Below are 110592 nucleotides of genomic sequence, written 5' to 3'. Positions count from 1 at the left end.
GCCTTGCGTCGCCAAGGCCGCACCACATGTCCGCACCGCAATTCTTGGGTGAGGTTTGGGTTCCAAACCGCCCAGTTGCGAATTGTGGAGATGGACTATGGATTTCCTCGGTTTTCTTAATGGTTCAGGTTTAACCCAGCCTGCCATTTGGATCGCTGCAGCGGTCGCATGTGCGATCCTGCTGCGCATATCGAACGTATTTCGCTACATTCCCAACAATCAGGTCGGCATCGTCGAGAAGCTGTGGGCGATGAAGGGCTCGATCGAGGACGGCTTCATCGCGCTGAACGGCGAGGCCGGCTACGAGCCGGAGGTGCTGCGCGGCGGCCTGCACGTGATGTTTCCGTTCATGTACCGGATCCACCGCTCGGACCTCGTGACCGTCGGCCAGGGCAAGATCGCCTATGTGTTCGCGCGCGACGGCGCGGCGCTCGAGCCTTCGCAGGTACTTGGCGCCAACGACACCGAAGACAAGTCCGACTTCCAGGACGCGCGCCGCTTCCTGCTCGGCGGCGGCCAGAAGGGGCCGCAGCGCAAGATCCTGCGCGAAGGCACCTATGCGATCAACACGACGCAATTCGCGGTCATCACCGACGAGCGCGTCTACGGTCATGCGCTCAGCGAGCGGGAACGCGGCGTGCTCGAGAGCATGCAGCTCACGATCACCGAGCGCTGGGGTTTTGCGCCGGTCGTGCTGGCGGCCGATCACGATCTGGTCGGCATCGTCACCGTGCATGACGGCCCGTCGCTGCCTCCGGGTGAGATCATCGCGCCTGAAGTCGGCATCGAGCTGCGCGACGCGGCGACCTTTCACAACAATTTCCAGGAGCCCGAGAAATTCCTGAGCGCCGGCGGCTATCGCGGCCGTCAGCTCCAGGTCATCGTCGAGGGCACCTGGTACATCAACCGCCTGTTCGCGACCGTCGAGGCGGTGCCGAAGACGGTGATTCCGGTCGGCAATGTCGGCGTCGTCATCTTCTATACCGGCCCGCGCACCGACGACGTTTCCGGCGAGCAGTACCGCCACGGCGAGCTGGTGCTGAACGGCAGCCGCGGCGTCTGGAAGGACCCGCTGTTGCCGGGCAAGTACGCGTTCAACACCTATGCCGGCAAGATCGAGGTGATCCCGACCGTCAACTTCATCCTGAAATGGATGCGCGGCGAGGTCGGTGCGATGAAGCTCGACGAGAACCTGTCGGAGATCTCGCTGATCACCAAGGACGCGTTCGAGCCGACGCTGCCGCTCTCGGTGGTGATGCATATCGACTACAAGAAGGCGCCGATGATCATCCAGCGCTTCGGCGACGTGAAGAAGCTGGTCGAGCAGACGCTCGACCCGATGGTCAGCGCGTTCTTCAAGAACATCGCGCAGAAGATGACGCTGATCGAGCTGCTGCAGAACCGCGCCGCGATCCAGGAGGAAGCGGAACACGACATGAAAGCGAGGTTCGAGAGCTATTCGCTCGATCTTCAGGAGGTGTTGATCGGCACGCCGCGCGCGGCCCCTGGTGACCACACCATCGAGAACATCCTGATCCAGCTCCGCTCGCGCCAGATCGCGCGCGAGCAGATCGAGACCTATCAGGAGCAGGAGAAGGCCGCGGTGCAGGAGCGCGCGCTGAACGAAGCCAAGGCGACGGCGGCGGCGCAGACGGCACTCACGCAATCGCTGATCCAGGTCAAGGTCAACGAGAACGAGGGCGCGGCTGCGCTCGCCCGCGCACAGAAGGATGCCGAGACGAGGAAGGTGACCGCAGCCGCGGTCGGCGAGCAGTCGCGGCTGGAAGGCCAGGGCGAGGCCGACCGGGTGCTGGCCGTCGGCACCGCCAACGCGCAGGCGACCAAGCTGTCGGTCGATGCCTATGGCGGGCCGGAATACCGGCTTGCCGAGCAGAACTTCGCGAAGTTCGCCGACGCGCTGACGCGGATCAACCAGCCGCTGGTGCCGCAATTCCTGATGTCGGGCGGGCAGGGGCAGGAGGGCAACAGCGCGGGTTTGATCCCGACCGCGATGCTGAGCTCGATGTTCGGGCAGATGATGCCCGGCGCATTGGAGAAGCTGAAGGACGAGGCACCGAAGGCCGCGCGCCGCACCAACGGTCAGTGACGCGAACGGTATCGTCAGCAGCGCCATCGGCGGCGCGTAAATCGCGCCGCCGATCCCATTCGGTCTTGTCGATATTCCTTGCGCCGCAGGGTCAATCCGCGACCATCGGCCCGAACGGTTCCCAGCGCTCGCCGGTGAAGCGCATCATCCGGAATTCCTTCACCACGCGATAATCGCTGCGGCTGGTGTTGATGGAGAGGCCCGGCAGCAGCAGATCGAGCTTCACGCTCTTCAGATTGGCCGCCTGGCGCATGACGTTGTCGCGCGAGAGATCGTCGCCGCATTGCTGCAGCACCTGCACCAGCAGCTCGGCTGCGCTGTAGCCGTAGGTTGTGAAGATGCTCTTTCTGTCGCCCTCCGGATAATACGAGGCCATGAAGGCGGTCCATTTCCTCATGCCCGCATCGTCTGCCCAGGTAGGGTCGGCGGCCTCCTTGAACGAACTCGCCGAGATCAGTCCCTTGGCGTTATCGAGTCCCGCGGGCGCCAGCACCGCGTCGATCGAGGATGAGCCGACACCAAGCAAATGAAGCGGCTTCCAACCGAGCTCCGCGGTCTTGCGGATCGCCTGGGCGGCGAACTTCGGCGCTGCCATGTCGATCAGCACGTTGACGCCCGCAGCCTTGAGCCGCACCACCTGCGAGTCGATGGTCGGGTCCGTCATTTCATAGGGCGCTTCAGACGTGAGCATCAGCGCGGCCTTCGCGCCGAGCCCGTCCTTCAAGCCGGCGAGATAGTCCTTGCCGCTTTCGTCATTCTGGTAGAGCAGGCCGATCCTGGCATCCGGATAATTGTCGAGGATGAAGCGCACGTAGATGCGAATCTCGGTCCGCAGGTTTGGCGCGAATCCCATGGTCCATGGAAAGTCCACGGGATCCTCGAAACGCGTCGAGCGACCGCCCACGAACAGTTGCGGGACATGGTGGTCGTTGAGATATTTCTGAACGGCGATGTTGGAGGCGCTGCCGGGCGTCTGGAACGTGAACAGCACCTCGTCGCCTTCGACGAGCTTGCGGATCTGCTCGACCGTCTTGGATGGCGTCGCCGCATCGTCATAGGAGATCAGCTTGATCTTGCGTCCGTTAATTCCGCCGCGGTCGTTGATCATCCGAAAATAGGCGGCCTGGAGTTTGCCGATGACCGAGATTGCCGACGCCGGCCCGCTATAGGGCATGGTCTGGCCGATCCTGATCTCGGCGTCGCTGGCGCCGGGATCGTATTTGCGGCTTTGGGCGAGCGCGTTGGCGGCAACAAGGCTGACACCGATGATCGCAACCGTGGCCGTCAGCCTGCATCGGTCTCTATGCATCGCGCTGCCCAATGGTGACCGGGCTTGACGACATGACGCCCCGCGCGTCGGACCGCGGCAGATGCGGTACGACCGCCGGCAGCGTTTTGAAGAAGAAACTTGCCGCCGTGATCTGCGCCGCGTCGCGTTCGGAAAATTCGCTGTGCCTGGCGCTGGTGGCCAGGAAATCGGCCAGGCGCCGGCCGTCGGCGTGCTCCTGCAGCGCAAGCATCCCCTCGTGGTAAAATCCGCGTGCCTCCATGGCCGTTCTCGAGATTCAATGGGCAGGCTTCGGGCGAGATGACAGCATAGCACCGGCGCGCCGCCGGGCCCTCGCCCATTCCCACTGAATACGATGCTTCCTGTGCCCGATTGTCGTCGGGTGGATTGCCGGAGACGTCGGGAAGGGCGCCCGGTTTCACGGGCAGGACACCAGCGCGAGAATGGCTTTGGCCATTGGATCCACGATCAGGCACGATCGCGAAGGCTGATCGGTGATCGCGCCACCGATCCTATTCCGTCTTGTCGACGTTCCAGAACACCGGCGGCGCCGGGCCGTCCAGGATACCGGTGAGCGATTTGCGCCAGGCGCTCGGCAGGCGGAACTGGCCGAGCGGGACATAGATCACCTGCTCGTAGGCTTCCTTCTGGATCTCCACCGCGAGCTTCTTCTGCTCCTCAGGCGAGGTGGCGCGCGCGTAGGCGTCGCGCATCTGCTCGAGCTTGGGGTCCTCAGGCCAGCCGAACCAGGCCCGCTTGCCGTTCGCGGCGATCTGGTTGTTGACGATCGGGTTCATCACCTCGGTCGCGCCCGTGAAGGTGAAGAACAGGTTCCAGCCGCCTTCCTTGGGCGGCTTCTGGCTGGCGCGGCGGCTCACCACGGTCTGCCAGTCCGTCACCTGCGCGTCGACATTGAAGCCGGCCGCGCGCAACAGCTGCGCCGCGACGGTCGGTGGCCCCTTCAGCGTCTGCACGTCGCCGGGGATCATGATCACGACGGGCGTGCCGTCATAGCCCGAGGCGGCCAGCGCCTTCTTGGCCTCGGCCATGCCGTTGCCCTTGATCAGCGTCTCTGCGCCGGCGTCGCTGGCGAGCGGCGTGGCGCAGGCGAAATAGGAGCCGCAGACTTCGTAATATTTGGCGTTGCCGACGGTGGCGTCGAGCACGTCCTTCTGGTTCATCGCCAGGAATGCGGCGCGGCGGATCTTGGGATTGTCGAACGGCGGGTGCAGGAAATTCATCCGGCCTTCGATCTGGAAACCGAACTTGTTCAGCACGCCGACGGTGAGATCGGAATTGGCTTCGAGCACCGGCACCAGATCGATCGACGGCTGCTCCAGGAAATCGATGTCGCCGGATTGCAGCGCGTTGATCGCGGTCTGCGCGTCGGGCATCGTGATCCATTCGACGCGATCGACTTTCGCGACCTTGCCGCCCGACAGCCAATCCGGCTTTTCCTTGCGCGGCACGTAGTCGGCGTTCCGCTCATAGACCGCCTTCACGCCGGGCTGGAATTCGGCCTGCACGAATTTGAACGGGCCGCAGCCGACCTGCTCGGGGATCTGCTTGCCCGGTGGCGTTTCCGCGAGCCGCTTCGGCATCATGAAGGCGACATAGGAGGAGGGCTTGGCCAGCGACTCCAGCACCAGGCCGTACGGCTCCTTGAGCTTGAGCACGATCGTCTTCGGTCCGCTGGCCTCGAGGGAGGCGGTGAATTCGGCGAGCTTCTGCGCCATGCCGTCAACGACGGTCCAGCGCTTCAGCGAGGCGATGCAGTCCTCCGCCGTGACCGGCGCGCCGTCATGCCATTTCAAGCCGTCGCGCAGCGTGAAGGTGTAGGTGAGCTTGTCGTCCGAGATCGTCCAGTCCGCCATCTGCGGTCGGACCTTGAAGCTTGAATCGATGCCGAGCAGCGTGTCGTAGACCATGTAGCCATGGTCGCGGGTGATGTAGGCGGTGGTGAAACCGGGATCGATGATGCGCAGGTCCGAATGCATGACCGCCGATATGGTCTTGCCCTTGCCGGCGGCGATGGCTCTCGATGAGAGGATAGCCGGGGCCGCCATCGCCGGCGGCACGCTGGCCGCGAGCTTGAGCAGCGTTCTGCGCGAAACATCGACCATTCGCCGTCCCCCGATTTGTCGTTGCGCCGGCACGCAGGCCGCAGCGAGCCGCATGCTTCACCAATCCGTGACGCAAAGCAAGCAAGGGCCATGCCGCCAATCTCGGAATCTCGGCAGCGGGTTCGAGCGGACCGTGACGTGAACGTTCGGTGATCCGCGGCCGTCGCACGCCACCGTCGGCGCCACGCAAGCGCGCATCCTGCATAGGAGCCTGCGCTTCCTGCCGCACCTCACAGGCTGTTCGGATCCCGATCCGCCGTGTAGGCTTACGCTCTGCCGGCCAGCAATAAGGCCATATCCCGCACAATTTATGGGAACAAGCAGCCGAGGGAGACCAGAAGAACAGCCATGACCGATATCCGATACGTAGCACCGCGCACGCTTGATGAAGCGATTGGCGCATTTGCTGCCGCCGGGAGTGCCGCCCGCATTATGGCAGGGGGGACCGACTTATTGGTGCAAATGCGCTCCGGCCTGGTGCGGCCGGGATTGATCGTCGACATCAAGAAGATCGGCGAGATGACCGAGATCACCGAGGCCGCCGATGGCGGTTTCCGCGTCGGCGCCGCCGTCTCCGGCATGGAGCTCGCCGACCACGCGCGCTTCGGCAAGGTGTGGCCCGGCGTGCTCGAGGCCGTGAACCTGATCGGCTCCAAGCAGGTGCAGGGCCGCGCCTCCGCCGGCGGCAATCTCTGCAACGGTTCGCCGGCAGGCGACAGCGTGCCGGCGATGATCGCGGCGGGCGCCGTCGTCACCGTGCAGGGCCCGAACGGCCGCCGCGAGCTCAAGGTCGAGGACGTGCCGGCCGGACCCGGCCGCACCAACCTCAAGCCGGGCGAGATCCTCGTCAGCTTCACCTTGCCGCCGCGGCCCAAAGGCTCGGGCGATGCTTACTTGCGGATGATCCCGCGCACCGAGATGGACATTGCGGTGGTCGGCATCGGCGTCAGTCTGACCTTGCAGGACGGCGTCTGCACCGCAGCCCGCGTCGGCCTCGGCGCGGTGGCGCCGACCGCGTTGCTGGTCGCGCCGGCTGCGCAAGCGTTGATCGGCTCGAAGCTCGACGACGCCGCGCTCGAGGCGGCGGCTGCGGCATGCCGCGCCGCCTGCCGTCCGATCGACGACAAGCGCGGCACCATTGCCTACAGGGTAAAAACCGCCGGCGTGCTGCTCAAGCGCACCGCCGCGATCGCCGCCCAGCGCGCGGGAGGACACTAGCACCATGCCGAAACTGCACGTCACCACCTCCGTCAACGGCGAGCCGGTCGAATTCCTCTGCGAGCCCTATGAGACCATGCTCGATGCGTTGCGCGGACAATTGGGGCTCACCGGCTCCAAGGAAGGCTGCGCATCCGGCGATTGCGGCGCCTGCTCGATCACGCTCGACGGCCGGCTGATCTGCTCCTGCCTGATGCTCGCGGCCGAGGCCGAGGGCCATGAGATCAGGACCATCGAGGGCATGGCCAAGGGCGACAGGCTGCATCCCTTGCAGCAGAAGTTCCTCGAGCACGCCGCGCTTCAGTGCGGCATCTGCACCTCGGGCATGCTGGTGGCCTCGGAGGCACTGCTGGCCAGAAATTCCAATCCGACCGAAGAGGAAGTCCGCTTCTGGCTCGCCGGCAATCTCTGCCGGTGCACCGGTTACGACAAGATCGTCCGTGCGGTGATGGAGACCGCCGCCGAAATGCGGGAGGTGCGGCCATGAACGTCGTCAACAACAAATGGATCGGCCAGCGCACCATCAGGCCCGATGGCGTCGACAAGGTGACGGGCCGCGCGGCGTTCGCCGCCGACACCACCATGCCCGGCATGATCTGGGGCAAGGTGCTGCGCAGTCCGCATCCGCACGCCCGTATCAAGTCGATCAACACCGCGAAGGCCGAGGCGCTGCCCGGCGTCAAGGCGGTGGTCACCTCACGTGACATCGTCGATTTCACGATCGCGAAGGGTGCGGTGATGCTCGGCATCCAGGACATGCGCTGGATGTGCCGCAACGTGATGGCGCGCGACAAGGCGCTGTTTCCCGGCCATCCCGTCGCCGCCGTCGCTGCGACCACGGAGGCGATCGCGGCGGAAGCCTGCAAGCTGATCGAGGTCGACTACGAGGTGCTGCCCTGGGCGATCGAGATCGACGACGCGCTCAAGCCCGACGCGCCGATCCTGCACGAGTTCAACAGGTTCGACGGCAAGCCGTCGAACATCATGGGCCGCATCGAATCCAAGAAGGGCGATATCGCGCAAGGCTTCAAGGATGCCGACATCGTCGTCGAGCGTTCCTTCAGCACGCGCCCGGTGCACCAGGGTTACATCGAGCCGCATGCCTGCCTGATCTCGGTCGCGGCCGACGGCAAGACCACGATCTGGTCGTCGAGCCAGGGCCAGTTCATGGTGCGCGCGATGACGTCGATGCTGACAGGCATCCCGCAGAACGATATCCGCGCCATTCCCGCCGAGATCGGCGGCGGCTTCGGCGGCAAGACCATCGTCTATCTGGAGCCGCTTGCGACCTTGCTCGCCAAGAAGTCCGGCCGCCCGGTCAAGATGGTGATGACCCGCGAGGAGGTGATGCGCGCCACCGGGCCGACCTCGGGCTCGAAGAGCACGGTGAAGATCGGCGCCAAGAAGGACGGCACCATCGTCGCCGCCTATGGCAGCTTCTATCTGCAGGCCGGCGCTTTCCCGGGTTCGCCGATCCGCGGTGCGGTCGGATGCAGCTTTGCGCCCTACGACATTCCACATGTGCTGTCGGAAGGGTTTGACGTCTGCTCCAACCGCTCCAAGGTCGCGGCCTATCGCGCGCCCGGCGCGCCGATCGGCGCCTATGCGGTGGAATGCGTGCTCGACGAGCTCGCAGAAAGCCTCAAGATGGATCCGCTGGCGCTGCGGTTGAAGAACGCTGCCAAGGAAGGCACCAAGGCCGCGCACGGCCCGGTATTTCCGCGTATCGGCTATATCGAGACGCTGGAGGCCGCCAAGAACCACCCGCATTATGCCGCGCCGCTCGGCAAATATCAGGGCAGGGGCGTCGCCTCCGGCTTCTGGTTCAATGCCGGCGGTGAATCCTCCGCGCAGGTCAACATCACCGAGGACGGCAACGTCGTCGTCACGACGGGGCACCCTGATATCGGCGGCTCGCGCGCCGGTATCGCCAACATCTGTGCCGAGCTGCTCGGCATCGACTATAAGCGGATCTCCGTGATCATCGGCGACACCCAGACGGTCGGCTTCTCCAATCTCACCGGCGGCAGCCGCGTGCTGTTCGCCTCCTCGATGGTGGTGACGCAGGCGGCCGACAAGGTGATCGCCACCTTGCGCGAGCGCGCCGCGAAGATCTGGGAGATCGACCCGGAAGCGGTGAAGTGGGAGAACGGCGCCGCGCATCCCGTCAGTCCAAACGCCGGCCAGTTCGAGCCGCTGACGCTCGCGGACCTTGCTGAAAAGGCGCCGTCGCAGGGCGGCCCGATCGGCGCCAGCGTACAGCTCAATACGCAAGGCGCGGAAGGCGGCTTCGGCACGCATATCTGCGACGTCGAGGTCGATGTCGACCTCGGCATCGTGCGCGTGATCCGCTACACCGCCGTGCAGGATGTCGGCCGCGCCGTGCATCCGAGCTATGTCGAGGGCCAGCTGCAGGGCGGCGTCGCGCAGGGCATCGGCTGGGCGTTGAACGAGGAGTACATCTACAACAAGGACGGCAAGGTCGATAATCCGGGCTTCCTCGATTACCGGATGCCGGTTTGCTCCGACCTGCCGATGCTCGACTGCGCGCTGGTCGAGGTGCCGAACCCGAAGCATCCGCAGGGCGTCAAGGGCGTCGGCGAGGTGCCGCTGGTCCCCGTCATGGCCGCGGTCGCCAACGCCGTCCACAACGCGCTCGGCAAGCGGTTCTACAGCCTGCCGATGTCGCCGCCGAAGGTCTCGGCGGCGCTGGATGCACCAACGCAGCAGGCTGCGGAGTAGGGATTGTAGGGCGGGTTAGGCGAAGCCGTAACCCGCCATTGCTTCCTCGTATCGGGCTGCGGCGGGTTACGCTTTGCTAACCCGCCCGACGGTTTCTGCGCATTGACGTGGCAGTCTCTGCCTCGGCAAGATCGGAGAATGACCCACCCCGACGAGCTCTCCGCCTACATGATGTTCGGCCGCGGCGACTGGGCGGCATTGCGCTCCAGCACGTCGCTGACGCTGTCGGACGCCGATCTCACGGCGCTACGCGGCTTGAACGGGCCGATCACGTCTGCCGAAGTCTGCGACGTGTATCTGCCGCTGACGCGCCTGTTGAACCTGCATTTCTCGGCGGCGCGCAATCTGATGCAGGTCAAGGCGGAGTTTCTCGGCCGGCTGGCCCGACCTTCGCCCTACATCGTCGCGTTGGCCGGGAGTGTCGGCGTCGGCAAGAGCACCTTTGCGCGGGTGCTGTGTGCGCTGCTGGCCGGCTGGGCAGATCACCCGCGTGTCGAGCTGGTGACGACTGACGGCTTTCTGCATGCCAACGCTGTTCTGGAAGAACGCGGCCTGATGCGGCGCAAGGGCCTTCCCGAGAGCTACGATCTGCCGCGGATGCTGCGGTTTCTCGCGGCCGCCAAGGCGGGTGAAGGTGAGCTCGAGCTGCCCATCTACTCGCACCTGATCGGCGATATCGTGCCGTCGGAACGGCAGGTCATCCAGCAGCCAGATATTCTTGTGTTCGAGGGCCTCAACGTGCTGCTGGCGCGCGGCACGGCGCCGGTGGTGGTGTCGGATTTCTTCGATTTCTCGATCTACCTCGATGCCGATGAGGCCGACATCCAGTCCTGGTATGTCGAGCGTTTCCTCAGGCTGCAGCCGACCGCGTTCCGAAACCCCGCCTCCTATTTCCACCATTACAGGGACCTGCCGCCCGGCGACGCGCGCGAGGTCGCGGAGCGGCTGTGGCGCGAGCATCATCGCGCCAATCTCAGGGAGAACATCTTGCCGACGCGGACGCGCGCCGACGTCGTGCTGCGCAAGCGCTCCGACCATTCGATCGGTGAGGTCTGGCTGCGGGAGATGTAAAGTAGAGAATGATGGCGTAGGGCGGGTTACGCTTCGCTAACCCGCCCTACGGTCCTTACCGTAGCTCTTTCCCCAACTGCGCAAGCACCGTCTCGCAGGTCATCAGATCGAGATGCCCGCCACCGGCGTTCTTGAAGAAGGTGATGTCACTGGCTGACTGTCGGCCGGCGACCTTGCCGGTCGCGAGGTCGTAGTGATCGCCGAGCACATCGCTCTCTTTGATCGCGCCGCTCGCGATCGGCGCAAGGATGTCGCCGACGCCGTCGAAGGCGGATTCCCTTCGGTCGACGAAGATGCGCGCGCGCCGTGCCGCCTCGTCGTCGGACTCGCGTGTGTCGGGGGTGAAGCCGCCGACCAGATCGAGATGGGTGCCGGGCCGCAAGTTGGCGCCCTTCACCAGCGGCTCGCGCGAGCGGGTGCAGGTGGTGATGATATCGGCCTCGCGTGTCGCGGCATCGAGATCGGTGACGATATCGGCGGCGATGCCGTCACTCTCAAGCTGTGCGGCGAGCTCGTGCGCGCGCTCGGCCGTCCGGTTCCAGATCCGCACCCGCTTCAGTGACGGCCGCACCGTGCGGTGGCCGCGCACCAGCCAGCGCGCCATCTCGCCGGCGCCGACCACCAGCAGCGTCTCGGCATCCGGCCGCGCCAGGTGTTTGGCGCCGAGCGCGGAGTCGGCTGCGGTCTTCCAATGGGTGATTTCGGCGGCGTCCATCACCGCCAGCGGTCGCCCGTCATTGCCGTCGAACAGCACGCAGACCGCCTGCACCGCCGGCAGCTTGCCGTGCGCGAGGTTGCCCGGGAAGCTGGTGTACAGCTTGGTCATCATGAAGCGGCCGGCATCGACCGCGCTGCGGGTCACCAGCTGCTGGCCCCTGTCGTCACCGAGATAGCTGTCGTGCACCGCGATCTTCGGCCGCCGGTGCGCAGCCTCGATCGCCTCAATCAGGATCGGAAAGGTCAGGACGCGGTTGACCTCGTGGTCGTCGACAATATGCACGTGTTGCTCTCCCAGGGCGTCCTTGTGCGCCTCCCGGCGCGCGCCAAAGCCGCTCCGGACTGGATAGCGCGTAGGGAAGGCCAGTCAACCGGGCATGCGCCGCCGCGCGGCACTTGCTATCCTGCGCACCTGATTCTCTCGCAGGTCCTTGCAAGCCGTGGTTGCAGTCATCATCGCCATCCTGATCTTCATGCTGCTCGGCGGCGCCGCGCTTGCGACCATGGCGATCCATGGCCGGCTCGGCGAGCATCACCGCAGCGACGAGACCAATACCTCGGTGCGCCTGGTTGCGACCCTGTTCGTCACCATGCCCTCGCTGCTGCTCGGCCTGATGATGAACAATTCGGCCAACACCTATGCGGCGGTTGACCGCAACCTGCACGTCTTCGCGACCGACCTCATCCTGCTCGACCGCAGCCTGCGGCCGCTCGGCCCCAGCGCCGACGAGCCGCGCAAGCGGTTGCTCGCCTATGTTGAGCAGGCGCTCAAGGATGCCCCGATCTCGCGCGCGAACGAGGTGTCCGAACATTTGCTCGACGAGGTCGGCAACAGTCTCCGCGAGCTGAAGTTCAACGACGAGCAGAAGATCGCGCTGTGGAACGAGGCCCGATCGGTCTATCGCCAGGCGGTGCAGCAGCGCTGGACCTTTGTCGAGCAGTCCGACAGTTCGTTTCCGTCGCCGCTGATCTGCATCCTGGTCGGGTGGCTGACGCTGATGTTCGCGACGCTGGGCTTTCGCGCGCCGCGCAACGCGGTCGTGGTCTCGACCTATGTCGCCGCCGCGGCGCTGGTCGCGGCCGCGATCTATCTGATCCTCGAAATGAGCACGCCGTTCTCCGGTCCGATCCAGCTCTCCGACCGCCCGCTGGTGCGCGCGGCGGAGGAGATCAGACGGTAGCTGCCGGTATCGGCACGCGCTCTCGGCTTTATTCCCCTTACGTCCGTCGCTCGGCCCGAAATTGTTTCCGGGCTACCGGCGGAATAGTAGAGGCCTTCGCGCGTCCTTACGCATGCAAGTCGTTTGCATTCGAAAAGGAGACATCATGAAGCCATCGATCTCGCTCGCGCTCGGCACCGCCATGTCGTTTGCGCTCGCATCCGCCGCGCTTGCCGCGCCGCCGACCAAGACCGGCACCACGGCGAAGGGCTCGGTCCTGACCGACACCAAGGGCATGACGCTCTACACCTTCGACAAGGACAGCGAAGGCAAGTCGGTCTGCAACGGTCCCTGTGCGACGAACTGGCCGGTGCTGAAGGCGGAAGCCAGCGACAAGGCCGAAGGCGGCTATACGATCATCGCCCGTGACGACGGCTCGAAGCAGTGGGCCTACAAGGGCAAGCCGCTCTATACCTTCGCCAAGGACCAGAAGGCCGGCGACATCACCGGCGACGGCTTTCTCAACGGCGCCTGGCACCTCGCGCAGCCCTGAGGAGTTGCGGGAAGAACGGTAGGGCGGGTTGGCGCAAGCGCAGCCCGCCATCTCTCCGCGCAGCAGACTTGCGGCGGGTTACGCGACCGCTAACCCGTCCTGCGATCGTGCTAGCGGCCGCCACCGCCGCCGCCCCCTCCGCCACCACCACCTCCGCCTGCGTTCAGCAGGCTCTGATTGTAGCGCGGATCGGACTGTTTCATGTAGGCCGGCGAGATGTCGCGGTTGCGCGCACGACCCGGATCGGTCGGTGGGGCAGGCTGCCCGCATCCCTCCGTGAACAGGAAGAAGCTGCAGGGCGGAACGATACGAGGCTGAAATGCATGGGCTGCGGTGGTCGTCAGGGCCGTCGTGGCGACGGTCGTGGCCAGCACTGCGGCTGCCGCGAACGCGCTGGTGCTCGCGACGGTGAATAACGTTGCTGAGGATAATCTCGATCGTATCGACATCAGAATTCCATCCTTCGGTTCGGCGAAACCGGAATGGTCCGCTCGTCGAATTGGACGGGAGCTGATGGAAGTGGGTTCGAGAGGGAGGCGGCGATTTGGCGTCGTGGACACGACAACGTGAAGGCGCGAATGCTCGCGCCTTATGCAGGCCGTGCGGTTCGCCCGCGCCTTGCGGATTCAGGCTCGCTGCTTCAGCGCCATGCCCATGCTGATCCAGCTGACGCCGGCGCAGATCAGGTCGACGCTGAGGAAGATGCCGAGCACGTAGAGGCTGGACACCGGCCAGTGCGCCAGGATCATGGCCCCGAGCACCAGCGTGATCAGCCCGGAGATCGCGACCATTCCCCACGGCGCCGCCGAGTTCATGCCGAACGCCAGGAAGATGCGGACGATGCCGGAGACGACGAGGGCGATGCCGAGGAACAGCGTCAGCGTTGCCGCTGCGAGCAGCGGGTTCTCGAAGGTGATGAAGCCCGCGACGACATAGAGCGCGCCGAGCAGCAGCCAGAACAGGAACTTGCCCCACGTCTTGAACTGGAACGCGTTGATGATCTCGGCAACGCCGGCGACGATCATCATGGCGCCGACGAACAGCACGCTGACGACGGTCGCAAAGAACACGCTGCCGAAGGCGAGCACGCCTGCGATCAGGTAGATCACGCCAAGGGCGACGATCCAGCCCCATTTCGCGCGAAGGTTGGCAAGCCCGGATCCGAGGCTGTGAGGAGGTGTGGCGGGTGAGCTGGACGCTGTGGACATCGATCGCTCCCGAATACTTGGTCAAACCATGCTACCATAGGTCAAGGCGCGGGCAAGGGCAGGCGGCCCGGCTGGCACCAAATGCATGCTGGCACCAAAGGCCCCGCAACACGTTGATTCAAGTCAACCGGTGTGTTGCCGCGCAGCATTCGTCGTTTGACGACAGCCCGCATCGGACGACGGACTGTCCGGATCGGAGTGCAAATTGTCCGGATCGCGCATCCACCCAAGGAGGTCGACATGCCCACCACGAACGACAAGGACCACGTCTACAAGATCCTCGAACTGGTCGGATCATCGGACAAGAGCATCGAAGCGGCGATCGAGAACGCCGTCAGCCGCGCGTCGAAGACGATCCGGGAAATGAAATGGTTCGAGGTGGTGCAGACCCGGGGCCATATCGAAGGCGGCAAGGTCCGCCACTACCAGGTGGCGCTGCGGGTCGGCTTCACACTGGAGTAGGGCGCTTAGGCCGCTTATCGCGAGAGCGCGAAGCTGTATCCCATCCTCAGCTGTCATCGCCCGGCTCGACCGGGCGATCCAGTACGCCGCGGCCTCTCGGCTCAAGCACAGCCGTCTCTGGAATACTGGATTGCCCGCATGCGCGGGTGATGACACCGCGCTGTTTGGGGTCTTGAATTGCGACCCATCATCATCGTCGTCCTGGCGAAAGCCAGGACCCATTACCCCAAATCTCAATTGTTGCGCGACGCTGGGGCCACAGCCTTCCTCACCAACCCAATCCTGTGGTTATGGGTCCCGGCCTTCGCCGGGACGACTGTTGTGGGCTGGTTGCCCCCATCACCGCCGCGACAGCGGCGCGGGCGGCGGCGGGGCGGTGGCGCCGGCGGCGAGCGAGCGCTGCACCATCACGGTGTCGGACCAGTGGCCGTAGCGATACGCGACGCCGGGCAGATGGCCGACGCGAGCGAAATCGAAGCGCTCGTGCAACGCGAGCGACGCGGCATTGTCGCTGTCGATGTAGCCGATCATCTGGCGGAAGCCGGAAGCAGCGCAGGTGTCGACCAACTCCTGCAACAGCCGGCCGCCGACGCCCTTGCCGGTGAAACGGTGGTGAATATAGATCGAATGCTTCACCGTGTAGCGATAGGCCGGGCGCTTGCGGAATTGGACGACATAGGCGTAGCCGACCACCTCGCCGTCGCACAGCGCAACCAGATGCGGCAGGCGGGTGTTGCGCAAATTCTTGCGGCGGTCGCGCAGATCGTCGGGCTCCGGCGTGCCGGAATCGTCGACGCTCTCCTCGATGCCGTGGCGGATGTGATAGCGGTAGATCGACAGCATCGCATCGACGTCGCTGTCGCGCGAGGGACGGACGGTGATCTTGTGATCATTCTCCATTGTGTTGCGTCCGTTCGGCTATTCGGACACGACATAGGTGTAGAAGCGGACCCGGCCCGCGTCGTCGATCTCCTTGTAGATGCCCTGGACCTCGACCTCGAAGCCCGGGAATGCATTGAAGCTCGCCTCGAACATCTTGAGGTAATCGATCATCGGCTTGCTGCGTTCCGACAGCCGTTCGCCGGGCACGATGGTGGCGATGCCGGGCGGGTAGACCACGAACGGCGTCGCGGCGATGCGGCCGAAGATCTGGTCGATCGGCAGATAGTCGACGTCGTTGCGGATCAGATATTGCGCCGCCTGGCGCGGCGACATCGCGATCTCAGGCAGATGTTCGGGCAGGAATTGCTTGGCCTGCAGCGTGCTGACGCCGCCGTCGCGGAAGAAGCGGTGCATGTCGCCGCAGAGGTCGCGCAGCCGCACCCCGGTGTAGCGCTGCGGGCGGCGGCGGAAGAACTCGGGGATGACGTCCTCGACCAGCGCGTTGTCGTCGTGCAGCTTCTTGAAGGCGACGAGCCCCGACACGAGTGTGCCGGCCTTGCTGGCCTCGACGCCGGGCGTCAGCAGGAAGAGCAGGGAGTTGAGGTCGTTCTTCTCGGCGACGATCTGGTTCTCGCGCAGATATTGCGCGACGACCGGCGCGGGAATGCCGTGATCGGCATAGGCGCCGGTAGCGTGATCGAAGCCCGGCGTCAGCAAGGTGAGCTTGTTCGGGTCGGTCATGGCAAAGCCGGCGGTCAATTCGGGGAAGCCGTGCCAGGTCTCGCCCGGGCTGAGCTGCCAGTAGGACGGATTGGTCGCGAGCTGATCGGTCGCGATCGTCTCCCAGGCGACATTGTGCACGCCGTTCTCGCGCGCGACGTCGGGGATCATCACACGGTCCGGCACGAACGGCTCGAAGAACCAGCGCCGCTCGGCGCGCGTCTCCTTCTCCTCGAACTCGCGCTTCACCGCGCGGATTTTCTTGCGCAGCTCGATGCCGAGCCGGATCGTGTCGTCCCACAAGACCTCGCCGGAGCGGCCCTTCATCATCTGCGCGCCGACGTCGAGCGAGGCGAAGATCGGATAGAACGGCGACGTCGAGGCGTGCTGCATGAAGCTTTCGTTGAAGCGGCGGTGCTCAACCCGGCGCTTCTGGCCCTTGATGTGGCGGTCGCGGATGTGGATCTGCGAAGCCTGCGAGAAGCTCGCGAGCTGCTTGTGGGTCGATTGGGTCGCGATGATGCCGGGCGCCTCGGGGCTGAGATTGGCAAGCCCCATTGCGAAGCGGCCGGCATAGATCGGGTGGAATTTCATGAAGCCGGCCCAGGCCTCGTCGAACAGGATGTAGTCGCAGAGATGGCCGATCCGCTTGAGGATCATCTCGGCGGAGTGGATGGTGCCGTCATAGGTGCATTGCTCGACCACGGCGACGCGGAACGGACGCTCCTTCTTCCAGGCGTTCTCGTCCTTGACCAGCGGGTGCTTGCGGATCTGGTCGCGCAAGCTTCCCTCGTCGAGCAGGTCCCAGCGCATCGGGCCGATCAGGCCCCAGGCGTTGCGCACCGTCGGCACATAGACCGGGATGCCGCCGCCGATCAAAAGCGCGCCGTGATGGGCGGCCTTGTGGTTGTTGCGGTCGAACAGCACGAGGTCGCCGTCGGTCACAAGCGAGCCGAGCGCAACCTTGTTGGAGGTCGAGGTGCCGTTGAGCACGAAATAGGTCTTCTCGGCGCCAAAGATCCGCGCCGCCTCCTTCTGCGCCTTCAGAGCCGGTCCCTCGTGGGTGAGGAGGTCGCCGAGGTCGAGCACGGAATTGTCGAGGTCGTCGCGGAACACGGCTTCGCCGAGATGCTCGACGAACACCCGCCCGATCGGGCTGCGGCTGTAGAACACGCCGCCATTGTGGCCCGGGCAGGTCCAGAGCTGGTTGCCTTCCTCGGCGTAGTCGACCAGCGCCCCGAAGAACGGGGTCTTCAGGTTCTCGGCATATTGCTTCAGCCTGGAGATCAGGTTCTTGGCGATGAAGGGCGGGGTTTCCTCGGACAGGAACACGTAGCCGTCGATGAAATCCAGCACCTCGACCGGCAGGTCCTCGAACCGCTTGCGGCGGATCAGCAGGAGGATCGGGAAGTCGAGGCCGCGGCGGCGCATCAGATTGATCAGCGCCGCGGTCTTGCCCTCAAGACCCTTCTTGCCCCAGTCGACCACCATGCAGCCGATCGCCGCATCGGTCTGCACCGCGATCTCGGCATCTTCCAGCTTGCGGGCGCGGACCACTTCGAAGCCGGAGCGCTCGATCTCCGTGATGATCTGGTTGAACCGGATGCCTTCGAGGTCGTCGGCCTCGAAAACCGGCGCTGCGAACAGGAAGTTGAAGCGTTTGAAATAGTCCATGCGTGTCCCCGAAACTGGTCCGCTGAACCTGTCTGCACAATTCATGACAAAGAGATGACAATCCCTCTGCGACGCCAAGGCGCCATGGCCAAATCCGCGTCTCCGCGCTGAACTGCCGATATAGCCAGCTTTCGGAAAGGAAGGCGTCATGCCCCAGCCTGCCCAAGATCTTGACTTGCCCACTGTTGCCGGCCATTTGGCCGCGCTCGAGCGGATTGCCCCGCTGATCGCCGAGCAACGGGCGGATTTCGACCGCGAGCGCCGGCTTCCCGACGCCGTCCTCCGCGCCTTGGCCGAGGCCGGAATGTTTCGGCTGTATTTGCCGAAGGCACTCGGCGGGCCGGAATTCTCGCCGCTCGACTTCATGACGATCGTCGAGGCAGCCTCGGCGCTCGACGGCTCGGTCGGCTGGCTGGTCGGCAATGGCGGCGGCATGAGCCGGGCCGGTGGCTACCTGCCGGAGGCGGTGGTGCGGGGCTGGTTCGCCGATCCGCTGGCGTTCATCGCCGCCGCCACCGGTGCGATCGGGACGGCGGTGGAGGTCGAGGGCGGTTATCGCGTCAGCGGACGCTGGCCGTTCGGCAGCGGCGCGCCTCACGCGACCAGGTTCATGGGGCTCGCGAGCGTCAAGGGCCCCGACGGCAAGGACGGCCCGCCGATCTGCTGCTACGTCGATCGCGGCGACGTCCGCCTCCACGACACCTGGTTCGTGTCCGGATTGCGCGCCACCGGGAGCTGCGACTTCGAGATGCAGGATTGCTTCGTGCCTGACAGCCACACCCATCCGCTGGTCGACTTCCAGCCGACCCAGCCGGGCATCCCATATCGCCTGCCGGGCGTATCGGCGTTTTCCTGGACCGTCTCGGTGGTGCCGCTCGGGATCGCCCGCGGCGCGCTCGACGCCTTTATCACGCTCGCGGGCAAGAAGCCGCGGCTCGGTGGCGTCGGCCAGCTGCGCGACGGCGAGCTGGTGCAGGCTATGGTCGGCCGTGCCGAAACTGCGCTGCGGTCGGCGCGGGCGCTGCTGGTCGAGGGCATGATAGAGCTGATGGCGGCGAGCGACATTGGAGGCGACCGTCTGACTGAAGCGCGGCTGCTGCACCGGATCGCCTGCGCCAACGCCGGCGAAAGCGCCGCGCGAATCGTCGAAATGATCGCAGCGTCCGCCGGGACGGCCGCGATCTTCGAGACCGGCACGCTCGAACGTTCGATCCGCGACGTCCAGGCGGCGATCAAGCATGTCGCGATGACGCCGAACAGCTATACGCTGACCGGGAGGGTCAAGCTCGGCCTGCCGCTCGGCACGACGCGGTTTTGAGCCGGGTCGCCGATTTCGCGGCGCGGTCAGGGGGCGACCGGCACCAGGCCGTAGCGCAGCATCGTCTCTTTCATCCTGGCTGGATCGGGGGCACCCCCCGCCATCAATGCCGCCATGTCCTTGAAATATTGCGGTCCGAGCGCGCCGGGGCTGAGGAGGCAGAGGCAGGCCGCCGGACCGTTCGAGCGGTTGGTGAAGCCGTGCACGACACCACGCTTGATGAACACCGTTTCGCCGGGCCCGACGTCGATCTCCTTGCCGTCGACCCGCCAGGTCGAGACGCCCGAAAGCCCGTAGATCGTCTCGTCCCAGCTCTCGTGATAGTGCGGGATCGGCATCCGGGCGTTCGGTTGCAGCGTCATCTCGAACAGATCGACGCTGCCGCCGGTGGTCTCCTTGCTCTGCAGGAATTTGAGCTGCAACGTACCGAAATCGATCAGGTCAGGCATGACGGACTCGCAAATGATTTGCGGCCCACGATAGCGGAGAGCGCCGAAGGAAGCCAACGGCGCGTACAGCCCGGACGCGCGAAGCGATATCCGGGCCGGGTCCAGTGATCCCACAATCCGCTCGTGCCGGCTCCGCGCCGGCGCCCTCAGTAGACGAGGTTCGTGCCCGGCGGCTTCTCCAGCGCCGCCGCCAGCGTGCGATACTCCTCGCAATCGGTGCCGCAGATCTCGGCGATCCGCTGCAGATGATACTGCGCCTGGTCGCGGTTGCCCTGTTCGATCTGCCACAGGCCGTAATAGTTCCACGTCAGCACGTGGTTCGGATCGGCTTTCAGCGCGCGCTCGTACCAGACCTGCGACTGCTTGTAGTCACCGAGCTTGCGATAGGAGTATCCAATCAGGTTCGCGACGTTCGGATGATCGTCACGGCCGAGCGCGTGCAGCTGATCGATCGCGGCGGCGTAGTCGTTGCGTTCGTAGATCGTCGCATAGGCCGCGCGATAGCCGTCGCGGAATGCCGGGTCGTCGAAGCCGGATTGCTTGATCGGTTTCTTGATCTTGTGCGTGGTCTTTCTGTCCTTCTGCTGGGGATACGCCGGCGCGGGCGTGCTGTAGCTCGAACCGTAGAGGTCTCCGCCGCCTGCACCTCCGCCGCCACCACCACCTCCGCCGGCGGCGATCGCCGTGTGCGGTGGGAACAGGATGATCGGCGCTGTCAGAAATGCTGCAAGTATTGCGAGCTTCGTTGGTGAATTGAACATGCACACCTCCCGAGTAGACAAGGACAGTTATTGCTCTGAAGCACTAACTCCCGATCGAGGAGAGCATTCCGCGCGCTTTGAAAAATTGTTTGCCGAAGCGGCAATCGCACTGTCGCTTTCGGACGTCATGCTTGCATGTGCGTGCTGTTGGTTCGCGATATCGAACGACGGAGCCGAAACTAACATCGGTGTTAGAATTGCGCCGGTCGCGCGAGGGCAGTGTGAAGGGCAGGCCAGCGTCGATGCGTGTAGCCCGGATGAGCAAAGCGATATCCGGGATCTTTCTTCCCGCATATCGCGGAGCCCGTCATCGGGCGCGCATGTCGCGCACGCTGTTGGCTCATGCGGGCTGCAAGTGTCGCTACTTCTGCTCCAGGCGCCAGGCGCCGTCCCAATCCGCCGCCGGCGGATTTTGCCTGAACGCTGCGACGCGCGACTTCATGGCGATCGACGGTCCGTCGCCCGGCGCCGCAGCCAGTGCCGCAGCGAAAGCTTGCTCGGCGTCGTCCCAGCGGCGGTCGCGATAGGCGGCGAGGCCATCCGCGTAGCGCTGCCGCAACTCGGTCTGCGCCGGTGTCAGCTCGTCCTTCTTGCCGATGATCTCGAACACGGCGACCGGCTGGGTCTGACCGACGGCGACAAGGCGGTCGATCTCGCGCAGCTCAATGGTCGCAGCACAGGCGCTCGCGGTGGCTTCCGAGATCAGGCTGCGGCTGCCGTAGAACTTGTTGGCGCCCTCCAGCCGCGAGGCGAGGTTCACGGTGTCGCCGAGCACGGTGTAGCTCATCATGAATTCGGAGCCGATGCTGCCGACCAGCGCTTCACCGGTGGCGATCCCGATCCGGATGTCGCAATCGGCCGGGATGGCGCGCACGCCGAGCAGCTCGGGCAGATCCTTGCGCAGCTGGTTGACCTGGCCGATCATGTCGATGGCGGCAAGCGCGGCCAGATGGGTCTGCTCGGCTTCCTCGACGAATGGGGCGCCCCAATAGGCCATGATGGCGTCGCCGATATATTTGTCGATGATGCCGCGATGCGCATGGACCGGCGCCGACATCGTCGACAGATAGAGGTTCATGATCTTGACGAGGCCGCGCGGCGTTACGCCTTCGCTCAGGCTGGTGAAGCCTTTCATGTCGCAGAACATCACCGTCATGATGCGGCGCTGTCCTTCGGTGGCGGCGATCGCGGGCTGCTCGAGCAGGCCCTCGGCGATCCGGGGATTGATGTAGCGGCCGAAGGTCTCGCGAATGCGCTGGTTGTGACGCAACGTCTCGATCATGCGGTTGAAGGCGGCCGAGAGCTGGCCGATCTCGTCCTGGGTCGTGATCGCGATGGTGCCGTCGAGGCGGCCCGCTTCGACTTCGCGGGTGCCCTCCAGCAGCCGCATCACCGGGCGCGTGATGCCGCTGCCGACCAGCATCGCGAACACGAAGCCGAGGATCGCGGCAATCGCGGTCACGACACCGGAGATGATGATCGCCCGCTGCTGGGCACTCATCACCTTCGCCGCGGCCGAAGCGACCTGCGCCAGCATGTCGGTACGAATGCCTTCGATCTTGTTGTTGAAGTCGTCGCGCAGGACGTCGGCGCGGAGCGTGGTCGCTTTCGCGGCCGCAAAGTCCTGGGCGTCGAGCTGGTCGAGCAGCGTCTTGTTCTCGGCGTTCAGGCGCATCAAGAGATCGTTGACGGCATTGTCGATGCGGTCATCGAGGCGGCCGAGGGCGGCGTTGTCGGACGGGGTCGAGGGATCGGCGATGATCGAATCGATCAGCACGCGCGCCGCATCGGCTTCGCGCTTGATCGTCGGCTCGATCTCGTCGAAGGTCTTGCGCGCCGCGTCGTAGCCGCTGGCTTCCCCCGGCGCCTGCATCTTCGCCATCATCATCCGGCGCATCGCCAGGGACCGCTCCAGCGAGCGGATGTTGACGCGGGCGAGATGACCGTAGGCGGGGATGTAGCGGTTGGTGAGCTCATCCAGGAGATGGCCGACCTGGCCCGCCATCACCATCGACAGCAGCGAGGTGATCACCGCGAGGACGATGAGTCCCGCGGCAATGCCGACGATCTTCTGCCTGATCGAATTGCGAAACATGCCCAGCCCGGCCGCAGCTGCAATAAGCGGATCACCCCCGCCATGGCGGCGAAACAGCTAATAGAGTTCCGCGGCCCGCGGTGCAAGCGACCGGCGTGGCCTGTCCCGTCGCTGGATCGGGGCAGGCGTCAGGCTAGCGCAGCCCTTCGTAGACCATCAGGCCGCGCGCGATGGCGAGCTTGCGCAGGGTCCGCGGCACCAGCCGCTCCTGGGGATGCAGGTAGCGCCACGAGGTCAGGACGAGGTCGTGCAGCCGGGTGACGTCGTCCTCGAACGGGGCGAGCAGGCCGGTCAGGCTCGCCGGCATATGGACGCGGGCGGTGAAGGGCAGCAGCAGCAATTCAAGGTGCGCCTTCGATCCGGTTTCGGTCGTGGCGGTGATGCCGGCGATGGCCGGCAGGGTCTCTTCGACGACACAGGTGATGATGTCCTCGATCTCGCCGCGGCTCTCGCCGGTGAAAAGGGCGGAAAAGCTGCGGTTCTTGAGGTCGCAGCCGAGCAGGGCGGAGGTGCGGGTGCCGGCGACCCGGAACGGAAAGCTGGTCTCGCCGTCATAGGACAGCACGAAGATGTCGGACAGCAGCTCGCGCACCGCGGACGGTTCGAACTCACTCCGGTCGGGTGCACGCGCAGTGCCGCGCTTCGCATTCCAATAGGCGAAGAAATCGCGGCTCGAGCTGTGTTTCATCTAAAGAACCTTGCCCGGCACCTGGCTCGGCGGGACACATCTGTCCCGGTTTTGCTCAGGCGCCTTCCCTTCTCTGTTGTGCAGGGAAGGCTGTGCAGCGTCCATGCCGTGGCCGCGGTTTGGGCCGCTTATCGGCCGCTTTGTGTTGTTAACGTAAATTTAACTATGTCCTTGGCGTCGATGGAACCTGCGCGTAGGGTCCGCGCGTTCCCGTTCGCCGGCTGCCCCAAGCGCCGGCGTGGTTGGTACACAGGTGGCGTCAAACAGTTTGGTCACCGTGCGGGGAGGGGTGGGGATGTTCTCCCGATCCCTCTGGGGCACGAGAAGACCAGCAGATCAGGGAGGGCGTTCTCAGCGCCCTCCCTTTTCTTTTGTCCCGATCGCTTTTGTGTTGATGCTGGCGCCGCGCCACCCTGTGTCCGATTTCGGGATTGTGCACTTGCACAGCGGTATGAAAGCCGCCTATCTGGGATGCACAGCCGCGTGCGAGGTCGCCGACCCCTTGGACTCCCATCCCGAATCCCCGCTCGAGCCGCCGCCGGAGGCGCCGCGCGAGCCGATCCTGACCTTGCCGCCGGCGCTCACCGCCTACATCCTCCTGATCGCGGTGATCCATCTGCGGGTGCTGCTGCCGCCGGAGATCGAAAACTGGACCATCGACGTCTTCGGCTTCATCCCGAAGCGGTACGATTCGACGCTGCTCGACATCACCTTCCCGGGCGGAGACGGCGCCAAGGTCTGGACCTTCGTCACCTATTCGCTGCTGCACGCCAACCTCACCCATATCGGCTTCAACGTGCTGTGGCTGCTGCCGTTCGGCAGCGCGCTGGCGCGGCGCTTCGGCGCCGTGCGCTTCTTTGTCTTCATGGCGGTGACGGCGGCCGCCGGCGCGCTCGCGCATTTGTTGACCCACGAGCACGCCATTGCGCCGATGATCGGCGCGTCGGCCTCGGTGTCGGGGACGATGGCGGCGGCGATGCGCTTCGCCTTTGTGAAGGGCAGCTTCCTGTCGTTCAGCCGGGGCGATGCCGATGCGGCCGCCAAGGTGCCCGCGCTGTCACTGTGGCGGGCGCTGCGCAATGGACGGGTGCTCGCCTTCCTGGCGATCTGGTTCGGCGTCAATATCCTGTTCGGCGCCACCTCGCTGTCGCTTGGTGGTGAGGAGGCGAGCGTCGCCTGGCAGGCGCATATCGGCGGCTTCCTCGCCGGGCTGTTGCTGTTCTCGCTGTTCGATCCGATTCCGCGCGCGCGAGATGATGCTGCGGATGCGTCGTCGGCGGACCAGTCCGGCCGCGTCTGATCGCCGCTTGCAGCTCGGTTCGAATTCCATCATCATCTTTGCGACACAGAACAAAGCGGGCCGACAAATCGAGCCCAGCTACCGACCGCGCCCCGGAACCGAAATCGGCGCGGAACTGTTGATTGAAGACTCTGGCGAACAGGCTCGATCCCGCTGAAGCGGGCGCGAGCGGATTCAGGGAGGCGGCAATGACGGTACGTTCCATTCTCGATGCAAAGGGCCATCAGGTCATGAGCGTCGCGCCCGGCGCGAAGCTCTCGGCCGCGGTCAAACTGCTCGGCGAGCGCAAGATCGGCGCCGTGCTGGTGATGGAGCAGGGCCGGATGGAAGGCATCCTGTCGGAGCGCGACATCGTGCGCGTGCTCAGCGAGCGCGGCGCGGGCGTGCTGGACGAGCCGGTAAGCGCGGTGATGACCAGGAAGGTCGTGAGTTGCCGCGAGTCCGATACCGTCAGCGGCCTGATGGAGACGATGACGACCGGCAAGTTCCGCCATCTCCCTGTCGTCGAGGACGGCAAGGTGGTCGGGCTGATCTCGATCGGTGACGTCGTCAAGCGCCGCGTGCAGGAATATGAGCACGAGCAGGAAGCGCTGCGCGACTACATCAAGACCGCCTGAGCGCTATTTCCCGGTGGTGCCCGCGCCGTTGGACGGCGGCACCAGGATATCGATCGCTTCCTCGATCGCGCCGATGGCGCGTTCGGCCGCGCGGATGCCGTGTGCGATCAGGTCGTCGGCGCGGTGGAAGTCGAACCAGCCGATCTGACCGACGCGCGGCGAGATCAGCATGTCAGGCGGATCGCCGGCGAGGCGCGCACGGGTAATGCGGTCCTGCATGATGTTGAAGGCGTCGACCATGACGCTCGAGATCCCGGGCCGGCTGGCGCTGCCGAAAAACTCCCGCTTCACGGTCCGTTCGGCGGAGAAGAAGCGGCCGAACCGCCGCTTGGGCGGTTCCGGCTCGACCTCCGCCTCGGCAGTCACCGCGACCGTCACCTCGGGCGCGGCGGACGGCCCGTGATTGTAGATCGTGGTCGAATGCGCGAACACGTCGCTGGAGAGGTTCGCCGCAATGACGATCTCGGCGCCGAGGGCGCGGGCGGCCGAAACTGGCACCGGATTGACCAGCGCGCCGTCGACCAGCCAGCGGTCGCCGATCAGCACCGGCGCGAAGATGCCGGGCAGGGCGTAGGAGGCGCGCATGGCGTCGACCACGCGGCCCTGGGTCAGCCAGATTTCGTGGCCGGTGCGGACTTCGGTTGCGACGCTGGCGAACTTGACCGCGAGGTCCTCGATCATGACCTGGCCCAGCGCCGCCTCGATCTCGGCGGCGAGCTTGGCGCCGCCGATCAGGCCGGAGCCGTTGAGGCGGATGTCGAGGTAGCCGAGCACGCTGCGCGGCTGCAGGCTGCGGGCCCACTGCTCCAGTTTGTCGATGTGGCCGGCCGCATAGGCGCCGCCGACCACGGAGCCGATCGAGGTGCCGACAACCACGTTGGGGACGATGCCATGGGCGAGCAGGGTCTTGATGATGCCGATATGGGCAAAGCCGCGCGCGGCGCCGCCGCCGAGCGCAAGCCCGATCACCGGACGGCGAACCGTTCCCAGTCCTACCTTGTCGGGGCCGTCGGAGCTCTTTTGGCCTCGGCCCATCCAGCTATCCAACACGACAAATCTCCTGCCAGCACGAGACTAGGCCGCGCGGCACGGCTACGCCAGCGTCGTCCGGTCTCATGGTTAGTCCCCACAGGCATGATTCATGCCCGGGTGGACCGCGGTAGGCAGGGAATGTGACTGGACCGCGACGATACCGCTAACATCGGCTTGATCGAGCGGTTCCAAACCGGGGACGGCGCCCCCTGGATTGTGACAAAGCCTTGGACGCGCCTTGCACGAAGGCTTGAATTCGCCGCGTTTTCGTTGAAAAGCATGGTGATGACTTCGAGGGGCAACGGCATCGGCGGATGCGGGCGGGGCATGCGGCTCCTTCCGCTATTGACGCTTGCGGCATTTTTGCTCGCCCTGATCCCCACTTCTGTGTCGGCGCAGTTCTTCAGCGACCGGCCGCCGCCAATCCCGCCCGCCTCGGTTCCGGACGTACCGTCCGGCCCGGCGCTCAATTTGGCGCCGCCGTCCGGGCCCGGTTCGGGGCCCGTTCTGCCCGGTCCGCTGACCCAGCCGACCATCGTCCAGCCGTCGATCGCGACCGTGCCTCCGGTGACGCCACCGGCCGGCTCGCCGACCGCCGGGCAGGCGGTGCTGTCGCTGACGGCGCGGTACGGCAAGGACCTGCCGGTGATCAATGCCGGGCTGGTGTGGCGGGTGTTCGCCGACAAGCCGGATGACAACGGCACCTACAAGCTGATCCGCGAAGAGCGCGGAGCGACGCCCAACGTCGTGCTGCCGCCCGGCAACTACGTCGTTCATGTCGCGCTCGGCCTCGTCAGCGCGGTCCGTGCCGTCAGCCTGAAGTCGGAGACCGACCGCGAGTCCTTCGTGTTGCCGGCCGGGGGCCTGCGGATCGAAGGCCGGGTCGGCTCCAGCAAGATCCCGGCCAACCAGATCTCGTTCGCGATCTACAAGGGCAGCCAGTTCGACGGCTCCGACCGTGGCCCGCTGGTGCCCAACGTGTCCGCCGGCGACGTTGCGCTGCTGCCGGAGGGCACCTACTACATCGTCTCCAACTATGGTGACGCCAACTCGGTGGTGCGCTCCGACATTCGCGTCGGAGCGGGCAAGCTGACCGACGTCACCGTCACGCATCGCGCGGCCGTCATCACCCTCAAGCTGGTCAGCGAGAAGGGCGGCGAAGCGCTCGCCAACACCGCATGGTCGGTGATCACGCCGGGCGGCGACGTGATCAAGGAATCGATCGGCGCGTTCCCGCGTGTCGTGCTCTCCGAAGGCGAGTATCGTGCGATCGCTAAGAACGAGGGCAAGGTGTTCGAGCGTCCCTTCAACGTCGTCAACGGCGTCGATGGCGAAGTCGAGGTCGTGGCGCGCTGACGCCCGGCCGCGCCGTATTTCATGCAGCTGTCATAGTCTCTAACGTGAACTAACCATCGCGCGAATTTGAGCTGTCATAATCGCTGGCGGCGACTTGCGGCATCGCTATTTTTACACGGCGTTAAGCCGCGGCATGACTTGGATGCCACGGGGACTAAAGCGCGCTGAGTTCACGTCGTGTCGTCATCGCGCCTTGGCTTTTTGCTTGAGCACGGTCTTCTCGGAAACCGCTTCACACTTTCCGGATCATGCTCAGGCGTTTGCGTGAACGGGGCGTGCCATGATCATGGCCAACAAGAATTCAGCAAAGACATCGGCCAAGTTCAGTTCCGAGATGTTCGCCGACGTTCCGGTTCTGCAACGCAAGTGGCAGGCGGCGGTCCGCCCCGGTGAAAAGCTGCCGCATTATGAAGATGTGATGCTCGGCAGCCTGGGCCGGCTCGCGGATCACATCGTGCTGCTGCGGAACGTCGACGGCGTGCTCACGGTCTCGCACACCGGCCGCTACGTCCAGACCTGGCTGAACGACGAGCGCTGGGACATTCCGCTCAGCGCGCTGCCGCCGGACTGCGCGACGGCATTGACCGAAGCCGCCGCGAATGCGCGCGAGAACTGCCGGCCCTATCTCGCGTCGGCGCATTGCGTGCGCGACGGTCTGGTGCGGACCTTCGACGTGCTGGCGCTGCCGACGCGATCGCGCTGGGGCGGCATCCTGGTCGGCGTCTATGTCAACGAACGCAATGCGCAGTACAATCTTCTCGATACGATCTTCTCGGCCACCGACGAGGGCGTGCTGTCGCTCGCCGCGATCCGCGACGCGCGGGGCGAGGCGGCCGATTTCCAGATCGTGCATCTCAACCAGGGCGCCGCAAAGCTCCTGATGCAGCCTGCGACCGAATTGCTGTGGCGCCGGCTCAGCGCCGGCGGCAATCCGCTTGCGGCGCCGGCGGTGATGAACCGCCTGCGCGGATTCGTCGGAAGCGGATTCGTTGGCGGCGGCGCCGGCGGGCAGTTCGAGATCGACAGCGGCGATCGCTGCCTGCGGCTCGGGGTCACGGCGTTCGGCGACATGCTGTCGCTGACCGTCTCCGACGTCACCGCGCTGAAGCAGCGCGAGCAGTCGTTCCGCCTGCTGTTCGAGAACAACCCGATGCCGATGTGGGTGTTCGACGCCGGCACGATGGAATTCCTCAGCGTCAATGACGCTGCCGTTCAGCACTATGGGTACAGCCGGGAGCGATTTCTCGGCATGACGCTGCGTCAGATCTGGCCGGAGGATGAGTGGGCCATGCACAGCGCCGCCTTGCGCGAGGTCGGCGACGTCTATCAATCGAGCCGCGACTGGCGGCACATCAAGGCCGACGGTACCGAAATCCATGTCCTGACCTTCGGACGCAGGGTGGCGTTCGAGGGCCGCGACGGCTATCTGGTCGCGGTGGTCGACATCACCGAACGCCGGGCCGCCGAAGCGCGGATCGCGCACATGGCGCACCATGACGGTCTCACCAACCTGCCGAATCGCGACTTCTACCAGGAGCGTCTGCGCGAGGCGCTGGAGCGCAGCCGCTCCGGCAACAAGCGCGTCGCCGTGATGTGCATCGATCTCGATCTGTTCAAGAACGTCAACGATTCCTTCGGGCACCCGATGGGCGACCGGCTGCTCAAGCTGGTGGCGGAGCGGCTGCGCGAGGTGGTCCGCGACGACAATGTCGCGGCCCGTCTCGGTGGCGACGAGTTCGCGATCGTGCTAGCCGCGGATGTCTCGCCGAACGAGGCGAGCGCTTTCGCCGAGCGGCTGATCGGTGCCCTGAGCGCGCCCTACAAGATCGACGGGCTCGAAGTCGTGGTCGGCGCCAGCGTCGGGATCGCGCTGTCGCCGGGCGACGGCACGACGTCGGAAGAACTGATGCGCAATGCCGACATGGCGTTGTATCGCGCCAAGTCCGAGGGCGGCGGTGTGCACCATTTCTTCGAGCCGGAGATGGATCAGCAGGCGCAAAAGCGCCGTGACATGGAGCGCGATCTGCGCGCGGCCTTCAGCAACGGCGAGTTCGAGCTGCACTACCAGCCGCTGGTCGATATCGCCGCCGACCGCATCAGTGGCTTCGAGTCGCTGCTGCGGTGGCAGCACCCGCAGAAGGGCATGGTCTCGCCCGCGGAGTTCATCCCGGTTGCCGAAGACATCGGCCTGATCGTCGCGCTCGGCGAATGGGTGCTGCGCGAAGCCTGCGCCGAGGCGATGAAGTGGCCTGCCGACGTGAAGGTCGCGGTTAATCTGTCGCCGGTGCAGTTCCGCAGCCGCAACCTGGTCCAGGCCGTGATCTCGGCGCTGGCGCATTCCGGCCTGTCGGCGCGACGGCTCGAGCTCGAGATCACCGAGTCGGTGTTCCTAGCGGAGACCGAGGCCAACCTCGCGATCCTGCACCAGCTCCGCGAGCTCGGCGTCAGCATCTCGATGGACGATTTTGGCACCGGCTATTCCAGCCTGAGCTATCTGCGCAGCTTCCCGTTCGACAAGATCAAGATCGACCGCTCCTTCGTGAAGGACCTGGCGCGGCGCGCCGACTGCCTCGCGATCGTGCGCGCGATCTCCGGCCTCGGCCGCAGCCTCAGGATCACCACGACCGCGGAAGGGGTCGAGACAACGGACCAGCTCGACTGGCTGCGCGCCGAAGGCTGCAACGAGGTGCAGGGCTTCCTGTTCAGTGCGGCAAGACCCGGGCACGAGATCGCAGCCTTGCTGCGCGGCTTTGCGGAGCGAGCGTCGAAGGCGGCGTGACGCCACTCGTCATGGCTGGGTCAAGCCCGGCAACGACAGATCTACGGTTTCAAAACCGCGTCACGATATCCGACAGCGCCGGACGCGGGCGGTCCTCGCTCGGCTTGGTCGGCGTTCCGATATGAATCAGGCCGACGAGCTTCTCATCCGGCTTCAGGCCGAGACCGTCGAGCACGTCGCGGTCGAAGACAAACCAGCCGGTCAGCCAGCAGGCGCCGTAGCCGAGCGCGGTCGCGGCGTTGACGATGTTCATCGCGCTCGCGCCAGCCGACAATTCCTGCTCCCACGGCGGCACCTTCGGGTGCGGCTTGGTGAAGGAGACCACGCCGATCACCAGCGGCGCATCGGTCAGGCGCTTCTTCTCGACCTCGATGTCGGAGGCCGGCGCGCCGGGATTCTTGCGAGCAAACACCTTCGCGATCACGTCGCCGGCGCGCGCGCGGGCCTCACCCTCGAACACGATGAAGCGCCAGGGCGCCAGCTTGCCGTGGTCGGGCACGCGCGCACCGATGGTCAGGATGGTCTCGAGCTCGGCCGCGGACGGGCCCGGGCCGGTCATCTCGCGCGGTTTCATCGAGCGGCGCGTCTTCAGGAGTTCAATGGCATCGGGCACGGAAATGTCCTTCAAGTGGGGTCGTGCCCCCAAGATGGGGGCACGACCAAGCCGACGAAAGCCAGTTTAGACCGATTGTGAAGATCAGGCGACCGATCGCGCCCGTTTCACGTCCGGCGGCGTCGCTTCATCCACCAACGCGGCGATCGCCTCATCGGTCGGCATCACGGTCTGGCGCTCGCTGCCGAGGCGGCGGACGGAGACCGAATGGCTCTCGGCTTCCTTCTTGCCGACGACCAGCAGGGCCGGGATCTTGGCCAGCGAGTGCTCCCGGACCTTGTAGTTGATCTTCTCGTTGCGCAGGTCGATCTCGACGCGGAGGCCGGCGCGGCGCGCCGCGGCCGCCACCACCTTGGCGTACTCGTCGCCCTCGGAGGTGATGGTCGTGACCACGAGCTGGGTCGGCGCCAGCCAGAGCGGGAAGTTGCCGGCATAGTGCTCGATCAGGATGCCGATGAAGCGCTCCATCGAACCGCAGATCGCGCGGTGCACCATGACCGGCGCCTTCTTCGAGCCGTCGTGGTCGATGTAGAACGCGCCGAAGCGCTCCGGCAGGTTGAAGTCGACCTGGGTCGTGCCGCACTGCCAGTCGCGGCCGATGGCGTCGCGCAGCACGTACTCGAACTTCGGCCCGTAGAACGCGCCTTCGCCCGGGTTGATCTCGGTCCGGATCCGGTTGCTGCCCTTGGCCTTGATCTCCGACAGCACGGTCGCCATCACGCGCTCGGCGTGATCCCACATCTCGTCGGTGCCGACCCGCTTTTCGGGCCGCGTCGAGAGCTTGACCGTGAGCTCGCCGTCGAAGCCGAAATCGGCGTAGGTCGACAGGATCAGCTCGTTGATCTTGAGACACTCATCGGCAAGCTGCTGTTCGGTGCAGAACACATGGGCGTCGTCCTGGGTGAAGCCGCGCACCCGCATCAGGCCGTGCATCGCGCCCGACGGCTCGTAGCGATGCACGACGCCGAACTCGGCGAGTCGCAACGGCAGGTCGCGGTAGCTCTTCAGCCCGTGCTTGAAGATCTGCACATGGCCCGGGCAGTTCATCGGCTTCAGCGCGAACCAGCGCTTGTCCTCGGCCTCGTCGCCGGCGGACTGGGCCGCGAACATGTTCTCGCGATACCAGTCCCAGTGGCCCGAGGTCTCCCACAGCACCTTGTCGAGGATCTGCGGCGCATTGACCTCACTGTAGTCGCCGAGCAGCCGGCGCCGCATATAGGCGATCAGCTGCTGGAAGATGGTCCAGCCCTTGGGGTGCCAGAACACCACGCCGGGGCCTTCCTCCTGGAAGTGGAACAGGTCGAGCTCGCGGCCAAGCTTGCGGTGGTCGCGCTTCTCGGCTTCCTCGATCTGCTTGAGGTAAGCGTCGAGGTCTTCCTGCTTGGCGAATGCTGTGCCGTAGATGCGGGTCAGCATCGGATTGTTGGAATCGCCGCGCCAATAGGCGCCGGCCACCTTCATCAGCTTAAAGGCGTTGCCGATCTTGCCGGTGGAGGTCATGTGCGGGCCGCGGCAGAGATCGAACCAGTCGCCCTGGAAATAGATCTTGATCGGCTCGTTGCCGGGAATGGTGTCGACCAGCTCGACCTTGAAGGCCTCGCCCTTGTCGCGGAACACCTGCTTGGTCTTTTCGCGATCCCAGACTTCCTTGGTGAATGGCTTGTCGCGCGCGACGATCTCGCGCATCCGCTTCTCGATGGCGGCAAAATCTTCCGGGGTGAACGGCTCATTGCGGAAGAAGTCGTAATAGAAGCCGTTCTCGATCACCGGGCCGATCGTGACCTGGGTGCCCGGCCACAGCGACTGCACGGCTTCGGCGAGCACATGCGCGGCATCGTGCCGGATCAGTTCCAGCGCGCGGGGGTCGTCACGGCCGATCAACTCAATCTTGGCGTCTGCTTCGATCGGATCGTTGAGGTCGGCAAGCGTGCCGTCGAGCGCCATCGCGACGGTGCGCTTGGCAAGCGAGGGTGAAATGCCTTTGGCGATGTCGAGGCCGGTGGTCCCTTTCGGGAAATCGCGCCTCGCTCCATCAGGGAAGGTGAGGGCGATCTTGTTCACGGGTTCTGCGGGCTTGAGGTTAGAGAGGCTGTACTGGAATCCGGACTCGGATTTGGGCGTTTCTGCCATCGATGTCTCCTGTAGCTCACTCCTGCGAACGAGCGCAGGTAAGCGGAAAGCAGCGGTATAGCAGGCGATTTGACGCCTGCAATCCGGCAATATCAAGAAAATGGGCCTTCAGCCGCACCGAATTCAGGGGAGCTCGCCTGCACGTGACGGCACCGAGCGTTGCGACGCTGCCGATCATCGTTTAACGTCGAATGTCCACTTTCCCGCCATCGCGCTCCGCAAGGTTCATGTTTTCTCGTCTCCTGCTTTTCGTGGCGTTGCTTCTGGTCCCGGGCGTCTTGCGGGCGGAAGAAACACCGGTCGAGAAGGCCGGGTTTGCGAAGAGGCTGACCATCTACCTCGCCAAGGGACCGGCGAATGCCTGCGGCGCCGGTTGCGATCGCTGGATCGCGATCGAAGGCGAGATCGATCGGAATGCCGCGGCGCGGATTCGCAGCTTCCTGCTTGCCGTCAAGGACCCGCAGCTTCCGATCTACCTTCATTCGCCGGGCGGAAACGTCGAGCAGTCCTATGCGATCGCGCGGTTTCTGCGTGCACGCAAGGCGATTGCCCGGGTCGGTCGCACCAGCGTGCCGGCCTGTTCCGCGGGCACTGAGATCGACGCCGCCTGCCAGAAGATCAAGGCTGTGAAAGGCGAGGTCGAGGCCGAACTCACCACGCGCAACGCGATGTGCGTTTCGGCCTGCGCCTATCTGTTCGTGGGCGCGACCAACCGTGAAGTGGCGCCCGACTCGGTGCTCGCTGTGCATAACTCCAGGCTGATGTTCGTGGTCCACGGCCATCCGCCGCCGCAGGTCGTCGCCGATTTCAGGCGGCGCGAGATGGTCAGTGCCGATCGCGACCGCAACCTGTTCCTCGCGGCGATGGGAATCAGCCATGAGCTCAGCGAGCTGATCCGGACCGTGAAGTTCGAGAACCTGCACGTGCTGACGCGGCCGGAACTCTATCGATTCGGAATCGATACGCGGCCGCTGCCGGAAACACTATGGGCGGTGGAGAAGGAAACCCGGCCCTATGTCCGCAAGATCGCGCAGCAGAAGAAGGGCGACGGCAGCTCGTTCCGCATGATGGAGTGGCGCCTGTTCTGCGAGAGCAAGGATCGCGGGCGGCTGATGTTCGTGCGCGAGTTCGACGAGGGCGCCGCCGGCAAAAGCACGGTGGTGATGATGGCCGGCGCCACCAGAACCGTCGCGTTCGGCAGGTTGCCGGCGCGGTTCGGCAAATACGAGGTCTGGAGTGATCCGGTGACCTCGGACATCGTCAAGGCGATGCTGGCGGTCGCGCATCTGCAGATCGGCGAAAGCACGCCGTCGTCGGACGGCAAGTCAGATCCCAAGGCGGATCTCAAGTCCGATCTCAAGCCCGACTTCACGACATTCGATATCGACACGACCGGGCTGGAGCAGGGCTGGACGCAGCTGCTGGCGTCGTGCCCGGAAACGAGCGCTGGCCCGAAGCCGGCGAGCCCGTTGCCGACCGCCGTGTCGCCGAGCGTCAACGCGGGGCCGGCCGCATCGCCGGCGCCGTGAGCGCAAGAGGCGCTATTCGATCACGTGCCATCGATCACGTGCTATGCATTTAGATGCAGTTGCATTGATTTCGGGGTCTGCTAACAACGCGGCGTGAAACGCTTCGCTCCCACCGCATTGATGCTCGGCAATATCGTCACCGGCTGCTCGGTGCTGGCGCCGGCCGGCATGCTGGCGGAGCTGTCGAGCGGGCTCGGCGTCACGATCCACGCCGCGGGTCTCCTGATCACCTTCGGCGCGATCGTGCTGTGCGTCGGCTCGCCGGTGACGGCGTGGCTGACCAGCCGGTTCGAACGGCGCGCGCTGCTGACGGCGACGCTGCTGGTGCTGACGCTGACCAACGCGGCATCTGCTTTCGCGCCGGACTACGACAGCCTGTTGATCATCCGCCTCGTGATGCTCGCGGTCGGTGTCCTCTACACGCCACAGGCGGCCGGCACCGCGGCACTGATCGTGCCGGTGGAGAAGCGCGGCAGCACGATCGCCTATATCTTCCTCGGCTGGTCGCTCGCCGCCGCGATCGGGCTGCCGTTGATCACCTTCATCGCAAGCCGTTACGGTTTTCGCACGACCTATGGCGCGATCGCGCTGACCGGGCTCCTGAGCTGCCTGCTGCTGTGGTGGCGGTTGCCGGGCGGATTGCATGGCGCGCCGGTCGACTTGAGGACCTGGGCCGATCTCGGCGGCAATCCGACCGTCATCCTGCTGCTGTCGATCACGACGTTGCAGATGTCCGGCCAGTTCGTGGTGTTCACCTTCATGGGGCCGCTGCTCGGCAAATTGACCGGCGCCAACGCGGACGCTGTCGGCATCGTGTTCGCGCTGTACGGCATCTTCGGGTTCGTCGGCATTGCGATCGCGACCCGCATCGTGGATTCCTGGGGCGCCTGGAAGACGTCGGTGCTGTTCACCGTGCTGCTGCTCGCCGGCGTGGCCGGCTGGGCCCTGAGCGCCGGTGCCTACGCATTGATGGCCGCCTCGGTTGCGGTCTGGGGCCTCGGCTTCGCGTCGACCAATTCGATGCAGCAGGTGCGCCTGGTCGGCGCGGCGCCGACGCTCGCGTCGGCGTCGGTCTCGCTCAATACCTCGGTGCTGTATATCGGCCAGGCCATCGGCTCCGCGATCGGCGGATTGCTGTTCGCGCGCGAATGGCTCTACAGCGCGGGCTATGTGGCCACGGCCTTCGTCGCGGCGGCCCTTGCGGTTGTGGTGATCACGCGGCCGCGCCAGACGGCGCGCGCTGCCGCAGCCGAGTGAGCTTCTTGCCTTAAGGCGGTTTTCCGCGAATCTGCGCCCATGCCGCTCGCGCGAGTCGTGGCGCGGCTTCTGGTTCTGGCGCTAGCCTGTGAGGGACGCGTGGCGCGTCACCACTTCACGCTCTGGCTGGGCACTATGAATGCCGTCGTGCTCGGCTTGTTCGGATTGTGGGTGAAGTAGCCGTAGGCGGCAACGATCATGACGAGCAGGGCAAGCACGGCCAGCAAATCGATCTGCCGGGGATCGTGACCGTTGTGGCTGAGTTTCCAGCGCATTGTTGTTTCCTCCCCGAGGGGATCCCATGCGGGCAATGAAACAATGCGCCAAGTATCGCCACAGTTCCGCCGGACAGCAATGCGCGCCGCGCTCAGGAGCGCCGCAGTAATCGATCAACTGTCGTTGACGCCGCGCCAGCGGCCGTAGCGCCAGGGCAGATACCAGTGAGCCCCGAGCGGCTCCGCCTGCGGGACATTATCGATGCCGGAGGTTCCCCAGGGCTGGCAGCGCAGCAATCTTGCCAGCGTCATCCATCCGCCGGCCCATAGTCCGAAGCGCTCGATCGCCTCATCGCCATAGACCGAGCAGGTCGGCAGATGCCGGCAGTTGTAGCCGACCAGCGGCGACAGCGAGTGCCGGTAGATCCAGATCAAGGCGCGGCCGAAATTGCGCGGCATGCGGCGCATGGTGCTGGCACAGTCCGTGCATCGCGGATGGTGTGTAGTCGAGCGATCGGTCGGAGACATACGCAAGTATGTACGTAATCTTGCGGGGGTTCCAAGCCAAGGAACTGTTCAATTGCAGATATTTACGCCACAGTTCATTATTATCGCACAGCCCTGGTCGCGGTGCAGCAAGGGTCCTATGGACGGTCCAGATCAGCAACGCTACCGTCCCCATTGCGCGCCGATGACGGATTCGTGGCGCGTTGCCATGGGGCCATTGCCACCGCTCGCATCACCAAGGGCTTGGGGGAAGGAACCAAATTGAGGCTCGAGAACTCGCTTTCGCTGCGCAGTTGGGTGCTCACCGGCGTCGTTGCCGTTTGCCTCGCGATTTCCGGCACCGTCACATGGGCGGGGAACTCCACGCAGACCAGCTCGACCCTCGAAGAACGCAAGCTGCCGATGAAATTCAGCTGGATCGCATGCCAGCCGAATTGCCGCGGCTGGGTGTCGGCGGTCGGCATCATCACGGCCGACAGCCCCAAGGAATTCGACGAGTTCGCGCGCGGCCGCCAGCTTGGCGGCGCCACCATTGTGCTCGACTCCAGCGGCGGCTCGGTCAACGACGCGATCGCGCTCGGCCGCCGCTTCCGCGGTCTCGGCGCGCTGACCACGGTCGGCACCAGCGTCGTCAATCTGGCTGCGCAGGGCGACCGTGCCAGTGTGCTGCCGGATGCCTATTGCGAGTCGATGTGCGTGTTCCTGCTGTTGTCGGGCAAGACGCGCTATGTGCCACCGGCCGCGCACATCCGGGTGCATCAGATCTGGATGGGCGACCGCGCCGACGACGCCAAGGCGGCCAGCTACACCGCGCAGGACCTGATGATCGTCGAGCGCGATATCGGCCGTCTTGCCAAATACACCTTCGATATGGGTGGCGCGGGTGAGCTGTTGTCGCTCGCACTCAGCGTGCCCCCGTGGGAAGATTTGCACGAATTGTCGGCGGCCGAATTGCGGGTGACCAATCTCGTCACCACGGACGCGGTTGCCGACGTGCTGCCGCGGCAGGACAACGCCATCCCGATCGCCGAGGCGAAGCCGAAGAACGGCGATCGCTTCGTCAGTAGCGCGATGGAAGGTGAGGCACTGCCGCAAGTCGGGAAGGCGACCAAGACCGCCGAGGCTGTGGTGCCGACCGGCGGCACCGCAGCGCCGGCGCCGGTCCAGCCGTCGCAGTAAGGTTTGGGGCTGGCAGCCGGGCTTACGCCGGCTGCCTTGCCTTGGCCTCGATCTGGCCGATCGCATCGACCACGGCATCGAAGGTCAACAGGGTGGAGGCATGGCGGGCCTTGTAGTCGCGCACCGGCTCGAGCAGCGCGATGTCGGCCCATTTGCCGCCCTGCGGAGGCTGGCCATTTTCCTTCAGCATCTTGCGGACGGTCTCGCGCAATTCACGCAGCTCGTCCGCGGTCGACCCCACCACATGGCTCGCCATGATCGAGGAGGACGCCTGGCCGAGCGCGCAGGCCTTCACGTCATGGGCGAAGTCCGTCACCACAGGGCCGTCCATCTTGAGGTCGACCTTGACGGTCGAACCGCACAATTTCGAATGGGCGGTGGCACTGGCGTCCGGCTCGGCCAGCCGTCCGAGGCGCGGAATATTGCCGGCCAACTCAATGATCCGCTTGTTATAAATGTCGTTCAGCATGGGGGCAGATGCCTGGTTCCGGCTGCGCCGGGCGCTCTTGGCGGCTGGGTCTCACCGTCCTATATATGAACGGCATCGTCCGAAACATAGCCCGGCTATGCTTCCACTGCGGGCCACTTGCGCCGCGGCGATGGTACAAAGATGGGACTCAGGCGCCCGGCGGTTCGATGATCCGCCCCGTCTGCCCGGTGACACATCCGGCCCAAAGGCAAATGCCTGGCCGGTCGAACGGAGAAGACATGGACGCCTTGATCAAACCGATTCGCGCCAACAAGCCGGCCGATGCGAAGGCCAGCGAGCTCGACCCTTCAGAATTCCTGGCGGCGGCCGTCCGTGCCGACCAGCCGCGCCCGTCGCGGGCGGAGGCCGAGGACGCCGTGAAGACGCTGCTCGCCTATATCGGCGAGAATACCGGCCGCGAGGGCCTGCTCGACACGCCGCGCCGCGTCGTCGAGGCCTATGACGAGCTCTATCAGGGCTATCATCAGTGCCCGGCCGAGGTGCTGAACCGCACCTTCGGCGAGACCGCCGGCTACGACGATTTCGTCCTGGTCCGCGATATCGAATTCACCTCGCAGTGCGAACATCACATGATGCCGTTCTACGGCAAGGCGCATATCGCCTACACGCCGGTGGAGCGCGTCGTGGGCCTCTCCAAGCTGGCGCGGCTGACCGATATCTTCGCCCGCCGCCTGCAGACCCAGGAGCATCTCACCGCGCAGGTCGCTGCCGCGATCGACGAGGTGCTGAAGCCCCGTGGCGTTGCGGTGCTGATCGAGGCGGAGCATACCTGCATGTCGGTGCGCGGTGTCGCCAAGCATGGCGCCTCGACCTTCACCAGCCGCTTCACCGGCATGTTCCGCGACAATCCGGCGGAGCAGCAGCGTTTCCTGTCCCTGGTGCGAGGACCGAACCGGTAACCTCGCATTTTCCCAAGCGAGGTTTTCCGTGTCCGCATCGACCCACGATCACGACCGCGAAGAGGGGCTGGCCTTCCAGCCCAAATTCGACGCGGCAGGTCTTGTGACCTGCGTCGCGACCGATGCCGCGACCGGCGATGTGCTGATGGTCGCGCATATGAACGACGAAGCCCTGCGCAAGACGATCGCGACCGGCGAAGGCTGGTACTTCAGCCGCTCGCGCAATGCGCTGTGGCGCAAGGGCGAGAGCTCGGGCCAGACCCAGCGCGTGATCGAGATCCGGATGGATTGCGATCAGGACGCGGTGTGGATCAAGGTCGAGCAGATCGGCGCGGCCTGCCACACCGGACGGCGCTCCTGCTTCTATCGCGCCGTGAAGAACGAGGGCGGTGACATTAGCTTGTCATTCGTCGATGCAGACCGGCTGTTCGATCCGGCGCAGGTCTACCGCAAATAGAGCGTTGATCTAAATCAAATGCGATGCGTCGAAGTGGTGCACTTCGTTGCCTCCTGTTCGGCTGTGTGCGAGTAATTGCCCATCGTCGTCGCGCTGGGGGTGAGTTGTGGCGCATCGCCTGATACCGCTTCTTGGGTTTCTTGCCTGGGTTGTATTGCCGATCGGTGCGGCGCAATCGCAAACCGCGGAGCGTGCACCCGATACCATAGCCGCACGCGTCCTCGCCTGCGCGCCTTGTCACGGCGCCGAAGGTGAGGGCACCAGCGACGTCTATTTTCCGCGTCTCGCCGGCAAGCCAGCCGGCTACCTCTATAACCAGCTGATCGCGTTCAGGGACGGGCGGCGGAAATATCCGCCGATGAACTATCTGCTGGAGTTTCAGACCGACGATTACCTGAAGAAGATCGCCGAGTATTTCGCGTCGCTCCGGCCGGCATTTCCGCCGCCGGTCCCGCCGGTCGACAGCAAGGAGATCCTGGCGCGCGGCGAAGCGATCGTGAAGAACGGCGACCCACAGCACGGCATTCCGCCCTGTTCGGCCTGTCATGGTCAGGCATTGGGCGGCATGGAGCCCGGCATCCCGGGCCTGCTTGGCCTGCGCGCGGCCTATATCAGCGGACAACTCGGCGGCTGGCGCTACGGCACGCGGACCGCGCTCGCTCCCGATTGCATGCAGATCGTTGCGAGCCTCCTCACAGAGGACGACGTGAAGGCGGTGGCTGCCTACCTGTCGTCGCGCCCATCGCCGGCGGATCCGTCTTTCGCGCCGCGAGGCAGCCTGCCGATGCCGCTCGAATGCGGCAGCGAACCGCACTGAAGGGATCGTGCAGATGTCGCGAACCTCCACAGGACTGCTGGTCGGATTGATGCTCGCATTCGCGCCCGTCGCGGCACGCGCGCAGCAGACGGCGGCTGATCCGGCGATCATCGCCAAGGGCGAATATCTCGCACGCGCCGGCGATTGCATCGCCTGCCACACTGCGCGCGAAGGCAAGATCTTCGCCGGCGGCCTTCCGATGAAGACGCCATTCGGCACGCTCTACACGTCGAACATCACGCCCGACCCGCAGACCGGGATCGGCACGTGGACGTCGGATCAGTTCTACCAGATGATGCACAATGGCCGCTTCCCCGATGGCGGCCTGGTCTATCCGGCGATGCCGTTCGCGTCCTACACCCAGGTGACGCGCGAGGATAGCGAGGCGATCTACGCCTATTTGCGCACTGTGGCGCCGGTCAGGCAGCTCAACAAGCCGCATGACCTGACATTCCCGTTCAACAACCGCTCGCTGATCCTCGGATGGCGCACGCTGTTCTTCAGGGAAGGCGAGTTCAAGCCGGATCCGAGCAAGTCCGCCGAGTGGAACCGGGGCGCCTATCTCGTCGAAGGGCTCGGCCATTGCGGCATGTGCCATACCCCGATCAACGCGCTCGGCGGCAGCTCGCAATCGCAGGCCTTCGAGGGTGGCCTGATCCCGATGCAGAACTGGTACGCGCCCTCCTTGACCTCGAACAAGGAGACGGGCCTCGGCGATTGGACGATCGAGGAGATCGTCGACTATCTGCGCAAGGGTGTCTCCGCCAAGGGCGCCGTGTACGGGCCGATGGCCGAGGTCGTCTACAACAGCCTGCAATATCTCAATGACGACGACGTGCGCGCGATGGCGGTCTATCTGAAGGGCCTGGCGCAGCGCGGCTCGCCTGAGAAGCCGTCGACGCCGCTGCCATCGGCGGAGAGCAGCCTGCTGCTCTCCTTCGGCAAGCCGATCTATGACCGCGAATGCGCCAGCTGCCATGGCGCGACCGGGCAGGGCATGCCGCCGGACTATCCGCCACTCGCCGGCAACCAGTCGATACAGATGGTTTCCGCCGTCAACCCCATCCGCATGGTGCTCAATGGCGGCTATCCGCCGGGCACATCAGGCAATCCGATGCCGCACGGCATGCCGCCATTCGCGCAGAAGCTGTCGGACGACGAGGTCGCGGCTGTCGTGACCTACATTCGGACGGCGTGGGGCAACCGCGGCGAGCCGGTGTCGGCGCGGCAGGCCAATGAACTGCGTGCAGCAACGCTGAACTAAAGCATGATCCGGAAAAGTGCGAAGCGGTTTTCCGAAAAGATCTTGCTCAAACAAGGAGCCAGGGCGTGATGACGATTCAACCTGATCCCGTCGCGCTCTAGGGGAACGCGGTCATGATCAACTCATCTTCGCCGCAACCGTCCACTTCCGTCTCGGAAGACGAGGCCGTCGAGACCATCGTTCGCGCGGGCCCGAGCGGCGCGGTCGCGATCGCAGGTGTTGCGACGGCGATCGTGGTCGGCTTGTGGTTTGCGTTCTATCTGTTCGTCTTCCTGCCGCGGAGCGCGCCCTGATGGCGACCGAGACGGACCATAACCTCGGCGAGGCAGTTGCCGCACGGGTCGAGCGGCGCTGGGCGACGCTGTCGATCGTGATTGTCGGCCTGCTGGTCGGCATGGCGGCCTATATCGGCATTCATCAGGCGACGATGCCGCAGGGCCGGGTCGAAACCGCCGATCCCAAGACGTTGCATCTGTCGGGCGAATTCATCGAGAGCAATCTCGGCAGCGAAATCGAGGCCGACGGCTCGGTCACCGTGCGCGCCATCGGCCAGCAATATTCCTTCACGCCGCAATGCGTTGTGGTGCCGGCGGAGACAGCGATCACCTTCCGCGCCACCAGCGCGGATGTTGTCCACGGATTCCTGATCGAAGGCACCAACGTCAACACGATGCTGGTGCCGGGCTACGTTACGGCGCTGCCGGTGCGCTTCAAGGCACCGGGCGATCACGTGATGCCATGCCAGGAATTCTGCGGCATCGGCCACCAGGGCATGTGGGGCAAGGTCAAGGTGGTCGACAAGGCCGCGTTCCGCGACATGGCGGCGGCGAAGCGGAGGCTGACCTGTGTTGACTAACAAGCGGCTGATAGCGGCGCATTTCTGGCTCGCCTTCATCGTGTTCGGCGTCGCGCTGGTGCTCGGTGCCTGGCAGATGTTCGTGCGCAGCCCGTTGAACGCCTGGCACTTCAATCCGGAATTCTACTATCGCTCGGTCACCGCGCACGGTTCGGCGATGGGCTACGTATTCCCGACGCTGATCGCGATGGGCTTCGGCTATGCGATCACCGAAGCGTCGCTGGAGAAGGCGCTGATTGGACGGCGCTGGGCCTGGGCCGGCTTCTTCCTGGTCGCCGTCGGCGCCGTTGTCGCGATGATCCCGGTGTCGCTCGGGCTCGCCTCGGTGCTCTACACCTTCTATCCGCCGATGGTCGGCAATCCCTTCTATTACATCGGCGTTGTCATGGTCGTGGTCGGCTCATGGATCTGGGTCGCGCTGATGGTGACCAATTTCGCGATCTGGAAGCGCGAGAACCCGGGCAAGCCGGTGCCGCTTGCGATGTACGCCAATGTCGCGGGCTCATTGCTCTGGGGCTGGACCGCGGTCGGTGCAGCGCTGGAAATCCTGTTCCAGATCCTGCCTGTGGCGCTTGGACTCAAGTCGACGATCGATGCGGGGCTGGCGCGCGTCTTCTTCTCGTGGACTCTGCACGCCATTGTCTATTTCTGGCTGATCCCGACCTACATCGCCTATTACACGATCTTCCCGCGCGCGATCGGCGGCCGGCTCTATAGCGACGCGATGGCACGGATCTCGTTCATCCTGTTCGTCGTGGTGGCGATGCCGATCGGCGTGCATCATCTGTTCGCCGACCCGCAGGTCGGCGCCGGATTCAAGTTCATGCATTCGGTGTTTACCGGCCTGGTGACGTTGCCGACACTCCTCACGGTGTTCACGATCTGCGCGTCGGCGGAGATCGCAAGCCGCCTCCGTGGCGGCCGCGGCGCATTCGGCTGGATCAGGGCGCTGCCATGGTCCAACCCGATCATGCTGGCGACCGCGCTGTCGCTGGTCATGCTCGGTTTCGGCGGCGCCGGCGGTATCATCAACATGAGCTACCAGCTCGACGCCACGGTGCACAACACGCAGTGGATCACCGGCCATTTCCACCTGATCTTCGGTGGCGCCATCGTGATCATGTATTTTGCCATCGCCTATGATCTGTGGCCGCATCTGACCGGGCGCGCGCTGGACAGTTTCGGCCTGATGCGCACGCAGCTCTGGCTGTGGTTCATCGGCATGATCGTGACCACCTTCCCATGGCACTATGTCGGTATTCTCGGCATGCCGCGCCGCATGGCATATTATGACTACGCCAATCCGGCGATCTCGCCGCAGGCCTTCTCGGTGACGATGTCGGCGATCGGTGGATTCATCCTGCTGCTGTCGGGTCTTCTGTTCCTGCTCGTCCTGATCCGCGGCCAATTCGGCGCGCGCGGCGAGGCGGGTGCATACCGCTTCGCAGTGCCATTGCATATGCCGGCGCGGATTCCGGTCGCGCTCAACTCGTTCGGCCTTTGGCTTGCCTTGATGGTCGGCCTCACCGTGGTGAACTATGGCTTCCCGATTGCACAGCTGATGGCGCTGAACGAGACCAGCGTGCCCGCGGTCTATGTCGGAGCTGGCCGATGAGTGATCAGCAGCTGTTCTCCCCGCGCAATCCGTGGTTCGGCATCAGCGTCGGCGTCACGGCCGCCATTGCCGTGCTGTCGGCCATTGCGGGCCTGATCTGGTTGCCGCTGGCGCAACCCAACCTCAAGCTTGCAGGCGTCTGGGACGCGATCTGCAGCGCAGCCGGCGTTCCGCGTGCCGCCGTGCAGGAGGCCAGTGTCAAGCCGGATTTCAAGACCTCCAATGTGGTCATGACGTCGGAGATGCTGACCAAGGTCAATCAGGTCTCGATCGGGCGGGGCGCGACGCTGGCGCAGCGTTGCGCGATCTGCCACGGACCGCAGGGCGTCAGCGACGCCAATTCACCGAACCTCGCCGGGCAGTTTGCCGCGGTGACGTACAAGGAGCTCAACGACTTCAAGTCCGGCGCGCGGGTCAACGTCGTGATGAGCCCGTTCGCGGCGGCGATGAGCGATCAGGACATGAAGGATGTTGCGGCCTATTACGCCTATCTGCCGCGGGTGCCTTCGAACAATCTGGACACCGGGCGCCCCGCGCCGGCGGTCGTGGTGACGGGGGCCCCGATGCGCAACATCCCGCCTTGCGGCTCCTGCCACGGCGATATCGACAACAAGGCGGGAAGCCCCTGGCTCGGCGGTCAGTCGGCGGTCTACATCAAGGCGCAGCTCGAGGCATTTGCGTCCGCGGCCCGCCGCAACGACATCAGTCAGCAGATGCGCAACATCGCGCGCCAGATGACCGCCGAGGAGATCGACCAGGTTGCGCATTACTACGAGGCCCAGCCTTGAGGGTTGTTAACGCGCCGTTAACCATAATTACGGCAGTTTGACGGGACATGGGCGCCGATTGCCGGCGCCCGGCAAGGCACCCGGACAGATGGCGGTCGACCTCTTCAATGCGACGGCTTCGGCAGGTGTCGATGCTTTGCGCCTGAAGGTCGCCGGTTCGATCAAGCAGGCCGCCGCGACCACCGGCACGAGCTTCGAATATCTGCTCACGACCGCGAAGATGGAGTCCAATTTCAATCCGCGGGCCGGCGCCACGACCTCGTCGGCGCATGGGCTTTATCAGTTCATCGACCAGACCTGGCTCGGCACCGTCAAGGAGGCCGGAAGCCAGCTCGGCTACGGCCAGTATGCCGACGCCATCACCAAGAACTCCGACGGCAGCTATTCGGTCAGCGATCCCTCCGCGCGCAACGCCGTCATGAAGTTGCGCGACGATCCCGATGCGGCGTCCTCGATGGCGGCGGTGCTGACGCAATCCAACAGCTTCAAGCTCACCGGCACGCTCGGCCGCCGTCCGACCGATGCCGAGCTCTACATGGCGCATTTCATGGGCGTCGGCGGCGCCGGCAAGCTGATCTCGAGCGCCGAGGACAGTCCGAGCGCCAATGCCGCCGCGATGTTTCCGAAAGCTGCCGCCGCCAACCAGTCGATCTTCTACGACAAGTCGGGCAGTGCGCGCAGCGTCAGCCAGGTCTATTCGGTGTTGACCACGCGCTACGCCGCGGCTGCGAATTCGAACGACACGCGCACGGCCTTTGCCGCGGCGGGCGGCGACACCATGAGCCCCAATGCGATTGCAAGCGCTGCGCCGACGCAACCGCTGACCATGGACACCGCGTCCTATCTTTCGACCTTCCCGAATGCCCGCGCGGCCTCATCAGCCGGTGCGAGCTCGGCCGTCGCATCGGCGCAGCCGGCGCCGGCCTTCCGCTCGCTCTACCAGGGCGGCGACCGTTCGGAGCCGATCTCGCCGGTGGTGCAGGAACTGTGGGGCAATTCCGGCTCGCTGACCGCGTCGGCGACGCCAAAGGTCCGCGCGCCAGGGCGGCTTGATCTGTTCAGCGACCCGAACGGCACCTACAGCAACGGCTAGCCTTGCTGGTTTCGCAGCTGCGTTTGCGCACCGTGGCCGTCTTAACGAAACGTCAATAATCCCAAACGTTTATGGTGAACCCTTTGTTAAGCGTCATGGTTTATTTTTCCTTGTAGTTGGCATCGTATGTCGATGCCGTCTCGTTGCGTAAGCCGGCAGGACCATGATCGTTCGGCAGTTCATTAGTTGGATTAGGACCGCTCCAGCAGGCGAGCGGGCAGAGGCGACACGGGCGTTGGCCCGCGCCTGGCTCATCTCGGATCTCACCGAGGACGACCGCATCGCAGCCGAGGGCGCGCTGCTGATGCTGCTCGACGACCCGTCGCCGCTGGTGCGACGGGCGATGGCCGAGGTGTTTGCATACAGTGCGGAGGCGCCGGCTACGATCGTGCAGGCGCTGTCGGCCGACCAGCCGGCAATCGCGCTGCCGGTGCTGGAGCATTCACCGCTGCTGATCGATGCCGACCTGGTCGACATCGTCGCGACCGGCTCCGACGAGATGCAGTGCGCGATCGCGCGCCGCGCCAATCTGCCGGCCTCGGTCGCTGCGGCGATCGCCGAGGTCGGCTCGGCGGCGGCGGCGCTCGAGCTGATCGAGAATCCCTACGCCGGGCTTGCGGCTTTCTCCTGGGACCGCATCGTCGAGCGCCACGGCCATCTCGCGGCGATCCGGGAATCGATGCTGCAGCTGGAAGATTTACCGTCGGCGACGCGGCTCGCGCTGGTCGCAAAGCTCTCCGACACGCTGGCGCAGTTCGTTGTCGCGCGTAACTGGCTCGGCGCCGATCGCGCCGACCGCATCGCCGGCGAGGCGAAGGAGCGCTCCACGGTGAACATCGCCGCGCGTGCCTTCGGCGACGACATGCAGAACCTCATCACGCATCTGCGCGCCACCGGCCAGCTCACCGCCGGGCTGATCCTGCGCGCGCTGCTGTCGGGCAATCTCGATCTGTTCGGAGCCGCGCTCGCCGAACTGTCCGGGCTGCCTTATGGCCGCGTTTCCGCGCTCCTGAATGACCGCGGCGGCAACGGCCTGCAGGCGCTGCTGCGGCGCGCAGGCCTGCCGGAATCCACTTATGCAGCGTTCCGCGTCGCGCTCGAAGCCAGCCACGAGGTCGGCTATGTCGACAGCGGCGACGGTGCGGCGCGGCTGCATCGCCGCATGGTCGAGCGCGTGCTGACCCATTGCGAGACCGACCATTCGGCGGCCGAGCCGCTGCTGATCCTGCTGCGCCGCTTCGCGACGGAATCGGCCCGCGAGGATGCGCGCATGTTCTGCGAGGAGCTCGCCGCGGAAGACGCGGTCGCGGTGCTGCCCTACGACGACGATCTGATCGCGGCCTGAAGGCCGCGTTTCCCATGATTGACAATGATTGAAGCCGTGGCCGCCGTCGCGGCGCGCGGCTATTCGCCAGGTGCGATGCTCGGCGCGAGGATGGCCTCGAGATGTTCGGGGCGGTCGCGGTTGGCGTGAGTCAGGAATTCATCGGCGATGCCGCGGAGCTGCTTGCTCAGCACGCCGGCCACGACCGCGGTGTCGAGCTTGGTGCGGTTCCGCACAATCGCCTGCACGGCATTGATGTGGTGGGCAATCAGCTGCTGCGGCACCGCGGCGAGGTCGGGCGCGTGCTCGATGATGCGGCACAGGCTCTCGGCCGCCGCCGCCGCCGAGGGATAACCGAATGTTGCGGCATCGCCCTTGATGTCGTGCGCGGCGCGGAACAGCTCCTCGCGCGTCTTGTCGTTGAAGCCCTCGCGTTGCACCGTGGCGTGCGCGGCGGAGAGGCGGTCGGCCTCGATCGTCATCCATTCCTTGAACTCGCCCGACAGCCCGGCGAGCGCCTTTTCGGCGCGGCCGACCGGATCGTCGAGATCGCTCTCGGGAACGCGCAGCAACACCTTGCGCAGCGGGTTCGGCTGCGTGATGACGTGGTGCGTGCCGAAACTCTTGACCTCGATGGTGCCTGGTTTGTCCTTGGAATTGTCCTTGGCCATGACGGTTCCTAAATGGCGGAGCGCGCCTTCTCGAGCAGCGATGGCTGCTGCAGGATTTCGACCTCGCCGCTGCCGCGGCGTTCGGGGCCGATATAGGTGTTGGTGGTGTTGCGGCGGCGGTCGGGACCGAAATAGGTCTTGGTCTTGATGAACGGGCGCGGATTGGCGACCACGTTCATGATGCGCTGGTAGAGGCCCTTGGCCGAGATCGGCTTGGCCAGGAATTCGGTGACGCCGGCATCGCGCGCCACGGTGACGCGGCGCTTCTCGGAATGGCCGGTCAGCATGATGATGGGCGCATAGGGATTGCCCTTGGATTCCGGCTGCCGGATCATCTGCGCGAGCTCGAGCCCGTCGAAGATCGGCATCGACCAGTCGGTGATGACGATGTCGGGCACGTAATGGGTGTACATCTCGAGCGCGGTGGCGCCGTCCTCGGCCTCATACACCTCGCGCGCGCCGAACGAATGCAGCAGCGTCCGCAGGATGCGGCGCATGTGCGGATTGTCGTCGCAAATCAAAAATCGCAGCTTGTTGAAATCGATGCGATACATGGTCCGGCCCTGATAGGGCATACCGGGCCAATGCGGTATTACCCAACGTTAACCATATCCCGCCCGCGGTTAATGATTGGTTGCCGGGCAGGGGGGCAAGCGGAGCAAGGGGAGGCGGCGCGCCGTCAGTAGCCGAACTGCTCGCGCAGGATGCGCTCTTCCAGCGAATGGCCGGGATCGAACAGCATCCGCATCGCGATCGTCTTGTCGGAGAGCACCTCGACCCGGCGAACATCGCGGACCTCGTCATGGTCGGCGACCGCGGCGACCGGGCGCTTCTCGTCCTCGATCACCTCGATCACCACGAACGCGGAGTTCGGCAGCAGCGCGCCGCGCCAGCGCCGCGGCCGGAACGCGCTGATCGGAGTCAGCGCCAGCAGCGCCGCGTTGATCGGCAGGATCGGCCCCTGGGCGGAGAGATTATAGGCGGTCGATCCGGCGGGCGTCGCCACCAGGATGCCGTCGGCCATCAGCTCGGGCATCCGCTCATGCTCGTCGATCAGGATGCGCAGCTTGGCGACCTGGTAGGTCTGCCGGAACAGCGCGACCTCGTTGATGGCGTGATGCAGATGCACGGCGCCATGGATGTCGGTCGCGCGCATCAGCAGCGGATTGATCAGCGACTCCCGCGAGGCCGCCAGCCGCGTGCGCAGATCGTGCGTCGAATATTCGTTCATCAGGAAGCCGACGGTGCCGCGATGCATGCCGTAGATCGGCTTGCCACTGCGCATGTTGGCGTGCAGCGTCTGCAGCATCAATCCGTCGCCGCCGAGCGCGACCACGACGTCGGCATCGGCCGCCGGATGGTTGCCGTACATCGCGGTCAGTTCAACGAGCGCCGTCTGCGCTTCCGCGCTCGCGCTCGCGACGAAGGCGATCTTGTCATACCGCTTGGGGCTAGCCATCGCTCACGAACTCGTTTGGCACGGAACACGCCGCGCTCGTCTATACATCCCGGGCGGCCTTGTCGAGATGGTCCGGAAACGGACCGCATGCCTTGCGGGTGCCGCCAAGCTAGCGCAGTTTCCGGGTGGAATCCTTAAACATGGGCGCAGGGAGTGAACGGCATGGCTAACAGTTTTGCGACACGGCTCACCGCGGCGTTGCTGGTGGCCTGCCTCGCAACCGCGGTGCGGGCCGATGACGAGACCCCGCAGCCATCGCCGTCGCCGAGCGCGCAGGCCCCAAGCAGTCAGAATCCAAGCGGCCAGAAGGGACGAGCAGGCCGCGGCGAGGCGGGCTCCGGCGCCAGCGCTGCGGCCAACACGCCTGCCGCCGAGCAGCACCGCCTGCCGCCGGATTCCACGACCAAGCAATCGGTCGCGCTGCCCGGCCGCACGCTCGCCTTCAGCGCGACCGCGGGCTCGATCCGCGTGTTCGACGACAAGGGCGAGCCGCTCGCCGACATCGCCTACACCTCCTACCAGCTCGACGGCGCCGAGAAGGCGAGCCGCCCGGTGACGTTCCTGTTCAACGGCGGGCCGGGCTCCGCGTCGGCCTGGCTGCAATTCGGCAATGTCGGGCCGTGGCGACTGCCGTTCGACGGCGCGGTGTCCTCGGCCTCGCCGGAGCTGCAGCCGAATGCCGACACCTGGCTCGATTTCACCGATCTTGTCTTCATCGATCCGGTCGGCACCGGCTACAGCCGTTTCGTCACGACGTCGGAGGATGCGCGCAAGCGCTTCTTCACCGTCGATGGCGATGCCAATTCGGTCGCGCTGGTGATCCGCCGCTGGCTGGAGAAATACGACCGGCTGCCCTCGCCGAAATATGTCGCCGGCGAAAGCTATGGCGGCATTCGCGGACCCAAGGTGGTGCGCAATCTGCAAATGCAGCAGGGGGTCGGCGTACGCGGCCTGATCCTGATCTCGCCGGTGCTGGATTTCCGCGACTATACCGGCTCCAGCCTCCTGCAATATGTCGCGAGCCTGCCGACCATGACCGCGGTCGCGCGACAGGCCAAGGGGCCGGTGACGCGCGAGGATCTTGCCGACGTCGAGAGCTACGCGCGCGGCGATTTCCTGCTCGATCTCGTCAAAGGGCAGGCCGATACCGAGGCCACCGCGCGGCTCGCCGACAAGGTCGCGGGCCTGACCGGCATCGATTCGGCGGTGAGCCGCAGGCTCGCCGGCCGCTTCGACATCGGCGAATTCCGCCGCGAGTTCGATCGCAAGAAAGGCAAGGTGACCGGCCGCTACGATGCCTCGATCGAAGGCTTCGATCCCTATCCGGACTCCAGCTCCTTCCGCTTCAACGATCCGTCCGGGGATCCGCTGATGGCGCCGCTGACCAGCGCCGCCGTCGATCTCACCACGCGCAGACTGAACTGGCGGCCGGACGGCTCCTATCATCTGCTCAGCGAAAGCGTGAGCAAGGGCTGGGAGTTCGGCCACGGCATCAGCCCGCCGGAATCGGTGACGCAGCTGCGCCAGATGCTGGCGCTCGACCCCAAGCTGAAGCTCCTGATCGGTCACGGCCTGTTCGACCTCGCGACGCCGTACTTCGCCTCGAAGATCATCCTCGACCAGCTGCCGGCCTTCGCTGGTCCGAACCGCACCAGGCTGGTTGTCTATCCCGGCGGCCACATGTTCTACTCCCGCGACGGCTCGCGCCAGGCGTTCCGCAAGGAGGTCGAGGCGCTGATCAAGTGAGGGGAACGTGGCGGCATAGATTACGCCGCCGGCGCGACGCCCACAGCCGTCGTCCCTGCGAAAGCAGGGACCCCTACGCCGCGGCGGATGTTGTAGGCGGGACTCGTCGTTCCAACGTCGCGCATCAATTTACATTGGAGGTTATGGGTCCCTGCTTTCGCAGGGACGACAGTGAGTTTGTTGCGCCGGCCGCTGCAAACATTCTCGTCGTCCTGGCGAAAGCCAGGACCTATAACCACCGAACTTGATTGTGAGTGAGATCGTGGCCCCAGCGTCGCGTAACGATTGCCATTTGGGGTGATGGGTCCTGGCTTGCGCCAGGACGACACCGAATGTGTGGCGCGTTCCTGCATCCCGATCGTCGTCCCTGCGAAAGCCGGGACCCTAACCACAGGGTCGTGGTGTGGAAGAGGGCTGTGGCCCCAGCGTCGCGCTACACTCACCTTCATGTTGCCCGTCCGGTCAATTGGTCTCAGCCGTAGGTCTCCACGATGAAATCGATCAGGGCGCGCAGCTTCGGGGTCATCTTGCGGTGCTTCGGCCACAGGATCTGGCGCGCGCGGCTTTGCGTCGTGTAATTCGGCAGCAGCACCTGCAGCCGTCCCGCGGCGATGTCGTCGGCCAGCAGCTCGTCGCGCATCAGCACGATGCCTGCGCCCGCCAGCGCTGCGTAGCGGATGCCGAACGCGTTGTTGATGGTCAGGCGGCTTCCGACGTCGACGTGCACTTCGCCCTCCGGTCCGAAGAAAGTCCACCTTCGCGCATCCGACCAGCCGGGATAGCGCAGGCATTCATGACTGCTGAGATCCGCCGGATGGGTCGGCGTGCCGCGTTCGGCGAGATAGCCTGGCGCGGCGCAGACCACGCCGGTGTAGGGCGACAGCGAGCGCGACATCATGGTGGAGTCGGTCAGCGTGCCGACGCGGATCGCGGCGTCGAGGCCTTCCTCGAGCAGATCGACCATCCTGTCGCTGAGCACGAGGTCGACCGAAACCTCCGGGTATTTCCTCATGAAGCGGACCAGCGCGGGCGCCAGGCTGTACGACCCGAAGGCGACGGAGGTCGCGATGCGGAGCTTGCCGCGCGGCGCGCTCAAGGCCTCCTCGACCAGCGCATCGCCGGCCTCGGCCTGTTCCAGCAAATGCTTGCAGTGATCGAGATAGCTGCGGCCGAGCTCGGTGAGGCCCTGCCGCCGCGTCGACCGGTTGATCAGCTGCGAGCCGAGCCGGTCCTCGAGAAACCGGATATGCTTGCCGATCATGGTCGGCGAGATCCGCAGCTCTTTGGCCGCCGCGGTGAAGGAGCCGAGATCGGCGACGCGGGCGAATACGGACATGCTGGTCAGTCGATCCATGATTATAAACCAATGGTTATTTCATTGCGCATCGTCGCGCCGCTTATGCGGCATTGGAATTGGATTTATTACCATAGGTGAGTAATCGGCGCGAATGCGCGTTCGATCGCTTTGGAATGTGGCCGGTTGCGCCCGGAGGGGCGCAGTCCGAGCAGGGTCTCGAACCACGACAGGAGTGTCAGGATGCCTTTCCAGATCACCATTAATGGGACCAGTCATTCGGTCGACGCCGACGGCGATACGCCGCTGCTGTGGGTGCTGCGCGACGTGCTCGGCATGACCGGCACCAAGTTCGGCTGCGGCATGGCGCTGTGCGGCGCCTGCACGGTGCATCTCGATGACAGCGCGGTGCGCTCCTGCATCACGACGATCGACAGCATCGGCGACTCCAAGATCACGACCATCGAGGCGGTCGGCAAGACGCCGGCGGGCAAGAAGATCCAGGACGCCTGGCTCGCGCATGAGGTGCCGCAATGCGGCTACTGCCAGTCCGGGCAGATCATGTCGGCTTCCGCGCTGCTTGCGAGCAAGCCGCAGCCAACGGACGCCGATATCGACGACGCGATGTCGGGCAATATCTGCCGCTGCGGCACCTATGTCCGCATTCGCGAAGCCATCAAGCAAGCCGCGCAGTCGGGAGGTTGAGCCATGACGCTGATCGACAATGTGTCTGAGCGCGCCGCCGATCTGTCGCGGCGCAATTTCCTCCGCGCCGGCGCGATCGCAGGCGGCGGCCTGCTGCTCAGCGTGAGCCTGCCGTTCGCCAGCCGCGAGAGCGAGGCTGCGACGTCCGATGGCTTCGCGCCGAATGCCTTCATCCGGATCGGCGGCGACGGCAAGGTCGTGTTGACCATGCCCTATGTCGAGATGGGGCAGGGCACCTATACCTCGATCCCGATGCTGATCGCCGAGGAGCTCGAGATCGGCCTGACGCAGGTGCAGCTCGAGCATGCGCCGCCGAGCGACAAGCTCTATGCCAACCCGCTGCTCGGCGTGCAGGCTACCGGCAATTCGAATGCGATGCGCGGCGCCTGGCAGCCGATGCGGAAAGCCGGCGCCACCGCGAAAGCGATGCTGGTCGCAGCCGCGGCGAAGCGCTGGAACGTCGAGCCCGGCTCGTGCCGCGCCGAGAACGGCGAGGTGCATCACGCAGCCTCGGGACGCAAGCTCGGTTACGGCGAACTGGCAGCCGATGCGGCGCAGATGCCGGTGCCGGAGAATGTGACGCTGAAGAACCCGGCCGAGTTCAAGCTGATCGGCACGCCGGCCAAGCGGCTCGATACGCCGTCCAAGATCAACGGCTCGGCGGTCTACGGCATCGACGCACGACCACCTGGCGTGAAGATCGCGACGCTGGCGCAGTCGCCGGTGTTCGGCGGGCGGGTCAAGCGCGTGGATGATGCGGCGGCGAAGGCCGTCAAAGGTGTGCGCCAGATCGTGAAGCTCGATGACGCCGTCGCCGTCGTGGCCGATCACATGGGGGCGGCGAAGAAAGGTCTCGCGGCGCTCACGATCGAGTGGGACGAGGGGGCTCACGCCAAGCTCGCCACGTCAGATATCGCGCGCGAACTCGAGGCAGCCACGACGAAGCCCGGCGCGGTCGCGCAAAATGTCGGCGACGCCGACAAGGCAATGGCGGGCGCGGCGACGAAACTCGAAGCGACCTATCAGCTGCCGTTCCTCGCCCATGCCACGATGGAGCCGATGAACTGCACCGTGCATGTCCGCGCCGACGGCTGCGAAATCTGGGTCGGTAACCAGGCCCTCTCGCGCGTGCAGGCGGTGGCCGCGAAGATGCTGGACCTGCCGCCGGAGAAGGTGGTGGTGCACAATCACCTGCTCGGCGGCGGCTTTGGCCGCAGACTCGAGGTCGATGGCGTCGTTCGCGCCGTGCAGATCGCGAAGCAGGTCGATGCGCCGGTCAAGGTGGTGTGGACCCGCGAGGAAGACATCCAGCACGACATGTACCGGCCGTATTGGTGCGACCGGATTTCGGTCGGCCTCGATGCATCCGGCAAGCCGGTCGCCTGGAACAATCGCTTCGCCGGCTCGTCAGTGATTGCGCGATGGGCGCCGCCGGCGTTCCGCAACGGCCTCGATCCCGACACGACGGAAGGCGCAATCGATCTCGTCTACGACATCCCCAACTTCCACGTCGAATATGTCCGGGTCGAGCCGCCCGGCATTCCGACTGCGTTCTGGCGCAGTGTCGGGCCCTCGCACAACGTGTTCGTCACCGAAAGCGTGATCGACGAAATGGCGGCCGCGGCCAAGCAGGATCCGGTCGATTATCGCCGGGCGCTGCTCGGCAAGTCGCCGCGTGCCAAGGCGGCACTCGAACTCGCGGCGGCCAAGGCCGGCTGGGGCGGCAAGTTGCCTGCCGGCCGCGGCCGCGGCGTGTCGCTGCAATTCGTGTTCGGCAGCTACCTCGCGCTAATTGCCGAGGTCGAGGTTGCCAAGGACGGTTCGGTCCGCGTCCACCGCGTTGTCTGCGCGATGGATTGCGGCACCGTGGTCAATCCCGATACAGTGCAGGCGCAGCTGCAGAGCGGCATCAATTTCGGGGTCACCGCTGCGCTCTATGGCGAAATCACGCTGAAGGACGGTCGCATCGAGCAGGGCAATTTCGACAGCTACCAGATGCTGCGCATCGATCAGGCGCCGGCCATCGAAGTCCATATCGTGCCGAGCACCGAGCCGCCCGGCGGCATGGGCGAGACCGGGACGTCGGGCATCGTGCCCGCGATCAGCAACGCGATCTTCGCGGCGACCGGCAAACGACTGCGAAAGATGCCGGTCGATCCGGCGGTGTTGAAGCAAACGTGACCGATTGAAAGGCAGCCAGGGCTGCGCTCCTCGCATCGGGGGAGCGGCCTTGGCGCGCGCAAGGCAGCGCGTTCTCGCGGCGTGCTGCACCCGAGCCTTGCTCTTCGTTTCGCCCCCCTTGAACAGAGGGCGCACCGCATTCGTGACGTGGTGTGACAATAAACTGCGTGTGCTTTGCCCCGTTAGCAATCAAGCTCGCGCCGCTGTCACTAGAGCCTTTTCCGTTCCGATTGAATCGGAACGGGGCTCTGGATTCTTGTTTTGACGCGTTTTCTTCACGCGAACCGGTATCCGCTTCGCTCGAAGACGCTCTAGCGCTCACGGCTCCACGGGAACAGCGAGGCCGGGAAATCGGCCGCGTAGCGGTGACCGATCGGCGGGCGGGGCTCCTCTTGCGGAGGATTCGGGTCAGGCTCGATCACCTTCCTGTAAAGATGCCAGGTCGCATGACCAAGCACCGGCAGGACGACGCAGAGACCGACGAAGAATGGCAGTGAGCCCACGGCCAGCAATACCGCAACGATCAATCCCCACGCGGCCATCTCAATTGGATTCATCATCACGGCCCGTATCGAGGTGCGGATCGCATCGATCGCTGTCGCGTGGCGGTCGAGCATCAGTGGAAATGAGACGACGCTTACGCATAGGGCAACCAGGGCGAAAAGGAAGCCGACGCCGCATCCGACGATGATGAGCGACCAGCCTTCGGGCGTCGTCAACACGCGCTCTGCGAAATCAGGGATGCTTGCAGCCGGAGCATAGCCGAAAGTCGCAACGTAGATCGCGTCCGCGGCGGCGATCCAGACCCCGAACAGAACGAACAGGAGAATGCCAAGTTCGAGCATGGCGCCGAACGACGGCGCGCGCAGCACCTGCATTGCATCCCAGGCTCCTGGCTCCTCTCCCCGCTCGCGGCGGCGGCTCAGTTCGTAGAGGCCTAATCCGGCGAAAGGACCGATCAGGGCGAAGCCGGCGGCAAGCGGAAACAGCAGCGGCAGCACCGAATAGCCGATCACAAGTCTGAACAGGACAAGTCCGAGGACGGGATACATCACGCACAGGACGATTGCGTGGGTCGGGATGGCCTTGAAGTCTTCCCAGCCGAGGCGCAGCGCGTCGCCCAGGTCGGAAAGGCTGATCTTGCGAACGACAAAGGCGGTCGAGACGCCAAACAATTGCAGCTTGGGTCGTGCGAATACGGTGGTCATGGTTCCGGTCTCCTTGCTTGTGCCCGCAGGGGAACGGAGCGCCATCAACACACGCACATCCGCCTCATGCGCGAAAATCGCGACTGAGTCCGGCAAATCAGATTCAACCAGAAGGAGCTTGCCGGACGACATCCGTCGCAACCGGTCCAATCAAACTAGTCCGATACGCAGCAGAAGCAAGATGGCGAACGCGGTCGGGAGAATTGTGCAAGCGCACACGCCAGGTTTTGCGATGCACCATCTGACGGCGGGTCCCGATCGGTGCTCTCCGGCACGCAATGCATTCGCGCCAACGCGCGCCGGACAGAGGCGGGACATACTCCTCTATTGACGCCGGGCTCGACGAGTACCATCTTGAATGCACTGAACGCCCCCAAGCTCCGATGAGATTGCGGCCGTGACGTTGAACCTTTGTCATGATGTCCCAGCGTCGCGACCGGCAGAATGGGCGAGGCAAAAGGCACGGTGATGGTGTACGTGACACCATACCTTTGACACCATACCTTTGACGTGAGCTCCGCCCTTTCGTTCGTCTCCGTAGCCTTCAATGGCAAGGAGGAATGAGGGATGGCTGTCGCGCTCGTACTGCTCCTGGTTGCAGTCGCCTCGGTGCTGTTTCACATCTACAGCCCGTGGTGGTGGACGCCGATCGCCTCAAACTGGCGCTACATCGACGACACGATCAATCTGACCTTCTGGATCACCGGTGCGGTTTTCTGCGCGGTCATCGCGTTCATGGCTTACTGCGTGTTCCGCTTCCACCACAAGGAGGGACGGCGGGCCGCCTACAATCCCGAAAACAAGAAGCTCGAATGGTGGCTCAGCATCGTGACGGCAGTCGGCGTCGCCGCCATGTTGGCGCCCGGCCTAGTGGTCTGGCACCAGTTCGTCACCGTTCCCGACGACGCGACCGACGTCGAGGTCGTTGGACAGCAGTGGATGTGGAGTTATCGGCTTCCGGGAAAAGACGGCCGGCTCGGCACGTCAGATGCGCGCCTGATCAGTCCCGACAATCCACTCGGGTTGAATCCCAACGATCCGAACGGACAGGACGACATCGTCGTTCAAAACGACGATCTGCATCTGCCGGTCGGGAAGTCGGTGAAGGTGTTGCTCCGCTCAATTGACGTTCTGCATGATTTCTACGTGCCCGAGTTCCGGGCCAAGATGGACATGATACCTGGCTCGGTGACCTATTACTGGTTCACGCCCACCCGCACCGGGACATTCGATGTCCTCTGTGCGGAGCTGTGCGGTGTCGCGCACGCGCAGATGCGGAGCAGGGTCATCGTGGAGGAAGCGAAAGAATATCACGCGTGGCTCGAGAGGCAGCGGACGTTTGCGGAGTTGTCAGGCCAGCACGACGTCGCGAAGGCCGCGTACAAGACTGGTAGCGAATGAACATGCCGACGAGGATCAGCCGGATATGAGGTGAACTCGTCGCTGAGCGGAAGACCAAGGAGGCTATTCCGATGGTCGATATCCCGTTTGATGAGGTCGCAGGCATTCCGCCCGCCGAAGTGGGTGAGGTCGAGCTCTATCACCCGCACAGCTGGTGGACGAGGTACGTCTTTTCGCAAGACGCCAAGGTTATCGCCGTCCAGTACTCGATTACGGCGATGTCCATCGGAATGGTTGCGCTGGTGCTGTCGTGGATGATGCGACTGCAACTGGGATTTCCCGGCACATTCTCCTTTATCGATGCCAATCAGTACCTTCAGTTCATCACCATGCACGGCATGATCATGGTGATCTACCTGCTCACGGCGCTGTTCCTTGGCGGCTTCGGCAATTACCTCATCCCGCTGATGGTTGGCGCGCGGGACATGGTCTTCCCCTACGTGAACATGCTGAGCTACTGGGTCTACCTGCTCGCCGTGCTGGTGCTGGTCGCGACGTTCTTCGTGCCTGGCGGGCCGACCGGCGCCGGCTGGACGCTTTATCCACCCCAGGCGATTCTCTCCGGTACTCCCGGGCAGGATTGGGGCATCATTCTCATGCTGGCCTCGCTGATCCTGTTCATCATCGGATTCACGATGGGCGGGCTCAACTATGTGGTGACAGTGTTGCAGGCCCGCACGCGCGGCATGACGTTGATGCGGATGCCCCTGACGGTGTGGGGCATCTTCACGGCCACCGTGATGGCGCTGCTGGCTTTCCCGGCGCTGTTCGTAGCCTCGGTGATGCTGTTGCTGGACCGCATCCTGGGAACCAGCTTCTTCATGCCAACGCTCGTCGAGATGGGGCAGCTGACGAAGTACGGCGGCGGCAGCCCGATCCTGTTCCAGCACTTGTTCTGGTTCTTTGGCCACCCCGAAGTCTACATCGTCGCCTTGCCGGCCTTCGGCATCATTTCCGATCTGATCAGCACTCACGCCCGAAAGAACATCTTCGGCTATCGCATGATGGTTTGGGCGATCGTGGCAATCGGTGCTCTCAGTTTCGTTGTATGGGCGCACCACATGTATGTGAGCGGCATGAATCCGTATTTCGGGTTCTTCTTCGCCACTACCACACTCATCATCGCCATCCCGACTGCCATCAAGGTCTACAACTGGGTGCTGACCCTGTGGCGCGGCGACATTCATCTCACGGTGCCGATGCTGTTCGCGCTCGCGTTCATCATCACATTCGTGAACGGCGGCCTGACCGGACTGTTTCTCGGTAACGTGGTTGTGGACGTTCCGCTGTCGGACACGATGTTCGTTGTCGCGCACTTCCACATGGTGATGGGTATCGCGCCGATCATGGCCGTGTTTGGCGGGATCTACCACTGGTATCCGAAAGTCACCGGACGCATGCTCAATGAGGCGCTTGGACGTTTCCACTTCTGGGTGACCTTCATCGGGGCCTATGCAGTCTTCTTTCCCATGCACTATCTGGGCCTGCTCGGGATGCCACGCCGCTACCACGACATCGGCGAGACAGCTTTCGTCCCGGCATCCGCCCATGACCTCAATGCGTTCATGAGCGTGGCGGCGCTGATTGTCGGCTTCGCCCAGCTTGTCTTCCTGTTCAATCTCATCTGGAGCCTGTTCAAAGGGAAAGAGGCCGGCAGCAATCCCTGGGGAGCCGCCTCGCTGGAATGGCAGACACCAGAAACCCCGCCGGGACACGGCAACTGGGGAAAGGAACTCCCGATCGTCTATCGCTGGGCCTACGATTACAGCGTGCCGGGCGCTGCCAGGGACTTCGTGCCGCAAAATGAACCGCCGGCCGGATTGGCGACGCAGGGAGCCCATCCGTGAGTGCCATCATCCTGTTCACTGTTACAATCGCAGCGATCGCGGGATGGTGGCTCTCGCAGCAGCGGCTGGCGGCCAAACCATGGCTCGAGCAAGGAGTGGACGTCGATGTTCGCGGTGAGCGCGGTTCGTCGGTGCCGACGGCGAAGATCGGACTGGGCGTGTTTCTCGCGGTCGTCGGCTCGTTGTTCGCGCTCCTGATCAGTGCCTACTCCATGCGCAACAGCATGGTGGACTGGCGGGAGCTGCCCCTGCCCAGGCTGTTGTGGTTCAATACGGGCGTCCTGGTCATCAGCAGTGTGGCGCTTCAATGGGCGCTGATGGCCGCGCGACGCGACGACATTGACGGCCTGATCGTCGGCCTGCTGATCGGCGGAGCATGCGCCGTGACCTTCCTGGCCGGGCAGCTATTGGTCTGGCAGCAGCTGAATGTCGCCGGCTATTTCGTAGCGTCCAATCCGGCCAATTCCTTCTTCTACCTGATCACCGCGGTGCACGGACTGCATCTGATGGGCGGTCTGGTCGCGCTCGGCAGGACGACCGCAAAGGTGTGGCGTGGCGCTCCGATGATGCAGATGCGCCTGAGCGTGGAGCTCTGCGCCATCTATTGGCATTTCCTCCTGTTGGTCTGGCTGATCTTGCTCGGTCTGCTGACCGGCTGGACCGACAATTTCATCGACATCTGTCGCCAGTTACTCACCTAGCGAGGGCAGGAAGCGATGACGGAAACCACACTTGCAACCCCCAAGGCGTCGCCCGGAACGATACCCGGATTGCGCGGCATCGCCGCCGACTGGGCCTCGGACCAGCGTGCCTTCAAGCACGTGTCCTGGGGGAAGGCCATGATGTGGATCTTCCTTCTGAGCGACACCTTCATCTTCAGCTGCTTCCTGCTGTCGTACATGACGGCGCGAATGTCGACGACCGTGCCGTGGCCCAATCCCAGCGAAGTCTTCGCGCTCAATCTCGGCGGCAAGCACATCCCGCTCATCCTGATCGCGATCATGACTTTCATCCTGATCAGCAGCAGCGGAACGATGGCGATGGCCGTCAACTTCGGTTATCGCCGGGATCGCGTCAAAACGGCAGCCTTGATGCTGGCCACAGCGGCATTTGGCGCGACGTTCGTCGGAATGCAGGGCTTCGAATGGACCAAGCTGATCATGGAGGGCGTGCGGCCGTGGGGCAATCCATGGGGCGCGCCGCAATTTGGTGCCTGCTTCTTCATGATCACCGGTTTCCACGGCACTCACGTGACCATCGGCGTGATTTTCCTGATCGCCGTCGCGCGAAAGGTTTGGCGGGGAGACTTCGACGTCGAACGGCGTGGCTTTTTCACGAGCCGGAGGGGGTATTACGAGATCGTCGAGATCATGGGCCTGTACTGGCACTTCGTCGATCTGGTGTGGGTATTCATCTTTGCCTTTTTCTATCTCTGGTGAGGTTGGCGCATGACAAACGCAGCGTTACATGTGGAAGGGCAGGCAACTCAACATGCGCTGCACGCGTTTGTGCACGACGCAGTCGCATCAGGAGCCACGCACGCAAAGGGCCAGCAGCATCCGATCAAGCTCTATCTCGTGGTCTGGGGATGGCTGTTCGTGCTCAGCACCTGCTCATACCTCGTCGACTTCTTTGGCATCCATGGCCATCTCCGCTGGTCACTGATCCTGCTGTTCATGGTGCTGAAGGCCGGCCTGATCGTTGCCGTGTTCATGCACATGGCCTGGGAGCGGTTGGCGTTGGCCTACGCCATCCTGTTGCCCCCGGTGCTCGTGCTGGTCTTTGTAGGGATCATGGTGTTCGAATCCGACTATACGCATCTGCTTCGGGTCATGTTTTTCGCGTCGGCGAGCTAGAGGCGGGACGGCTGATAAACTCGCCACGTCATCTGGGACTCCGCGAAGAAGGCCTTCAATCGATGGCCTCTTGAGTATCGAACTGACGAGGAATCAATCTCGTGCAAATCAATCGTTCAATTCTTCGCCGGAGCTATACGAACATCGGAGACTACGTCGCACTGACGAAACCGCGCGTCATGTCGCTGGTCGTCTTTACCGCACTGGTCGGTCTCATGGTCGCGCCAGGTGACATTGATCCCGTCACCGGCGTCGTTGCTCTTGCTTGCATCGCTGCGGGAGCTGGCGCCGCCGGTGCGCTCAACATGTGGTACGACGCCGACATCGATGCGGTGATGGCGCGTACCGCCATCCGTCCGATTCCCGGCGGCCGTGTATCGCGCCCGGAAGCACTGGTTTTCGGATTGATGCTCGGCACGTGCGCCGTCCTGGCCCTCGGCACTTTGCTGAACATGGCCGCTGCTGCACTCCTTGCCTTCACGATTTTCTTCTACGTCGTCGTCTACACGATGTGGCTCAAACGCCGAACACCGCAAAACATCGTCATTGGCGGTGCCGCTGGCGCACTCCCTCCGGTAATCGGCTGGGTCGCGGTCACCGGAAGCGTCGGGCTCGAGCCGCTCATCCTGTTCTTGATCATCTTCCTTTGGACGCCACCCCACTTCTGGGCACTGTCGCTCAATCTTGCCGGAGAATATGCCCGCGCCGGTGTGCCGATGTTGCCGGTCGTCGCCGGCAAGACCGAAACAAAGCGCCAGATTCTTCTCTATAGCGCGCTCTTGGTTCCGATCTCGCTGCTGCCTTGTGCACTTGGATTCGCGGGGGCCATCTATGGCGCGGCCGCGGCGATGCTGGGAGCGATCCTGATTTTTCTCGCATGGCAGGTACGTCGGAGCCACGACAAGGAAAGGCGGCCTGCTCGTCGTTTGTTCGTGTTTTCGATGCTCTATCTGGTGCTTCTCTTTGGTGTGCTGCTGATGAATGCTGCACCCTACGACCAGTCCTACTAACTGGACGCATTCGAATCGACAGCCGCAGGGCTTACTTCGTGCTGTTCCCGGCGAGACCGGGCCTGCCTATCCGATAAACCGAAACATCTTCGCCGCGGGGGCGTGCACCACCGGGCAAATCAATGGCAGTGCGCTCAGGCCGGCCCTGGCCCGCCACAGCATTTGCCGTGCGTCTGCACCGGAGGGCAGGGGACGGTCCCGTAAGAGCAGAACACGCAGCAATCGCCGGCAAGCGGCTTGAGGCGAGTGCCGCAGCCGCGGCAGTCGTAGAAGAACTGGCAGGCATCGGTCGGCATGGTTTCGGTCGCGGCAAATCCGCAGGTCGGACAGGTCAGGGTCGAGACGAGTTGCATGGGCCGCGGTCCGTTGGTCAGTGTCGCATGTCATTCCGGCGATTGCACCGTTCAGGGCCTGATCTGGCAAGATTGTGATCGGCGGTTGCCAAAGACGGGCTTATCCACGCGGGATGGACCCGCAAACTGGCGGGATGATGTGCGAATTGAGTTGAACCCGTCGCGGCCTCGAAAATATTCGTGGTCCGGCCGATCGGGCTGTAACCAAACCGGTCGCTTGAGCGAACCAGACCATAGTAGCGCTGCATGACGACCGCGGAAAACGAGCTCAAGCAACTGATGCTTGCCAGCCAGGATGGCGATGCGGCAGCCCACCGGGCGTTGCTGGAGCGCCTGAGCCGGCATTTGCGTGCCTACTACAAGAGCAAGCTTGCCAGGACCGGCCGCGGCGCGGCCGAGGCGGAGGACCTGGTGCAGGAGGCCGTGTTGGCAATTCACCTGCAGCGGCACACCTACGACCCGGCACAGAAGCTGACGCCTTGGGTGCACGCGGTCGCGCGCTACAAGCTGATCGATTTCCTGCGTCGCACGCGCGCCTCGCGCGCCGACGTGCCGATCGATGAGGCCGACGACATCACGGCGCATGACGATCACGTCGGCGCCGAGAGCAGCTTTGACGTCAGGCGATTGCTCAAGCAACTGCCGGCGAACATGCAGTGTGCGATCGCGGCCGTGAAGCTCGATGGATTGAGCGTCGCAGAAGCGGCGCAGCGGTGCGACATGTCGGAATCCAGTGTGAAGGTCAGCATTCATCGCGGGCTGAAGGCTCTGGCCGCGTTGATCGCTCGGAGGACGGAGCCATGAAGACGGATGATCTCATCGCGGCGCTCAGCAACAATGTCGAGCCGGTCGATCGCCGGCTGGTTGGCCGGACCGTCGCGATCGCGCTCGGGTTGGCCCTGGTTGCCGCGCTTGGCCTCGTGTTTGCCGGGCTTGGCGTCCGCGCCGACCTCGCCACGCCGCGTGCCGTGACTTTCCTCTTTCTGAAGCTTGCATTCGCGCTCGGCACTGTCGGCGCGGCGTCGGTCTATCTGACTCGGCTGGCGCGGCCGGGCGGCGAGCGAAAGATCTCGCTTGGACTTGCTGCACTCCCATTCGGGGCGATCATGCTGCTCGCCGCCATCAGCCTTGGACAGGCGCCCAGCTCGCATTGGGACAGGATGGTCATGGGAGACCAATGGCTCGAATGCCTGATCTCGGTTCCGATCATCGCGATCATGCCGTTTGCCGTGGTCATCTGGGCAGTCAGGAAGGCGGCGCCGACCAATCTGGTGCAGGCGGGGGCATTCGGTGGCCTCGTCGCGGGCGGCGTCAGCACTGTCGCCTATGCGCTCCACTGCACCGATGATTCGCTGCCGTTTGTCGCGTTGTGGTACGGCGGCACGATTGTGCTGTGCACGCTCGCGGGTGCGGTATTGGGACCGCGGCTGCTGCGTTGGTGAGAGGCAGCGATCAGACCTGTCACGTCAGCGTGAGCGTGTAACCGGCGAAACTCTGGCTCCGAACTCATGATTGGAAGCGCAAATCAATGCGCTTCTGGAAAATGATGGAGCCGGGTTATGTCGATTAACAAGATCCTTCTTACTTTCTCGCTCTTGGTGCCGGTCGTTGTGGCATCGGCGGCTGCGCAAGCGGGCGCGACGATCTCCGACAAGCGGTATCTGCCCAATGAGGCCAGGGGAACAACGCCAGCGGTTGCCGTGCAACGCGACCCGATGTCTGCATTCGGCTATGATCAGGGAGCGATGCGCGTGCAGCCGGCGAGTGTTCCGGACGCTGCCCGGACGCCGTGGCGCTATCACGGCGGCCCGAAGTCTCAATAGGCTCCATGCAGGGCGCCAGGCCGGGATGAACGATTAACCACCCAATCTCCCGCTGGTGCACTTGTGAACAGGGTGACCTTTTCAGCACCCGTCCTTTGTGAGACTGTCGCAACATGAATGTTCGCCAATTGTTCAGATTGCTGCTCGCCGTCCTTGTGACGGCAGGCCTGACGATTGCGCCGCTGGCGACGCCCGCGGCGGCCGGATCTGCGTTGACCGGTATGAGCCAGATGGCGGACATGTCTGACATGGCGGCCGATATGCCGTGCTGTCCCGACAAGCAGAAGAGCAATGACTGCGGGGATTGCCCGCTGGTTGCGATCTGCATGTTGAAGGTCCTGCACGCGGGACCATCGACCCTCGGCCTCGCGGTGAGGCCGTCGACACAGCTGCAACTGCATCCGCACGACGATCTGGTCGCTGACGGGCTGGTCCGTCCGCCGCCCGACCATCCCCCTCGACAGTTGGTCTGACTGGCGCCGCAAGCGCCGGTTGCTGCTGCGCGACCTTTTGGGCGCGTGGACGTCGCGTGCCGCGCAAGCGGCTGATCAAATCCAATCGAGGAATGAAACGAATGCCGTCGCTTAATACGTCGCGTGCCGTAACGGCCGCGCTCATCGGCCTGGCGCTGACAGGCACCACCACTGTCGCGCTCGCCGACATCAAGGACTACGAATTCCAGCTCGTCGACCAGACGGTCCAGGCTGGTCCGGACAAGGTCGTTACCGTCCGCCTGATGAACATGAAGACCGGCAAGGCCGTGCCGGACGCCGTGATCTTCACGACGCGGCTCGACATGGCCCCGGACGGCATGCAGGAGATGGCCACCAAGGTCACGCCGATGCCGGGGACCGAACCCGGCACCTATCGGTTCAAGGCGACCTTCGGCATGGCCGGACGCTGGCAGCTCTCGCTCGGCGCGAAGGTGCAGGGCGAGACCGGCACGGTCGAAAGCAAGCTCGTCGTCACGGCCGGAAAATGAACCGGCTCGCCCTGGCAGGCGCCGCCGCTGCGATCGTTGCAGCAGCAGGCGTCGCATATCTCGGTCGCGGCCTGTCGCCGTGGCCGGGCGCAAATCTCGCTGCCTCAGCCGCGCAAGCGGCCGAAGCCGGCGCGCCGATCTATTTCCGCGATCCGGACGGCAAGCCGTCCTACTCGCTGACGCCGAAGAAGACGTCCGACGGCCGCGACTACCAGCCGGTCGCCGCCGGCGCCGATCTCAGCTTTGACGAGCCGGAGACGCCAATGGCAATGCCGGCGGCCGCCAAGGGCGAGCGCAAGGTCAAATATTATCGCAACCCAATGGGTCTTCCCGACACCTCGCCGGTGCCGAAGAAGGATTCCATGGGGATGGATTACATCGCCGTCTACGACGGCGAAGACAGTGACGACGGCTCGATCACGCTGTCGCCCGGAAAAATCCAGCGCACCGGCGTCAAATCCGAAGCGGCGGAGCTGCGCCGCATCCGCACGCTGGTGCGTGCCCCCGGCACGATCCAGCTCGACGAACGGCGGGTCTCCGTCATCGCGATGCGGGCCGAGAGTTATGTGCAGAAAGTCGCCGACATCACAACCGGCAGCAGGGTGACGAAGGGCCAGCCGTTGATGGAGATCTACAGCCCGGCGGTGTCATCCGCGGCGGCCGAATATGTCGCGACCATGACCTCGAAAGCGATCGCTAATATCGAGCCCTACGGACGCGGCTCCAAGCAGCGGTTGACCAATCTCGACGTTCCCGAGACCGTCATCGCCGAGATGGAGAAAAGCCACACGGTGCCGCTCGCGATCCAGTGGTTGTCGCCGCGTGACGGCATCGTGTTGCAGCGTGCCGCGATCGAGGGCATGCGTGCCCAGCCCGGCGACGTGCTGTTCCGGATCGCCGACGTCTCTGTCGTGTGGGCACTGGTCGATGTCGCCGAGCGTGATCTCGGCAATATCGTGGTCGGGCAGAAGGTCGCGGTGCGGGCCCGCAGCTATCCCGGCCGCGCGTTCATGGGCCAGATCAGCGTGATCTATCCGCAGGTCAACAAGGACACGCGCACCGCGCGGGTGCGGATCGAATTGCAGAATGCCGATCTCGCGCTGCTGCCGGACATGTATGTCGACGCCGAGATCGACATCGGCAGCGCGGCGCCGGTGCTGACGGTGGCGGACAACGCGATCCTCGACACCGGGAGCCGCCAGACCGTGCTGATCGACCGGGGCAACGGCCGGTTCGAGCCGCGCGAGGTCAAGCTCGGGCGGCGCGGCGACGGCTATGTCGAAATCCGCGACGGGATCGCGGAGGGCGATGCGGTCGTCACGTCAGCCACCTTCCTGATCGACGCCGAAAGCAACCTGAAGGCCGCGATCAAGGGCTTTGCCGAGGCCGGCGCTGCGCAAGCGGTTGCGGCCGACGGCCAGATGACGGACGGAGGCAAGCCATGATTGCACGTGTCATCGCCTGGTCGGCGCGCAACCTGCTGCTGGTGCTGTTCGGCACCGGCTTTGCGGCCGCCGCGGGTCTCTACGCGCTCATCCACCTGCCGCTCGATGCGATCCCCGATCTCTCCGACACCCAGGTCATCGTCTACACGGAGTATCCCGGCCAGGCGCCGCAGGTGATCGAGGACCAGGTCACCTATCCCCTGACCACGGCGATGCTGACGGTGCCGAAGTCGAAGGTCGTGCGCGGCTTCTCGTTCTTCGGCGTGTCGTTCGTCTATGTCATCTTTGAGGATGGCACCGACATCTACTGGGCGCGCTCGCGGGTGCTCGAATTCCTCAACGGCGCGGCGTCGCGGTTGCCGGCCGGGGTCTCGCCGACGATCGGCCCCGATGCGACCGGGGTGGGCTGGGTCTACCAGTATGCCGTGATGTCGAAGCAGTTGAATCTGGCGGATACCCGCACCATTCAGGACTGGAACCTGAAATTCGCGCTGGCGAGAGCGGAAGGCGTCGCCGAGGTTGCGAGCGTCGGCGGCTTCGTCAAGCAGTACAATGTGATCCTCGATCCGCAGCGGATGCGCGATCGCGGCATCACCATGCAGCGGATGCGCGATGCGATCCGCGCCAGCAATGCCGACGTCGGCGGCCGCACCGTCGAGCTCTCTGAGTTCGAATATGTCATTCGCGGCAAGGGCTATCTGAAGGACATCAACGATCTCGGCAACGTCGTGCTGAAGACCGACAACGGCACGCCGGTGTTGCTGCGTGACGTCGCCCGCGTCGAGCTCGGCCCCGATGAGCGGCGCGGCATCGCCGAATTGAACGGCGAGGGCGAGGTGGCGAGCGGCATCGTGCTGCAACGGTTCGGCGTCAATGCCCTCGACGTGATCGAAAACGTCAAGAAGCGCTTCAAGGAGATCGCGACCAGCCTGCCGAAATCGGTCGAGATCGTGCCGGTCTATGACCGGTCCAACCTGATCTATGCGGCGATCGACACGCTCAAGCGCACGCTGTTCGAGGAGAGCATCGTGGTCGCGCTGGTCTGCTTCGTGTTCCTGCTGCATGTCCGCAGCGCGCTGGTCGCGATCCTGATGCTGCCGGTCGGCGTCCTGATGGCGTTCGGCGCGATGAAGCTGCTCGGGATCGGCTCCAACATCATGAGTCTCGGCGGCATCGCGATTGCGATCGGCGCCATGATTGATGCGGCGATCGTGATGATTGAGAACGCGCACAAGCACCTCGAGCGCGCCGAGCCCGGCCGATCGCGGGTCGCGATCCTGATCGAGGCCGCGGCGGAGGTGGGACCCGCGCTGTTCTTCAGCCTGCTCATCATCACCGTGTCGTTCATGCCGATCTTCACGCTGGAATCGCAGGAGGGGCGGCTGTTCTCGCCGCTCGCCTTCACCAAGACGTTTGCGATGGCGGCGGCGGCGCTGCTATCGGTGACGCTGGTGCCGGCACTGATGGTGATCTTCGTCCGGGGCAGGATCGTTCCCGAGCACAAGAATCCGATCAACCGCTTCCTGATCTGGATCTACCGTCCCGTCATCAACGGCGTGCTGCGGGCCAAGACGCTGGTGATCCTGCTTGCGCTCGCAGCGATCGCCGTCACGGTCTGGCCGGCCCGGCAACTCGGCACCGAGTTCATGCCCGACCTCAACGAGGGCACGCTGCTCTACATGCCGACCACGCTGCCGGGGATCTCGGTGACCAAGGCGGCCGAGCTGCTGCAGATGCAGGACCGCATCATCCGGAGCTTTCCGGAGGTCGTCTCGGTCTACGGCAAGGCCGGCCGCGCCGCCACCGCGACCGATCCGGCGCCATCGGAGATGTTCGAGACCGTCGTCAACCTCAAGCCGAAACAGCAATGGCGCAAGGGCCTCACGCTCGACGGCCTGATCGCCGAGATGGACAAGGCTCTGCAATTTCCTGGCGTCTCCAACGCCTGGACCATGCCGATCAAGGCGCGCATCGACATGCTGTCGACCGGGATCCGGACGCCGGTCGGCGTCAAGGTGATCGGCCCGGATCTTGCCGTGATCGACAAGCTCGCGCGTCAGATCGAGCAGGTCGTGAAGGGTGTGCCCGGCACCTCGTCGGCCTATGCCGAGCGCAGCCTCGGCGGCTACTACCTCGAGATCACGCCGAACCGCGAAGCATTGTCGCGCTATGGCATCGCGGTACAGGACGTGCAGGACACGATCGCGACCGCGCTCGGTGGCCAGAGCGTGACCACGACAGTGGAGGGACGCCAGCGTTTCACGGTCAACATGCGCTACCCGCGCGACCTGCGCGACAATCCGGCCGCGATCGCAAGCGACATCCTGGTGCCGATGCCGGCGGGCGGGGCGGTGCCGCTCGGCGAGGTCGCCGATATCACGCCGGCTCGCGGGCCGACCACGATCCGGACCGAGAACGGGCAACTTGCGACCTACATCTATGTCGATATCCGCGATCGCGATCTCGGCGGCTATGTCGCGGATGCGCAGCGCGCGGTGCAAGCCGCCGTGCAGTTTCCGCCCGGCACCTACGTGGTCTGGAGCGGGCAGTACGAATACCTCGAACGCGCCGCGGCGCGGCTCAAGATCGTGGTGCCGGTGACGCTTCTGATCATCTTCCTGCTGCTCTACCTCAACTTCCGCTCGGTGGCGGAAACCATGATCGTGATGCTGTCGCTTCCGTTCGCGCTGGTCGGCGGGCTCTGGCTGATGTGGGCGCTCGGCTTCAACCTGTCGGTTGCGGTCGCGGTCGGCTTCATCGCGCTGGCCGGCGTCGCCGCCGAGACCGGTGTCGTGATGCTGATGTACCTCAACCAGGCACTGGCCGAGATCACCGCGCGTCGTGCTGCCGAGGGCCGCGCGATCGGGCGCGACGATCTCAACCGCGCGATCATCGAGGGCGCGGTCGAGCGTGTCCGGCCGAAGATGATGACGGTGGTTGCTATCATGGCCGGGCTGCTGCCGATCATGTGGAGCACCGGCACGGGCTCCGAGATCATGCAGCGCATCGCGGTGCCGATGATCGGTGGTATGATCTCGTCGACCCTGCTGACGCTGATCGTGATTCCCGCGATCTTCGCCGTCGTGAAGGGCTTCGGGCTTCGCGCGAGGATGCCCGAACTGGATGTCGTTGCGCCCGTCGTGCGACAGCGCGTAGCAGGGGTTGCGAATTCGTCGGCTGGTTCAAACCGGATTGAATGATACCCTGAGGGGGTATATAGGATGGCGGTTCGCGGCAGGCTGATTTGCAGTCGGGGTGCGGGCGAGGCGAGTTCGGGGCGATCACGCAGGTGTTGGTGCGGTTGACGAGGTCGGGACGGGTGCGGGCGGGATGTTCCATCATCCTGGCCTATTTGTTCTGCGTCCTCGCGCCGTCCATCGCGCTTGCATTCGGGGCGCCGTTTCCGTGCCTGACCGATGAGGTCCGGCCAGTCGCCATGGCGCACGTGCATGATATCTCGATGGTGCATGCCGATGGCGCCGCGCACGATCATGCCGGCCACGATCATGGCGGCATGCATGCGCATCACGCGGCCGATGGCGCTGAACCACCGGTCAAGCACAGCCACGACGGCAAGAACGCGCCGGGGCCGTGCTGCGCGATGATGTGCGTGTCGGCGCTGCCGGCCGATCTTCCGCTCGTCGCCGGTCCCTTGCGTCCAATCGCGATCCGTCTCACTGAAGCCTTCCAGAGCCTGCGCAGCGAGGCGCCCGCGCGGCTCTATCGTCCCCCCATCGCCTGATCCTCAGCTGACATCGTGGCTGCGCCGCGCGCTCGCGTGCGCATGCCTGTTATTCATCTGACGATCGGGACAGATCCATGTTTTCGCATTTCGGGGCGAGGCTCGCGGCCGTGGCCACACGGGGTGGCAACCGGTTTGGCCGGCGCGCGCCATCCACATTCGTGTCGCGGATCGCCGCTGCCGTCCTCGCGGCTGCGCCGCTCGCTGGTTGCATGGCCGACGGCCGGCCGCTTGCCGCCGCAGGCGACCCGGCCAACCCGTCGGCGCAGACGGCCAGCGTCGGCTACCGCTCGACGATCGCGCCCTACAGCAGCCTGCGTCCGGCGACGCCGCTGCCCTGGCGCGAGCGCAACGATGGCGTGACGCCGCCGACCAATTCGAATCGGTAGGAGGGCACCATGCGACATCTGGCCATCGTGCCGATCCTGGTGCTGACATCCGCCCTTGCGGGATGCGCATCGTTCTCGCCCGACGGCGGCATGGGCGTCGTCTCTGACGTGACCGAGAAGGCGATCGTCAAGGACGTTGCCTTTGTTCGCACCAAAGACGAAGCCACAACTGTCGACGTCGCGGTGAGACGGCTGCTCGCCCGCAACCTGACGGCGGATGCCGCCGTCCAGCTCGCGCTGCTGAACAACAAGGGCTTGCAGGCCGCCTATAACGAGCTGGCGCTGGCGGAGACGGATCTCGTCGCCGACAGCCTGCCGCCGAATCCGACATTCTCGGTCTCCCGCATCACCGGGAACGGTGCCAGCGAGGTCGAGCGGCAGGTAGTTGGCGACATCCTGGCGTTGGCGACGCTGCCGGCCCGTTCCGAGATCGCGCGCGAACGCTTCCGTCAGGCGCAGCTCAAGGCCGCGCTCGCCACTCTGCGGCTCGCCGCCGAGGTGCGGCGCGCCCATGTCGTGGCGGTTGCCGCGAACGAGACGGTCGCGCTGCTGACCGACGCGAAGGCGACCGCCGAATCGACGGCACAGCTCGCCAAGAAACTCGGCGAGACAGGCGGCATGAACAAGCTCGACCAGGCCCGCGAGCAGGTGTTCTACGCCGAGATCACGGCCGACCTCGCCAGCGCGCGGCAGAACGCGGCGAGCTCGCGCGAGCGGCTGGCGCGTCTCTTGGGATTGTGGGACGGTGATCTCGGCTTCCGACTTCCCAGCAAGTTGCCATTGCTGCCGAAGCGGCCGCTGGAACAGCCGTCGATCGAGGTCGCCGCCGTCGGCCACCGCGTCGATCTGCAGATTGCGCGGATGGAGATTGTCGCGCTCGCCAAGGCGCTAGATCTCACCGAGGCGACGCGCTTCGTCACACTGCTCGACGTCGCCGGCATCGACAGGCGGACGCGCGATCCGGAAGGCCCGCCGTTCAAGGAGCGCGGCTTCGATCTCCAGTTCCAGATTCCGATCTTCGACGGCGGCGAGGTGCGGGTGCGGCAGGCGGCGGAGACTTATCGGCAGGCGATGAACCGCCTGACCGAGAAGGCCATCAACGTGCGCTCCGAGGCGCGCGATGCCTACCGCGTCTACCGCTCGACCTACGACATCGCGAGCCACTACCAGCGCGAGGTGCTGCCGCTGCGGCAGATCATCACCGAGGAGATGCAGCTGCGCTTCTCCAGCATGCAGGTCGACGTGTTCGCGCTGCTGACCGAAGCGCGGCAGCGGCTCGGCTCGCTGCGCGCGGCGATCGATGCCAAACGCGACTTCTGGCTGGCGCAATCCGACCTGAACACCGCGATCAACGGCGGCGGCGCGGCGGCCGCGCCATCGACACCATCCGCCATCGCCTCGACCGCACCCGCGGCCGGCGATCATTGAACGGAGACAACCAATGTTTTCACGACGAGGATTTCTGGGGAGCGCGGCGCTGGTCACGGCAAGCGCGGTCAGCGGCCGCGTGCAGGCTGCCGCCATTCCGGAGGCGCCGACCATGGACAAAGCGGTGATGCAGCCGCCGCTGCATCCGACCAGTGGGCCCGACTACCGGCCCGTGGTGACGCTCAACGGCTGGTCGCTGCCGTGGCGGATGAACGGCGACTGGAAGGAATTCCATCTCGTCGCCGAGCCGGTGGTGCGCGAATTCGCCGACGGCATGAAGGCCAATCTGTGGGGCTATAACGGCCAGGCGCCGGGCCCGACCATCGAGGCGGTCGAGGGCGACAAGGTCCGCATCTTCGTCACCAACAAACTGCCTGAACATACCACGGTGCACTGGCACGGCATGATCGTGCCATCAGGCATGGACGGCGTCGGCGGCCTCAACCAGCCGCACATCAAGCCGGGCAAGACCTTCGTCTACGAGTTCGAGCTGAAGCACAGCGGGACCTTCATGTACCACCCGCACTCCGACGAGATGGTGCAGATGGCGATGGGTATGATGGGCATGTTCATCGTGCACCCGCGCGATGCGGCGTTCCGTCCCGTCGACCGCGACTTCGTCTTCATCATGAGCAGCTACCTCATCGACCCCGGCACCTATCTGCCGAAGGTCAATGAGATGACCGACTTCAACATGTGGACCTGGAACAGCCGCGTCTATCCGGGCATCGATCCGATGCCGATCCGGCTCGGCGACAGGATCCGCGTGCGGATCGGCAATCTGACCATGACCAACCATCCGATCCATGTGCACGGGCACAATTTCGCAGTGACCTGCACCGACGGCGGCTGGGTGCCGCAGAGCGCGCAATATCCGGAGACCACGACCGACGTGCCGGTCGGCGCCGTCACGGCGTTCGACATGCTCGCCGACAATCCGGGCGACTGGGCGTTCCACTGCCACAAGTCGCACCACACGATGAACGCGATGGGCCACGACGTCAGAAATTTCATCGGCGTGTCGCGCCAGGATTTTGCGAAGGCGGTCGGCAAGCTCGCGCCCGACGCGATGGTGATGGGATCGACCGGCATGGCGATGGGCAACATGGAGATGCCCGCGCCCGACAACACGCTGCCGATGATGACCGGCACCGGGCAATTCGGGCCGATCGAGATGGGCGGCATGTTCACGGTGATGAAGATCCGCGAGGGGCTCGGCCGCGACGATTACGCCGATCCCGGTCCCTACAACTACCCGCCGGGCACCGTTGCCTATGAGGTCGACGCACCGGCCGCCGAACCCGCGCGGCAGCCGCCGGCTGCTCCCGCGCAGAAGGGCAAGCCATCGATGAAGGGAATGAAGATGTAGCGGATCAACGCGCCGTCCCACGACACGCAACCATCAAAAGCAAATTGGAGAATCCAGTGAAGCACGTCACCACCATCGGCATCGCCCTCGCTGCGCTGTCGATCACCGCGGCGCCGTCGCGCGGTCACGAAGAACACGCTCACCAATCCTATTCGGCCGGCGAGCCAGGCGATCCGAGCAAGCCGTCGCGCACGGTCGAGGTCGAGATGAAGGAGATGGAGTTCACGCCGTTCCGCATCGAGGTCAAGCGCGGCGAACAGATACGCTTCGTGATCAAGAATGCCGGCACCGAGGATCACGAATTCCTGCTCGCGACCACCGAGGAGAATCTGAAGCATGCCGAAGTGATGAAGAAGCATCCGCACATGGAGCATGACGATCCGAACGGCGTCCGCCTCGCGCCGAAGAAGACCGCGGAGATCGTCTGGAAGTTCACCAAGGCTGGAACATTCGAATATTCCTGCCTGATCCCCGATCACCGCGACTACGGGATGACCGGCCGCGTCATCGTGAAATGAAACCAGCAACGAGAGAAAGGACGACGACGATGAACAGGATAATCCGGATTGCAGCCGCAGCCACGCTCGCGCTGACATTGGGCGGCGCTTTCGCGCAGGCCGCAGCCATCAACGGCGAGGTCAAGAAGATCGACGAGGGCGCGGGCAAGATCACGCTCAAGCACGGTCCGGCCAAGAGCCTCGGCATGGATGAGCCGATGACGATGGTCTACCGGGTCAAGGATCCCGCGCTACTCAAGCAGGTCAAGGTCGGCGACAAGGTCAAGTTCGAAGCCCAGGAAGGCGACGGCGGCTACACCGTTACCGCGATCCAGAAGGCGAAGTGAAGCGACCCCCGTCTCGTCGCTGCGCGCGCGATGGGCTGTCGGCCGAAGCACCGCCGGCAGCCCCAGCAAGCGCGGGACATCATCGTCAAAGCAGAGCTGTTCCAGGCGGATCGGCTTGAATGCGTGATGCGTGCGGCCTTATCCTGTGGTCTGGAAGGAGAAGCAATGAGCGATTGCTGCGGGCAGAAGACGTCTGAATGCTGTACGCCACCGGCGCTGATACTGCCGGCGAAGGTCGGCGCGCCGGCATCGGATCGTCATCACACGGCTGATGCGTGCGGCTGCTCGGGCGGCGTTCCGGTGTTTGACGGCCTCGATCCGCGCTACAAGCGCGTGCTCTGGACCGTCATTGCCATCAATGGCGCGATGTTCCTGACCGAGATGATCGCGGGTCAGCTTGCTGGATCGCAGGCGCTCAAGGCCGATGCGCTCGACTTCCTTGCCGATACCGTCACCTATGGACTGAGCCTTGCGGTGATCGGCGCCGGCCTGCGGATGCGTGCATCGGCGGCGCTGTTGAAGGGCGCTTCGCTGAGCCTGATGGCACTCTGGGTCGTCGGCTCGACGGTCTACCAAACCCTCATTCTCGGTCTTCCCAAGGCCGAGGTGATGGGCGCAATAGGGACGTTGGCGCTTGCGGCGAATCTGTCGTCCGTTCTGCTGCTGCTGCCCTACAAGAACGGCGATGCCAATGTCCGCTCGGTCTGGCTCTGCTCGCGCAACGATGCGATCGGAAATCTCATCGTGATGGTGGCCGCTCTCGGCGTGTGGGGGACGGCAACTGCCTGGCCCGATCTCGCGGTCGCCGCCGTGATGGCGATGATATTCCTCACCTCGTCGGTGCAAATCCTGCGGCAGGCCTGGGCCGAGTATCGCGAGGCAGCGCTGCGCAGCCCGTCGGCGGCGCATGGCAGATTGAGCCGCTCCGGCCCGTGTGCTGCTGCCTGAGGTGTGGCAGGGCACGGGAATTCGCCTTGCATTTACCTTAAATGATGGCCCCGGGGGAACGACCGTGGCAGCGGCGCGTTGCTGTGCATCATTCGTGTGCAGAAGGCCCCCTCCATGACAGTCAACGCGGCAATACTGATGGCGGCATTGGTGCTATCGGGAACCGTGTTGGCGCAGAGCTCCGGTCCGTCGGCCGGCTCAGCGGGAGCCGGGCAGGCCGCCAGCGTCACCACCACCGGCCAGGCGATCAGCACCGGCAAGCAGACCGGCGACGGGAGCCCACCGATCGCGAAGGCCGCGCACCCGGCAAAGTCTGGGCAAGGCGCTGACGGCAGCACGGTCGGCGCGAGCCGTCCGCAAAAGCCCGATCGGCGCCTCGAGCACTACCCGTAGGCTGCGGAGCCGAAGGCAGACAATAGCCTGCGGGTTGAGCAAAGCGCAGCGAAACCCATCGAGTTTGTCCGTGCGGTGAGATGATGGGTTTCGCTGCGCTCTACCCATCCTACGGCGCAGCAAAAAGCCGGCGCGTCACGATGACTGCGCCGGCTCGATGTTTGGACGGTTGCCTTAACTCAGTAAACCAGGCCGGTGCCCGGGGGCTTCTCCAGCGCCGCGGCGAGCGAGCGATACTCGTCGCTGTTGGTGCCGGCGAGCTGGGCGATGCGGTTCAGGTGGTATTGCGCCTGATCGCGGTTGCCCTGTTCGACCTGCCAGAGGCCGTAATACTGCCAGGTGCGCACATGGGCCGGGTCGGCCTTGAGCGCGCGCTCGTACCAGATCTGCGAGACCTTGTAGTCGCCGAGCTTGCGATAGGAATAGCCGATCAGGTTGGCGACGTCGGCACGGTCATCCTGGCCGAGCGCCTTCAGCTGCTCGATCGCGGCGGTATAGTTGTGCTTGTCGTAGATCGTGGCATAGGCGGCGTGATAGCCGGCCAGGAACTTCTGATCGTCGATCGCGGAGCTCTTGTCCTTCTTCGCCTTCTTGCCCTTGCTGCCGCTGTCGGAAGCCGGCGGGGAGGGATTGTCGCCGCCTGCGGCGTAGGCCGAGATGACCGGCCCGGCGGCGAGGGTCATCGAGAGCACTGCGAGGCCCAAAAATTTCGTCGTCCTACTCATTCCTGGTTGCTCCTGATCGTTCCTGATCGTGCTCGGTAATCCTACACCCAAGCCTGCTGACTTGAACACCCGAGGGTGCAGAACATTCCCGGCCGGTGCCACGATTGCGTGATCCCCGCAATCGGTGGGCAAGGGCGGCCAACATGACCAAGATGTCATTCACATGAATGAATTCCGTCCATGTCCTTCAGAACGGGTTCAGTGCGCGGCCCATAAGGTCACGTGCATTGATCGGTGAGGCCGACCATCCGGCCGGAGACCTCTCGATCCCGCAGAGGAGACCACCATGCTGAAGACGATTTCCGCCGCGCTGCTCGCCATCTCCGTGATCGCAGCGCCCGCGCTCGCCGCCGAGGCCGGCAAGGCCGCAACTCCGGCGCCGGCGACCACGACCGCCCCGGCGACCAAGGCCGCTCCCGTCATCAAGAGCGAGCAGCTGCCGTCGAAGGTGCGCAACGCCAACGCCACGATGCACCACAAGCACTATCGCCATCACCGCCACCACAAGCACATGGGCATGCTGAAGGTGAAGGCGCCGAAGCATGCGACCAAGCACGTCCATGCGAAGGTCGCGACCAAGCACGTCGTGCCGGCCAAGCGCGGCTGATCGAGCGCGACTGAGCCTGATCCGAGGGGCGTCGTTCGATCCACATTGCCCCGCTACGCCCTCAGCGACAAAGGCAAAGCCTTTGCGCGCGGATGCAGAACCGGCCCGTCCGTCCATTGCTTCCCCAATGGCGGCGGGCCGGAGTGCGTCCGGGCAGGCACAACTGAGTTGCGAATTCCCTGCCTGGCGGTTTATGAGACGCCATCGGGGCCTCATGAAACAGCGTCGTTTGCGGACTTCATCCAGACTGGCGGCGATCCTGCTGCTCTCGATGCCGCTTGCCGGCTGCCTCACCAGCGATGACGGCGGCAGCTCGACCACCTTTACCGACGATCGCGGCGTCGCCAACCAGCCGTTCCCGGACAGGTACCGCGACCAGATCCTGGCCTTCATGCGGACCTACCTGAACAATCCGGTCGGGGTCCGCGAAGGCGGGATCGCCGAGCCGGTGCAGCGCACGGTCGGCGGCCGGCTGCGCTACGTCGTCTGCCTGCGCTACAGCGCAAAGGATACCGACGGCAATTACCGCCCGGCCCGGGAGCGCGGCGTCTTGTTCGTCGACGGCCGGCTCGACCGCATCCTCGACAATGGTGCCGAGGCCTGCGCCGGCGCGTCCTACGCGGCATTTCCCGATTTGGAAAAAATGTCGCGCTAGGCATGATCCGGAAAAGTGCGAAGCGGTTTTCCCTCGCGACAAACGCGTAGCGTTCGCGCGGAGATCATGCCCAGAGAAGGAGCCAAAGCGCGATCTCATCGCGCTTTGGGACGCGGCGGGTCGTCGCAGCAGCAAGCCTGAGCAGACCGTTAGCGAACTCCGATCACTTTTCGGGGAGCGCTGAACTTCACCTTAGCCGTTTGCGACTTACATACAGCCGAAATGCGGCTGCTTAACCGGTGAAAAAACCTGCTGTGCCAAGGAACAAACGGGCGTTGTTGCGACCCTGTCACGGCTCGGAAACATCACAGGTCAGGCATTGCCCCAAAGCAACCTAATTGGCGTCACGTTGTTTGTCTTAACAGCGCAGCGTTCGTAACGGGGATCAGAGATGAAGAAGCTCTTGCTCGGCACAGTCGCGCTGGCCGCCCTTGCGGGCCCGGCATTTGCGGCTGACATGCCGGCCCGCGCCTATACCAAGGCACCGCCGCCTTATACCGCCCCGGCACTCGTCTACAACTGGACCGGTTTCTACATCGGCGGCCATGTCGGCGGCGCGTTCACCGACGGCACCAATCTGATGGGCAGCGACGCGCGCTTCATGGGTGGCGTGCAGGGCGGCTTCGACTATCAGTTCGCGCCCAACTGGGTGATGGGTCTCGAGGCGCAGTACTCCTGGCTGCCGAGCTCCTCGAACAATGGTCTGGTGTTCCCCGCCGGAACGGTCGTGACCGGCAATACCGACCAGCTCGGTTCGGTGACCGGCCGCCTCGGCTACACCTGGGGTCCGGCGCTGCTCTACGCCAAGGGCGGTTACGCCTGGCGCGACAACAACAACATCACGGCGTCGGTCGGCGGCGTGCCGGCGGCCTTCACCACCGATGGCGGCCACAAGGACGGCTACACGGTCGGCGCGGGCCTCGAATACATGTTCGCCCCGAACTGGTCGGCGAAGGCCGAGTACCAGTACTACAATTTCGGCAAGACCACCTTCACCAGCGGTCCGGCCGACGTTGTCGGCGCGAGCTTCCGGAACGACGAACACACCGTCAAGCTCGGGGTCAACTACCGCTTCGGCTGGGGCGGTCCGGTGGGCTCCCGCTACTGATCGCGTCTTGGTATCATCGAGATCGAAAGGCCGGCCTTCGGGTCGGCCTTTTTTGTTGGCCCGCCGCTTGCGACCGCCCCCACATTCACCCGATGTTCAGGCCTGATCGTGCAATGCAAAAAATAATTCCTGCATTGCACGGAACTTTCATCGTGATGCGCTATTGTGGGATCGCCGGGCTGGTGGACAAACAAACATGCGTAGCTTTGCGTTAGGGCTGATCATCTCTGCGGTCTCTGTGCCGTGCTTCGCCCAGACCATCCTCAAATCCGAACCCTTGGCGCTTGCGCCTTACGAGGTCGTCTTCGTACAGGACGCCTCCTGCACGGCCGGCAAGGTGCTCAAGGTGACCGGGTCGATCCGCGGTCTGCATCGGCGGAAAATCTGCGTGTCGCTCGCCGCCGAACAGGCGTCGCTGGCGACGGCGACGCCGTAACGGCAGCACGAGGGCCGTACCAGCATATCCGGTCCGCCCATGCGCACCGGACGACCCGCTGTTCCTCAGTTCAACCGCGGCTCCAGACGCGCTTCGCGATCGGCATCGGCCTTGTTCTTGACCGGGTCCTCGTTCGGCTCGGGCTGGCACGGCCGGATCTCGTAGTCATTGTCCAGCACCGGGCGCGGCGAGGCCTTGTCCTCCTCGGAGACGGCATCCACCACCAGGCCCGATTTCCGGGCAAGCTTCCAGACATCGGCCTCGGTCGGGTAGGCCTTGCTCAGCTTGGCGTCTTGATAGAACAGCGCGTACGGCATTCGTCGTTTCCCCAAACAACCGACAACGCCAAGGCCCGTCCCGGGTTTCACGCCAGATCGCCGTTCCGATCACGGAACCGTGAGCGTGGATTCGGGCAAGCATCTGAAAACATGAGTCATTTCGGACCTTTCGCCGGAGGGGCCTGAGTCCTTAATGAGCGGTAAACCGCGGAAAAAAGAATCCCCGGGACTCCTCGGGTAGAATCGCCGGATGCTCCGAGCCATGAGAGCGATCCACCAGCCCCCCTACGAACGCGTGCACCTCGCGCTTGCGGTTGCGCTGCTCGCGGCCTGCGCCGCGAACGTGGCGCTGGTCTGGTCCTGGCTTTAGGGAAATTTGGCTCTAGGGAAAATTTAGCTCCAGCCAAATCTGTATGCAGCGGCCCACGCGAAAACGCCGTAGCCGCGCGACGCCTGTAACGATTGACGGCCCAGCCATTCCTTCCATCATTGCCGTCAGAACAAGTGCCCGCTGCGGTCTGCGCGGACGGGCCGCCATCGGGGTGGAGCTGATATGATCGAGATGCTGAAGGACCGGGTCAATTGCGACGCCGGCCTGGTGCGGCGCGGCCGCTATCTGACCACGACATTCCTGCTCGAGATCGGCAAGGCCGCTTGGCTGATCGCGATCCATGAGGGTCGGATCGTGGCGGTGACCAAGGGCCCGTTCGTGATGCCGTCGTCGTCGTTTGCGCTGCGCACCTCGGACGAGGAATGGGATCGGTTCTGCGAAAAGCGGCCGCCGCCGGGCTCCAACGACCTGATGGCGCTGATCAAGCGTCGCGTGCTGAAGGCCGAGGGCGAACTGCAGGTCTTCATGGCGAACCTGCGCTACTTCAAGGAAGCGCTCGGCAAGCTGCGCCGTGAGGGAGCGGCCGCATGAGCGCCAAATTCGAGCCGATCATCGGCCGCTACATGCAGCTCGAGCTGTCCGGCCGGGCGCACCGCGTCTATGTCGAGGAGGCAGGTGAGGGCACGCCGCTGCTCTGCCTGCACACCGCGGGCGCCGACGGCCGGCAATATCGCGGCCTGATGAACGAGGAGCGCGTCACGCGCAACCATCGCGTCATCGCCTTCGACATGCCCTGGCACGGCAAGTCGTCGCCGCCGAAGGGCTGGCACGACGAGGAGTACCAGCTCACCTCGGCACAATACACGGCGATGATCCTGGCCGTGATCGAGGCGCTCGACCTCGACCGGCCGATCGTGATCGGCTGCTCGATCGGCGGCCGGATCGTGCTGCATCTCGCGCTCGAGCATCCCGAACGCTTCCGCGCCATCATCGGCCTGCAGGCCGGCGCGCATGTCGATCCCTACTACGACCTGAATTTCCTGCACCGGCCGGACGTGCATGGCGGCGAGGTCGCGGCCGCCATCGTCTCGGGCCTGGTCGGGCCCGATGCGCCCGACCAAGAGAGGTGGGAGACGCTGTGGCACTACATGCAGGGCGGCCCCGGCGTGTTCAAGGGCGACCTCTATTTCTACAAGATCGACGGCGATATCCGCGTCCGTGTCGCCGAGATCGACACCAGACGCTGCCCGCTGTTCCTGCTGTCGGGCGAGTACGATTATTCGTGCACGCCGGAGGAGACGCTGGCGGTGGCGAACAGCATTGCCGGAGCGAAGGCCACCATCATGAAGGGCCTCGGGCATTTCCCGATGAGCGAGAACCCGGGCGAGTTCTTGAAGCATCTGCTACCGGTGCTGGAGGAGATCGGCGGCGGCTGATTTTAGTGCCGGGACGTGCTGCATCCGTCATGGCCGGGCTTGTCCCGGCCATCCACGTCTTTTCCTTGCATGGACACCAAGACGTGGATGCCCGGGACAAGCCCGGGCATGACGAGGCGGCGGGGTAAGACAGTACTTGCCGGAGCGCGCGGCTTACAGTAGTCGCGGATCGCGATACGGTGTGACAGACTGCGTCATCGCACGAAAAGGTTACGCGGGAGGTCTCCATGCTTCCGAAGGCTGAAGCGGCATATTTCGCGATTGCCGACATTTCCGGCTATACCAATTTCCTCGCGGCGGTCGAGCTCGACCATGCGCAGGATATCATCGCCGATTTCATGGACGTGGTGGTGAAAGGACTGCGCCCACCATTTCGCCTCGCCAAATTCGAGGGCGACGCCGCCTTCGTCTACTCGACCGGGACAATCGACGGCTCGCTGCTGCAGGACGCGATCGAGGGCGCCTATTTCAAATTCCGCCGGCGCCTGCGCGACGTCCGTCAGGCCTCGACCTGCGAGTGCAAGGCCTGCGTCGCGATGGGCGATCTCGATTTCAAATTCGTCGTCCATCACGGCGAGATGGTGAAGCAGAAGATGGGCGGCAGGGAAGAGCTGGCCGGGCGCGACGTCATCCTGGTCCACCGGCTGCTCAAGAACTCGGTTGGCGAGAAGCTCGGCGGGCGTGCCTACGCGCTCTACAGCGACGCGGCGATCCGCGCCATGGGCGTCGATCCGGTGGCGCAAGGTCTGATCCCGCATCAGGAAACCATCGACATCATCGGCGATGTGACGCTGTGGGTGCGCGATCTCGAAGCGGCGTGGCAGCACGACGACGCGCAAACGCGGATGGAGGTGACGCGCGAAGACGCCTACGCGATACTGGAGTTCGACATCGCCGCGCCGCGGCAGACGGTGTGGGAGTTCATCACCGTGCCCGGGCAATGGCGGAAATGGTGGGACGCCGACGACATCATCGAGGAGTCGGGCAAGGGGCGACGCGGTGTCGGCACCAAAAATCATTGCGCGCACGGCAACCACACCAACGTCGAGGAGACGCTCGACTGGCGCCCGGTCGATTACTTCACGGTCGGGATCACGCTGCCGGTGCCCGGAGCGCCGCGCATCATCATGACCCGGGCCGTTCTGGACGGCCCAGACGGAACGTCTCGTTTCGAACTGCGGATCGCCAAGCCGAAGCCGAAGGACAGGGCGTTCCTCGACGGAGCCGCGGCCAAATTCGCCGAGCGCATGACCCAGGCGGTGGCCGGCCTGCGATCGATGGCGGAAGGCAGGCAGCCCGCCGGTGACGTCATGGAAGAACCGACGCCGGCGCGATCGAGCGGACGCTTCCTGACCGAGCCGGTGAAATCGGGCGCGCAGGGCTGAAGGTCAGCAAGCGTTTGGAGAAGGGGCGCCGGTTACTTGCCGGAGCGCGGCAGGTCGCTGTTGTCGCGGATCGCGGCGCGGACCTTGGCCATTGTGGTGGTGCAGTATTCCTCGCGCTCCCTGAGGAAGCGCTGCTGCTGCGCGCGGAAATTGGCGACCCGTTCCCGCACCTCGGATCCGAAGTCGCCGCTGATGTCGAGCTTGGCAAATTGCGGCGGCAGCGGCGGCGGGACTTCGACGACGGTCACCGTCAACGGCGGCGGTGCGGGGGGCAGGCCCTCGAGCACGGTCGGCACCGGAAGCGGCGGCGGCATCACCACCCTTTGGACTTCGGCCGCAGGCTTGATCTCCAGAGCCGGCTTTGCCTCAAAGGCGGGCTTTTCCTCAAAGGCGGACTTTGCCTCCAGGGCCGGCTTTGTCTCAAAGGCTGCCTCGACCGTGGTCGCCGCGGTCGCTGGCAGCGGGGCAGGCGCTGGCGGCACGGCGGCCCGCGGCGCAGCCGCCGGCAGCTCGGCGTCGGGCAGCTTGCCCTTCACCGACTGTACGAAAGCCATTGTCTGCGCGATCAGGAGATCGCGTTCCTTCATCCACTTCATGGCGCACCTTGAGCGCGCGGATTGCAGCAGAGCAACCCGGCGGAATCAAGCACTCGCCATCATGATGGTTGACGAAGACGCCTGTTTTGCAGGCACGGTGACAAAATTGTGACGTGAGCTCTACGCGAAGACGGTCAGCGCTGGCGCGGATTGGTGTTCGGGACGAACCGGGTACCGACGATCCGGACTCGCGTCTCGGGCTGTGCCCGGCTTGGGGCCGGCGCCTGATTCGCGGCCGGCCGGGGCGCGGCGCTGGCCGGCGCGGGCGCCGGATCGAGCAGGGCGACGATGCCGGCAGCGGCCACGCTCAGCAGCGTGAAGCTGCCCAGAAGGAGTAAATTGCGGTTGGTTTCGCGGACCCTCATGCGGAGAAAATCGCGTGAAAGGGCATAATGTTCCGAACAAATCCTCACACGCTTTCGCGCAGTTTGGCCGCTGGCTTGAGAAAGAGCGTCAGGAGCAGGCCTGAAAGCTTGGGTCGTCGGTGCCGCGAGGTGCTTCCTGACCGCGATCAGCCCGGTGTGCCGGCGGGAGCGGCCGGGTTCAGCCTAGTGAGCCATCGCCTGGGCGGGTGCTGGTTCGATGCTGCGGGCCTCGATCTGGTCGGCGTAGCGGCCATACTCCTCGGCCATTTCGAGCAGCTTTTCACGCACCGCGGCGTCGGTGACCTGGCGGGCCAGCCGTCGCGCCTGATCGGACTGGAAGCGATAATGGGCTGTGTCGGACATCGTAGGCTCCTCACACATGTGTAAGGGCCATCCGGCAAAGGTTCATCAAGACGTCATTGAAGGGAAGGCGTCGTTGAAGGGAAGTGTCATTGAAGGGTGTTGGGCCGATCGGTCACCGTAGCCGCAACCGGGTGGCCGGCCTTGTCCTCGCGGACCTCGACCTCGAACCAACCCATCTCCTTCAGCTCGCGCGCCTTCTTCTCGGCCGCGTCTTCGCTGTCGCGCTTCAGCACGATTTGACTGGTGCCATCCCGGGCAAGGATCAAATAGGTCATTGGCTGAGTCCCATCCCACATTCTGCATACCGCGTTTCGGGCTGCAAGGACAGAAACAAGGCGAGGGATGGGGGATGCTACGGGGGTGATCCCACGATTCCTGCCAATACACAGGGCGTCCGGCTGTTCCCGGCTGCTGTCGATATCGACCGGCTACGCCGAATGATCGCCGGCATCCGAGACGCGCTTGGGACCAGCGGAAGCGTGATTGGCAATCGGTCCGCCGTTGGCTTCCAGCGGCTGGTTTGCGAGTTGCGTCGCGCAAAGTACGCTGAGATGACGGATATCATCCAATTCTCGTGGGGACCGGAAGACTACGGCTTCCGTTAAACGTTGTGGGTAATCCGAGCGAGTCTCTTTGATTGAACCGCGAATACGTGTTCGGCTTGGATCAAGGACAATGCGCGGCGCAAGCCGTGTCGATCTGGATGGAGGACTCGATGCCCAGGCACTTCGGTTTGAAGGCAACATCGGCGGCAGGACGGTCGGCATTCACGGGATCATCAAGAGATTTGCAGCAGCGGACGGCATCGGCATCTGCGTCGAAGAACCGTGCTGCGGTCAGTTCGCCGCCGTCAAAGCCCGCTTCGCCATGCTCGGAGCTGCCGTTTTCTCCGACGAGCTGGCGGGGCTGCTGCGGTCGACGGTCGATCTCAGCCGACTGAAGATACACGCGACGAGGCGTGGCAGGCCGGTCTTCATAGCTCGGACGGCTCGTGCTTCTTGTCGCGCTTCAGGTCCAGGCGATCGATGCGTTCATCGATCAGCCGATTCAGTCGCTCGTCCCGCAGCGTATCCTTGCTGTACAGCCCGCCATGCAGGCGGTAGGCGACGAGGAGCACGGCAACTCTGCCAAGCAGCGCTGCCGGCGGCTCGTCAGCACAACCGCAGGGTCAGCTCAATTGGCGCCCGCGAGGATGAACAGATTGTTGTAGACGGGCAGTGCAATGAGGGCGACCACATAAGCCATTTGGCGCTCGCTGTTGCCGTGCCAAAGCAACCATATCACGAGGTAGGTCAAACCCAGTTTGGCTACAAGCCACCATTCGCCCAGCCACTCCTGGGTGAGCCACATGAACGGGTTCAGTTCGCCCATTCCCCGCTGCAAGATCTCGTTGGTGGTGATGAGGTCCGAGTAGCCCATCAGCAGGGCACAGACCAACAGCATGGCCTTCAGCAACGACGTCCTCGCCCGCAACTGCTTTTCCGTCATCCGGTGCCTGCCCGAAATCCGCTTGTGGCTCCTGTCGCGCAATTTTGCGGAATGTTTTCAGGGAGTGCAAGCCTCCACCAGGTGGTCGAACGTCACGCCCGCCAATCGTGCAAACCAGGTTGGGTACCCCGTACCCAGGCACGGCCAACTGACCCGTCTCATTGACTTCGTGAAAAGCTGGTGCCGGCTGAGGGGATTGAACCCCCGACCTTCAGTTTACAAAACTGCTGCTCTACCGCTGAGCTAAGCCGGCGACATGGGAATGATTTGCGCGCTCGCATAGCAGACTTGGTGGGCCAGGACTAGAACTTGAAGACCAGAACTTGAGGCCAGAACCCGGAAAGCCCGGATCGATCGCTTCGCGTCCGCCGGCGAGGCGGCAAAAAGGCGGCCCGAAGGCCGCCTTTTGCGCATCAGCGTTTCGCCTGAGCTACTGGCAGGGATGCCGGAGACCATCGCTGCCGCGGAACCAGGTGCCGGGGGTGCAGACAAAGCCGTTCTGCCGGGCATATTCCGCGCCGCCGATCGGGGCGGTGGCGATCGCGGCGGCTGTTCCGACGGCGCCACCGACCACGCCGCCCACCACACCGGCCGCAGCGTCGACGGGCCCGAACGGGCCGGGGTCATACCGGTTGTAGCTGCCCTGCCAGTCGCGGTCACGCCGGTCGGAGCGGTGGTGGTAGGTGGTGCGGGTCGTGCCCGGCGCCATCGTCTGGCATCGGGCATCCGCAGTTGCGTTCGAGCAGCGTGCGGGCGTGCCGATGGTCTGCTGCGCCATTGCGGGGCTCGCAAGCGCTGCGGCGACGAGCGCGACAGCGCCAACGATCTTAAGCTGTGTCATGCGAGATCTCCTCTTGCCGTAGTGCAGAGCTAATCTCGCTGTGCCGTGCCTGTTCCGGCGCGGCCTTGCCCTGCGTTCAAACCAGTGTGAAGTTCCCAAACTCGCGCGCATGATGCGTTCCGGATCATGCGCTTTTGAAGGGATTTCGATGCACGCACGCGACATCGACTACACCGCCGGCGACGCCAGTTTGCGCGGCTATCTTGCGTTCAAGGACCGCGGCGTCAAACGTCCCGGCGTGCTGGTATTCCACGAAGGGCTCGGGCTCGGCGATTTCGCGATGGAGCGGGCACGCAGGCTTGCCGAGCGTGGCTATGTAGCGTTCGCCGCCGACATGTTCGGCGAGCGGCGGCAGGCCGCAGATCTGCAGCAGGCCATGGCGTTGATCGGTCATTTGCGTACAAACCCTGCCACGCTTCGCGCACGGGCGCGCGCCGCGCTCGCGACGCTCACGGCATTGCCCGAGGTCGACGCCACCAGTTGCGCGGCGATCGGCTTCTGCTTCGGTGGCACGGTCGTGCTTGAGCTGGCGCGCGACGGCGCCGAACTCAAGGCCGTCGTCAGCTTGCACGGCGTGCTCTCGACCACGCAGCCTGCGGCAGCGGGTGCAGTGAGCGCGAGCGTGCTGGTCTTGACCGGAGCCGACGATCCGCTGGCGCCTTCCGACCAGGTTGCAGCGTTCGAGAACGAGATGCGCGCCGGCAAGGTTGCCGACTGGCAGGTGATCAGCTACGGCAACACGCTGCACGGCTTTACCAACCCGACCGCCGACGGCTCGATCATGAAGTCGGCGCTCTACGACGCGCGGGCCGACCGCCGCTCCTGGGCGGCGATGCAAGGCCTGTTCGACGAGGTGCTGGTTTGACGAGGTGCCGGCCTGACAAGATCGGCGATGTGGTGTTTGATCTGCCGTCACGCGCCGGCGCGAGGGATTGATGTTCGGAATCTTGAGTCTTGGCTTTCTGCTCGGCATGCAGCATGCGCTGGAGCCGGATCACATCGCGGCGGTATCGAGCATCGCGGCGCGCCGTACCCATGTCGGTGACATCGTCAAGCACGGCCTGACCTGGGGCCTCGGTCACACGCTCACGCTGTTCCTCTTCGCCGGCGCCGCGATCCTGCTCGGGCACGCGATCCCCGAGACGGTGGCGCAGCCGATCGAGACCGCGGTCGGCGTCATGCTGGTCGGCCTCGGCGCGCATGTGTGGTGGCGGCTGTGGCGCGATCGCGTGCACTTCCACACCCATTCGCATGGCGACGGCATGACGCATTTCCACGCCCACAGCCACGCCGGCGACATCCTGCCGCACGTCCGCGCGGCGCACAGCCATGCCCACGGCTTCCGCTGGCGCACGCTGCTGGTCGGCCTGATGCACGGCATGGCGGGCTCCGCGGCGCTGTTGGTGCTGACGGTGTCGCAGGCGCCAAACCCGGTGATCGGGCTCGGCTATGTCGCGCTGTTCGGCGTCGGCTCGATGATCGGGATGGGCGTGCTGTCCAGTGTGATCGCGGTGCCGCTCGCGGCCTCCGCGCGCTGGCTGACCTGGGCCAATCGCGGCCTGCAAATGGCGGTCGGCGCGGTCACGATTGCGATCGGCATCCACTCGATCATCGAGAACGCCTTCGCCTGACGCAGCGCCGCGCATTCGCCGCCGTTAACGATTTCTGATCCCGCACGGCCGCATTGACCGGATGCCGATGCTTACGCGTTAGGCTTACCGCCAGTTTGGCCCGCGCCCTTAACCCTTCCGCCAAGCCGTTGGATTAGGCTGCGGGTGGAACAATTCGGGACGCTGGGTGAACATGCGCGGAAGTCTTGCGCTGGCGATATTGGCTGCGATGACCTCGACGGCGCTGGCCGGCGGCGGCTTCGACATCGTCGTGCCTTCGCGTCCCGGCGTGCCCATCATCATCAACGGCGTCGATGCCTCCTACGCGGTGGTCGAGAGTGCGATGGGCTTGGCCCGCAACGACTCGATGGTGCCGACCGTCTACGGCGGCCGCCCGATCGATCCCGAGCCGAATGTCGGCCATTATTATCCGAGCCTCGGCCGCATGCCGGGATACGGCCGCCTCGAGATCGAGCCGCCGGCCAACCGCCGCCTGCCGCAGCCGGCCGAGAGCTATCATGAATCGTGGTCGGCACACTCCGCACCGCTGCCGGCGCAGTCCAGCGTGCCGGTCGATCCGCCGCCGGTGATCTACGCGCCGCAGTTCAACGGGCCGCGGCCGCTGCCGGGTCCGCCGATGCGGCCACCGCGACCGAGAGGCTTCTAAATCGGGAGCCCTCTGGCAGAGGGCCCTTCACAGCCACCAAGAGCTACGCGACCACAACAAGACCTACAGGCAAGATTTACAGGAGAGAGTAATGCGTCAAATGATCAAAGGACTGATTGCGGCCGTCGCCGTCATGGTGACCGCGCCCGCAATGGCGTGCGGTTTCAACCCTTGCGGTGCGCCGGTTTATGCCGCGCCTGCCGTGACCTATGGCTGCGGCGGCTGCGGTGGCTACGGCTACGGGTATGGCGGTTACGGCGCGGTCGAGCGCCTGCCGGACCCGGATGCGGCCTACCCCGACGCAGCGCAGCAGTACTATTACGTCAACCAGGGCCCGAGCTACACCGGTCCGGGCAATTGGGCGCCGCGTCCGTACTACCGCGAAGGCTATGGCCGCCCGTATTACGGCTATCGCCACTACGGCTACCGCCATCACTATCGGCCCTACCGTCCGCACTACGGCTATCGCTACGGCTATGCGCCGCATCGCTACGGCCATCCGGTGCTGCGCCGCTACTACTGATCCGACGATCGGTCGAAGAGACATCAGCGCCCGTTCGCGTCAAGCGAGCGGGCGTTTTCGCTACATCAGCCCGAGCCGGCTGGCGCCGATATAGAGCGCGAGCACACAGGCGTTCGAGACGTTGAGGCTCTTGATCTCGCCGGGCATGTCGAGGCGAGCGACGACGCGGCAGGTCTCGCGCGTCAATTGCCGCAAGCCCTTGCCTTCGGCGCCGAGCACCAGCGCGAGCGGTTGCTGCAACTGAACCTTGCCGAGATCCTCGGTGCCCTCGCTGTCGAGGCCGACGGTCTGGAAGCCGTGGTCGTTCAGTTCGTTCAGCGCGCGCGCCAGATTCTGCACGGTCACCATCGGCACCAGCTCGAGCGCGCCGGAGGCGGACTTCGCCAGCACGCCGGTGGCCTCCGGGCTGTGGCGGGCAGTGGTGACGATCGCCTTCACCGCAAACGCCGCGGCCGAGCGCAGGATGGCGCCGACATTGTGCGGATCGGTGATCTGGTCGAGCACCAGCACGATGCCCTCCTGCGCCAGCGTGTCGATGCCGGGCGAGGGCAGGGGTTCGGCCTCCGCCAAAAGGCCCTGATGCACGGCATCGGGGGTGAGGCGCCGGTCGATATCGCCGGGCCGGACGATCTCCGGGGTGACGCGGGTCGCGATGTTTTCGTCGGCAAGGCGCTTCGCGGCGTTCTCGGTGAGGTAAAGCTTGCGGATATGGCGGTCCGGGTTGGCGAGCGCGGCCGCCACCGTGTGCCAGCCATACAGAATCACCGGTCCGTCGGAACCGGATTCGCGCTCCCGCCGGGCCGGCGGGCGGCCGAATTTCGGCCCTTTTTGGAAGGGTTTACCGCCCTTGCCTCGGAAATTGGGTTTGCGGTCGCGGTCGCTCATGTGAGGCTTGTGTCACGGGTGTCGCAGAATGGCAATTTAACCGGCAAATTGCGCGCCGGCTTGGTTGACTTTGGGGACCGCCTTCGCCCATAAACGCGCCCGACCGCGCACCCGTTTCGGGTCGGCCGGTTATCAGCGTCATTTCGATGACCCGGTCCGCCGCCACTCGCGCGGCCGGTTCGACGCTGTTGGACGGGGGAGTGTCCCGAGTGGCAAAGGGAGCTGACTGTAAATCAGCCGCCTCATGGCTTCGCAGGTTCGAGTCCTGCCTCCCCCACCACGCTTCGCCCTGACGGGCTACGCGTGGCGCAGCCACGCCTGGCCCGTCAGGGCAAAGCGTGTCCGGCGTAGCTTGAGCGCCAGCGAAAGCGAAGACGGACTGGCCAAGGGCCTCGCTTCCACAAAGTTCAACTCAGCACGTTACTCCCATTTCGCTGGGCATGCAGTCAGCCTCTCGCGCCGCCACCACGACTCACCCCCGCAAACCACGCCGCAGCAGCTTGGCGAAATCCTGCGCCATCTGCGACGGCGCCTCATGCGTCGGGGAGAGGATCGCGATCTGGTACTGGATCTTCGGCTTGAACGGGCGGATGGCGAGGCCCTCGCTGAACGGCTTGCTCACCACGGGATCGACGATGCCGACGCCGCGGCCGTCGGCGACGAGCTGGCAGGCGGTCGAGAAGAACTCAGTCTCCGCCACCACGTTCCAGCGCGCGCCATATTCGGAGAAGGCGGATGCCAGCTGCTGGTAGATCGGGTCGCCGCGAAACAGCGTCACGAACGGGACGCCGTCGAGGTCATCCGGGGTGATCTGCTTGAGTTTCGCCAGCGGATGCGCAGGCGGCAGCATGCACACGCACTCATACGAGAACACCTCCATGTGCGAGGTCGGATAATCCAGCGGCAGCTCGGCGACCGCGAGGTCGAATTGCTGCGTTGAGATCAGCTCGCGGACGGTCGCAGAATTCCGCGTGATGATCTTGATCTGCAGCTCGGGCTTGTTCCTGGCGAACTGCGACAGCAGCCGCGGCAGCAAATTGATCGAAATGCTCGGATAGGCGGCGATCGCGAGGTGACCGCGCCGCCCGGACCTGATCTCGGCCGCGACGCGCGATGCGTTCTCGGCGGCTTCGAGGGCGCGCGCGGCCTCGACATAGAACAGCTTGGCTTCCGGGGTCGGTTGCAGGCGGCCGCCGCGGCGCAGGAAGAGATTGAGGCCGGTCTCGTGCTCGAGGCCCGCGATCATCGTGCTGATGCCGGGCTGCGACATGCCGAGCAGCTCGGCCGCCCTGGTCATGGTGCCGTGGAGCATCAGGGCGCGGAAGCATTCGAGCTGTCGGAGGCGCATCGGACGACTATACGAATCTGCTATAATGGACACAATTAATATTATTAGAATTACATGACGGGCGGTGCTCCAATGGCGCAACGAGCCATTGAGGAGGCACCAAATGACCGTAGCAACCATCGATCTGACTCGCGCCCGTCTGATTCCGGCCCGCAACGGCGTGGCGGCGCGCCTCGATGCGGGCGAGACGGTCATGGTCGTCAACACCCACGGCAAGCAGGTGGTGGATACCTGGGCCTTCAATGCCCGCGACACCGGCGAGTTCATGTCGATGGAGCACAGCCGCGCGTCGATGCTGCGGCTGATTCCGCGCGTCGGCGACACGCTGACCACCAACCGGCGCCGCGCGATCCTCACCTTGGTCGCCGACACCACGCCGGGAATCCACGATACGCTGATCGCGGCCTGCGACATTCACCGCTATCGCCAGCTCGGCGCCGTCGGCCACCACGACAATTGCACGCAGAATCTGGCGCATGCGCTCGAGGCGGTCGGCCTGTCGGCTGCGGTGACGCCGGCGCCGCTCAATCTGTTCATGAATGTGCCCGTCGCCGACCATGGACAACTGGACTTCAAGCCTCCCGTAAGCGAGGCCGGCCAGTATGTGGCGCTGCGCGCCGAGATGGAGCTCGTCATCGTGTTCTCCGCCTGTCCGCAGGACATGGTGCCGGTGAACGACATGCGGCCGACCGACGCTCACTTTCTCATCGCCTGATACGGGCAGCGCGGAGAACCGATCATGCGCAAGCTGCCGCCGCTCAATGCCGTCCGCGCGTTCGAAGCCGCCGCGCGTCACGAGAGCTTCACCGCCGCCGCCAATGAACTCTGTGTCACGGTGACGGCGATCAGCCATCAGGTCCGGCAACTCGAAGCGATTCTGGGCCACAGACTGTTCGAACGCTCCGGCCGCGCGGTCGTGCTGACCGCGGAGGGCCATGCGGTGTTCCCGATGCTGCGCGATGGTTTCGACCGCATGGCGAGCGCCTTTGCCGCGATCAGGCCGCCGGCCGATGGCGATGCGATCTCCGTATCCACCACACGCGCCTTCGCCGAGCGCTGGCTGATGCCGCGGCTCGCACGCTTCAACGCGGCGTTTCCTCACCTCGTCGTCCACATCGACGCGACCGAAGAGGTGAGGACGCCGGGCGCAGACGGCATCGATCTGGCGATCCGCTACGGACGCGGCGACCGCGCCGGCGAGAGATCGGTGCTGTTCAGCGATCGCTATATTGCCGTGGCAGCGAGCGCGATCTGTCCGCCCGGTGCTCGTCTTGGCATTGACGACGTCCGCTCGCGCTCGCTGCTGGCGTTCCGGTGGAAGAACGCGGCGCTGGACTCGCCGGCGTGGTCGGCCTGGCTCGCGGGAGCCGATCATGATCCCGGCCGGGACTTCCGCATCTCCTGGTACAGCGAGGAGCCGCTGGCGTTGCATGCCGCCGAGCGCGGGTTCGGACCCTTGTTGTGCAGCGATGCGCTGGTGGACGAGCAACTGCGTCAGGGCACGCTGCGCCGGCTCGATGGTCCCGCGCTAGCGGGCTTTGCCTATCGTCTCGTCGATGCGTCGAGCGCTGGCCGGCGCAAGTCAGTGACGGCATTCATCGACTGGCTGCGCGGGGAAGCCGCCGCATTTCGGGCGGCTCCCGAACAGGTCATGACACAGGCTGCGTGAAGTAGGGCAGGGTTTCGACGCGGACCTGGTAGGTGCCCGCCTTGACCAGGCCGTCGAGATGCGCGGCGATGTCCTCGAGCGATGCGAACCAGACCTTGCGTTCGGCAACGATCCGCTCGAGCCAGCGCTCCACGACCCGCCAGCGAGCGAGCCGGCCGGTCAGGAACGGGTGCCAGATCCCCATCCAGAATCCGCCGGCCTCATAGGCTGCCTCGAACTCCTCGAACGAGGCGGCAAGGCCCTCGCTCGGCGATTTGACCGGCATCATGTAGCCGATCTCCGCGTAATGGGCGAAGGGTGGCCAATCGTCCGATCCCCAGTGCGGCGGCATCTCGTAGAGCGATCCGCGCGCGGTGCGCATCTGGTACGGGATGTCGTCGGCCATCAGCGACGAATCGTAGACGAAGCCGTGCTCGATCAGGAGATCGATCGTGGTCTGGTTGGCGTTGTAGACCGGCGCGCGGTAGCCGCGCGGCTTGCGCCCGGTCATCGCGACATGAATGGCAAGCGCGCGTTCGAAGGCCTCGCGCTGTTGCGCCGAGGAAATCTCCGTCGGGTCTTCGTGGATGTAGCCGTGATGGCCGATCTCGTGGCCCGCTTTAAGGATCGCCTCCACCGCATCCGGATAGCGCTGCATGGTCCAGGCCGGCATGAAGAACGACTGCTTCAAGCCGAGGCGGCGATAGGTCTCCAGGATCCGCGGCACGCCGACGGTCGGACCGTAACGTCCCATCGTGATCGGATAGAGCCGGTCGAACGAATCCTTCGGCCGGGCGATATGAATGAGACTGTCGGCGTCGACGTCGAACGTGATCGCACAGGCGCAGCGCGCGCCGTTCGGCCAGGGGATGGGATTACGGATCATCGGATCATCCTCATGCAGCCGGCGGACAGTGGCGCATCATTCCGCCGCCACATTAACAGGCCCGTCGATTCCAAGACACTGCCGGACTAGCACCGGGATCGCGGCGAAGGCGTCGGCGAGCGAGCGTCGGTAGCGGTCATCGTTGAACTCCTGGTAGTCGACCGCGATCAGATGGCTCTCCTGCACCCCGAGATAGTGGGCGCAGGTGAAGATGTGAGGCTCCAGATGGTTCATGGTCTCCCGCACCCCGCCGGGGCCGAAGCCGAATTCGCCGCGCGAGCTCAGCACCACAAGCGTCTTGCCGCGCATGACCGGTTCGAGCGGAAAGTCGCCGCGTGCGAGATCGAAGCTGAAGGTCTTGTCGATGCGAATCACCTTGTCGAACCATGACTTCAGCGCGGCCGGCATGCCGTAATTGTGCATCGGCGCCCCGATGACGATCACGTTGGCGCGTTCGAGCTCGTCGATCAGGGCGTCGGAGAGACGAAGCTCGTCGCGCTGCTCCGCCGTGTGGTCGCCGGGTGCGGTGAAGGCGGCGGCCACCCACGCCTCCGTGATGAGCGGCGGCGGGTCGCGGCCGACGTCGCGCGCGATGACCGTGGCGCCCGGCTCGTGCGTGAGCCAGTGCTCGACAAACGATTTGGAGAGTTTTCGGCTGACCGAACGGTCGCCGCGCGGGCTGGCATCGATATGCAGAAGGGTCGTCATTACTGGCCTCGGCTGATTGCGGAGCAATGCGTCGGCTCCACAATGACCGAGTGTCTGGCTCGGTGTGATTGACGAATCCGGCAGGCGAGTTGAGAAAATCTCAACAGTGAAGCGGCGCGCCATGGTGACGCGATAATCGGGCCCGATCGCGGCGCGATCTGTCGCTATTCAGCACGCAAGCTTCACTCTCGATGCCGTCTCAACCCGGCTTGAGGATTTCTCATTATCGCCCCACGGCTGCCTGCTGCTCAGATACCCCATCCCGGCTCAAACCAATGTGCCGGACAACGGGGGAAACATGATGCTCAAGCAGACACAGCTTCCGGCGCAGGATGAGGCCGGCTTCGATGCCCACGGAATTGAACCGGTGCCGGCGGCGCATCGCACGTCGTCATCGTTCGATCAGTTCTGGATCTGGACCGGTGCGAACATCGCGCCGATCAACTGGGTGCTGGGCGCACTCGGCATCCAGCTCGGCCTGAGCCTGCTGCAAACGCTTGCCGTCATCGTTGTCGGCAATCTGTTCGGCGCGGCGCTGTTCGCCGCCTTCTGCCTGATGGGGCATCGCACCGGCGTGCCGCAGATGGTGCTCGGCCGGCTGGCGTTCGGCCGCCGCGGCGCATATCTGCCGGCGCTGGCGCAAGTGCTGATGCCGATGGGATGGGTCGCGATCAACACCTGGATCGTGCTCGATCTCTGCATGGCGGCGCTGGAGCGGATGGGGATTGGCGGCGGCATCGAGCTCAAATACGCGATCGCGGTGCTGGTGATGCTGTTCCAGATCGGCATCGCGGCCTGGGGCTTCAATGCCATCAAGGTGTTCGAGCGCTACACCATGCCGTTCATCCTGCTGATCATGGCGGTCATGACCGCGCTCGCATTCCTGCGCGTCGATATCAAATGGCAGTCCGCCAATGTCACCGGCATGCCGGCATTCGCCGCCGCGACGCAATTGATGACCGCGATCGGCATCGGCTGGGGCATTTCGTGGCTCACCTATGCCTCCGACTATACGCGCTTCACCAGGCCCTCGCTCGGTGCGGCCAGTGTGTTTCGGGCGACCTTCCTCGGCATGTTCCTGCCGACGGTCTGGCTCGCCTTCCTCGGTGCGGCCATTGCATCGGCCGGCGCCGGTTCCGATCCGTCGAAGCTGATCATCGCGGCTTTCGGCACGATGGCGCTGCCGGTGCTGCTGGTGCTGCTCCACGGCCCGATCGCGACCAACATCGTCGTGATCTATTCGGCGGCGCTGTCGTCGCTGGCGCTCGACCTGCGGCGGCCGCGCTGGGTGATCTCGGTGCTGTCCGGCCTGATCGCCTCCGCGATCCTGTACGGCTTCCTGCAGTCGGGCGATTTTGCCCATGCCTTCGACAATTTCATGGTCGCCCTGATCGTCTGGATCAGCCCATGGGCAGGCGTGACGCTCGCGGACTTCTACCTGGTGCGACGCGGCCGCATCGATGTCGGCTCGCTCTACGAGGAACCGGGCCGGGATCGTGACTTCAACTGGGCCGGGCTGATCGCCTTTGCGGCCGGCTTCGGAGCGGCGTGGGCGTTCCAGATGGGCACGATCAAGGCCATGCAAGGTCCGCTTGCATTGGCGACCGGCGGGGTGGATTTGTCGTGGCTCACCGGCATCGGCGTGGCGATGGCGAGCTACCTTGCGCTGCATCGGCTGTTTGGACGTCCGCTTATCCGGAGCGTCCCGTCGCCGGCCGCGGACGCAGCGTCGATCGAGCCCGCGCCCACATCGACCTGACAGGGGCACGCCTTGCGCCGGTTCACTCCATCCGCGCGAACAGCTCCACCAGCGTCTCGCGCAGCCAGCGCTGCGCGGGGACGGTGTCGTTGCGCTGGTGCCAGAACAGACTGACGATGCGCGGCGGCGCCGGCAGCGGCACCGGCACCGCATGCAGATGGGGCGCGTGGCGGGACTGGGCGCTGAGGTCGCGCGGCAGCACCGCGATCAGGTCGGACTGGCGCACGATCTCGTAGGCGGCGTTGTAGTGATTGACGGTCGTGACCAGATTGCGCGACAGCCCGCGCGAGGCGAGGAACTGGTCGTAGGTCGGCAGCGTCTTGCCGGCGAGGCTGACATCGACATGCTTGGCGTTGAGGAAGCTGCGGGTGTTGAGCCGCTTCCTGTTCGCCAGCGGATGATCGCGACGCATCATGCAGGCATATTCGACGGTCCATAACGAGCGTGAGCGGATCGCCGCCGGCGGCTGCTGCGCTTCGTTGACATAGACGCTCAGCACGCAATCGACCCGGTTGTCCTCGAGCCGGTCGCCGATCTCGAGGATGGTGTTGGGCAAGGTGTGGATGCGCGCGGAGGGCGCGATTTCGCCGAAGCGGTTGATGAGCCGCGGCATCACCAGCGAGGACACGTAGTCCGACATCGACAGGCTGAACTCGGCCTCGGTGCGCCGTGGATCGAAGGCGTCCTCGTCGAGCGCGTGGCGGACGTGCTCCAGCGCATCGCCGATCGGCTGCCACAGCGCCACCGCGCGCTGCGTCGGGCGGATCCCGCTGGCGGTGCGTACGAACAAGGGATCGCCGAGCGCGTCGCGCAAGCGGGCGAGGGCGTTGCTGACGGCAGGCTGGGTCATCGTCAGCGCGCTCGCGGCGCGGGTGACGCTGCCCTCGGTCATCAGCGCCTCGAAGACTTTCAGCAGGTTGAGGTCGAGCGTGCGGAAGGACACGGGCAATATTCACAATGGTGATGTACTAGATAACGATTATAAATTATTCCCATAATACCGATTTGTCTATCATTCCCCGGGACTGACCTCGCGGCGCGTGCCGACCGCGGGGCGGAGGGGGGCTATTTCATGTCGGTGATTTCGGCGCGCATCGAGCGCCTGCCGTTTGCGCGTTTCCATGTGCACCTGCTGCTGATGGGCGGCCTGGGCTATCTGTTCGACGCGATGGATGCCGCGGTTCTGGCGTTCATCCTGCCGGTGCTGCGCACCGCCTGGGGGCTGACCAATGTCGAGACCGGCGTGCTCGGCAGCAGCACCTTCGTCGGCTATCTGTTCGGCGCGCTGCTGGCGGGGACGCTGGGCGACCTGATCGGTCGCCGTGCGGTGATGATGTCGGCGCTTGCGCTCTACAGCGTCGCTTCGCTGGTGAGCGCCACGGTGGACAGCTGGCCGGCGTTCTTCGCCGCGCGCGTCGTCGCCGGCATGGGCACGGGGGCGGAAAGCGCGATCATCGCGCCATATCTCGCGGAGTTCGTGGCGCGGCGTTACCGCGGCGCCTTCACCGGGGCGCTCGCCGGCTTCTTTTCGTTCGGCTTCGTGGCGGCCGCCTTGCTCGGCTATTTCATCGTGCCTGCCTACGAGAATGGCTGGCGCATCGTGCTCGTGATCACCGCCGTGCCGGTCGTGATGCTGCTGTGGTGGCGGAGGTCGCTGCCGGAATCGCCGCGCTGGCTGGAAAGCCGCGGCAGGGTGAAGGAAGCCGAAGCGGTGCTCGATAAGGTCGAGGCCAGCTTCGCGCGCGAGGGCCGTGTGCTGCCGCCACCGGTCGCGGAGCCCGTTCTGCCGGCCGTATCGTCGGGAACGCTGCTCAGCAATTTCGCGGCGCTGTTGGCCGGCCGCCAGGCGCGGATCACGACCATGACCTGGATCATGTGGCTGTCGATCACGTTCAGCTATTATTCGTTCTTTGTCTGGATCCCCGGCCTGCTGGTCCAGAACGGCATGAGCATCACCAAGAGTTTCGGTTATTCGCTCGCGATGTATTGCGCGCAGGTGCCGGGCTATTTCACCGCCGCCTTTTTCAACGAGCGGATCGGAAGACAGGCCACCATCGCAACCTACATGCTGCTCGGCGGCATCAGCGCGCTCGGGCTCGCCTTTGCCGCGAGCGACGGGCAGATCATGACGGCCGGCCTGCTGTTGTCGTTCTTCATGAACGGCACCTATGCCGGCGTCTATGCCTACACGGCCGAAGTATTTCCGACGGCGATCAGGACCACCGGCGCAGGCCTTGCGTCCGCCATCGGCCGCATCGGCGCGATCATTGCACCGATCCTGGTCGGCTATCTCTACCCGAATTTCGGCTTTGCCGGCGTGTTCGGCGTCACCACGACGGTGCTGTTGATCGGCGCCGTCACCGTCCTCTTGATGGGCGTGCCGACGCGCGGCCGATCGCTCGAAGACATCGCTAGCGAAGCCGCGTGATCACGCAGGCTGCATCCTGACCGGAGACCACTATGCCTACCATCCTCTTCAAGAATGCCGCGCTGCTCGATCCGCTGCGGTCCGATCTGCTCGAAGGTCACCACGTGCTGGTCGAGGATCGCCTGATCAAGGAGGTCTCCGACCGGCCGATCGAGGCCTCAGTCGATCGTGTCATCGACCTCAAGGGCAAGACCCTGATGCCCGGCCTGATCGACCTGCATGTGCATGCGGTCGCCGTCGAGCTCGATCTGTCGCAGCAGGCCCGGATGGCCAATGTGCTGGTGACGCTGCGCTCGACCATGCTGCTGCGCGGCATGCTGAAGCGCGGCTTCACCACCGTCCGCGATGCCGGCGGCGCCGGCTATGCGCTCAAGCAGGCGATCGACACCGGCCTGACCGATGGTCCGAGGCTGTTCGTCTCCGGCCGTGCGCTGAGCCAGACCGGCGGCCATGGCGACGGACGCGCACGCTCGGACTATCTGGCCGACCCGACCTGCTCCTGCTGCGTGCGGGTCGGCGCCATCGCGCGTGTCGTCGACGGCGTCGATGCGGTGCGCAAGGCGGTGCGCGAGGAGCTGCAGATGGGCGCCGACCAGATCAAGATCATGGCGTCCGGCGGCGTCGCGTCGCCCACCGATCCGATCGGTGCGTTCGGCTATTCCGAGGACGAGATCCGCGCCATCGTCGCGGAAGCGAAGGCGCGTCACACCTATGTGCTGGCCCATGCCTACACCGCGGAGGCGATCGAGCGCGCGGTGCGCTGCGGCGTGCGCACCATCGAGCACGGCAATCTGGTCGACCTTCCGACCGCGCGCCTGATGGCGGAGCAGGGCGCCTATGCGGTGCCGACCCTCGTCACCTACGAGGCGTTGGCCACCGAAGGCGCCAAGTACGGCCTGCCTGCGGCGAGCGTCGCCAAGGTCGCCGACGTGCGTGACGCCGGCTTGCGCTCGCTCGCGATCTATCGCGAGGCTGGCGTCAAGATGGGGTTCGGCACCGACCTGCTCGGGCCGTCGCAACGCCTGCAGAGCGACGAGTTTCGGATCCGCGCCGAGCTGCTCGGTGCGCAGGCCGTGATCCATAGCGCGACCATTATCGGCGCCGAGGTGCTCGGCATGGAGGGCAAGCTCGGCCGCATCGCGCCGGAGGCTTTTGCCGACCTGCTGGTGGTCGAGGGCAACCCGCTGCGCGACGTGGCCTGCCTGCTTGGGCAGGGCGAGCACATCCCGCTGGTGATGAAGGCCGGCAAGGCCGAGGTCGACAGGCTGGGCGGATAGGACGGGAAGAGGTCCGGCTGAATCGATCCCGAGACAGGCTCCCTGAACCGCTCCCGCCTGCGGGCAGGGCGATCGCAAATGGCTATCGGCCACGTTCCATGGCCCGGCCATGACGACATCGAGACGTCAGTTGCAGAAGTCCGCAAATGCCATATGCGGATAGTTCCAGGGCGAGGCTCTGCACGATTTCTGGATAGTAGAAGAATGCCGCTGATTTGCCCGACGAGTCAAGTTGCCGTGTCCGCCGGCTACTTTGCATGGGGTTGTTTTCGATATTTTGGCAGTGCGTCCATACGACCGCAGGCTGTCGCATCCGGCTCTCTTATGACCGTCCGGCCTCACCACACCACCCGGAGGCCCACGGTGCCCTTCGAGGGGCTCGGGCAGGCCGACTAACTCGATCACGATACCGCTGGCAGCGTTGACGTGGCCGGGCGGAAGCACGACATACCGGTTGCCGACCCCACCCGCCGCTCCGGAGCCAGCCATGAACGCGCCCAACATCGATTCCGTCCCGCCGCAGTCCGACGGCGACGTTGTGAGCTGGTTGACCAACCAGACGCGCGACCAGCGCTTCATCGACAATATCTTCGCCGAGCTGTGCATCCGGCTGCAGCGCACGGGCATTCCGCTCAAGCGGGCGACGATGAACCTCCTGATCCAGCATCCGCAATGGCTTGGCGCCCGGATCATCTGGGCCGACGGGAAAAGCGAGGCTGAGATCAACCGGGTCGACTACGATGTCCAGCAGCGATCGGAATATATCGGCAGTCCGGTCTACGAAATCCATCAGGGTGCCGAGGAGGTGCGCGAGAAGCTCGAACGTGACCCGTCGCAGGGCCGCAAGCACGCGCTCTATGACGACATGCGCGCGCAGGGCCTGACCGATTATGTGGCGTGGCCGCTGCTGCATACGCTCGGCAAGCGGCATGTCGTGACCTTCGCGACCGACCGCGCCGGTGGCTTCGATGACGCGCATATCGCCAGCCTGAAGACGGTGCTGCCGGTGCTGGCGCTGGTCAGCGAGATCCGGATGAAGAACCGCCTGGCGCGGACGCTGCTCGAGACCTATGTCGGGTCGCATGCCGGCGAGATGATCCTGGCCGGCGCGACGCGGCGCGGCAGCGGCACCACGGTTCGCGCCGCGATCATGATCTGCGACTTGCGGGATTTCACCCGGATCTCGGACTCCTGGCCGCGCGATGACGTCATCGATCTCCTGAACGACTATTTCGACGCGATGTCGGAGCCGATCACGCGGCATGGCGGGGAAATCCTGAAATTCATCGGCGACGGCCTGCTCGCGATTTTCCCGCTGAGCGATCCCAAGGCCTGCGCCAACCTGCTGCACGCGGTGTCCGAGGCGCGGCTGGCGATGGCGGCGCTGAGCGAAAGGAACGGCATGATGGGCCGTGCGCCGATGAATTACGGCATCGGCGTCCATGTCGGCGATGTCATGTACGGCAATATCGGGTCGCGCACCCGGCTCGACTTCACCGTCATTGGTCCCGCCGTGAACATGGCGTCGCGCCTCGAAGCGCTCACCAAGCAGCTGAAGAAGACTGTGCTACTGTCCCGCGCGTTCGCGGATCTTGTCGAGCACGATTTCGCGCTCGAGCATGTCGGCGAGCATCCGGTGCGCGGCTTCAGCGAGCCGATCGAGCTGTTCGCCTATAACGGCTGAAGCCTGATCGGTCGGATACGTCAGGCCGGCGTCGTCTGCTGCGCCGGCGAAGCCCGATCGATGAATCCCTTGGCGAGGGCGTGATACACGCCCTCCTTGCAGATCAGGCGCGAACTCGCGTGCGCAATCAGGGCCGCGGCCATCAGCGGCACGACCATCGCGTGATTGTCGGTCATCTCGGTGACGATCACGAAGGCCGTAATCGGGGCCTGAACCACGCCGGCGAAATATGAGACCATGCCGAGCAGCATGATGGCCGGCAGCGGCGCGCCGTGAAACAGCGGCGCGATGTTGGAGCCGAGCCCGGCGCCGACCGCGAGCGAGGGCGCGAAGATGCCGCCCGGCATGCCGCTGATCGAGGCGAATGTGGTGGCGAGGAATTTCCACACGCTGAAGCTGGCGGGCAATTGGGATCCGGCTTCGAGCGCGGATTTGACCTGCTGATAACCCGTGCCGTAGATCGCGCCGTCGGAGGCGATCCCGCAAATCGCCGCCGCAAATCCGCAGATCGCGGCAAAGCCGACCGGATAGCGTTTGATGGTGCGTCCGACCGGATTGGCAAATCCGCGTGCCATCGCGATCAGGATGCGGCTGAACAGGCCGCCCGCCAGACCTCCGGCCATGCCGCAGAGCGGGACCGCGAGCCAGTCGGCGCCGTTGCGCAGGGCCGTCGCGCTGGTGCCGAAATAGGTGTAGTTGCCCATCAAAGCGAGCGAGGTCAGGCCCGCGGCGATCACAGCGCCGATGATCAGGCTAGAGGTTCGCGTCTCGAAGGCGCGGCTCATTTCCTCGATGCCGAATACGATCCCGGCCAGCGGGGTGTTGAAGGCTGCCGCGACGCCCGCCGCCGCACCGGCGAGGATCAAGCCGGGTTGACGACGGGGCGAGAAGCGGCCGAGCGCAAACATGATCGACGCGCCGATCTGCACCGTCGGTCCCTCGCGCCCGACCGATGCTCCGCACAGCAGGCCAAACAAGGTCAGCAGGACCTTGCCGGCGGCAATGCGCAGCGAAACCAGACTTTCGCGCGCGGTCTGGTCGGTCAGGTGGCGTGCTGCGATGGCCTGCGGGATGCCGCTTCCCTGCGCGTTCTGAAAAAAGCGATTGGTCAGGAAGACCGACAGCGCGAAGCCTATCGGCGTCAGCACCAGCGAGGCATAACGGATATGCGACACCAGTGCTGTAAAAGCGATCTGCGCCAGATCCGCGAGTTGCGCGAGCGCGACAGCCGCCGCACCGACTGCAATGCCGCCCAGCAGGAAGATGGCCCGGCGCTGCCAACGCGCGGAAACGATTCTGAATAGCCGCCTCTGGCGGTTGGAGGGGAAGCTCATTCTGACGCAATTCCGGCTGATGTCGTGGTCCGGTCCGTACGGATCACGTCATTCCTAGCACGCGTCGATGGTGGGCGAAGCTCAACAAATCAGCAAGGCGTGCCCGCGCAGTCGCCAAATGCCAAAGCCGAAATCTGTGATTTTCCGCGGGCAGCAGATATCCCGCCGCCTATCTCCGGCGCCGCAGCTTCCTTGGAAACAGACGATCGCGGATGTAGCGCGAGGTCGGCGTCAGGCGAAGTCCGCGGGGCTTCTGCCAGGCGGCGCGGTCAATCTCCTTCTTGTCGCCGATCGCCAGCCGTCCCTTGGCGTTCTTGGCGATGAAGATCGCATCGCTCATCTTGCGGCCGGAACGCTTGTTCTTGGCCGTCACTTCCTTCCACAGGCTGAGCCTGCCGAGCTTGAGCTTCGGCAGCTCTTCCTTGATCTCACGCTTCAGGCAGTCCTTGCCGGTCTCGCGCGCACGCCTGCGTCCGCCGGGGAACATCCACAGCCCGTCAGATCGACGTCGGACCAGAAGGACCTTGCCGCGCTTCGCGGCAACCAGTTTGGAAGACTTCGTCATGTACTGCGCAATGATCGAAACAGAATCGACCCCATTCTAATTTGTCTATTTGAGTAGACAAGTTCCAAGGGCGAACTGTTCCACAGTCATGTGTCGGCTGTTTGTCTGCCACGGAAGGCCCGAGCACTGAGGAAATCCTGACGACGCGCATCCTCGTAAGGGAGGCCGCAAATAAAGATGCCGCCGGCTGTGACGGTCTGTCGCGGCCTCACCGCAGACGCTTGCACACATTCGCCGTGATCCCGGCCGGGCGCGTTGGTTCGTGGCTCTCTGGTCTCGCATCATCGAACATCCTCACGTTGAGTTCGTGAGAATGGTGATCCTCTGGTTCCCGCGGCAGGAACTGGCGCGACCTGCGATGACAAAAATCCACGACAAGTAGGTTGCGCCGCTTGACTATATGTTCTTGTTTTGTTCTAATTGCCCTCCACCGTGAATAAGAGGCCGCCATGGACAACCGCATCAACGAAATTCGTAGGCAGATCAGGGCGCTGCGCGTCAGCATGCTCGAGGCTGAGGCGATCATGCGACAGCAGATCAACCGGGATGAGGACTGCGCCTTCGTTGCCGGGGACCTCCTGAAGATGCGTCTGGTGATGAGCCGTCTGGTCGAAGAGCGTGGCATGCTGGGCGACCGCGAGCCGATCATCGTACATGCGAGCGTTGCGCCGCGCCGCCGCGCCGCGACACCGATCTTTCTTCGCGCGGCGAAGCGGGAGCTGGTCGCCGGCGAAGCGCGTGCCTGATGACGTACCCAGGATGCAGCGGCTGCGCGCCGAGTTGCGCGCGCTCGACGCATCCGTGAACCGGCTCAGGCAGGCCGGACGCGATAGTGCATCGGCGCAGCTTCTGCTGTCGCGCAAGCGCGCCGAGCTGGAGGACGTGATCTGCCGGAGGAAAGATGAGAGAGCCGCTTCGGTATTTCCACGACAGCGATGATCATGCACCCTGGATCAAGGCGCTGGCCGAGGTCCGGCACATGGCGACGCGGGAAGGCTGGTGCTTTCACCACGTGCAGGCGATCATCGTGGCGATCGACCAGTATGCGGAGGCCGCGCTCGGCAACCGCGAGTTCTTCCTCAACCGCCCGCAAACCGTTGGCCCGCTGCGGCGAGGCGAGGTGCCGTAGCGTGCAGCATCGCGTGCGACATCTCGCGAGCTGGCGCTGCCGTCATCGCCGCCGTGTGGCTGACATGCTCAAGGCAGCACGTCGGCGGGATGCTTGTCGCGATGCTCGACATATTCGACGCGTGTCTGGTCCGGATGCAGCACCAGCATGTTGCGGCCGGTCGGGACCGGCTTGGGGGCCTCAAGTATCGTGGCGCCGACGCCGGCGAGATGCGCGGCGAATGCGTCGATGTCATCGACCAGAAACGTCAGATGCGTCGCCGTGAACGGCTTCAAGCTCTGTTGGGTCCCTGCAATGAACAGGATCGAGGCGATCTGCGCCAGCCTGAGATCATATTCGGGATAGTCGAACCGAAGCCGCGCCGGCTGGCCGATCAGGGCTTCGTGGAAGGCCACGGCCGCGTCCAGGCCCTCGAGCGGCAGGTAACGTCTCGCAAGGATATTGAGTATCTTCATCGCCAGGTCCTGATGTTCTGATGTTGCTGGGACCGCCATCCGGTCCGGCCAGACGACGCGACAGGGCGCGCCGCCGCTTGCGCAGCGCCGCGATCGCCCGATCGATCTGGTCGAGCTTCTCCTGCATCACTAAGGAGCAGTTCACGCGCGCGCCGCGCCGGCCGACTTCAAGCGCGGTCAGAAGATTGCGAAGCTCGCGGGTCGAGAAGCCCGCGGCGATGAGGTCTCTCACCCACGCAGCCCGCTCGATCTCCAACGCGGCGTAGCTTCGATAGCCGTTCGAATTCCGGCGCGGCACGATCAGGCCAGCCGCCTCATAGTGCCGAAGCGTCCGTGCACTCACGCCAAGATGGTGTGCCGCCTCCTGAATCCGCATCGCGATCTCCCTGTCGAAGGTCGGCCTAGCACCTTCTCATTAGTGTCAATGTCAAGCGCCGTGTGCGGGGCTCGCCGGGCGCCGCCGCTGAACTCCGTTAATCCGCCGAACGGAGGCAGGGGCCAAATGTCCCGGCCTGCCTGATGTGGCCGGGATGGCGAATCCGCTGCCGGCGACATATCGTGACGGTCCGCGGCCGAATCTGAGGCGGATCGTTCATCGCCGGGTCATCTACATCAGGCCATCGTCAGCGCCGCGCCCGCGAGGGGCGGCGGCACATTTTTCGGAGGAGGTTTCGGATGATCAGGGGCTGGCAGATTGCGACGTCGGCGCTCGCCATCGTCGTGATGGTTGCAACGCTGGGCGCAGAGGCGAACGCAGCGCAGTGCGGCAACGGGCCCGGCGGATTCGAAGCCTGGAAGGAGCAGTTTGCCGGTGAGGCGAGGGCCAAGGGCGTCGGTGCCACCGCGATCGACGCGTTGATGCAGGCACACTACGCCAGTGCGACGATCGCCGCGGATCGCGGCCAGCGCAGTTTTGGCCTGTCGCTCGAGCAGTTCATGGCCAAGCGGGGATCTGCGACCATCGTGGCGCGCGGCCGTTCGCTGAAGCAGTCGCAGGCGGCCATGTTCGCCTCGATCCAGCAGCGCTACGGCGTGCCGCCGGGACCGCTGATCGCGATCTGGGGCATGGAGAGCGGCTTCGGCAGCCAGCGCGGCAACCAGAACATGCTGTCGTCGATCGCGACGCTTGCCTATGACTGCCGCCGTCCGGACTTCTTCACCGATCAGCTCTATGCCGCGCTGAAGCTGATCGACCGCGGCAGTCTGTCCGGGAGCACGCGCGGCTCGATGCATGGTGAAATCGGCCAGACCCAGTTCATGCCGAAGAACGTCCTCGCCTATGGCACCGGCAATCTCGACGTTGCCGCCAACGCGCTGAGCTCGACGGCGAACTTCCTGCATGCCCATGGCTGGCGCGCCGGCGCCGGCTATCAGCCGGGGGAACCCAATTTCGCTGCGATCGAGGCTTGGAACGCGGCGCAGGTCTACCAGAAGGCGATCGCCATCATGGGACGGCAAATCGACGGCGGCCAATGAGCGCAGTGCCCAAGTTCCTTTACCCAAGTTCCTTCATCTAAGTTCCTTCACTCCCTGTTAACGCGACGGTGCCCAGATCGTTTGCTGTGAAACGGAGCGAGTGGAGACAGGCTCCATGCTCAAGAACGGCACCTATGCGGCGTGGTTTCGCACGTCGCTCGCCGACGGCACCGGCATCGTGCACGTGGCCGACGGCAGGCTGTGGGGCAGCGATGCCATCATGCTCTACAGCGGCACCTATGAGGTCGACGGTGAGCGCTTCTCCGCCGTTCTCACGGCCAGTCGGCACTCGGAGGGACATTCGACCGTGTTCGGCACCGACGACCTCGTGGTGCGGCTCGAGGGCGCTTGGAGCGGCGCGATCGCGATCTGCAAGGGCAGGGCCGATGCCGTGCCCGATCTCGCCTTCGAGGTGACGCTGATGCCGAGCCACGACGTGCCGCCCGAGCCGCCGCCGGATCTGCCGCTGCCGAAGTTCGATCCGAGCAAGCTACCTAAATTGCCGAAACGCTCCAGCCGTTGAGCAGCTCTCCAGGCGCGATCTCTACGCGTCGCTCGGGCCGGCGGTTTCCGGAAACGGTGCGCCGGGGGTGTAGCGCTTCAGCGCGCGGATCTCGTAGACCGCCGACGGGTTAACGCTGCGCAGGTCGCGCGCCGCGGCGATCGCTTCCGCTTCATCGGCGCAATCGATCACGTAGAAGCCGAGCAGCTGCTCCTTGGTCTCCGAGAACGGGCCGTCGATCACCATGCCGTGGCCGGGCCCGCGCAGGGTGCTGGCGTTGCGGGTTTCGCCGAGCCGTGCAGCCGGGCCGAGCCGCCCCTTCAACCGTTGATGGACCTCGCGCAGACCCGCCATGACGGCTGCGTCCTCATCGGCGCTCCACGACTTGACCTCGGCTTCGACGTGATAGGCCAGGATGGCATAAAGCATCTGGTGAGCTCCTCATTTCTGATGTGGCAGGCCCAAGGACGGCCCAAAGCCGGCGACGCCGACATTTCATGTGTAGCGGACCGGCCGGTTTTCGTGCTGCGACAAGGTATCCCTGGCATGGCGGCGGCGAGTAGCGCGGCCCGAACAGCCAAAAAAGGCGCGGCGGAATCGCTTCCGCCGCGCCCCCGGATTTGTTGTCTCGCTGGTCCAGGGCTGAGAGCGCCCCGATGCCAGGCTGATTACTCAGCGCCTAGCGGGCGATCCCAGCGAGGTGACAGCGCTTGAGACAAGACACTAGATCACCTCCTTTCTTTGTTGATGGGACCAGCAATATAGGTGGCGAATCTGCCGCTGTTAAGGCCGCCATCCGGCCCATTCCGGCCAGAAACCGGCCGGATCGCGCGGACATAGTCTCGTTGACCAGCGCACAAGGACGTCCGCCGAGGCAGTTGAGACGGCCGTCCGGCCGTGTTAGGTGATCGCTCGATGCGGGTGTAGCTCAATGGTAGAGCAGCAGCCTTCCAAGCTGAATACGAGGGTTCGATTCCCTTCACCCGCTCCAATGTTTTCAAGTACTTGTCGGATTTCTTGATTTCCATTTCGACAAGCGCGCCGAATCCATTCCGACAAAATGTTCACTTTCTGGCCGCCTGCTTGCGCCGCTTGATGCGCTTGATCTGTGCGTCCTGTTTGGCCTCGTCGTCGTGATGGAGGTAGCGCCTTCACCTTGGTCGATGACCATTGGCCCTGATTCATCAGTTGCGCTTCGGTGAGGCCGGACGTGCTCGCCTCGGTGGCCCGGCCATGCCGGCCAAACGACGTGAAGGTCAGCTCGGGACGCAAACCAGCGGCCAGAATGACTTTCTTCGAAATGCGCTCGACTTGAGTCAGCATCTCGCCCTTGCCGCTCCAGTGCGCTGGCTCGGATCGCGCGAACGCAATCACACGCGCCTCTCCTTTCTAAGGAACCTAAATCGGTTCCCGGAGCCAGCTTCTCTCGCGTGAATGATCAGAATCTTGTCTGCATCCAAATCGGAGCGGAATTTGCGCATTGGCCTCTACCAACTGGCCGCGATGGTGATCGCCACGTTCGTTGTCACGGGCAGCGCAGACCTCGCCCGAGGCAAGTTGGAGTAGCGTTGAGATTGCAGCTCATGGTTGCATGTTGTTTTGCTCCTGCGATTCCGGAGCAGCCCCGAGGAGGTACTCGCCAAGGTTTCGTTGACGAGGTTATAATCTCGCTACGTTGTTGTTCGCTTTTTTGAGCAGTTTCTTTGTATTTCAGGGCAGGGGTCTTTCGTGAATGCGATTACCGTTGCGCCGGCGATCGCGCTGAAACGCCCGTCGGTCCATTTGCCGGAACAACCCAACATAGTCGTTGATCGTTCGACCGACGCCGCGCCAATCAAGTCGGACGTTGTTTCGTCGAATGCCGACGCCCCGAAGTCTGCCTATCCTGCGGCCGCTAAACTGCCCACTCAGGTCGGTCCAAAAGGACTGCACTTCGACTTCAATGACGGCGCGCGAATTGTTTGCCCTCATGGCGAGCAGCCCTGGAAGGTGAGGATTCGGGATCTCGACACAGGCAATGTGTTGTTCGAAACGGAATTCGCGGGCGGCTATGTCAACAGCAGCAAGCGCTACTACATCCGTTTCGGAATAGAAGTCTCGCAGCAGGGCGAATCCGTCCTTGATCATGAATACTCGGCGAAAGATCGCGCTGTCCTGATCCAGTTTCCGGTCGGGACGCTCGGCGATACAATGGGATGGTTTCCCTATGCCGTGAAATTCAAGGACAAGCACGGTTGCAAGCTGAGCTGCGCCATGGGGGCGCCGCTGATCGAACTGTTCCGCGACGCCTATCCTGACATCGAGTTCATCACGCACGAAGAAGTAAAGCCGGAGCGATACTACGCGACCTACAGCGTCGGACTGTTTTTCGACGACAAGGATTGCGTCTATCAGCCATCCGATTTTCGCCATGTCGGGCTACATCGGACCGCGGGTTACATTCTGGGCGTCGATCTGACCGAGCAACCGCCGCGCGTCGCCATCAAGGATGATAAGAGGCCGATTGCCGAGCCCTATGTCTGCATCGCGGTTCAGAGCACCGCGCAAAGCAAATATTGGAATAATCCCCATGGTTGGCGCGAGATCGTCAACTTCCTGAAGGCGGCCGGCTACCGGGTGGTCTGTATCGACCAGAAGGCCACTCACG

General features: G+C 64.6%; 117 protein-coding genes and 3 tRNA genes. 75 read left to right on the top strand and 45 right to left on the bottom strand.

The features are described from left to right. The first annotated feature begins 97 nt into the window (after positions 1-97). Positions 98-2107: an SPFH domain-containing protein gene (locus Q0030_RS25730; protein WP_298373245.1), complete on the top strand. Its 2010-nt coding sequence runs from the start codon at positions 98-100 to the stop codon at positions 2105-2107. A 91-nt stretch (positions 2108-2198) separates the two neighbouring features. Here the strand turns inward: Q0030_RS25730 and Q0030_RS25725 are convergent, their stop codons facing one another. The 3 genes from Q0030_RS25725 to Q0030_RS25715 form a co-directional block, all read right to left on the bottom strand. Next, positions 2199-3416: an ABC transporter substrate-binding protein gene (locus Q0030_RS25725; protein ID WP_298373242.1), complete on the bottom strand. Its 1218-nt coding sequence runs from the start codon at positions 3414-3416 to the stop codon at positions 2199-2201. Next, a complete protein-coding gene (locus Q0030_RS25720) occupies positions 3409-3657 on the bottom strand; it encodes a hypothetical protein (protein WP_298373239.1) in 249 nt (82 codons plus the stop codon). Before Q0030_RS25720 ends, Q0030_RS25725 begins: the two co-directional genes overlap by 8 nt. A 250-nt stretch (positions 3658-3907) precedes the next feature. Continuing rightward, positions 3908-5461 (bottom strand): ABC transporter substrate-binding protein, encoded by a 1554-nt coding sequence (locus tag Q0030_RS25715; protein ID WP_298373453.1) that lies wholly within the window; start codon positions 5459-5461, stop codon positions 3908-3910. Between the two features lie 414 nt (positions 5462-5875). On the opposite strand from Q0030_RS25715, the gene Q0030_RS25710 reads away from it, so the two are divergent. From Q0030_RS25710 to coaA, 4 genes are all read left to right on the top strand, one after another. Next, positions 5876-6736 (top strand): xanthine dehydrogenase family protein subunit M, encoded by an 861-nt coding sequence (locus tag Q0030_RS25710; RefSeq protein ID WP_298373452.1) that lies wholly within the window; start codon positions 5876-5878, stop codon positions 6734-6736. 4 nt (positions 6737-6740) lie between these two features. Next, entirely contained in the window at positions 6741-7223 is a 483-nt protein-coding gene (locus Q0030_RS25705; protein WP_298373237.1) for a (2Fe-2S)-binding protein, read from the top strand. Continuing rightward, positions 7220-9478 (top strand): xanthine dehydrogenase family protein molybdopterin-binding subunit, encoded by a 2259-nt coding sequence (locus Q0030_RS25700; protein WP_298373234.1) that lies wholly within the window; start codon positions 7220-7222, stop codon positions 9476-9478. Before Q0030_RS25705 ends, Q0030_RS25700 begins: the two co-directional genes overlap by 4 nt. A gap of 138 nt (positions 9479-9616) precedes the next feature. After that, positions 9617-10549, top strand: coding sequence for a type I pantothenate kinase (coaA, locus tag Q0030_RS25695; protein WP_298373231.1), 933 nt, complete (start codon positions 9617-9619; stop codon positions 10547-10549). Between the two features lie 55 nt (positions 10550-10604). Here coaA and Q0030_RS25690 read toward each other — a convergent pair whose 3' ends face one another. Next, positions 10605-11549: a dehydrogenase gene (locus tag Q0030_RS25690; protein ID WP_298373228.1), complete on the bottom strand. Its 945-nt coding sequence runs from the start codon at positions 11547-11549 to the stop codon at positions 10605-10607. A 157-nt stretch (positions 11550-11706) separates the two neighbouring features. Between Q0030_RS25690 and Q0030_RS25685 the strand changes: the two genes are divergently transcribed. Further along, positions 11707-12447, top strand: a complete 741-nt coding sequence (locus Q0030_RS25685) for a hypothetical protein (protein ID WP_298373225.1) — start codon at positions 11707-11709, stop codon at positions 12445-12447. 145 nt (positions 12448-12592) lie between these two features. Beyond that, a complete protein-coding gene (locus tag Q0030_RS25680; protein ID WP_298373222.1) occupies positions 12593-12979 on the top strand; it encodes a hypothetical protein in 387 nt (128 codons plus the stop codon). Between the two features lie 110 nt (positions 12980-13089). Here the strand turns inward: Q0030_RS25680 and Q0030_RS25675 are convergent, their stop codons facing one another. Beyond that, positions 13090-13353 carry a hypothetical protein gene (locus Q0030_RS25675; RefSeq protein ID WP_298373219.1) on the bottom strand — a complete coding sequence of 88 codons (264 nt, stop codon included), beginning with the start codon at positions 13351-13353 and terminating at the stop codon, positions 13090-13092. On the opposite strand from Q0030_RS25675, the gene Q0030_RS25670 reads away from it, so the two are divergent. Continuing rightward, positions 13343-13549: a hypothetical protein gene (locus Q0030_RS25670; RefSeq protein ID WP_298373216.1), complete on the top strand. Its 207-nt coding sequence runs from the start codon at positions 13343-13345 to the stop codon at positions 13547-13549. The two genes, Q0030_RS25675 and Q0030_RS25670, sit on opposite strands and share 11 nt — an antisense overlap. Before the next feature lie 56 nt (positions 13550-13605). Here Q0030_RS25670 and Q0030_RS25665 read toward each other — a convergent pair whose 3' ends face one another. After that, a complete protein-coding gene (locus Q0030_RS25665; RefSeq protein WP_229168186.1) occupies positions 13606-14187 on the bottom strand; it encodes an HdeD family acid-resistance protein in 582 nt (193 codons plus the stop codon). A gap of 240 nt (positions 14188-14427) precedes the next feature. On the opposite strand from Q0030_RS25665, the gene Q0030_RS25660 reads away from it, so the two are divergent. After that, complete coding sequence (locus Q0030_RS25660) at positions 14428-14649, top strand: dodecin (RefSeq protein WP_298373210.1); 222 nt, start codon at positions 14428-14430, stop codon at positions 14647-14649. 339 nt (positions 14650-14988) lie between these two features. On the opposite strand, the gene Q0030_RS25655 is transcribed toward Q0030_RS25660, so the two are convergent. Both Q0030_RS25655 and Q0030_RS25650 read right to left on the bottom strand, forming a co-directional pair. Continuing rightward, positions 14989-15549: a GNAT family N-acetyltransferase gene (locus tag Q0030_RS25655; RefSeq protein WP_298373207.1), complete on the bottom strand. Its 561-nt coding sequence runs from the start codon at positions 15547-15549 to the stop codon at positions 14989-14991. Positions 15550-15567: 18 nt separating this feature from the next. After that, entirely contained in the window at positions 15568-17925 is a 2358-nt protein-coding gene (locus Q0030_RS25650; protein ID WP_298373205.1) for an Orn/Lys/Arg decarboxylase N-terminal domain-containing protein, read from the bottom strand. Positions 17926-18073: 148 nt separating this feature from the next. On the opposite strand from Q0030_RS25650, the gene Q0030_RS25645 reads away from it, so the two are divergent. Continuing rightward, positions 18074-19243, top strand: coding sequence for an acyl-CoA dehydrogenase family protein (locus tag Q0030_RS25645; RefSeq protein WP_298373202.1), 1170 nt, complete (start codon positions 18074-18076; stop codon positions 19241-19243). 26 nt (positions 19244-19269) lie between these two features. On the opposite strand, the gene Q0030_RS25640 is transcribed toward Q0030_RS25645, so the two are convergent. From Q0030_RS25640 to Q0030_RS25625, 4 genes are all read right to left on the bottom strand, one after another. Further along, the gene (locus Q0030_RS25640) at positions 19270-19692 is read right to left on the bottom strand and encodes a cupin domain-containing protein (protein WP_298373200.1); all 423 of its coding nucleotides are present in this window, start codon (positions 19690-19692) and stop codon (positions 19270-19272) included. A gap of 146 nt (positions 19693-19838) precedes the next feature. Beyond that, the gene (locus tag Q0030_RS25635; protein WP_298373198.1) at positions 19839-20453 is read right to left on the bottom strand and encodes a tetratricopeptide repeat protein; all 615 of its coding nucleotides are present in this window, start codon (positions 20451-20453) and stop codon (positions 19839-19841) included. Positions 20454-20814: 361 nt separating this feature from the next. Then, positions 20815-22548: an adenylate/guanylate cyclase domain-containing protein gene (locus tag Q0030_RS25630; protein ID WP_298373195.1), complete on the bottom strand. Its 1734-nt coding sequence runs from the start codon at positions 22546-22548 to the stop codon at positions 20815-20817. 133 nt (positions 22549-22681) lie between these two features. Further along, positions 22682-23236 carry a PAS domain-containing protein gene (locus Q0030_RS25625; RefSeq protein WP_298373192.1) on the bottom strand — a complete coding sequence of 185 codons (555 nt, stop codon included), beginning with the start codon at positions 23234-23236 and terminating at the stop codon, positions 22682-22684. 502 nt (positions 23237-23738) lie between these two features. Here Q0030_RS25625 and Q0030_RS25620 point away from each other — a divergent pair. Continuing rightward, complete coding sequence (locus Q0030_RS25620; RefSeq protein WP_298373189.1) at positions 23739-24536, top strand: rhomboid family intramembrane serine protease; 798 nt, start codon at positions 23739-23741, stop codon at positions 24534-24536. Positions 24537-24724: 188 nt separating this feature from the next. Further along, complete coding sequence (locus Q0030_RS25615; protein WP_298373187.1) at positions 24725-25153, top strand: CBS domain-containing protein; 429 nt, start codon at positions 24725-24727, stop codon at positions 25151-25153. 3 nt (positions 25154-25156) lie between these two features. Here Q0030_RS25615 and Q0030_RS25610 read toward each other — a convergent pair whose 3' ends face one another. Next, complete coding sequence (locus Q0030_RS25610; protein WP_298373185.1) at positions 25157-26188, bottom strand: patatin-like phospholipase family protein; 1032 nt, start codon at positions 26186-26188, stop codon at positions 25157-25159. Positions 26189-26470: 282 nt separating this feature from the next. On the opposite strand from Q0030_RS25610, the gene Q0030_RS25605 reads away from it, so the two are divergent. Beyond that, positions 26471-27541 carry a hypothetical protein gene (locus Q0030_RS25605; protein ID WP_298373182.1) on the top strand — a complete coding sequence of 357 codons (1071 nt, stop codon included), beginning with the start codon at positions 26471-26473 and terminating at the stop codon, positions 27539-27541. A 280-nt stretch (positions 27542-27821) separates the two neighbouring features. Next, a complete protein-coding gene (locus tag Q0030_RS25600; RefSeq protein ID WP_298373179.1) occupies positions 27822-30320 on the top strand; it encodes an EAL domain-containing protein in 2499 nt (832 codons plus the stop codon). A 49-nt stretch (positions 30321-30369) separates the two neighbouring features. Here the strand turns inward: Q0030_RS25600 and Q0030_RS25595 are convergent, their stop codons facing one another. Both Q0030_RS25595 and thrS read right to left on the bottom strand, forming a co-directional pair. Then, positions 30370-30933, bottom strand: coding sequence for a nitroreductase (locus Q0030_RS25595; RefSeq protein ID WP_298373176.1), 564 nt, complete (start codon positions 30931-30933; stop codon positions 30370-30372). An 84-nt stretch (positions 30934-31017) separates the two neighbouring features. Then, a complete protein-coding gene (gene thrS, locus Q0030_RS25590; RefSeq protein WP_298373174.1) occupies positions 31018-33063 on the bottom strand; it encodes a threonine--tRNA ligase in 2046 nt (681 codons plus the stop codon). A gap of 227 nt (positions 33064-33290) precedes the next feature. Here thrS and Q0030_RS25585 point away from each other — a divergent pair, with 227 nt between their 5' ends. Together Q0030_RS25585 and Q0030_RS25580 are read left to right on the top strand one after the other, a co-directional pair. Beyond that, positions 33291-34592, top strand: coding sequence for an ATP-dependent Clp protease proteolytic subunit (locus tag Q0030_RS25585; protein ID WP_298373172.1), 1302 nt, complete (start codon positions 33291-33293; stop codon positions 34590-34592). A 120-nt stretch (positions 34593-34712) separates the two neighbouring features. Next, a complete protein-coding gene (locus Q0030_RS25580; protein WP_298373449.1) occupies positions 34713-35849 on the top strand; it encodes an MFS transporter in 1137 nt (378 codons plus the stop codon). Positions 35850-35956: 107 nt separating this feature from the next. On the opposite strand, the gene Q0030_RS25575 is transcribed toward Q0030_RS25580, so the two are convergent. Next, positions 35957-36124 carry a hypothetical protein gene (locus Q0030_RS25575; protein ID WP_298373170.1) on the bottom strand — a complete coding sequence of 56 codons (168 nt, stop codon included), beginning with the start codon at positions 36122-36124 and terminating at the stop codon, positions 35957-35959. A 114-nt stretch (positions 36125-36238) separates the two neighbouring features. Continuing rightward, positions 36239-36532 carry a membrane protein insertion efficiency factor YidD gene (yidD, locus tag Q0030_RS25570; protein ID WP_298373167.1) on the bottom strand — a complete coding sequence of 98 codons (294 nt, stop codon included), beginning with the start codon at positions 36530-36532 and terminating at the stop codon, positions 36239-36241. A gap of 300 nt (positions 36533-36832) precedes the next feature. Between yidD and Q0030_RS25565 the strand changes: the two genes are divergently transcribed. Beyond that, on the top strand, positions 36833-37750 hold the full coding sequence (locus tag Q0030_RS25565; protein ID WP_298373165.1) for a hypothetical protein: 918 nt from the start codon (positions 36833-36835) through the stop codon (positions 37748-37750). Between the two features lie 22 nt (positions 37751-37772). On the opposite strand, the gene Q0030_RS25560 is transcribed toward Q0030_RS25565, so the two are convergent. Further along, a complete protein-coding gene (locus Q0030_RS25560) occupies positions 37773-38219 on the bottom strand; it encodes an iron-sulfur cluster assembly scaffold protein (RefSeq protein ID WP_298373163.1) in 447 nt (148 codons plus the stop codon). Positions 38220-38458: 239 nt separating this feature from the next. On the opposite strand from Q0030_RS25560, the gene folE reads away from it, so the two are divergent. The 10 genes from folE to Q0030_RS25510 all read left to right on the top strand — a co-directional run bounded on the left by folE (position 38459) and on the right by Q0030_RS25510 (position 47374). Continuing rightward, on the top strand, positions 38459-39139 hold the full coding sequence (gene folE, locus Q0030_RS25555; protein WP_298373161.1) for a GTP cyclohydrolase I FolE: 681 nt from the start codon (positions 38459-38461) through the stop codon (positions 39137-39139). Positions 39140-39167: 28 nt separating this feature from the next. Next, positions 39168-39596 (top strand): phosphoribosyl-AMP cyclohydrolase, encoded by a 429-nt coding sequence (gene hisI / locus Q0030_RS25550; protein ID WP_298373158.1) that lies wholly within the window; start codon positions 39168-39170, stop codon positions 39594-39596. 154 nt (positions 39597-39750) lie between these two features. Further along, entirely contained in the window at positions 39751-40413 is a 663-nt protein-coding gene (locus Q0030_RS25545) for a c-type cytochrome (protein ID WP_298373446.1), read from the top strand. Between the two features lie 49 nt (positions 40414-40462). Next, positions 40463-41677: a cytochrome c gene (locus Q0030_RS25540; protein ID WP_298373443.1), complete on the top strand. Its 1215-nt coding sequence runs from the start codon at positions 40463-40465 to the stop codon at positions 41675-41677. A gap of 113 nt (positions 41678-41790) precedes the next feature. Next, entirely contained in the window at positions 41791-41970 is a 180-nt protein-coding gene (locus tag Q0030_RS25535; protein WP_298373156.1) for a hypothetical protein, read from the top strand. Next, positions 41970-42533, top strand: a complete 564-nt coding sequence (locus Q0030_RS25530) for a cytochrome C oxidase subunit II (protein ID WP_298373154.1) — start codon at positions 41970-41972, stop codon at positions 42531-42533. The genes Q0030_RS25535 and Q0030_RS25530 overlap by 1 nt, the downstream gene beginning before the upstream one ends. Further along, positions 42523-44148: a b(o/a)3-type cytochrome-c oxidase subunit 1 gene (locus tag Q0030_RS25525; protein WP_298373152.1), complete on the top strand. Its 1626-nt coding sequence runs from the start codon at positions 42523-42525 to the stop codon at positions 44146-44148. Before Q0030_RS25530 ends, Q0030_RS25525 begins: the two co-directional genes overlap by 11 nt. Continuing rightward, positions 44145-44936: a c-type cytochrome gene (locus Q0030_RS25520; protein WP_298373149.1), complete on the top strand. Its 792-nt coding sequence runs from the start codon at positions 44145-44147 to the stop codon at positions 44934-44936. Before Q0030_RS25525 ends, Q0030_RS25520 begins: the two co-directional genes overlap by 4 nt. 88 nt (positions 44937-45024) lie before the next feature. Further along, the gene (locus Q0030_RS25515) at positions 45025-46029 is read left to right on the top strand and encodes a transglycosylase SLT domain-containing protein (RefSeq protein ID WP_298373146.1); all 1005 of its coding nucleotides are present in this window, start codon (positions 45025-45027) and stop codon (positions 46027-46029) included. 163 nt (positions 46030-46192) lie between these two features. Beyond that, the gene (locus Q0030_RS25510) at positions 46193-47374 is read left to right on the top strand and encodes a DUF2336 domain-containing protein (protein WP_298373143.1); all 1182 of its coding nucleotides are present in this window, start codon (positions 46193-46195) and stop codon (positions 47372-47374) included. Between the two features lie 59 nt (positions 47375-47433). On the opposite strand, the gene Q0030_RS25505 is transcribed toward Q0030_RS25510, so the two are convergent. The 3 genes from Q0030_RS25505 to Q0030_RS25495 all read right to left on the bottom strand — a co-directional run bounded on the left by Q0030_RS25505 (position 47434) and on the right by Q0030_RS25495 (position 49483). After that, positions 47434-48024, bottom strand: coding sequence for an Hpt domain-containing protein (locus Q0030_RS25505; protein ID WP_298373140.1), 591 nt, complete (start codon positions 48022-48024; stop codon positions 47434-47436). 8 nt (positions 48025-48032) lie between these two features. Beyond that, complete coding sequence (locus Q0030_RS25500) at positions 48033-48578, bottom strand: response regulator (protein WP_050402868.1); 546 nt, start codon at positions 48576-48578, stop codon at positions 48033-48035. Positions 48579-48703: 125 nt separating this feature from the next. Then, a complete protein-coding gene (locus Q0030_RS25495) occupies positions 48704-49483 on the bottom strand; it encodes an NAD kinase (protein WP_298373135.1) in 780 nt (259 codons plus the stop codon). 162 nt (positions 49484-49645) lie between these two features. Here Q0030_RS25495 and Q0030_RS25490 point away from each other — a divergent pair, with 162 nt between their 5' ends. Beyond that, positions 49646-51229, top strand: a complete 1584-nt coding sequence (locus Q0030_RS25490; RefSeq protein ID WP_298373132.1) for a peptidase S10 — start codon at positions 49646-49648, stop codon at positions 51227-51229. Positions 51230-51701: 472 nt separating this feature from the next. Here Q0030_RS25490 and Q0030_RS25485 read toward each other — a convergent pair whose 3' ends face one another. Further along, positions 51702-52583: a LysR substrate-binding domain-containing protein gene (locus Q0030_RS25485; RefSeq protein ID WP_298373130.1), complete on the bottom strand. Its 882-nt coding sequence runs from the start codon at positions 52581-52583 to the stop codon at positions 51702-51704. A gap of 183 nt (positions 52584-52766) precedes the next feature. On the opposite strand from Q0030_RS25485, the gene Q0030_RS25480 reads away from it, so the two are divergent. Next, positions 52767-53228, top strand: a complete 462-nt coding sequence (locus Q0030_RS25480) for a (2Fe-2S)-binding protein (protein ID WP_298373127.1) — start codon at positions 52767-52769, stop codon at positions 53226-53228. A 3-nt stretch (positions 53229-53231) separates the two neighbouring features. Beyond that, a complete protein-coding gene (locus Q0030_RS25475) occupies positions 53232-55409 on the top strand; it encodes a xanthine dehydrogenase family protein molybdopterin-binding subunit (RefSeq protein WP_298373124.1) in 2178 nt (725 codons plus the stop codon). Positions 55410-55720: 311 nt separating this feature from the next. On the opposite strand, the gene Q0030_RS25470 is transcribed toward Q0030_RS25475, so the two are convergent. Continuing rightward, positions 55721-56617, bottom strand: coding sequence for a DUF2189 domain-containing protein (locus Q0030_RS25470; protein ID WP_298373121.1), 897 nt, complete (start codon positions 56615-56617; stop codon positions 55721-55723). Between the two features lie 567 nt (positions 56618-57184). Between Q0030_RS25470 and coxB the strand changes: the two genes are divergently transcribed. The 6 genes from coxB to Q0030_RS25440 all read left to right on the top strand — a co-directional run bounded on the left by coxB (position 57185) and on the right by Q0030_RS25440 (position 62731). Beyond that, on the top strand, positions 57185-58018 hold the full coding sequence (coxB, locus tag Q0030_RS25465) for a cytochrome c oxidase subunit II (RefSeq protein WP_298373119.1): 834 nt from the start codon (positions 57185-57187) through the stop codon (positions 58016-58018). A 71-nt stretch (positions 58019-58089) separates the two neighbouring features. After that, on the top strand, positions 58090-59865 hold the full coding sequence (gene ctaD, locus Q0030_RS25460) for a cytochrome c oxidase subunit I (protein ID WP_298373117.1): 1776 nt from the start codon (positions 58090-58092) through the stop codon (positions 59863-59865). Beyond that, positions 59862-60566, top strand: a complete 705-nt coding sequence (locus tag Q0030_RS25455; protein WP_298373115.1) for a cytochrome c oxidase subunit 3 — start codon at positions 59862-59864, stop codon at positions 60564-60566. Before ctaD ends, Q0030_RS25455 begins: the two co-directional genes overlap by 4 nt. A 15-nt stretch (positions 60567-60581) precedes the next feature. Further along, positions 60582-61304 (top strand): heme-copper oxidase subunit III family protein, encoded by a 723-nt coding sequence (locus tag Q0030_RS25450; protein WP_298373113.1) that lies wholly within the window; start codon positions 60582-60584, stop codon positions 61302-61304. Between the two features lie 9 nt (positions 61305-61313). After that, on the top strand, positions 61314-61721 hold the full coding sequence (locus Q0030_RS25445; RefSeq protein WP_298373110.1) for a cytochrome C oxidase subunit IV family protein: 408 nt from the start codon (positions 61314-61316) through the stop codon (positions 61719-61721). Between the two features lie 101 nt (positions 61722-61822). Next, on the top strand, positions 61823-62731 hold the full coding sequence (locus tag Q0030_RS25440) for a heme o synthase (protein ID WP_298373108.1): 909 nt from the start codon (positions 61823-61825) through the stop codon (positions 62729-62731). Positions 62732-62865: 134 nt separating this feature from the next. On the opposite strand, the gene Q0030_RS25435 is transcribed toward Q0030_RS25440, so the two are convergent. Next, on the bottom strand, positions 62866-63084 hold the full coding sequence (locus Q0030_RS25435; protein ID WP_298373105.1) for a GDCCVxC domain-containing (seleno)protein: 219 nt from the start codon (positions 63082-63084) through the stop codon (positions 62866-62868). 246 nt (positions 63085-63330) lie between these two features. Here Q0030_RS25435 and Q0030_RS25430 point away from each other — a divergent pair, with 246 nt between their 5' ends. From Q0030_RS25430 to Q0030_RS25360, 15 genes are all read left to right on the top strand, one after another. After that, positions 63331-63888 carry a sigma-70 family RNA polymerase sigma factor gene (locus tag Q0030_RS25430; RefSeq protein ID WP_298373102.1) on the top strand — a complete coding sequence of 186 codons (558 nt, stop codon included), beginning with the start codon at positions 63331-63333 and terminating at the stop codon, positions 63886-63888. Further along, positions 63885-64526 (top strand): DUF1109 domain-containing protein, encoded by a 642-nt coding sequence (locus tag Q0030_RS25425; RefSeq protein WP_298373099.1) that lies wholly within the window; start codon positions 63885-63887, stop codon positions 64524-64526. Before Q0030_RS25430 ends, Q0030_RS25425 begins: the two co-directional genes overlap by 4 nt. Positions 64527-64643: 117 nt before the next feature. Next, complete coding sequence (locus Q0030_RS25420) at positions 64644-64907, top strand: hypothetical protein (RefSeq protein ID WP_298373096.1); 264 nt, start codon at positions 64644-64646, stop codon at positions 64905-64907. A gap of 113 nt (positions 64908-65020) precedes the next feature. Next, entirely contained in the window at positions 65021-65380 is a 360-nt protein-coding gene (locus tag Q0030_RS25415; RefSeq protein WP_298373094.1) for a hypothetical protein, read from the top strand. A 101-nt stretch (positions 65381-65481) separates the two neighbouring features. Continuing rightward, on the top strand, positions 65482-65889 hold the full coding sequence (locus tag Q0030_RS25410) for a FixH family protein (RefSeq protein WP_298373091.1): 408 nt from the start codon (positions 65482-65484) through the stop codon (positions 65887-65889). After that, positions 65886-67334, top strand: a complete 1449-nt coding sequence (locus tag Q0030_RS25405) for an efflux RND transporter periplasmic adaptor subunit (RefSeq protein ID WP_298373088.1) — start codon at positions 65886-65888, stop codon at positions 67332-67334. The genes Q0030_RS25410 and Q0030_RS25405 overlap by 4 nt, the downstream gene beginning before the upstream one ends. Next, the gene (locus Q0030_RS25400; RefSeq protein WP_298373086.1) at positions 67331-70534 is read left to right on the top strand and encodes an efflux RND transporter permease subunit; all 3204 of its coding nucleotides are present in this window, start codon (positions 67331-67333) and stop codon (positions 70532-70534) included. The genes Q0030_RS25405 and Q0030_RS25400 overlap by 4 nt, the downstream gene beginning before the upstream one ends. A 236-nt stretch (positions 70535-70770) precedes the next feature. Further along, positions 70771-71076 carry a hypothetical protein gene (locus tag Q0030_RS25395; RefSeq protein WP_298373084.1) on the top strand — a complete coding sequence of 102 codons (306 nt, stop codon included), beginning with the start codon at positions 70771-70773 and terminating at the stop codon, positions 71074-71076. Positions 71077-71153: 77 nt separating this feature from the next. Beyond that, the gene (locus tag Q0030_RS25390; protein WP_298373082.1) at positions 71154-71465 is read left to right on the top strand and encodes a hypothetical protein; all 312 of its coding nucleotides are present in this window, start codon (positions 71154-71156) and stop codon (positions 71463-71465) included. Positions 71466-71474: 9 nt separating this feature from the next. Then, the gene (locus Q0030_RS25385; protein ID WP_298373079.1) at positions 71475-72893 is read left to right on the top strand and encodes a TolC family protein; all 1419 of its coding nucleotides are present in this window, start codon (positions 71475-71477) and stop codon (positions 72891-72893) included. 13 nt (positions 72894-72906) lie between these two features. After that, positions 72907-74262 (top strand): copper oxidase, encoded by a 1356-nt coding sequence (locus tag Q0030_RS25380; RefSeq protein ID WP_298373076.1) that lies wholly within the window; start codon positions 72907-72909, stop codon positions 74260-74262. A gap of 56 nt (positions 74263-74318) precedes the next feature. Then, positions 74319-74780: a cupredoxin family protein gene (locus Q0030_RS25375; RefSeq protein ID WP_298373073.1), complete on the top strand. Its 462-nt coding sequence runs from the start codon at positions 74319-74321 to the stop codon at positions 74778-74780. A gap of 29 nt (positions 74781-74809) precedes the next feature. Continuing rightward, on the top strand, positions 74810-75106 hold the full coding sequence (locus tag Q0030_RS25370; protein WP_298373070.1) for a copper-binding protein: 297 nt from the start codon (positions 74810-74812) through the stop codon (positions 75104-75106). A 165-nt stretch (positions 75107-75271) separates the two neighbouring features. Beyond that, positions 75272-76054, top strand: coding sequence for a cation transporter (locus Q0030_RS25365; protein WP_298373067.1), 783 nt, complete (start codon positions 75272-75274; stop codon positions 76052-76054). Between the two features lie 114 nt (positions 76055-76168). Next, positions 76169-76447: a hypothetical protein gene (locus tag Q0030_RS25360; RefSeq protein ID WP_298373064.1), complete on the top strand. Its 279-nt coding sequence runs from the start codon at positions 76169-76171 to the stop codon at positions 76445-76447. 179 nt (positions 76448-76626) lie between these two features. Here the strand turns inward: Q0030_RS25360 and Q0030_RS25355 are convergent, their stop codons facing one another. Then, on the bottom strand, positions 76627-77172 hold the full coding sequence (locus Q0030_RS25355; protein ID WP_298373062.1) for a tetratricopeptide repeat protein: 546 nt from the start codon (positions 77170-77172) through the stop codon (positions 76627-76629). 286 nt (positions 77173-77458) lie between these two features. Between Q0030_RS25355 and Q0030_RS25350 the strand changes: the two genes are divergently transcribed. The 4 genes from Q0030_RS25350 to Q0030_RS25335 all read left to right on the top strand — a co-directional run bounded on the left by Q0030_RS25350 (position 77459) and on the right by Q0030_RS25335 (position 79978). Further along, on the top strand, positions 77459-77779 hold the full coding sequence (locus Q0030_RS25350; protein ID WP_298373060.1) for a hypothetical protein: 321 nt from the start codon (positions 77459-77461) through the stop codon (positions 77777-77779). A 214-nt stretch (positions 77780-77993) separates the two neighbouring features. Then, positions 77994-78434 (top strand): hypothetical protein, encoded by a 441-nt coding sequence (locus Q0030_RS25345; RefSeq protein WP_298373057.1) that lies wholly within the window; start codon positions 77994-77996, stop codon positions 78432-78434. A gap of 391 nt (positions 78435-78825) precedes the next feature. Then, the gene (locus Q0030_RS25340) at positions 78826-79542 is read left to right on the top strand and encodes an outer membrane protein (protein WP_298373054.1); all 717 of its coding nucleotides are present in this window, start codon (positions 78826-78828) and stop codon (positions 79540-79542) included. A gap of 196 nt (positions 79543-79738) precedes the next feature. Beyond that, positions 79739-79978, top strand: a complete 240-nt coding sequence (locus Q0030_RS25335) for a DUF6719 family protein (RefSeq protein WP_050402822.1) — start codon at positions 79739-79741, stop codon at positions 79976-79978. 65 nt (positions 79979-80043) lie between these two features. Here Q0030_RS25335 and Q0030_RS25330 read toward each other — a convergent pair whose 3' ends face one another. Next, complete coding sequence (locus Q0030_RS25330; protein ID WP_298373051.1) at positions 80044-80295, bottom strand: hypothetical protein; 252 nt, start codon at positions 80293-80295, stop codon at positions 80044-80046. 514 nt (positions 80296-80809) lie between these two features. Here Q0030_RS25330 and Q0030_RS25325 point away from each other — a divergent pair. The 3 genes from Q0030_RS25325 to Q0030_RS25315 all read left to right on the top strand — a co-directional run bounded on the left by Q0030_RS25325 (position 80810) and on the right by Q0030_RS25315 (position 83408). Next, the gene (locus Q0030_RS25325) at positions 80810-81178 is read left to right on the top strand and encodes a hypothetical protein (protein WP_298373048.1); all 369 of its coding nucleotides are present in this window, start codon (positions 80810-80812) and stop codon (positions 81176-81178) included. Next, positions 81175-82023, top strand: a complete 849-nt coding sequence (locus Q0030_RS25320) for an alpha/beta hydrolase (RefSeq protein ID WP_298373045.1) — start codon at positions 81175-81177, stop codon at positions 82021-82023. The genes Q0030_RS25325 and Q0030_RS25320 overlap by 4 nt, the downstream gene beginning before the upstream one ends. Before the next feature lie 227 nt (positions 82024-82250). Next, the gene (locus tag Q0030_RS25315; RefSeq protein WP_298373041.1) at positions 82251-83408 is read left to right on the top strand and encodes a DUF2652 domain-containing protein; all 1158 of its coding nucleotides are present in this window, start codon (positions 82251-82253) and stop codon (positions 83406-83408) included. 32 nt (positions 83409-83440) lie between these two features. Here Q0030_RS25315 and Q0030_RS25310 read toward each other — a convergent pair whose 3' ends face one another. The 9 genes from Q0030_RS25310 to Q0030_RS25270 all read right to left on the bottom strand — a co-directional run bounded on the left by Q0030_RS25310 (position 83441) and on the right by Q0030_RS25270 (position 87061). After that, the gene (locus Q0030_RS25310) at positions 83441-84004 is read right to left on the bottom strand and encodes a hypothetical protein (RefSeq protein ID WP_298373038.1); all 564 of its coding nucleotides are present in this window, start codon (positions 84002-84004) and stop codon (positions 83441-83443) included. 134 nt (positions 84005-84138) lie between these two features. Beyond that, positions 84139-84369, bottom strand: coding sequence for a hypothetical protein (locus Q0030_RS25305; protein WP_298373036.1), 231 nt, complete (start codon positions 84367-84369; stop codon positions 84139-84141). 183 nt (positions 84370-84552) lie between these two features. Further along, the gene (locus tag Q0030_RS25300) at positions 84553-84732 is read right to left on the bottom strand and encodes a hypothetical protein (protein WP_212309788.1); all 180 of its coding nucleotides are present in this window, start codon (positions 84730-84732) and stop codon (positions 84553-84555) included. An 86-nt stretch (positions 84733-84818) separates the two neighbouring features. After that, on the bottom strand, positions 84819-85007 hold the full coding sequence (locus Q0030_RS25295; RefSeq protein WP_298373030.1) for a hypothetical protein: 189 nt from the start codon (positions 85005-85007) through the stop codon (positions 84819-84821). A gap of 391 nt (positions 85008-85398) precedes the next feature. Continuing rightward, positions 85399-85680 (bottom strand): hypothetical protein, encoded by a 282-nt coding sequence (locus tag Q0030_RS25290; RefSeq protein WP_298373027.1) that lies wholly within the window; start codon positions 85678-85680, stop codon positions 85399-85401. Between the two features lie 25 nt (positions 85681-85705). Beyond that, the gene (locus tag Q0030_RS25285) at positions 85706-85849 is read right to left on the bottom strand and encodes a hypothetical protein (protein ID WP_298373024.1); all 144 of its coding nucleotides are present in this window, start codon (positions 85847-85849) and stop codon (positions 85706-85708) included. Between the two features lie 56 nt (positions 85850-85905). Beyond that, a complete protein-coding gene (locus Q0030_RS25280) occupies positions 85906-86220 on the bottom strand; it encodes a DUF5658 family protein (protein ID WP_298373021.1) in 315 nt (104 codons plus the stop codon). Between the two features lie 178 nt (positions 86221-86398). After that, a tRNA-Thr gene (locus Q0030_RS25275) sits at positions 86399-86473 on the bottom strand. 177 nt (positions 86474-86650) lie between these two features. Next, complete coding sequence (locus tag Q0030_RS25270) at positions 86651-87061, bottom strand: hypothetical protein (RefSeq protein ID WP_298373019.1); 411 nt, start codon at positions 87059-87061, stop codon at positions 86651-86653. Between the two features lie 148 nt (positions 87062-87209). Between Q0030_RS25270 and Q0030_RS25265 the strand changes: the two genes are divergently transcribed. The 4 genes from Q0030_RS25265 to Q0030_RS25250 all read left to right on the top strand — a co-directional run bounded on the left by Q0030_RS25265 (position 87210) and on the right by Q0030_RS25250 (position 89861). Further along, on the top strand, positions 87210-87926 hold the full coding sequence (locus Q0030_RS25265) for a dienelactone hydrolase family protein (protein ID WP_298373016.1): 717 nt from the start codon (positions 87210-87212) through the stop codon (positions 87924-87926). A gap of 70 nt (positions 87927-87996) precedes the next feature. Further along, complete coding sequence (locus Q0030_RS25260; RefSeq protein WP_298373013.1) at positions 87997-88692, top strand: urease accessory protein; 696 nt, start codon at positions 87997-87999, stop codon at positions 88690-88692. Positions 88693-88864: 172 nt separating this feature from the next. Further along, entirely contained in the window at positions 88865-89338 is a 474-nt protein-coding gene (locus Q0030_RS25255) for a hypothetical protein (protein ID WP_298373010.1), read from the top strand. Positions 89339-89429: 91 nt separating this feature from the next. Then, positions 89430-89861 carry a hypothetical protein gene (locus tag Q0030_RS25250; RefSeq protein WP_229172306.1) on the top strand — a complete coding sequence of 144 codons (432 nt, stop codon included), beginning with the start codon at positions 89430-89432 and terminating at the stop codon, positions 89859-89861. A gap of 60 nt (positions 89862-89921) precedes the next feature. Here Q0030_RS25250 and rlmB read toward each other — a convergent pair whose 3' ends face one another. Beyond that, positions 89922-90746 carry a 23S rRNA (guanosine(2251)-2'-O)-methyltransferase RlmB gene (gene rlmB, locus Q0030_RS25245; protein ID WP_298373007.1) on the bottom strand — a complete coding sequence of 275 codons (825 nt, stop codon included), beginning with the start codon at positions 90744-90746 and terminating at the stop codon, positions 89922-89924. A 194-nt stretch (positions 90747-90940) separates the two neighbouring features. Between rlmB and Q0030_RS25240 the strand changes: the two genes are divergently transcribed. Beyond that, positions 90941-91026: transfer RNA gene (locus Q0030_RS25240), tRNA-Tyr, on the top strand. A gap of 192 nt (positions 91027-91218) precedes the next feature. Here the strand turns inward: Q0030_RS25240 and Q0030_RS25235 are convergent. Continuing rightward, positions 91219-92094 carry a LysR family transcriptional regulator gene (locus Q0030_RS25235; RefSeq protein WP_298373005.1) on the bottom strand — a complete coding sequence of 292 codons (876 nt, stop codon included), beginning with the start codon at positions 92092-92094 and terminating at the stop codon, positions 91219-91221. A gap of 103 nt (positions 92095-92197) precedes the next feature. Between Q0030_RS25235 and Q0030_RS25230 the strand changes: the two genes are divergently transcribed. Both Q0030_RS25230 and Q0030_RS25225 read left to right on the top strand, forming a co-directional pair. Continuing rightward, the gene (locus tag Q0030_RS25230; protein WP_298373003.1) at positions 92198-92809 is read left to right on the top strand and encodes an urea carboxylase-associated family protein; all 612 of its coding nucleotides are present in this window, start codon (positions 92198-92200) and stop codon (positions 92807-92809) included. A 24-nt stretch (positions 92810-92833) separates the two neighbouring features. Beyond that, a complete protein-coding gene (locus Q0030_RS25225) occupies positions 92834-93763 on the top strand; it encodes a LysR substrate-binding domain-containing protein (RefSeq protein ID WP_298373002.1) in 930 nt (309 codons plus the stop codon). Here the strand turns inward: Q0030_RS25225 and Q0030_RS25220 are convergent. Together Q0030_RS25220 and Q0030_RS25215 are read right to left on the bottom strand one after the other, a co-directional pair. Then, complete coding sequence (locus Q0030_RS25220; protein ID WP_298373000.1) at positions 93744-94628, bottom strand: polysaccharide deacetylase; 885 nt, start codon at positions 94626-94628, stop codon at positions 93744-93746. The two genes, Q0030_RS25225 and Q0030_RS25220, sit on opposite strands and share 20 nt — an antisense overlap. A gap of 36 nt (positions 94629-94664) precedes the next feature. Beyond that, positions 94665-95336 (bottom strand): NAD(P)H-dependent oxidoreductase, encoded by a 672-nt coding sequence (locus Q0030_RS25215; protein WP_298372998.1) that lies wholly within the window; start codon positions 95334-95336, stop codon positions 94665-94667. A gap of 301 nt (positions 95337-95637) precedes the next feature. Here Q0030_RS25215 and Q0030_RS25210 point away from each other — a divergent pair, with 301 nt between their 5' ends. Next, positions 95638-97095 carry a cytosine permease gene (locus Q0030_RS25210; RefSeq protein WP_298372996.1) on the top strand — a complete coding sequence of 486 codons (1458 nt, stop codon included), beginning with the start codon at positions 95638-95640 and terminating at the stop codon, positions 97093-97095. A 22-nt stretch (positions 97096-97117) separates the two neighbouring features. Here Q0030_RS25210 and Q0030_RS25205 read toward each other — a convergent pair whose 3' ends face one another. Beyond that, on the bottom strand, positions 97118-98044 hold the full coding sequence (locus Q0030_RS25205) for a LysR family transcriptional regulator (RefSeq protein ID WP_363323488.1): 927 nt from the start codon (positions 98042-98044) through the stop codon (positions 97118-97120). 123 nt (positions 98045-98167) lie between these two features. Here Q0030_RS25205 and Q0030_RS25200 point away from each other — a divergent pair, with 123 nt between their 5' ends. From Q0030_RS25200 to Q0030_RS25190, 3 genes are all read left to right on the top strand, one after another. Further along, positions 98168-99523: an MFS transporter gene (locus Q0030_RS25200; protein ID WP_298372994.1), complete on the top strand. Its 1356-nt coding sequence runs from the start codon at positions 98168-98170 to the stop codon at positions 99521-99523. Between the two features lie 32 nt (positions 99524-99555). After that, the gene (locus tag Q0030_RS25195) at positions 99556-100800 is read left to right on the top strand and encodes an amidohydrolase family protein (protein WP_298372991.1); all 1245 of its coding nucleotides are present in this window, start codon (positions 99556-99558) and stop codon (positions 100798-100800) included. A 487-nt stretch (positions 100801-101287) separates the two neighbouring features. After that, positions 101288-102484: an adenylate/guanylate cyclase domain-containing protein gene (locus tag Q0030_RS25190; RefSeq protein WP_298372990.1), complete on the top strand. Its 1197-nt coding sequence runs from the start codon at positions 101288-101290 to the stop codon at positions 102482-102484. 20 nt (positions 102485-102504) lie between these two features. Here the strand turns inward: Q0030_RS25190 and Q0030_RS25185 are convergent, their stop codons facing one another. Both Q0030_RS25185 and Q0030_RS25180 read right to left on the bottom strand, forming a co-directional pair. Further along, positions 102505-103818: a chloride channel protein gene (locus tag Q0030_RS25185; RefSeq protein WP_298372988.1), complete on the bottom strand. Its 1314-nt coding sequence runs from the start codon at positions 103816-103818 to the stop codon at positions 102505-102507. Positions 103819-103987: 169 nt separating this feature from the next. Continuing rightward, on the bottom strand, positions 103988-104383 hold the full coding sequence (locus tag Q0030_RS25180; RefSeq protein ID WP_298372986.1) for an NUDIX hydrolase: 396 nt from the start codon (positions 104381-104383) through the stop codon (positions 103988-103990). Positions 104384-104832: 449 nt separating this feature from the next. On the opposite strand from Q0030_RS25180, the gene Q0030_RS25175 reads away from it, so the two are divergent. Then, entirely contained in the window at positions 104833-105129 is a 297-nt protein-coding gene (locus tag Q0030_RS25175) for a hypothetical protein (protein WP_298372984.1), read from the top strand. A gap of 155 nt (positions 105130-105284) precedes the next feature. Continuing rightward, complete coding sequence (locus tag Q0030_RS25170; RefSeq protein ID WP_021081740.1) at positions 105285-105512, top strand: hypothetical protein; 228 nt, start codon at positions 105285-105287, stop codon at positions 105510-105512. Between the two features lie 68 nt (positions 105513-105580). Here the strand turns inward: Q0030_RS25170 and Q0030_RS25165 are convergent, their stop codons facing one another. Beyond that, entirely contained in the window at positions 105581-105907 is a 327-nt protein-coding gene (locus Q0030_RS25165) for a hypothetical protein (RefSeq protein WP_363323487.1), read from the bottom strand. Further along, positions 105843-106343 (bottom strand): MerR family transcriptional regulator, encoded by a 501-nt coding sequence (locus Q0030_RS40610; RefSeq protein ID WP_363323486.1) that lies wholly within the window; start codon positions 106341-106343, stop codon positions 105843-105845. The genes Q0030_RS25165 and Q0030_RS40610 overlap by 65 nt, the downstream gene beginning before the upstream one ends. A 299-nt stretch (positions 106344-106642) precedes the next feature. On the opposite strand from Q0030_RS40610, the gene Q0030_RS25160 reads away from it, so the two are divergent. Then, a complete protein-coding gene (locus Q0030_RS25160; protein ID WP_298372978.1) occupies positions 106643-107443 on the top strand; it encodes a lytic murein transglycosylase in 801 nt (266 codons plus the stop codon). Positions 107444-107558: 115 nt separating this feature from the next. Beyond that, positions 107559-107966: a hypothetical protein gene (locus Q0030_RS25155; protein ID WP_298372977.1), complete on the top strand. Its 408-nt coding sequence runs from the start codon at positions 107559-107561 to the stop codon at positions 107964-107966. A 21-nt stretch (positions 107967-107987) separates the two neighbouring features. Here Q0030_RS25155 and Q0030_RS25150 read toward each other — a convergent pair whose 3' ends face one another. After that, positions 107988-108374 carry a YciI family protein gene (locus tag Q0030_RS25150; RefSeq protein ID WP_298372976.1) on the bottom strand — a complete coding sequence of 129 codons (387 nt, stop codon included), beginning with the start codon at positions 108372-108374 and terminating at the stop codon, positions 107988-107990. Between the two features lie 488 nt (positions 108375-108862). On the opposite strand from Q0030_RS25150, the gene Q0030_RS25145 reads away from it, so the two are divergent. Both Q0030_RS25145 and Q0030_RS25140 read left to right on the top strand, forming a co-directional pair. Beyond that, positions 108863-108936, top strand: a tRNA-Gly gene (locus Q0030_RS25145). A 737-nt stretch (positions 108937-109673) separates the two neighbouring features. Next, positions 109674-110592 (top strand): autotransporter strand-loop-strand O-heptosyltransferase (locus tag Q0030_RS25140; protein WP_298372973.1); only part of this gene is annotated, 919 nt, incomplete at its 3' end.

Source organism: uncultured Bradyrhizobium sp., assembly GCF_947648125.1.
Classification (GTDB): Bacteria; Pseudomonadota; Alphaproteobacteria; order Rhizobiales; family Xanthobacteraceae; genus Bradyrhizobium.
The sequence above is the reverse complement of the archived record's forward strand: the minus strand, read 5'-3'. Positions and strand labels throughout refer to the sequence as shown.

Excerpts from the sequence above, each read along its gene's own strand:
- Q0030_RS25485 (WP_298373130.1), bottom strand. The coding sequence starts at position 52,583 with ATGGATCGACTGACCAGCATGTCCGTATTCGCCCGCGTCGCCGATCTC.
- Q0030_RS25320 (WP_298373045.1), top strand. The coding sequence starts at position 81,175 with ATGAGCGCCAAATTCGAGCCGATCATCGGCCGCTACATGCAGCTCGAG.
- Q0030_RS25390 (WP_298373082.1), top strand. The coding sequence starts at position 71,154 with ATGTTTTCGCATTTCGGGGCGAGGCTCGCGGCCGTGGCCACACGGGGT.
- Q0030_RS25650 (WP_298373205.1), bottom strand. The coding sequence starts at position 17,925 with ATGGACTATTTCAAACGCTTCAACTTCCTGTTCGCAGCGCCGGTTTTC.
- Q0030_RS25575 (WP_298373170.1), bottom strand. The coding sequence starts at position 36,124 with ATGCGCTGGAAACTCAGCCACAACGGTCACGATCCCCGGCAGATCGAT.
- Q0030_RS25640 (WP_298373200.1), bottom strand. The coding sequence starts at position 19,692 with ATGCCTGACCTGATCGATTTCGGTACGTTGCAGCTCAAATTCCTGCAG.
- Q0030_RS25255 (WP_298373010.1), top strand. The coding sequence starts at position 88,865 with ATGCGCGGAAGTCTTGCGCTGGCGATATTGGCTGCGATGACCTCGACG.
- Q0030_RS25230 (WP_298373003.1), top strand. The coding sequence starts at position 92,198 with ATGACCGTAGCAACCATCGATCTGACTCGCGCCCGTCTGATTCCGGCC.
- Q0030_RS25225 (WP_298373002.1), top strand. The coding sequence starts at position 92,834 with ATGCGCAAGCTGCCGCCGCTCAATGCCGTCCGCGCGTTCGAAGCCGCC.
- Q0030_RS25195 (WP_298372991.1), top strand. The coding sequence starts at position 99,556 with ATGCCTACCATCCTCTTCAAGAATGCCGCGCTGCTCGATCCGCTGCGG.
- Q0030_RS25260 (WP_298373013.1), top strand. The coding sequence starts at position 87,997 with ATGTTCGGAATCTTGAGTCTTGGCTTTCTGCTCGGCATGCAGCATGCG.
- Q0030_RS25705 (WP_298373237.1), top strand. The coding sequence starts at position 6,741 with ATGCCGAAACTGCACGTCACCACCTCCGTCAACGGCGAGCCGGTCGAA.
- Q0030_RS25340 (WP_298373054.1), top strand. The coding sequence starts at position 78,826 with ATGAAGAAGCTCTTGCTCGGCACAGTCGCGCTGGCCGCCCTTGCGGGC.
- Q0030_RS25150 (WP_298372976.1), bottom strand. The coding sequence starts at position 108,374 with ATGCTTTATGCCATCCTGGCCTATCACGTCGAAGCCGAGGTCAAGTCG.
- coxB (WP_298373119.1), top strand. The coding sequence starts at position 57,185 with ATGGCTGTCGCGCTCGTACTGCTCCTGGTTGCAGTCGCCTCGGTGCTG.
- Q0030_RS25325 (WP_298373048.1), top strand. The coding sequence starts at position 80,810 with ATGATCGAGATGCTGAAGGACCGGGTCAATTGCGACGCCGGCCTGGTG.
- Q0030_RS25430 (WP_298373102.1), top strand. The coding sequence starts at position 63,331 with ATGACGACCGCGGAAAACGAGCTCAAGCAACTGATGCTTGCCAGCCAG.
- Q0030_RS25405 (WP_298373088.1), top strand. The coding sequence starts at position 65,886 with ATGAACCGGCTCGCCCTGGCAGGCGCCGCCGCTGCGATCGTTGCAGCA.
- Q0030_RS25560 (WP_298373163.1), bottom strand. The coding sequence starts at position 38,219 with ATGCTGAACGACATTTATAACAAGCGGATCATTGAGTTGGCCGGCAAT.
- coaA (WP_298373231.1), top strand. The coding sequence starts at position 9,617 with ATGACCCACCCCGACGAGCTCTCCGCCTACATGATGTTCGGCCGCGGC.
- Q0030_RS25625 (WP_298373192.1), bottom strand. The coding sequence starts at position 23,236 with ATGAAACACAGCTCGAGCCGCGATTTCTTCGCCTATTGGAATGCGAAG.
- Q0030_RS25660 (WP_298373210.1), top strand. The coding sequence starts at position 14,428 with ATGCCCACCACGAACGACAAGGACCACGTCTACAAGATCCTCGAACTG.
- Q0030_RS25655 (WP_298373207.1), bottom strand. The coding sequence starts at position 15,549 with ATGGAGAATGATCACAAGATCACCGTCCGTCCCTCGCGCGACAGCGAC.
- Q0030_RS25490 (WP_298373132.1), top strand. The coding sequence starts at position 49,646 with ATGGCTAACAGTTTTGCGACACGGCTCACCGCGGCGTTGCTGGTGGCC.
- Q0030_RS25435 (WP_298373105.1), bottom strand. The coding sequence starts at position 63,084 with ATGCAACTCGTCTCGACCCTGACCTGTCCGACCTGCGGATTTGCCGCG.
- Q0030_RS25615 (WP_298373187.1), top strand. The coding sequence starts at position 24,725 with ATGACGGTACGTTCCATTCTCGATGCAAAGGGCCATCAGGTCATGAGC.
- Q0030_RS25450 (WP_298373113.1), top strand. The coding sequence starts at position 60,582 with ATGACGGAAACCACACTTGCAACCCCCAAGGCGTCGCCCGGAACGATA.
- ctaD (WP_298373117.1), top strand. The coding sequence starts at position 58,090 with ATGGTCGATATCCCGTTTGATGAGGTCGCAGGCATTCCGCCCGCCGAA.
- Q0030_RS25600 (WP_298373179.1), top strand. The coding sequence starts at position 27,822 with ATGATCATGGCCAACAAGAATTCAGCAAAGACATCGGCCAAGTTCAGT.
- Q0030_RS25505 (WP_298373140.1), bottom strand. The coding sequence starts at position 48,024 with ATGGCCAAGGACAATTCCAAGGACAAACCAGGCACCATCGAGGTCAAG.
- Q0030_RS25210 (WP_298372996.1), top strand. The coding sequence starts at position 95,638 with ATGCTCAAGCAGACACAGCTTCCGGCGCAGGATGAGGCCGGCTTCGAT.
- Q0030_RS25350 (WP_298373060.1), top strand. The coding sequence starts at position 77,459 with ATGCTGAAGACGATTTCCGCCGCGCTGCTCGCCATCTCCGTGATCGCA.
- Q0030_RS25445 (WP_298373110.1), top strand. The coding sequence starts at position 61,314 with ATGACAAACGCAGCGTTACATGTGGAAGGGCAGGCAACTCAACATGCG.
- Q0030_RS25155 (WP_298372977.1), top strand. The coding sequence starts at position 107,559 with ATGCTCAAGAACGGCACCTATGCGGCGTGGTTTCGCACGTCGCTCGCC.
- Q0030_RS25480 (WP_298373127.1), top strand. The coding sequence starts at position 52,767 with ATGCCTTTCCAGATCACCATTAATGGGACCAGTCATTCGGTCGACGCC.
- Q0030_RS25635 (WP_298373198.1), bottom strand. The coding sequence starts at position 20,453 with ATGTTCAATTCACCAACGAAGCTCGCAATACTTGCAGCATTTCTGACA.
- Q0030_RS25700 (WP_298373234.1), top strand. The coding sequence starts at position 7,220 with ATGAACGTCGTCAACAACAAATGGATCGGCCAGCGCACCATCAGGCCC.
- Q0030_RS25305 (WP_298373036.1), bottom strand. The coding sequence starts at position 84,369 with ATGAGGGTCCGCGAAACCAACCGCAATTTACTCCTTCTGGGCAGCTTC.
- Q0030_RS25470 (WP_298373121.1), bottom strand. The coding sequence starts at position 56,617 with ATGACCACCGTATTCGCACGACCCAAGCTGCAATTGTTTGGCGTCTCG.
- Q0030_RS25585 (WP_298373172.1), top strand. The coding sequence starts at position 33,291 with ATGTTTTCTCGTCTCCTGCTTTTCGTGGCGTTGCTTCTGGTCCCGGGC.
- Q0030_RS25215 (WP_298372998.1), bottom strand. The coding sequence starts at position 95,336 with ATGACGACCCTTCTGCATATCGATGCCAGCCCGCGCGGCGACCGTTCG.
- Q0030_RS25515 (WP_298373146.1), top strand. The coding sequence starts at position 45,025 with ATGGCGGTCGACCTCTTCAATGCGACGGCTTCGGCAGGTGTCGATGCT.
- Q0030_RS25535 (WP_298373156.1), top strand. The coding sequence starts at position 41,791 with ATGATCAACTCATCTTCGCCGCAACCGTCCACTTCCGTCTCGGAAGAC.
- Q0030_RS25330 (WP_298373051.1), bottom strand. The coding sequence starts at position 80,295 with ATGCCGTACGCGCTGTTCTATCAAGACGCCAAGCTGAGCAAGGCCTAC.
- Q0030_RS25725 (WP_298373242.1), bottom strand. The coding sequence starts at position 3,416 with ATGCATAGAGACCGATGCAGGCTGACGGCCACGGTTGCGATCATCGGT.
- Q0030_RS25235 (WP_298373005.1), bottom strand. The coding sequence starts at position 92,094 with ATGCGCCTCCGACAGCTCGAATGCTTCCGCGCCCTGATGCTCCACGGC.
- Q0030_RS25310 (WP_298373038.1), bottom strand. The coding sequence starts at position 84,004 with ATGAAGTGGATGAAGGAACGCGATCTCCTGATCGCGCAGACAATGGCT.
- Q0030_RS25495 (WP_298373135.1), bottom strand. The coding sequence starts at position 49,483 with ATGGCTAGCCCCAAGCGGTATGACAAGATCGCCTTCGTCGCGAGCGCG.
- Q0030_RS25370 (WP_298373070.1), top strand. The coding sequence starts at position 74,810 with ATGAACAGGATAATCCGGATTGCAGCCGCAGCCACGCTCGCGCTGACA.
- Q0030_RS25500 (WP_050402868.1), bottom strand. The coding sequence starts at position 48,578 with ATGTATCGCATCGATTTCAACAAGCTGCGATTTTTGATTTGCGACGAC.
- Q0030_RS25605 (WP_298373182.1), top strand. The coding sequence starts at position 26,471 with ATGACTTCGAGGGGCAACGGCATCGGCGGATGCGGGCGGGGCATGCGG.
- Q0030_RS25270 (WP_298373019.1), bottom strand. The coding sequence starts at position 87,061 with ATGACACAGCTTAAGATCGTTGGCGCTGTCGCGCTCGTCGCCGCAGCG.
- Q0030_RS40610 (WP_363323486.1), bottom strand. The coding sequence starts at position 106,343 with ATGCGGATTCAGGAGGCGGCACACCATCTTGGCGTGAGTGCACGGACG.
- Q0030_RS25355 (WP_298373062.1), bottom strand. The coding sequence starts at position 77,172 with ATGAGTAGGACGACGAAATTTTTGGGCCTCGCAGTGCTCTCGATGACC.
- Q0030_RS25365 (WP_298373067.1), top strand. The coding sequence starts at position 75,272 with ATGAGCGATTGCTGCGGGCAGAAGACGTCTGAATGCTGTACGCCACCG.
- Q0030_RS25220 (WP_298373000.1), bottom strand. The coding sequence starts at position 94,628 with ATGATCCGTAATCCCATCCCCTGGCCGAACGGCGCGCGCTGCGCCTGT.
- Q0030_RS25250 (WP_229172306.1), top strand. The coding sequence starts at position 89,430 with ATGCGTCAAATGATCAAAGGACTGATTGCGGCCGTCGCCGTCATGGTG.
- Q0030_RS25425 (WP_298373099.1), top strand. The coding sequence starts at position 63,885 with ATGAAGACGGATGATCTCATCGCGGCGCTCAGCAACAATGTCGAGCCG.
- Q0030_RS25175 (WP_298372984.1), top strand. The coding sequence starts at position 104,833 with ATGGACAACCGCATCAACGAAATTCGTAGGCAGATCAGGGCGCTGCGC.
- Q0030_RS25410 (WP_298373091.1), top strand. The coding sequence starts at position 65,482 with ATGCCGTCGCTTAATACGTCGCGTGCCGTAACGGCCGCGCTCATCGGC.
- Q0030_RS25345 (WP_298373057.1), top strand. The coding sequence starts at position 77,994 with ATGAAACAGCGTCGTTTGCGGACTTCATCCAGACTGGCGGCGATCCTG.
- yidD (WP_298373167.1), bottom strand. The coding sequence starts at position 36,532 with ATGCGCCGCATGCCGCGCAATTTCGGCCGCGCCTTGATCTGGATCTAC.
- Q0030_RS25400 (WP_298373086.1), top strand. The coding sequence starts at position 67,331 with ATGATTGCACGTGTCATCGCCTGGTCGGCGCGCAACCTGCTGCTGGTG.
- Q0030_RS25510 (WP_298373143.1), top strand. The coding sequence starts at position 46,193 with ATGATCGTTCGGCAGTTCATTAGTTGGATTAGGACCGCTCCAGCAGGC.
- folE (WP_298373161.1), top strand. The coding sequence starts at position 38,459 with ATGGACGCCTTGATCAAACCGATTCGCGCCAACAAGCCGGCCGATGCG.
- Q0030_RS25185 (WP_298372988.1), bottom strand. The coding sequence starts at position 103,818 with ATGAGCTTCCCCTCCAACCGCCAGAGGCGGCTATTCAGAATCGTTTCC.
- rlmB (WP_298373007.1), bottom strand. The coding sequence starts at position 90,746 with ATGAGCGACCGCGACCGCAAACCCAATTTCCGAGGCAAGGGCGGTAAA.
- Q0030_RS25580 (WP_298373449.1), top strand. The coding sequence starts at position 34,713 with ATGCTCGGCAATATCGTCACCGGCTGCTCGGTGCTGGCGCCGGCCGGC.
- Q0030_RS25610 (WP_298373185.1), bottom strand. The coding sequence starts at position 26,188 with ATGGGCCGAGGCCAAAAGAGCTCCGACGGCCCCGACAAGGTAGGACTG.
- Q0030_RS25715 (WP_298373453.1), bottom strand. The coding sequence starts at position 5,461 with ATGGCGGCCCCGGCTATCCTCTCATCGAGAGCCATCGCCGCCGGCAAG.
- Q0030_RS25475 (WP_298373124.1), top strand. The coding sequence starts at position 53,232 with ATGACGCTGATCGACAATGTGTCTGAGCGCGCCGCCGATCTGTCGCGG.
- Q0030_RS25730 (WP_298373245.1), top strand. The coding sequence starts at position 98 with ATGGATTTCCTCGGTTTTCTTAATGGTTCAGGTTTAACCCAGCCTGCC.
- Q0030_RS25300 (WP_212309788.1), bottom strand. The coding sequence starts at position 84,732 with ATGTCCGACACAGCCCATTATCGCTTCCAGTCCGATCAGGCGCGACGG.
- Q0030_RS25200 (WP_298372994.1), top strand. The coding sequence starts at position 98,168 with ATGTCGGTGATTTCGGCGCGCATCGAGCGCCTGCCGTTTGCGCGTTTC.
- Q0030_RS25395 (WP_298373084.1), top strand. The coding sequence starts at position 70,771 with ATGGCGCACGTGCATGATATCTCGATGGTGCATGCCGATGGCGCCGCG.
- Q0030_RS25415 (WP_298373094.1), top strand. The coding sequence starts at position 65,021 with ATGAATGTTCGCCAATTGTTCAGATTGCTGCTCGCCGTCCTTGTGACG.
- Q0030_RS25295 (WP_298373030.1), bottom strand. The coding sequence starts at position 85,007 with ATGACCTATTTGATCCTTGCCCGGGATGGCACCAGTCAAATCGTGCTG.
- Q0030_RS25645 (WP_298373202.1), top strand. The coding sequence starts at position 18,074 with ATGCCCCAGCCTGCCCAAGATCTTGACTTGCCCACTGTTGCCGGCCAT.
- Q0030_RS25680 (WP_298373222.1), top strand. The coding sequence starts at position 12,593 with ATGAAGCCATCGATCTCGCTCGCGCTCGGCACCGCCATGTCGTTTGCG.
- Q0030_RS25380 (WP_298373076.1), top strand. The coding sequence starts at position 72,907 with ATGTTTTCACGACGAGGATTTCTGGGGAGCGCGGCGCTGGTCACGGCA.
- Q0030_RS25280 (WP_298373021.1), bottom strand. The coding sequence starts at position 86,220 with ATGACGGAAAAGCAGTTGCGGGCGAGGACGTCGTTGCTGAAGGCCATG.
- Q0030_RS25335 (WP_050402822.1), top strand. The coding sequence starts at position 79,739 with ATGCGTAGCTTTGCGTTAGGGCTGATCATCTCTGCGGTCTCTGTGCCG.
- Q0030_RS25265 (WP_298373016.1), top strand. The coding sequence starts at position 87,210 with ATGCACGCACGCGACATCGACTACACCGCCGGCGACGCCAGTTTGCGC.
- Q0030_RS25160 (WP_298372978.1), top strand. The coding sequence starts at position 106,643 with ATGATCAGGGGCTGGCAGATTGCGACGTCGGCGCTCGCCATCGTCGTG.
- Q0030_RS25520 (WP_298373149.1), top strand. The coding sequence starts at position 44,145 with ATGAGTGATCAGCAGCTGTTCTCCCCGCGCAATCCGTGGTTCGGCATC.
- Q0030_RS25720 (WP_298373239.1), bottom strand. The coding sequence starts at position 3,657 with ATGGAGGCACGCGGATTTTACCACGAGGGGATGCTTGCGCTGCAGGAG.
- Q0030_RS25360 (WP_298373064.1), top strand. The coding sequence starts at position 76,169 with ATGACAGTCAACGCGGCAATACTGATGGCGGCATTGGTGCTATCGGGA.
- Q0030_RS25530 (WP_298373154.1), top strand. The coding sequence starts at position 41,970 with ATGGCGACCGAGACGGACCATAACCTCGGCGAGGCAGTTGCCGCACGG.
- Q0030_RS25540 (WP_298373443.1), top strand. The coding sequence starts at position 40,463 with ATGCTCGCATTCGCGCCCGTCGCGGCACGCGCGCAGCAGACGGCGGCT.
- Q0030_RS25170 (WP_021081740.1), top strand. The coding sequence starts at position 105,285 with ATGAGAGAGCCGCTTCGGTATTTCCACGACAGCGATGATCATGCACCC.
- thrS (WP_298373174.1), bottom strand. The coding sequence starts at position 33,063 with ATGGCAGAAACGCCCAAATCCGAGTCCGGATTCCAGTACAGCCTCTCT.
- Q0030_RS25180 (WP_298372986.1), bottom strand. The coding sequence starts at position 104,383 with ATGACGAAGTCTTCCAAACTGGTTGCCGCGAAGCGCGGCAAGGTCCTT.
- Q0030_RS25630 (WP_298373195.1), bottom strand. The coding sequence starts at position 22,548 with ATGTTTCGCAATTCGATCAGGCAGAAGATCGTCGGCATTGCCGCGGGA.
- Q0030_RS25385 (WP_298373079.1), top strand. The coding sequence starts at position 71,475 with ATGCGACATCTGGCCATCGTGCCGATCCTGGTGCTGACATCCGCCCTT.
- Q0030_RS25420 (WP_298373096.1), top strand. The coding sequence starts at position 64,644 with ATGTCGATTAACAAGATCCTTCTTACTTTCTCGCTCTTGGTGCCGGTC.
- Q0030_RS25315 (WP_298373041.1), top strand. The coding sequence starts at position 82,251 with ATGCTTCCGAAGGCTGAAGCGGCATATTTCGCGATTGCCGACATTTCC.
- Q0030_RS25665 (WP_229168186.1), bottom strand. The coding sequence starts at position 14,187 with ATGTCCACAGCGTCCAGCTCACCCGCCACACCTCCTCACAGCCTCGGA.
- Q0030_RS25190 (WP_298372990.1), top strand. The coding sequence starts at position 101,288 with ATGAACGCGCCCAACATCGATTCCGTCCCGCCGCAGTCCGACGGCGAC.